This window comes from Streptomyces enissocaesilis, from assembly GCF_039533765.1.
GTDB classification, from domain to species: Bacteria; Actinomycetota; Actinomycetes; order Streptomycetales; family Streptomycetaceae; genus Streptomyces; species Streptomyces enissocaesilis.
The window spans coordinates 57,672-167,608 of the sequence record NZ_BAAAUD010000013.1; the positions used below are offsets into that span (position 1 = coordinate 57,672).

107 protein-coding genes, 1 other RNA gene and 4 pseudogenes (2 of these 112 cut by a window edge) are annotated in these 109,937 nt (G+C 72.5%); 63 read left to right on the plus strand and 49 right to left on the minus strand.

All coding sequences use genetic code 11. From position 1 onward, the window contains the following. A protein-coding gene (locus ABD374_RS05540; RefSeq protein WP_344491562.1) for a bifunctional [glutamine synthetase] adenylyltransferase/[glutamine synthetase]-adenylyl-L-tyrosine phosphorylase crosses the window boundary here: on the minus strand, positions 1–2,188 show its 5' portion. It extends 809 nt beyond the left edge of the window; the window shows 2,188 of its 2,997 coding nt (coding positions 1–2,188); its start codon is at positions 2,186–2,188; the stop codon falls past the left edge of the window. 336 nt (positions 2,189–2,524) lie between these two features. Here ABD374_RS05540 and ABD374_RS05545 point away from each other — a divergent pair, with 336 nt between their 5' ends. Both ABD374_RS05545 and ABD374_RS05550 read left to right on the plus strand, forming a co-directional pair. After that, complete coding sequence (locus ABD374_RS05545) at positions 2,525–4,666, plus strand: PIG-L family deacetylase (RefSeq protein WP_344491565.1); 2,142 nt, start codon at positions 2,525–2,527, stop codon at positions 4,664–4,666. A 77-nt stretch (positions 4,667–4,743) separates the two neighbouring features. Then, the gene (locus ABD374_RS05550) at positions 4,744–5,259 is read left to right on the plus strand and encodes a pyridoxamine 5'-phosphate oxidase family protein (protein ID WP_344491567.1); all 516 of its coding nucleotides are present in this window, start codon (positions 4,744–4,746) and stop codon (positions 5,257–5,259) included. Positions 5,260–5,277: 18 nt separating this feature from the next. On the opposite strand, the gene ABD374_RS05555 is transcribed toward ABD374_RS05550, so the two are convergent. Both ABD374_RS05555 and ABD374_RS05560 read right to left on the minus strand, forming a co-directional pair. Further along, positions 5,278–6,018: an SAM-dependent methyltransferase gene (locus ABD374_RS05555; RefSeq protein ID WP_344491569.1), complete on the minus strand. Its 741-nt coding sequence runs from the start codon at positions 6,016–6,018 to the stop codon at positions 5,278–5,280. 220 nt (positions 6,019–6,238) lie between these two features. Then, positions 6,239–7,600 carry a glutamine synthetase family protein gene (locus tag ABD374_RS05560; protein WP_344491572.1) on the minus strand — a complete coding sequence of 454 codons (1,362 nt, stop codon included), beginning with the start codon at positions 7,598–7,600 and terminating at the stop codon, positions 6,239–6,241. 297 nt (positions 7,601–7,897) lie between these two features. Between ABD374_RS05560 and ABD374_RS05565 the strand changes: the two genes are divergently transcribed. The 3 genes from ABD374_RS05565 (at position 7,898) to ABD374_RS05575 (ending at position 10,596) form a co-directional block, all read left to right on the plus strand. Next, the gene (locus tag ABD374_RS05565) at positions 7,898–8,257 is read left to right on the plus strand and encodes a MerR family transcriptional regulator (RefSeq protein WP_344491575.1); all 360 of its coding nucleotides are present in this window, start codon (positions 7,898–7,900) and stop codon (positions 8,255–8,257) included. 272 nt (positions 8,258–8,529) lie between these two features. After that, entirely contained in the window at positions 8,530–8,733 is a 204-nt protein-coding gene (locus ABD374_RS05570) for a cold-shock protein (RefSeq protein WP_028811307.1), read from the plus strand. Positions 8,734–9,054: 321 nt separating this feature from the next. After that, entirely contained in the window at positions 9,055–10,596 is a 1,542-nt protein-coding gene (locus ABD374_RS05575; protein ID WP_344491578.1) for a DEAD/DEAH box helicase, read from the plus strand. A gap of 90 nt (positions 10,597–10,686) precedes the next feature. Here the strand turns inward: ABD374_RS05575 and ABD374_RS05580 are convergent, their stop codons facing one another. Together ABD374_RS05580 and ABD374_RS05585 are read right to left on the minus strand one after the other, a co-directional pair. Then, the gene (locus tag ABD374_RS05580) at positions 10,687–11,238 is read right to left on the minus strand and encodes a DUF6328 family protein (RefSeq protein WP_344491581.1); all 552 of its coding nucleotides are present in this window, start codon (positions 11,236–11,238) and stop codon (positions 10,687–10,689) included. Continuing rightward, positions 11,235–11,618, minus strand: coding sequence for a hypothetical protein (locus tag ABD374_RS05585; protein WP_344491584.1), 384 nt, complete (start codon positions 11,616–11,618; stop codon positions 11,235–11,237). The genes ABD374_RS05580 and ABD374_RS05585 overlap by 4 nt, the downstream gene beginning before the upstream one ends. 280 nt (positions 11,619–11,898) lie before the next feature. Between ABD374_RS05585 and ABD374_RS05590 the strand changes: the two genes are divergently transcribed. Continuing rightward, positions 11,899–12,288: a VOC family protein gene (locus tag ABD374_RS05590; RefSeq protein WP_344491587.1), complete on the plus strand. Its 390-nt coding sequence runs from the start codon at positions 11,899–11,901 to the stop codon at positions 12,286–12,288. Between the two features lie 40 nt (positions 12,289–12,328). On the opposite strand, the gene ABD374_RS05595 is transcribed toward ABD374_RS05590, so the two are convergent. Next, entirely contained in the window at positions 12,329–13,294 is a 966-nt protein-coding gene (locus ABD374_RS05595; RefSeq protein ID WP_344491589.1) for an LLM class F420-dependent oxidoreductase, read from the minus strand. A gap of 108 nt (positions 13,295–13,402) precedes the next feature. On the opposite strand from ABD374_RS05595, the gene ABD374_RS05600 reads away from it, so the two are divergent. The 4 genes from ABD374_RS05600 to ABD374_RS05615 all read left to right on the plus strand — a co-directional run bounded on the left by ABD374_RS05600 (position 13,403) and on the right by ABD374_RS05615 (position 17,495). Next, positions 13,403–13,825 (plus strand): hypothetical protein, encoded by a 423-nt coding sequence (locus ABD374_RS05600; RefSeq protein ID WP_344491591.1) that lies wholly within the window; start codon positions 13,403–13,405, stop codon positions 13,823–13,825. 66 nt (positions 13,826–13,891) lie between these two features. Continuing rightward, entirely contained in the window at positions 13,892–14,539 is a 648-nt protein-coding gene (locus ABD374_RS05605; protein ID WP_344491594.1) for a thioredoxin-like domain-containing protein, read from the plus strand. Next, on the plus strand, positions 14,539–15,222 hold the full coding sequence (locus tag ABD374_RS05610; protein WP_344491597.1) for a DUF305 domain-containing protein: 684 nt from the start codon (positions 14,539–14,541) through the stop codon (positions 15,220–15,222). Before ABD374_RS05605 ends, ABD374_RS05610 begins: the two co-directional genes overlap by 1 nt. A gap of 515 nt (positions 15,223–15,737) precedes the next feature. After that, positions 15,738–17,495 (plus strand): NAD+ synthase, encoded by a 1,758-nt coding sequence (locus tag ABD374_RS05615; protein ID WP_344491599.1) that lies wholly within the window; start codon positions 15,738–15,740, stop codon positions 17,493–17,495. Between the two features lie 141 nt (positions 17,496–17,636). Here the strand turns inward: ABD374_RS05615 and ABD374_RS05620 are convergent, their stop codons facing one another. Next, positions 17,637–18,863 carry an MFS transporter gene (locus ABD374_RS05620; protein WP_344491602.1) on the minus strand — a complete coding sequence of 409 codons (1,227 nt, stop codon included), beginning with the start codon at positions 18,861–18,863 and terminating at the stop codon, positions 17,637–17,639. Positions 18,864–18,994: 131 nt separating this feature from the next. Next, positions 18,995–20,017 carry an endonuclease/exonuclease/phosphatase family protein gene (locus tag ABD374_RS05625; protein ID WP_344491605.1) on the minus strand — a complete coding sequence of 341 codons (1,023 nt, stop codon included), beginning with the start codon at positions 20,015–20,017 and terminating at the stop codon, positions 18,995–18,997. Positions 20,018–20,315: 298 nt separating this feature from the next. Here ABD374_RS05625 and panB point away from each other — a divergent pair, with 298 nt between their 5' ends. The 3 genes from panB to ABD374_RS05640 all read left to right on the plus strand — a co-directional run bounded on the left by panB (position 20,316) and on the right by ABD374_RS05640 (position 23,177). Further along, on the plus strand, positions 20,316–21,179 hold the full coding sequence (gene panB, locus ABD374_RS05630; RefSeq protein WP_344491608.1) for a 3-methyl-2-oxobutanoate hydroxymethyltransferase: 864 nt from the start codon (positions 20,316–20,318) through the stop codon (positions 21,177–21,179). 100 nt (positions 21,180–21,279) lie between these two features. After that, positions 21,280–22,335, plus strand: a complete 1,056-nt coding sequence (locus ABD374_RS05635; RefSeq protein ID WP_344492432.1) for an ATP-binding cassette domain-containing protein — start codon at positions 21,280–21,282, stop codon at positions 22,333–22,335. Then, a complete protein-coding gene (locus ABD374_RS05640; RefSeq protein ID WP_344491610.1) occupies positions 22,332–23,177 on the plus strand; it encodes an ABC transporter permease in 846 nt (281 codons plus the stop codon). The genes ABD374_RS05635 and ABD374_RS05640 overlap by 4 nt, the downstream gene beginning before the upstream one ends. 43 nt (positions 23,178–23,220) lie before the next feature. On the opposite strand, the gene ABD374_RS05645 is transcribed toward ABD374_RS05640, so the two are convergent. Together ABD374_RS05645 and ABD374_RS05650 are read right to left on the minus strand one after the other, a co-directional pair. Then, a complete protein-coding gene (locus tag ABD374_RS05645; protein ID WP_344491612.1) occupies positions 23,221–26,538 on the minus strand; it encodes an ATP-binding protein in 3,318 nt (1,105 codons plus the stop codon). A 4-nt stretch (positions 26,539–26,542) separates the two neighbouring features. Then, entirely contained in the window at positions 26,543–27,070 is a 528-nt protein-coding gene (locus tag ABD374_RS05650; protein WP_344491615.1) for a DUF6578 domain-containing protein, read from the minus strand. Positions 27,071–27,160: 90 nt separating this feature from the next. On the opposite strand from ABD374_RS05650, the gene ABD374_RS05655 reads away from it, so the two are divergent. Beyond that, entirely contained in the window at positions 27,161–27,958 is a 798-nt protein-coding gene (locus ABD374_RS05655; protein ID WP_344491618.1) for a site-2 protease family protein, read from the plus strand. Here ABD374_RS05655 and ABD374_RS05660 read toward each other — a convergent pair. Together ABD374_RS05660 and npdG are read right to left on the minus strand one after the other, a co-directional pair. Next, positions 27,948–28,133, minus strand: coding sequence for a hypothetical protein (locus tag ABD374_RS05660; RefSeq protein ID WP_344491621.1), 186 nt, complete (start codon positions 28,131–28,133; stop codon positions 27,948–27,950). The genes ABD374_RS05655 and ABD374_RS05660 overlap by 11 nt on opposite strands. A gap of 65 nt (positions 28,134–28,198) precedes the next feature. Then, positions 28,199–28,933, minus strand: coding sequence for an NADPH-dependent F420 reductase (npdG, locus tag ABD374_RS05665; protein WP_344491624.1), 735 nt, complete (start codon positions 28,931–28,933; stop codon positions 28,199–28,201). 92 nt (positions 28,934–29,025) lie between these two features. On the opposite strand from npdG, the gene ABD374_RS05670 reads away from it, so the two are divergent. Beyond that, positions 29,026–29,628: a hypothetical protein gene (locus tag ABD374_RS05670; RefSeq protein WP_344491627.1), complete on the plus strand. Its 603-nt coding sequence runs from the start codon at positions 29,026–29,028 to the stop codon at positions 29,626–29,628. A gap of 198 nt (positions 29,629–29,826) precedes the next feature. On the opposite strand, the gene ABD374_RS05675 is transcribed toward ABD374_RS05670, so the two are convergent. Beyond that, the gene (locus ABD374_RS05675) at positions 29,827–30,063 is read right to left on the minus strand and encodes a hypothetical protein (protein WP_344491630.1); all 237 of its coding nucleotides are present in this window, start codon (positions 30,061–30,063) and stop codon (positions 29,827–29,829) included. Positions 30,064–30,121: 58 nt separating this feature from the next. On the opposite strand from ABD374_RS05675, the gene map reads away from it, so the two are divergent. Both map and ABD374_RS05685 read left to right on the plus strand, forming a co-directional pair. After that, entirely contained in the window at positions 30,122–30,979 is an 858-nt protein-coding gene (gene map, locus ABD374_RS05680) for a type I methionyl aminopeptidase (RefSeq protein ID WP_344491632.1), read from the plus strand. Between the two features lie 150 nt (positions 30,980–31,129). Then, on the plus strand, positions 31,130–31,810 hold the full coding sequence (locus ABD374_RS05685; RefSeq protein WP_344491635.1) for a biliverdin-producing heme oxygenase: 681 nt from the start codon (positions 31,130–31,132) through the stop codon (positions 31,808–31,810). Between the two features lie 24 nt (positions 31,811–31,834). Here the strand turns inward: ABD374_RS05685 and ABD374_RS05690 are convergent, their stop codons facing one another. Then, the gene (locus ABD374_RS05690) at positions 31,835–32,494 is read right to left on the minus strand and encodes a PhzF family phenazine biosynthesis protein (RefSeq protein WP_344491638.1); all 660 of its coding nucleotides are present in this window, start codon (positions 32,492–32,494) and stop codon (positions 31,835–31,837) included. A 154-nt stretch (positions 32,495–32,648) separates the two neighbouring features. Between ABD374_RS05690 and ABD374_RS05695 the strand changes: the two genes are divergently transcribed. After that, positions 32,649–33,662 carry an SCO2278 family lipoprotein gene (locus ABD374_RS05695; RefSeq protein ID WP_486388620.1) on the plus strand — a complete coding sequence of 338 codons (1,014 nt, stop codon included), beginning with the start codon at positions 32,649–32,651 and terminating at the stop codon, positions 33,660–33,662. A 25-nt stretch (positions 33,663–33,687) separates the two neighbouring features. Here the strand turns inward: ABD374_RS05695 and ABD374_RS05700 are convergent, their stop codons facing one another. Further along, a complete protein-coding gene (locus ABD374_RS05700) occupies positions 33,688–34,461 on the minus strand; it encodes a bifunctional DNA primase/polymerase (protein WP_344491643.1) in 774 nt (257 codons plus the stop codon). Between the two features lie 203 nt (positions 34,462–34,664). After that, the gene (locus tag ABD374_RS05705) at positions 34,665–35,306 is read right to left on the minus strand and encodes a TetR/AcrR family transcriptional regulator (RefSeq protein ID WP_344491646.1); all 642 of its coding nucleotides are present in this window, start codon (positions 35,304–35,306) and stop codon (positions 34,665–34,667) included. 131 nt (positions 35,307–35,437) lie between these two features. On the opposite strand from ABD374_RS05705, the gene ddaH reads away from it, so the two are divergent. Then, positions 35,438–36,283, plus strand: coding sequence for a dimethylargininase (ddaH, locus tag ABD374_RS05710; RefSeq protein ID WP_344491649.1), 846 nt, complete (start codon positions 35,438–35,440; stop codon positions 36,281–36,283). Here the strand turns inward: ddaH and ABD374_RS05715 are convergent. After that, positions 36,280–37,293, minus strand: a complete 1,014-nt coding sequence (locus tag ABD374_RS05715; protein WP_344491652.1) for a small ribosomal subunit Rsm22 family protein — start codon at positions 37,291–37,293, stop codon at positions 36,280–36,282. The genes ddaH and ABD374_RS05715 overlap by 4 nt on opposite strands. Before the next feature lie 134 nt (positions 37,294–37,427). Here ABD374_RS05715 and ABD374_RS05720 point away from each other — a divergent pair, with 134 nt between their 5' ends. Continuing rightward, positions 37,428–38,732, plus strand: a complete 1,305-nt coding sequence (locus ABD374_RS05720; protein WP_344491655.1) for a hypothetical protein — start codon at positions 37,428–37,430, stop codon at positions 38,730–38,732. A gap of 837 nt (positions 38,733–39,569) precedes the next feature. Next, on the plus strand, positions 39,570–40,061 hold the full coding sequence (locus ABD374_RS05725; protein ID WP_344491658.1) for a class I SAM-dependent methyltransferase: 492 nt from the start codon (positions 39,570–39,572) through the stop codon (positions 40,059–40,061). Positions 40,062–40,214: 153 nt separating this feature from the next. Here the strand turns inward: ABD374_RS05725 and ABD374_RS05730 are convergent, their stop codons facing one another. Next, entirely contained in the window at positions 40,215–41,534 is a 1,320-nt protein-coding gene (locus tag ABD374_RS05730) for a multidrug effflux MFS transporter (protein ID WP_344491659.1), read from the minus strand. A 79-nt stretch (positions 41,535–41,613) separates the two neighbouring features. Here ABD374_RS05730 and ABD374_RS05735 point away from each other — a divergent pair, with 79 nt between their 5' ends. After that, complete coding sequence (locus ABD374_RS05735; protein WP_344491662.1) at positions 41,614–42,669, plus strand: Gfo/Idh/MocA family protein; 1,056 nt, start codon at positions 41,614–41,616, stop codon at positions 42,667–42,669. On the opposite strand, the gene ABD374_RS05740 is transcribed toward ABD374_RS05735, so the two are convergent. Further along, positions 42,625–44,244, minus strand: a complete 1,620-nt coding sequence (locus tag ABD374_RS05740) for an alkaline phosphatase D family protein (protein ID WP_344491665.1) — start codon at positions 44,242–44,244, stop codon at positions 42,625–42,627. The two genes, ABD374_RS05735 and ABD374_RS05740, sit on opposite strands and share 45 nt — an antisense overlap. Positions 44,245–44,336: 92 nt before the next feature. Between ABD374_RS05740 and ABD374_RS05745 the strand changes: the two genes are divergently transcribed. The 3 genes and pseudogenes from ABD374_RS05745 to ABD374_RS05755 all read left to right on the plus strand — a co-directional run. Further along, the gene (locus ABD374_RS05745; RefSeq protein WP_344491668.1) at positions 44,337–45,089 is read left to right on the plus strand and encodes an SDR family oxidoreductase; all 753 of its coding nucleotides are present in this window, start codon (positions 44,337–44,339) and stop codon (positions 45,087–45,089) included. Between the two features lie 53 nt (positions 45,090–45,142). Further along, positions 45,143–46,036, plus strand: a complete 894-nt coding sequence (locus ABD374_RS05750) for a PhzF family phenazine biosynthesis protein (RefSeq protein ID WP_344491671.1) — start codon at positions 45,143–45,145, stop codon at positions 46,034–46,036. Positions 46,037–46,049: 13 nt separating this feature from the next. Beyond that, a pseudogene (locus ABD374_RS05755) lies at positions 46,050–46,787 on the plus strand (IS5 family transposase); the annotation flags it as partial. An 81-nt stretch (positions 46,788–46,868) separates the two neighbouring features. Here the strand turns inward: ABD374_RS05755 and ABD374_RS05760 are convergent. Both ABD374_RS05760 and rnpB read right to left on the minus strand, forming a co-directional pair. Further along, positions 46,869–47,615, minus strand: a complete 747-nt coding sequence (locus tag ABD374_RS05760) for a phosphotransferase family protein (RefSeq protein WP_344491674.1) — start codon at positions 47,613–47,615, stop codon at positions 46,869–46,871. Positions 47,616–48,549: 934 nt separating this feature from the next. Then, positions 48,550–48,950, minus strand: an RNA gene (rnpB, locus tag ABD374_RS05765) — RNase P RNA component class A. A 76-nt stretch (positions 48,951–49,026) separates the two neighbouring features. On the opposite strand from rnpB, the pseudogene ABD374_RS34535 reads away from it, so the two are divergent. The 3 genes and pseudogenes from ABD374_RS34535 to eda form a co-directional block, all read left to right on the plus strand. After that, positions 49,027–49,176: pseudogene (locus ABD374_RS34535) on the plus strand (MerR family transcriptional regulator); the annotation flags it as partial. Between the two features lie 151 nt (positions 49,177–49,327). Then, positions 49,328–50,131 carry a peroxide stress protein YaaA gene (gene yaaA, locus ABD374_RS05770; protein ID WP_344491677.1) on the plus strand — a complete coding sequence of 268 codons (804 nt, stop codon included), beginning with the start codon at positions 49,328–49,330 and terminating at the stop codon, positions 50,129–50,131. Between the two features lie 59 nt (positions 50,132–50,190). Next, complete coding sequence (eda, locus tag ABD374_RS05775; protein ID WP_344491680.1) at positions 50,191–50,808, plus strand: bifunctional 4-hydroxy-2-oxoglutarate aldolase/2-dehydro-3-deoxy-phosphogluconate aldolase; 618 nt, start codon at positions 50,191–50,193, stop codon at positions 50,806–50,808. Positions 50,809–51,002: 194 nt separating this feature from the next. Here eda and ABD374_RS05780 read toward each other — a convergent pair whose 3' ends face one another. The 4 genes from ABD374_RS05780 to ABD374_RS05795 are packed head-to-tail and all read right to left on the minus strand — an operon-like array spanning position 51,003 to position 54,391. Further along, positions 51,003–52,247: a bifunctional RNase H/acid phosphatase gene (locus tag ABD374_RS05780; RefSeq protein WP_344491683.1), complete on the minus strand. Its 1,245-nt coding sequence runs from the start codon at positions 52,245–52,247 to the stop codon at positions 51,003–51,005. Positions 52,248–52,249: 2 nt separating this feature from the next. After that, complete coding sequence (locus ABD374_RS05785) at positions 52,250–52,993, minus strand: zinc ribbon domain-containing protein (protein WP_344492435.1); 744 nt, start codon at positions 52,991–52,993, stop codon at positions 52,250–52,252. Further along, the gene (locus tag ABD374_RS05790; RefSeq protein ID WP_344491686.1) at positions 52,990–53,874 is read right to left on the minus strand and encodes a Nif3-like dinuclear metal center hexameric protein; all 885 of its coding nucleotides are present in this window, start codon (positions 53,872–53,874) and stop codon (positions 52,990–52,992) included. The genes ABD374_RS05785 and ABD374_RS05790 overlap by 4 nt, the downstream gene beginning before the upstream one ends. After that, positions 53,858–54,391 carry a TroA family protein gene (locus ABD374_RS05795; protein ID WP_344491689.1) on the minus strand — a complete coding sequence of 178 codons (534 nt, stop codon included), beginning with the start codon at positions 54,389–54,391 and terminating at the stop codon, positions 53,858–53,860. Before ABD374_RS05795 ends, ABD374_RS05790 begins: the two co-directional genes overlap by 17 nt. A gap of 155 nt (positions 54,392–54,546) precedes the next feature. Here ABD374_RS05795 and ABD374_RS05800 point away from each other — a divergent pair, with 155 nt between their 5' ends. The 3 genes and pseudogenes from ABD374_RS05800 to ABD374_RS05810 all read left to right on the plus strand — a co-directional run bounded on the left by ABD374_RS05800 (position 54,547) and on the right by ABD374_RS05810 (position 57,492). Continuing rightward, positions 54,547–55,710 (plus strand): hypothetical protein, encoded by a 1,164-nt coding sequence (locus ABD374_RS05800; protein ID WP_344491692.1) that lies wholly within the window; start codon positions 54,547–54,549, stop codon positions 55,708–55,710. A gap of 539 nt (positions 55,711–56,249) precedes the next feature. Continuing rightward, a pseudogene (locus ABD374_RS05805) lies at positions 56,250–56,864 on the plus strand (sensor histidine kinase); the annotation flags it as partial. Between the two features lie 22 nt (positions 56,865–56,886). Next, the gene (locus ABD374_RS05810) at positions 56,887–57,492 is read left to right on the plus strand and encodes a response regulator (protein ID WP_344491695.1); all 606 of its coding nucleotides are present in this window, start codon (positions 56,887–56,889) and stop codon (positions 57,490–57,492) included. 40 nt (positions 57,493–57,532) lie between these two features. Here ABD374_RS05810 and ABD374_RS05815 read toward each other — a convergent pair whose 3' ends face one another. Continuing rightward, the gene (locus ABD374_RS05815) at positions 57,533–58,969 is read right to left on the minus strand and encodes an MFS transporter (RefSeq protein ID WP_344491698.1); all 1,437 of its coding nucleotides are present in this window, start codon (positions 58,967–58,969) and stop codon (positions 57,533–57,535) included. A 153-nt stretch (positions 58,970–59,122) separates the two neighbouring features. On the opposite strand from ABD374_RS05815, the gene ABD374_RS05820 reads away from it, so the two are divergent. Continuing rightward, on the plus strand, positions 59,123–59,743 hold the full coding sequence (locus ABD374_RS05820) for an NIPSNAP family protein (protein WP_344491700.1): 621 nt from the start codon (positions 59,123–59,125) through the stop codon (positions 59,741–59,743). 63 nt (positions 59,744–59,806) lie between these two features. Here ABD374_RS05820 and ABD374_RS05825 read toward each other — a convergent pair whose 3' ends face one another. Continuing rightward, entirely contained in the window at positions 59,807–60,991 is a 1,185-nt protein-coding gene (locus ABD374_RS05825; protein WP_344491702.1) for a hypothetical protein, read from the minus strand. A gap of 678 nt (positions 60,992–61,669) precedes the next feature. Here ABD374_RS05825 and ABD374_RS05830 point away from each other — a divergent pair. The 6 genes from ABD374_RS05830 to ABD374_RS05855 all read left to right on the plus strand — a co-directional run bounded on the left by ABD374_RS05830 (position 61,670) and on the right by ABD374_RS05855 (position 65,536). Beyond that, a complete protein-coding gene (locus ABD374_RS05830; RefSeq protein ID WP_344491705.1) occupies positions 61,670–62,314 on the plus strand; it encodes a class I SAM-dependent methyltransferase in 645 nt (214 codons plus the stop codon). Between the two features lie 22 nt (positions 62,315–62,336). Further along, positions 62,337–63,293 carry an N-acetylmuramoyl-L-alanine amidase gene (locus ABD374_RS05835; RefSeq protein ID WP_344491708.1) on the plus strand — a complete coding sequence of 319 codons (957 nt, stop codon included), beginning with the start codon at positions 62,337–62,339 and terminating at the stop codon, positions 63,291–63,293. A 120-nt stretch (positions 63,294–63,413) separates the two neighbouring features. Further along, entirely contained in the window at positions 63,414–64,304 is an 891-nt protein-coding gene (locus tag ABD374_RS05840; protein ID WP_344491711.1) for a hypothetical protein, read from the plus strand. Positions 64,305–64,431: 127 nt separating this feature from the next. Further along, positions 64,432–64,686, plus strand: a complete 255-nt coding sequence (locus ABD374_RS05845) for a ribbon-helix-helix domain-containing protein (protein ID WP_344491714.1) — start codon at positions 64,432–64,434, stop codon at positions 64,684–64,686. A gap of 76 nt (positions 64,687–64,762) precedes the next feature. Next, complete coding sequence (locus ABD374_RS05850; protein WP_344491716.1) at positions 64,763–65,224, plus strand: VapC toxin family PIN domain ribonuclease; 462 nt, start codon at positions 64,763–64,765, stop codon at positions 65,222–65,224. Between the two features lie 18 nt (positions 65,225–65,242). Then, entirely contained in the window at positions 65,243–65,536 is a 294-nt protein-coding gene (locus tag ABD374_RS05855) for a hypothetical protein (RefSeq protein ID WP_344491718.1), read from the plus strand. Positions 65,537–65,549: 13 nt separating this feature from the next. Here ABD374_RS05855 and ABD374_RS05860 read toward each other — a convergent pair whose 3' ends face one another. The 3 genes from ABD374_RS05860 to ABD374_RS05870 all read right to left on the minus strand — a co-directional run bounded on the left by ABD374_RS05860 (position 65,550) and on the right by ABD374_RS05870 (position 68,788). After that, entirely contained in the window at positions 65,550–66,617 is a 1,068-nt protein-coding gene (locus tag ABD374_RS05860; RefSeq protein ID WP_344491721.1) for a prenyltransferase, read from the minus strand. Continuing rightward, positions 66,614–67,360, minus strand: coding sequence for a class I SAM-dependent methyltransferase (locus ABD374_RS05865; RefSeq protein ID WP_344491724.1), 747 nt, complete (start codon positions 67,358–67,360; stop codon positions 66,614–66,616). Before ABD374_RS05865 ends, ABD374_RS05860 begins: the two co-directional genes overlap by 4 nt. 111 nt (positions 67,361–67,471) lie before the next feature. Next, positions 67,472–68,788: a glycosyltransferase family 4 protein gene (locus ABD374_RS05870; protein WP_344491727.1), complete on the minus strand. Its 1,317-nt coding sequence runs from the start codon at positions 68,786–68,788 to the stop codon at positions 67,472–67,474. 228 nt (positions 68,789–69,016) lie between these two features. On the opposite strand from ABD374_RS05870, the gene ABD374_RS05875 reads away from it, so the two are divergent. Continuing rightward, the gene (locus ABD374_RS05875; protein WP_344491730.1) at positions 69,017–69,613 is read left to right on the plus strand and encodes a TetR family transcriptional regulator; all 597 of its coding nucleotides are present in this window, start codon (positions 69,017–69,019) and stop codon (positions 69,611–69,613) included. 79 nt (positions 69,614–69,692) lie between these two features. On the opposite strand, the gene ABD374_RS05880 is transcribed toward ABD374_RS05875, so the two are convergent. Then, positions 69,693–69,944, minus strand: a complete 252-nt coding sequence (locus tag ABD374_RS05880; RefSeq protein WP_344491733.1) for a hypothetical protein — start codon at positions 69,942–69,944, stop codon at positions 69,693–69,695. Between the two features lie 465 nt (positions 69,945–70,409). On the opposite strand from ABD374_RS05880, the gene ABD374_RS05885 reads away from it, so the two are divergent. The 7 genes from ABD374_RS05885 to ABD374_RS05915 all read left to right on the plus strand — a co-directional run bounded on the left by ABD374_RS05885 (position 70,410) and on the right by ABD374_RS05915 (position 78,407). Beyond that, on the plus strand, positions 70,410–71,690 hold the full coding sequence (locus ABD374_RS05885; RefSeq protein WP_344491735.1) for an SCO2321 family membrane protein: 1,281 nt from the start codon (positions 70,410–70,412) through the stop codon (positions 71,688–71,690). Between the two features lie 5 nt (positions 71,691–71,695). Then, on the plus strand, positions 71,696–72,379 hold the full coding sequence (locus ABD374_RS05890) for an SCO2322 family protein (RefSeq protein WP_344492438.1): 684 nt from the start codon (positions 71,696–71,698) through the stop codon (positions 72,377–72,379). Next, positions 72,376–73,500: an energy-coupling factor transporter transmembrane component T gene (locus ABD374_RS05895; protein WP_344491738.1), complete on the plus strand. Its 1,125-nt coding sequence runs from the start codon at positions 72,376–72,378 to the stop codon at positions 73,498–73,500. Before ABD374_RS05890 ends, ABD374_RS05895 begins: the two co-directional genes overlap by 4 nt. Continuing rightward, positions 73,497–75,293 (plus strand): ABC transporter ATP-binding protein, encoded by a 1,797-nt coding sequence (locus ABD374_RS05900; protein WP_344491741.1) that lies wholly within the window; start codon positions 73,497–73,499, stop codon positions 75,291–75,293. The genes ABD374_RS05895 and ABD374_RS05900 overlap by 4 nt, the downstream gene beginning before the upstream one ends. After that, positions 75,290–76,147, plus strand: a complete 858-nt coding sequence (locus tag ABD374_RS05905) for an ECF transporter S component (protein ID WP_344491744.1) — start codon at positions 75,290–75,292, stop codon at positions 76,145–76,147. Before ABD374_RS05900 ends, ABD374_RS05905 begins: the two co-directional genes overlap by 4 nt. 306 nt (positions 76,148–76,453) lie before the next feature. Continuing rightward, positions 76,454–77,677, plus strand: a complete 1,224-nt coding sequence (locus tag ABD374_RS05910) for a cytochrome P450 (RefSeq protein WP_344491747.1) — start codon at positions 76,454–76,456, stop codon at positions 77,675–77,677. Positions 77,678–77,891: 214 nt separating this feature from the next. After that, positions 77,892–78,407 (plus strand): hypothetical protein, encoded by a 516-nt coding sequence (locus ABD374_RS05915; RefSeq protein WP_344491751.1) that lies wholly within the window; start codon positions 77,892–77,894, stop codon positions 78,405–78,407. Between the two features lie 179 nt (positions 78,408–78,586). Here ABD374_RS05915 and ABD374_RS05920 read toward each other — a convergent pair whose 3' ends face one another. The 5 genes from ABD374_RS05920 to ABD374_RS05940 form a co-directional block, all read right to left on the minus strand. Then, a complete protein-coding gene (locus ABD374_RS05920) occupies positions 78,587–79,858 on the minus strand; it encodes a cytochrome P450 (protein WP_344491754.1) in 1,272 nt (423 codons plus the stop codon). After that, positions 79,855–80,493: a GTP-binding protein gene (locus ABD374_RS05925; protein WP_344491757.1), complete on the minus strand. Its 639-nt coding sequence runs from the start codon at positions 80,491–80,493 to the stop codon at positions 79,855–79,857. The genes ABD374_RS05920 and ABD374_RS05925 overlap by 4 nt, the downstream gene beginning before the upstream one ends. Next, positions 80,474–80,833: a DUF742 domain-containing protein gene (locus ABD374_RS05930; RefSeq protein ID WP_344491760.1), complete on the minus strand. Its 360-nt coding sequence runs from the start codon at positions 80,831–80,833 to the stop codon at positions 80,474–80,476. The genes ABD374_RS05925 and ABD374_RS05930 overlap by 20 nt, the downstream gene beginning before the upstream one ends. Continuing rightward, a complete protein-coding gene (locus ABD374_RS05935; protein ID WP_344492441.1) occupies positions 80,830–81,249 on the minus strand; it encodes a roadblock/LC7 domain-containing protein in 420 nt (139 codons plus the stop codon). The genes ABD374_RS05930 and ABD374_RS05935 overlap by 4 nt, the downstream gene beginning before the upstream one ends. A 135-nt stretch (positions 81,250–81,384) precedes the next feature. Further along, positions 81,385–83,091 (minus strand): ATP-binding protein, encoded by a 1,707-nt coding sequence (locus tag ABD374_RS05940; protein ID WP_344491763.1) that lies wholly within the window; start codon positions 83,089–83,091, stop codon positions 81,385–81,387. A 266-nt stretch (positions 83,092–83,357) separates the two neighbouring features. Here ABD374_RS05940 and ABD374_RS05945 point away from each other — a divergent pair, with 266 nt between their 5' ends. Further along, positions 83,358–83,882, plus strand: coding sequence for a pyridoxamine 5'-phosphate oxidase family protein (locus ABD374_RS05945; protein ID WP_344491766.1), 525 nt, complete (start codon positions 83,358–83,360; stop codon positions 83,880–83,882). A gap of 78 nt (positions 83,883–83,960) precedes the next feature. On the opposite strand, the gene ABD374_RS05950 is transcribed toward ABD374_RS05945, so the two are convergent. Next, the gene (locus tag ABD374_RS05950) at positions 83,961–86,084 is read right to left on the minus strand and encodes a bifunctional glycosyltransferase 87/phosphatase PAP2 family protein (protein ID WP_425577141.1); all 2,124 of its coding nucleotides are present in this window, start codon (positions 86,082–86,084) and stop codon (positions 83,961–83,963) included. A gap of 290 nt (positions 86,085–86,374) precedes the next feature. On the opposite strand from ABD374_RS05950, the gene proP reads away from it, so the two are divergent. After that, a complete protein-coding gene (gene proP, locus ABD374_RS05955; RefSeq protein WP_425577142.1) occupies positions 86,375–87,883 on the plus strand; it encodes a glycine betaine/L-proline transporter ProP in 1,509 nt (502 codons plus the stop codon). Beyond that, on the plus strand, positions 87,880–88,221 hold the full coding sequence (locus ABD374_RS05960; protein WP_344491769.1) for an antibiotic biosynthesis monooxygenase family protein: 342 nt from the start codon (positions 87,880–87,882) through the stop codon (positions 88,219–88,221). The genes proP and ABD374_RS05960 overlap by 4 nt, the downstream gene beginning before the upstream one ends. Before the next feature lie 159 nt (positions 88,222–88,380). On the opposite strand, the gene ABD374_RS05965 is transcribed toward ABD374_RS05960, so the two are convergent. From ABD374_RS05965 to ABD374_RS05975, 3 genes are all read right to left on the minus strand, one after another. Next, complete coding sequence (locus tag ABD374_RS05965; RefSeq protein WP_344491772.1) at positions 88,381–89,502, minus strand: amidinotransferase; 1,122 nt, start codon at positions 89,500–89,502, stop codon at positions 88,381–88,383. A 127-nt stretch (positions 89,503–89,629) separates the two neighbouring features. Continuing rightward, positions 89,630–90,100, minus strand: coding sequence for a hypothetical protein (locus ABD374_RS05970; protein ID WP_344491775.1), 471 nt, complete (start codon positions 90,098–90,100; stop codon positions 89,630–89,632). Further along, positions 90,097–90,762 (minus strand): hypothetical protein, encoded by a 666-nt coding sequence (locus tag ABD374_RS05975; RefSeq protein ID WP_344491779.1) that lies wholly within the window; start codon positions 90,760–90,762, stop codon positions 90,097–90,099. The genes ABD374_RS05970 and ABD374_RS05975 overlap by 4 nt, the downstream gene beginning before the upstream one ends. A gap of 100 nt (positions 90,763–90,862) precedes the next feature. Here ABD374_RS05975 and ABD374_RS05980 point away from each other — a divergent pair, with 100 nt between their 5' ends. Continuing rightward, positions 90,863–91,339: a GNAT family N-acetyltransferase gene (locus ABD374_RS05980; protein ID WP_344491781.1), complete on the plus strand. Its 477-nt coding sequence runs from the start codon at positions 90,863–90,865 to the stop codon at positions 91,337–91,339. Positions 91,340–91,420: 81 nt separating this feature from the next. Here ABD374_RS05980 and ABD374_RS05985 read toward each other — a convergent pair whose 3' ends face one another. Beyond that, positions 91,421–93,484 carry an MDR family MFS transporter gene (locus tag ABD374_RS05985; RefSeq protein ID WP_344491784.1) on the minus strand — a complete coding sequence of 688 codons (2,064 nt, stop codon included), beginning with the start codon at positions 93,482–93,484 and terminating at the stop codon, positions 91,421–91,423. 134 nt (positions 93,485–93,618) lie between these two features. After that, a pseudogene (locus ABD374_RS05990) lies at positions 93,619–93,933 on the minus strand (RNA-guided endonuclease TnpB family protein); the annotation flags it as partial. A 202-nt stretch (positions 93,934–94,135) separates the two neighbouring features. On the opposite strand from ABD374_RS05990, the gene ABD374_RS05995 reads away from it, so the two are divergent. After that, positions 94,136–94,798 (plus strand): HAD-IA family hydrolase, encoded by a 663-nt coding sequence (locus ABD374_RS05995; RefSeq protein ID WP_344491787.1) that lies wholly within the window; start codon positions 94,136–94,138, stop codon positions 94,796–94,798. Between the two features lie 161 nt (positions 94,799–94,959). Here ABD374_RS05995 and ABD374_RS06000 read toward each other — a convergent pair whose 3' ends face one another. Together ABD374_RS06000 and ABD374_RS06005 are read right to left on the minus strand one after the other, a co-directional pair. Continuing rightward, positions 94,960–95,541 (minus strand): TMEM165/GDT1 family protein, encoded by a 582-nt coding sequence (locus tag ABD374_RS06000; protein ID WP_344491790.1) that lies wholly within the window; start codon positions 95,539–95,541, stop codon positions 94,960–94,962. Positions 95,542–95,788: 247 nt separating this feature from the next. Next, complete coding sequence (locus ABD374_RS06005) at positions 95,789–96,424, minus strand: ABC transporter permease (protein WP_344491793.1); 636 nt, start codon at positions 96,422–96,424, stop codon at positions 95,789–95,791. Positions 96,425–96,607: 183 nt separating this feature from the next. Here ABD374_RS06005 and ABD374_RS06010 point away from each other — a divergent pair, with 183 nt between their 5' ends. The 4 genes from ABD374_RS06010 (at position 96,608) to ABD374_RS06025 (ending at position 102,166) form a co-directional block, all read left to right on the plus strand. Next, on the plus strand, positions 96,608–97,294 hold the full coding sequence (locus tag ABD374_RS06010; RefSeq protein ID WP_344491796.1) for an HNH endonuclease family protein: 687 nt from the start codon (positions 96,608–96,610) through the stop codon (positions 97,292–97,294). A gap of 99 nt (positions 97,295–97,393) precedes the next feature. Further along, a complete protein-coding gene (locus tag ABD374_RS06015) occupies positions 97,394–99,133 on the plus strand; it encodes an alkaline phosphatase D family protein (protein WP_344491800.1) in 1,740 nt (579 codons plus the stop codon). 200 nt (positions 99,134–99,333) lie between these two features. After that, on the plus strand, positions 99,334–101,304 hold the full coding sequence (locus ABD374_RS06020) for an FAD/NAD(P)-binding protein (protein ID WP_344491803.1): 1,971 nt from the start codon (positions 99,334–99,336) through the stop codon (positions 101,302–101,304). A 220-nt stretch (positions 101,305–101,524) separates the two neighbouring features. After that, positions 101,525–102,166: a DedA family protein gene (locus tag ABD374_RS06025; RefSeq protein ID WP_344491806.1), complete on the plus strand. Its 642-nt coding sequence runs from the start codon at positions 101,525–101,527 to the stop codon at positions 102,164–102,166. Between the two features lie 24 nt (positions 102,167–102,190). Here the strand turns inward: ABD374_RS06025 and ABD374_RS06030 are convergent, their stop codons facing one another. The 3 genes from ABD374_RS06030 to ABD374_RS06040 form a co-directional block, all read right to left on the minus strand. Beyond that, positions 102,191–102,427, minus strand: coding sequence for a DUF2277 domain-containing protein (locus tag ABD374_RS06030; RefSeq protein ID WP_344491809.1), 237 nt, complete (start codon positions 102,425–102,427; stop codon positions 102,191–102,193). Between the two features lie 60 nt (positions 102,428–102,487). Then, positions 102,488–102,880 carry a hypothetical protein gene (locus tag ABD374_RS06035; protein ID WP_344491812.1) on the minus strand — a complete coding sequence of 131 codons (393 nt, stop codon included), beginning with the start codon at positions 102,878–102,880 and terminating at the stop codon, positions 102,488–102,490. A gap of 315 nt (positions 102,881–103,195) precedes the next feature. Continuing rightward, entirely contained in the window at positions 103,196–104,146 is a 951-nt protein-coding gene (locus ABD374_RS06040; protein WP_344491815.1) for a MurR/RpiR family transcriptional regulator, read from the minus strand. A gap of 262 nt (positions 104,147–104,408) precedes the next feature. Between ABD374_RS06040 and ABD374_RS06045 the strand changes: the two genes are divergently transcribed. Beyond that, positions 104,409–104,954, plus strand: coding sequence for a flavoprotein (locus ABD374_RS06045; protein ID WP_344491817.1), 546 nt, complete (start codon positions 104,409–104,411; stop codon positions 104,952–104,954). A 353-nt stretch (positions 104,955–105,307) separates the two neighbouring features. Here ABD374_RS06045 and ABD374_RS06050 read toward each other — a convergent pair whose 3' ends face one another. Further along, positions 105,308–106,555, minus strand: coding sequence for a tyrosine-type recombinase/integrase (locus ABD374_RS06050; protein WP_344491820.1), 1,248 nt, complete (start codon positions 106,553–106,555; stop codon positions 105,308–105,310). A 420-nt stretch (positions 106,556–106,975) separates the two neighbouring features. Then, positions 106,976–107,323: a helix-turn-helix domain-containing protein gene (locus ABD374_RS06055; protein ID WP_344491823.1), complete on the minus strand. Its 348-nt coding sequence runs from the start codon at positions 107,321–107,323 to the stop codon at positions 106,976–106,978. A 236-nt stretch (positions 107,324–107,559) separates the two neighbouring features. Here ABD374_RS06055 and ABD374_RS06060 point away from each other — a divergent pair, with 236 nt between their 5' ends. The 7 genes from ABD374_RS06060 to ABD374_RS06090 form a co-directional block, all read left to right on the plus strand. Then, positions 107,560–107,808 (plus strand): helix-turn-helix domain-containing protein, encoded by a 249-nt coding sequence (locus ABD374_RS06060; protein ID WP_344491826.1) that lies wholly within the window; start codon positions 107,560–107,562, stop codon positions 107,806–107,808. A 65-nt stretch (positions 107,809–107,873) separates the two neighbouring features. Continuing rightward, a complete protein-coding gene (locus tag ABD374_RS06065; protein WP_344491829.1) occupies positions 107,874–108,113 on the plus strand; it encodes a hypothetical protein in 240 nt (79 codons plus the stop codon). Positions 108,114–108,309: 196 nt separating this feature from the next. Further along, positions 108,310–108,483 (plus strand): hypothetical protein, encoded by a 174-nt coding sequence (locus ABD374_RS06070; RefSeq protein WP_344491832.1) that lies wholly within the window; start codon positions 108,310–108,312, stop codon positions 108,481–108,483. After that, a complete protein-coding gene (locus tag ABD374_RS06075) occupies positions 108,480–108,923 on the plus strand; it encodes a hypothetical protein (RefSeq protein WP_344491835.1) in 444 nt (147 codons plus the stop codon). Before ABD374_RS06070 ends, ABD374_RS06075 begins: the two co-directional genes overlap by 4 nt. After that, entirely contained in the window at positions 108,920–109,174 is a 255-nt protein-coding gene (locus tag ABD374_RS06080) for a hypothetical protein (protein ID WP_344491838.1), read from the plus strand. The genes ABD374_RS06075 and ABD374_RS06080 overlap by 4 nt, the downstream gene beginning before the upstream one ends. Then, positions 109,171–109,473 (plus strand): hypothetical protein, encoded by a 303-nt coding sequence (locus tag ABD374_RS06085; protein WP_344491841.1) that lies wholly within the window; start codon positions 109,171–109,173, stop codon positions 109,471–109,473. The genes ABD374_RS06080 and ABD374_RS06085 overlap by 4 nt, the downstream gene beginning before the upstream one ends. Next, a protein-coding gene (locus ABD374_RS06090; RefSeq protein ID WP_344491844.1) for a hypothetical protein crosses the window boundary here: on the plus strand, positions 109,470–109,937 show its 5' portion. The gene runs 273 nt beyond the window's last position; the window shows 468 of its 741 coding nt (coding positions 1–468); it begins with the start codon at positions 109,470–109,472; its stop codon lies off the right edge, out of view. Before ABD374_RS06085 ends, ABD374_RS06090 begins: the two co-directional genes overlap by 4 nt.

Consider the following 109,937-nt stretch of genomic DNA (forward strand, 5'->3'; position numbering starts at 1 on the left):
AGCTCAGCTCGTGGCCGCCGAAGCGCCCCATCCCGATCACCGCGAACCGCGTCGGCAGCGTGTCTCCCCACCGCTCCCGCACGGCGGCCCGCAGCGCGCCGGCGAGCGTGGCGGCGTTGAGGTCGGTCAGGGCGTTGCCGACGCGGTCGACGAGCGCGCCGGGGTCCCGCTCGGCCGGGCTCTCCTCGGTTCCGTACGACCCGATGATGTCGCCGGCGGCGGTACGGAACAGCTCCCGGCGCCGCACCCCCCGCGCCGCCGCGACCGCCGCCGCCGCACCGTCCGCCCGCCCGACCGCGGCCAGCACCTCCTGCTCCAGGGGCGCCCGGTCGCGGGCCTTGAGCCCCTGCGGGTCGCCGAGCAGCGCCACCGCCTCCGGCGCCCGCAGCAGCAGGTCGGGGGCGAGCCGCCCGGCCGACAGGACCCGCGCCAGGTTCTCCGCCGCCGCCCCCTCGTCCCGCAGCAGCCGCAGGTACCACGGCGTCTTGCCCAGCGCGTCGGACACCTTGCGGAAGCCGAGCAGCCCGGCGTCCGGGTCGGCGGAGTCCGCGAACCAGCCCAGCAGCACCGGCAGCAGCGTCCGCTGGATGGCCGCCTTGCGCGTCACGCCGGACGCGAGCGCCTCCAGGTGCCGCAGCGCGGCGGCCGGATCGGCGTAACCGAGCGCTTCGAGCCGCTGCCCCGCCGCCTTGGGGCTGAGCCGGATCTCGCCGGGCGCGAGCTGGGCGACCGCGTCGAGCAGCGGTCGGTAGAAGATCTTCTCGTGCAGCCGGCGCACCACCGCCGCGTGCCGCCGCCACGCCCGGTTGAGCTCCGCGACGGGCTCGGTGCGCAGCCCCAGCGAACGCCCGAGCCGCCGCAGACCGGCCTCGTCCTGCGGCACGAGGTGGGTGCGGCGCAGCCGGTAGAGCTGGATGCGGTGCTCCATGGCGCGCAGGAAGCGGTACGCCTCGTCCAGCTGCGCGGCGTCCGCCCGCCCCACGTACCCGCCCGCCGCGAGCGCCTTCAGCGCCCCGAGCGTCGACCCGTGGTGCAGCGTCGCGTCGCTGCGCCCGTGCACCAGCTGGAGGAGCTGTACGGCGAACTCGACGTCCCGCAGCCCGCCGGGGCCCAGCTTCAGCTCCCGGTCCACCTGCGCGGCGGGGATGTTGTCGACGACGCGGCGGCGCATCTTCTGCACGTCGGGCACGAAGTTCTCGCGCTCGGCGGCCTGCCACACGAGCGGTGACACGGCCTCGACGTACTCCCGGCCCAGCGCGAGGTCGCCGGCCACCGGCCGCGCCTTGAGCAGGGCCTGGAACTCCCAGGTCTTGGCCCAGCGCTGGTAGTACGCGAGATGGCTGGAGAGCGTCCGCACCAGCGGCCCGTTGCGCCCCTCGGGCCGCAGGTTCGCGTCGACCGGCCAGATCGTGCCCTCGGTGTTCGTCTCGGAGCAGATCCGCATCAGGTGGGAGGCGAGCCGGGTCGCGGCGCGGATCGCCTCCTCCTCGTCGGCGCCCCGCGCCCCCTCCGGCGCCTCCGCCACGAAGATCACGTCCACGTCGGAGACGTAGTTCAGCTCGTGGCCGCCGCACTTGCCCATCGCGATCACCGCGAGCCGGCACGCCGCGGCGTCCTCCGGGGCGGCCTCGCGGGCGACGGCGAGCGCGGCGCGCAGGGTCGCCGTCGCCAGGTCGGCCAGCTCGGCGGCGGTCTGCGCGACATCGGTCGTGCCGCACACGTCGCGGGCCGCGATCGACAGCAGGCAGCGCCGGTACGCGATCCGCAGCGACACCGGGTCGGCGGCGCCGGCGAGGCACTGCTCGAATTCGGCGACCCCGGGGTGCAGGTCTGCCGCCTCGTACGTGACGAGCGCGTGCCAGTCGCGCGGGTGGCGCGCCAGGTGGTCACCGAGCGCCTCCGACGCGCCGAGCACCCCGAGCAGCCGGTCCCGCAGCGGCTTGGCGGTGACGAGGGTGTCGAGGAGGACCCGCCGCCCGGCGTCGTCCTGCGCCTCGGCCAGCCGTACGAGCCCGAGGAGCGCCAGGTCGGGATCGGCGGTCGCGCCGAGCGCGTCGAGGAGCACCGGGTCGCCGCGTACGGCCGCGAGCTCGGGGGCGCCGAGGAGCCGCTCGGCGGCGGACGGATCGGTGAAACCGTGCCGCAGCAGCCGCGTGAAGGTGCTGCTCGTGCGTCCCGGCGCCGACATTGTGCCTCCTGCTCCGGCCGTCCCACGGTCCGTACGACCGCCCGGTCAAGGTCCGGATCACGAGCCTATCCGCAGGAGCGGCGGGACGGCCTCCCACCCGGTGGAGCTGGGAGAAGGCTGTGACGGAAAAGGCCAGTGACATGTACAACATCACCGGTTTTCGGTGCCGGTGAACCGGATGCCCCGTGCCACTCTCTTCACTTCTGCTCCACAGTCAGCGCGATGACCAGCGCCGTCCTGGGCGCAACCCGTCCGTACGCCGTACCACCGCACACCGAAAGCGCCGTTCCTATGCCGCCCAGGGCCCGTAGTCCCTTCCGCCTGCCCCGCCGCAGCATGCCCAGCGTCGCTCTCGCGGCGCTGCTGCTGGCGGTGACGGGCGTCCAGCTCGCGCGTCCCGCCGTTCCGGTCGCGTCGCCCTCCGGTTCCACGGCGGCCAGGACCGTCACGGCCGACACCGCCGGCACGGCGGACGCGGCGGGCCGGGCGGAAGCCGGCGGGCCGTCCCGCCGCGAGCACGAGTCCGTGGTGCAGATCCTCTCCCACCCGGACGACGACCTGTTCTTCATGAACCCCGACCTCGGCCAGTCCATACGCACCGGCCAGAGCCTGACCTCGGTGTACCTGACGGCGGGCGAGGCGGACGGGGTCAACTCCTTCCGCGGCGGCGAGAACGAGGGCGTCCCGCTGCCCGCCCCCGACAAGAGGCGGTACGCCGAGGCCCGGCAGAACGGCATACGCGCCGCGTACGCCGAGATGGCCACCGGCGACCGCACCAGCCCCTGGCAGCGCTCCGCGATCCGCACGGCGGGCGGCGGCTGGGCCGAGCTGGACACGCTGAAGGCGAGCCCGGAGGTCAGCCTGGTCTGGCTCCAGCTGCACGAGGCGGGCGCAAGCGCCGCGGACCGGCCGCACAGCCTGCACGGGCTGTGGGACGGCCGGATACAGGCCCTGGAGTCGCACCTGTCGTCCGACACCCCGGTCCAGGAGACCTTCGCGTACTCCAAGGACCAGGTCGTGCGGACGATCACCGGGGTGCTGGAGCGCTTCCGGCCGACGTTCGTACGGATGCTGGACCCGACGAACGGCCGCGAGACCACGCCGCAGATGCTCCCCGACCACCAGGACCACATGTACGGCGCCAGGTTCGCCCAGCTGGCGCTCACCGAGTACGGCAGGACCGGCGGCCGCCCGCACTTCACCGTCCAGAACTACCTCGGCTACCTCAACGGCAGCCTGCCGCACGTCCTGGACCCCCAGGCCGTGCGGGAGAAGCTGCACACGCTGAAGACGTACGCCTGGACCGACTACCCGGACAACTACTGCGACGCGGAGGCCGGCTGCGGCGACCGCAAGGTCGCGGGGCGGCCCACGGGCCCCGGCTGGGTGTACGGCATCCGCTACTCGCGCAACACCAGCACCTCGTGGCTCCAGAGCGGCGCGCGGGAGGGCGAGCTGTGGGCGTTCTCGGTCCTGGACACGCGCCTCGCGGTCTGGCACCGCGAGCCGGACTCCGGGACGGGGTCCGGCCCCGCGTGGACCGGTCCGACGCTGCTCGGCGAAACCGGTCTGGACAGCGGCATCACCTCCGAGAAGCTGCCCGACGGCCGGCTGGCCCTCTTCGCCACCCGCACCTCGTTCGACGGCCCCGCCGGCTACCGCAGGGACGTCGTCACCGCCGTGCAGCACGCCGTGGGCGGCACGTTCGGCCCCTGGCAGGCCCTCGGCATGCCGCACTCCGCCCACGCGCCCGAGTCCCTGGACATCAGCGCCCCGGCGGTGACGGTGGGCCGCGCGGGCCGGGCGACGGTCTACCTCCGCGACGGCGACCACGGGCTCAGCTCCCGCACCCAGCTGTCCGACGGCAGCTGGGCGCCCTGGCGGGCGCTGGGCGGCCGGCAGCTGTTCGGCGACCCGGCGGCGGCCACCGACAGCGCGGGTCGCGATTACGTCTTCGCGCAGACCCTCACGTCGACCGTCGTGTGGACCCAGGACGCGCCCGGCGCCCCGCTGCGCGGCCCCGTGCCCACCGCCCTGCCCGCGACGCCGCTGCCGCCGACCGTCCGGGCGGACGGTGACGGCGTACGGCTGTACTTCCGCCAGCCGGGCTCGGGCGCCGTCCGGACGGCGCGCTTCACCGCCGGGGCCGCCCCCGGCGCGGTGACCGCCGCGGCCGGGGCAGCCCCGCGCGTCACCGACCTGGGCGGCCGGGCGGGTTTCGGCCCGGTGAGCGCGGCGGGCACCCTGCTGGCAGCCCGCGACGGCTCGGGCCGGCTCGGCGTCGCCGAACTTCCCGCCGGCCCCGCCGGCGTACCGCGCTGGAACAGGAGCGGCGGTTTCCTCTTCGGCGGAGCCCCCGCCTCCGCCACGGACGCGGCGGGGAACACCTCGGTGGCGGCGGTGGCCCTGGACGGCCGCCTCCACTGGAGCGGCCGGGACTCCTCCGGCTGGCAGCCGGTGGGCACGAACGCCCGGTGAGTCCCGTCCCGCTCGCGGTCCGCCCCCGGGGACAAGACCCTGTAACAAGAGGCGGACCGCGAGCGGGAGGAAGCACCGTGGAACCGGAACCGGAGAGCAGGCTGGACCCCCGCTACAGCGACGAGGGCGCGACCGCGGCCTCCTGGTCCGACGCGGTGGCGCGCCTGGAACAGGCGGAGCTGTTCTGGCTGACGACCGTACGCCCGGACGGCCGCCCGCACGTCACCCCGCTGCTGGCCGTCTGGCAGGACGACGCGCTGTACTTCTGCACGGGCCCGGCGGAACGCAAGGCGAAGAACCTCGCCGCCAACCGGAACGTCGTCCTGACCACCGGCAGGAACACCCTGCACGAGGGGATCGACCTGGTGGTCGAGGGCGAGGCGGTGCGGGAGACCGACGAGCCGCGCCTGCGACGCCTGGCGGAGGCGTACGAGACGAAATACGGCTCGGACTGGCACTTCGACGTACGCGACGGAGCGTTCCACGGCGAGGGCGGCGAGGGCCACCGCGCCGTGGTCTTCCGCGTCGCCCCGTCGACGGCCTTCGGCTTCGGCAAGGGCGTCTACAGCCAGACCCGCTGGCTCTTCGGCTGACTTCTTCGGCCGGCACCTTCAGCTGTCCGGCGTGGACCGCAGCACCAGCGTGTGGAACCCGAAACAGTCCCGGTAGACGTGCAGCCACTCGGACCGGTGCTGCTCCGCCGCCGTGAGGGCCTCCTGGGCGAGGGGGTCCCCGGGGTGGTCGAGGGCCCACTCCGCCAGGGCCCCCGTCCAGTGCCACTCGTAGTCGTCCAGCTCCCGGCGGGTGCTGATGTGCCCGAACACGGGCGTCCAGCCGGCCGCGACCACCCGGTCCACGGTCGTGGCCAGATCCTCGTACTCCCCGAGCATCTGCCGCGCCTCGGCACTGGGTGCGGCCTGCCAGTACGCGTCACCGACGAGCACCCGGCCGCCGGGCGCGAGGTGTTCGCGGGCCGTGGCGAGCGTGCCCATCAGCCCGCCGAAGGCATGGGTGGCCCCCACGCTCATCACGACGTCGAAGCCCCGCTCCGAGACGAACGCCCCCGCATCGCGCTCGTGCAGCACCAGCCGGTCCCCGACGCCCCGCGCGCCGGCCTGCTCGCGCGCCCCCTCCAGCGCGTCGGCCGACACGTCGACGCCCACGGCCGTCGTCCCCGGATGCGCGACCAGCGCCCGTACGAGCCATTCGGCCTGCCCGCACCCGAGGTCGAGCAGCCGCTCGTCCCCCCGGACGACGGCCCGCCCGAGAAGGTTCCGTACGGACGCGTCGTCGAGCGGGGCGGCGACGGGATGGCCGGCATGGGCCAGCCGCGAGATCAACGATCGGTTCATCCGCGCACCCTCCCATCACCGCCGGCCCCTCGCACCGGCTTTTCCCCGCCCCGGCCCACACCCGGGGCGCAGCGCCCCCGGCCCTGCCCGCGCGGCGTCTCCCCGCGCCTGACGGCGCTGCGCACGGCGGGCCTGGTGAGCGCGCACCGCACGGGCCGGGTGGCGCGCTGCGCCCGGGCGGGCATCGGGGGCCGCGACGACCGGGGGCCCCGCCCCGCCGCTAGAGCACCGGCAGGTTCTTGCGGAGTTCGAAGGCGGTGACCTCCGAGCGGTACTCCTCCCACTCCTGCTTCTTGTTGCGCAGGAAGAAGTCGAAGACGTGCTCGCCCAGCGTCTCGGCGACCAGTTCGCTGCGCTCCATCAGGGCGATGGCCTCGCCGAGGTTCTGCGGCAGCGGCTCGATGCCCATCGCGCGGCGCTCGGCGTCGGAGAGCGCCCAGACGTCGTCGTCGGCGCCCGGCGGGAGCTCGTAGCCCTCCTCGATGCCCTTGAGCCCGGCGGCGAGCAGGACGGCGTACGTCAGGTACGGGTTCGCGCCGGAGTCGATCGAACGGACCTCGACGCGCGCCGAGCCGGTCTTGCCCGGCTTGTACATGGGGACGCGGATCAGCGCGGAGCGGTTGTTGTGGCCCCAGCAGATGTACGACGGGGCCTCGCCGCCCGAGCCGGCCGTGCGGGTCGAGCCGCCCCAGATGCGCTTGTAGGAGTTGACCCACTGGTTGGTGACGGCGGAGATCTCCGCGGCGTGCCTGAGCAGGCCCGCGATGAAGGAGCGGCCGACCTTGGAGAGCTGGTACTCCGAGCCCGACTCGTAGAACGCGTTGCGGTCGCCCTCGAAGAGGGAGAGGTGGGTGTGCATGCCCGAGCCCGGGTATTCGCTGAAGGGCTTCGGCATGAAGGTGGCCTGCACGCCCTGTTCCAGCGCCACCTGCTTCATGACCAGCCGGAACGTCATGATGTTGTCGGCGGTCGACAGCGCGTCGGCGTAGCGGAGGTCGATCTCCTGCTGGCCCGGGGCGCCCTCGTGGTGGCTGAACTCGACCGAGATGCCCATGGACTCCAGCATGGTGATCGCCTGGCGGCGGAAGTCCATGCCGACGTTCTGCGGGGTGTGGTCGAAATAACCCGAGTTGTCGGCGGGCGTGGGCCGGGTGCCGTCCAGGGGCTTGTTCTTCAGCAGGAAGAACTCGATCTCGGGGTGGGTGTAGAAGGTGAAGCCGAGGTCGGAGGTCTTGGCCAGGATGCGCTTCAGCACGTAGCGGGGGTCCGCGAAGGACGGCGAGCCGTCCGGCATCAGGATGTCGCAGAACATCCGGGCCGTACCGGGGGCCTCGGCCCGCCACGGGAGGATCTGGAAGGTGCCCGGGTCCGGCTTGGCGATCATGTCGGACTCGTACACGCGGGCGAAGCCCTCGATCGCGGAGCCGTCGAAGCCGATGCCCTCGTCGAACGCCTGTTCAAGCTCGGCCGGGGCCACCGCGACCGACTTCAGGAAGCCGAGTACGTCGGTGAACCACAGGCGCACGAACCGGATGTCGCGTTCCTCGAGCGTACGGAGCACGAATTCCTGCTGCTTATCCATCTGGTCTTCCTACCCATCCTTGCCGGTCAAGCCGCCTGCTCCCACGCCTCGGGGGCACGTCGGGGCACCTGAGCATCCCACCACACGGTTTCCAACACGTTGCGGCCCCTCGGACCGACATCCGGCGACGTGCGGGTGTATGCCCGGCTGCGGCCCGGTACCGCCTCCGTACCGCTTCCCCCCAGTGTCCGCGGCACGCCGGGGCGGGTCCACGCCGGCGCCTCGGCGGCGGAATATCTGTCACCGCCGGAGCAGACATGCCACACTCGTAGTGTTCCGCTCCGAGCGCTACAGAAGATGGTGCAAGTGACCGCTGAGACCCACCAGAACACCAGGGCCGACCGCTTCGACGACGACGACTTCCCCGCCTACACCATGGGCCGGGCCGCCGAGATGATCGGCACCACCCCCGCGTTCCTGCGGGCCGTCGGCGAAGCACGGCTGATCACCCCGCTGCGCTCCGAGGGCGGCCACCGCCGTTACTCCCGCTACCAGCTGCGCGTCGCCGCCCGGGCCCGGGAGCTGGTCGACCAGGGCACCCCCATCGACGCGGCCTGCCGGATCGTCATCCTCGAGGATCAGCTGGAAGACGCCCTGCGCATGAACGAACAACTGCGCAAGCCCGACCGGTCCGAACAGCAGGAGCAGAATATCTAGCGCGGCAGCTGCAGAATTTAAAGCGGCCTGCATGGAGAGTTTATGGCGGCGCAGCGGATGTGACGAAAGCCCTCTGGCGCGTCCGCGGCGCCGTGCTAGTGTGGATCTCAGTTGCAGTTGTGGTTCCCAAACTTCAAGTGCTCCTACGGCTCCATGCCGCAGGCGCACTTTCGTATTTCCGGTGCTTTGTTTCCGGACGGGGCAATCATCGCGGCAACGCGACTCGGATTCCGCACAGGGCGGTCTCCGGCACTGCTCCAAAGGAGAATGACATGGCTTCTGGCACCGTGAAGTGGTTCAACGCGGAAAAGGGCTTCGGCTTCATCGAGCAGGAGGGTGGCGGCGCTGACGTCTTCGCCCACTACTCCAACATCGCCACCCAGGGCTTCCGTGAGCTCCAGGAAGGCCAGAAGGTGACCTTCGACGTCACGCAGGGCCAGAAGGGCCCGCAGGCCGAGAACATCGTTCCTGCCTGACGCTGACGCGTTCACACGGTCGGGGCCCGCACCTGAGGGTGCGGGCCCCGTCTCGTTGCTTCGAATCGTTGCCCCGACTCGGTCGCCGTACAGCGCGACCGACTCATGAGCGTTCGGCCACGATTCCCGTCGACGCCGCCCACGTCCGTGCTTTCTCCGTACGGATTCCAGCCATTTCGAAGCGCCCGGCCGAAAGGTATTCAAACCTTTCCGGGCCGACTTCATCTCGGCTTCTTATTTATCGGCTCGTTCTTGCGATTCCTGGTGACAGTGACTGCTGCCCGGAATTCCTCGAAACGTGCCCATCGAGGAAAGGTTCAGATGAACCGCGCAGCACGCTCGAACGACCGTGAACGATTCTCCCGTACCCGCGCCGGCGGCAGCTTCTCCGGCCGCACCAGCGACCGCGGCGAGCGCTTCCGTCCGGCCGCGCCGGGCCGCTCCTCCGGATCTTCCGGCTCCTCCCGCCGGCCCGCCCAGCGCCGGTCCTCCGCGCCGCAGGGCGAGTTCGCCCTGCCGGTCAGCACGACGCCCGCCCTGCCCGCGGTCGAGGCGTTCGCCGACCTGGACATGCCCGCCCCCCTGCTGGCGGCGCTCACCGCGCAGGACGTGACGGTGCCGTTCCCGATCCAGGCCGCCACGCTGCCGAACTCGCTGACCGGACGCGACGTCCTGGGCCGCGGGCGCACCGGCTCGGGCAAGACCCTGGCCTTCGGGCTGGCGCTGCTGGCCCGCACGGCAGGGCAGCGCGCCGAGTCGCGCCAGCCGCTGGCGCTGGTGCTCGTACCCACCCGTGAGCTGGCCCAGCAGGTCACCGACGCCCTCACCCCCTACGCCCGCGCCGTGCGGCTGCGGATCGCCACGGTCGTCGGCGGCATGTCCATCGGCCGCCAGGCCGGCGCGCTGCGCACCGGGGCCGAGGTCGTCGTCGCCACCCCGGGCCGGCTCAAGGACCTCATCGAGCGCCGTGACTGCCGCCTGGACAAGGTGAAGATCACGGTGCTGGACGAGGCCGACCAGATGACCGACATGGGCTTCATGCCGCAGGTCACCGAACTGCTCCAGCAGGTCGCCCCCGAGGGCCAGACGATGCTGTTCTCGGCCACCCTGGACCGCAATGTCGACAAGCTGGTCCGCAACTACCTGACCGACCCGGTGGTCCACTCGGTCGACCCGTCGCAGGGCGCGGTCACGACGATGGAGCACCACCTGCTGCACGTCCACCCCGCCGACAAGCAGGCCACGGCGACCGAGATCGCCGCCCGCGACGGCAAGGTGATCATGTTCCTGGACACCAAGCACGCCGTGGACCGGCTGACCCGGGACCTGTTGGCCAGCGGCGTACGGGCGGCCGCGCTGCACGGCGGGAAGTCGCAGCCGCAGCGCACGCGCACGCTCGACCAGTTCAAGAGCGGGCACGTGACCGTACTGGTCGCGACGAATGTCGCGGCACGCGGCATCCACGTCGACAACCTCGACCTGGTCGTCAACGTCGACCCGCCGACCGACCACAAGGACTACCTGCACCGCGGCGGCCGTACCGCCCGCGCCGGCGAGTCCGGCAGCGTCGTCACCCTGGTGCAGCCCAACCAGCGCCGCGAGATGACCCGCCTGATGCAGGCCGCGGGCATCACCCCGCACACCGCCCAGGTCCGCTCCGGCGACGCCGAGCTGACCCGGATCACCGGCGCGCAGGCACCCTCCGGCGTTCCCGTCATCATCTCCTCGCCGGTCAGCGAGCGGCCCAGGCGCAGCGCGTCCTCGCAGCGCGGACGCCGCAGCGCTCCCGCGCAGTCGCGCCGCCGCGCCTACGGCAGCGGCGCCGCCGGCAGCAGCAGTGGCAGCCGGGGCAGCGCCGCGTAACGCACCGGCAGGGTTCCACTTCCTGAGCGAGGCGCGCGGCAGCGCGCGCACCGTGCGGGCAAGGACAGGGCGGGCAAGGAACGACTTCGGTCACCCCTTGCCCGCCCTGTCCTTGCCCGCACTGGCATGCCGGGCCCAGACCGGCAGCACGAACCAGCACAGCACGAACCAGGTGACCAGCCCGCCGACCAGCCACAGGGCGAGGGCGCTGTGCAGCGCCAGCCGGAGGATCAGCAGCAGCGCCAGCGCCATCGTGCACAGCAGCAGCACCAGCCCGAGAAGGGTCAGTCTGGACGCCCATATCACCATCTGCGGCTTGAGCCGGCGGCCGGTGACCAGGCGGTGGAAGGACACCGGGCCGACCAGTGAGCCCACCGTCGCCGCTCCGAGCACGACCGTGACGACGTAGATGTTCCGGTCGGTCGTCGACAGGTCGGTGAACCGCGGTTGGAAGACGAAGGTCAGCAGGAAGGCGAACAGGATCTGTACGCCGGTCTGGACGACCCGCAGCTCCTGGAGCAGCTCCGCCCACAGCCGGTCCGCCCGCTCCTCCTCCGTCTCGTCACGGCCCCGCCGCAGCTCCCGGGGGCCCGTCCCGCCGTCACGGTCCCGCCGGTCCTCCCGGGGCCCTCTACCGCTCATGGGGCCGTCCCGGACCCGCTCTCCAGACGCAGCTGGAGCTCTTTCTCCTGATCGCCGGAGGCGGAGCCCTCCTCGGACACGGAGAACGCCGATTCGAGCTGCTCACGCAGCTGGTCCACCGCCTGGTAGCCGCCCTGGAGGGTGACGGAGACGGGCTCCGTCAGCCGTGCGGGAGCGGCCTGCTCCCGCACGGCCGACACGTCGTAGGTGGCGCTCCACACCATCGGGCGTCCGCCCGTGTCGTCCCGCGGTGCGTCGTCGGACGGGCGGTCGGAGGTGAAGGCCGTGCACAGTGCGCCGAAAACGGCGTTGGCGTCCTCCTTGGAGCTGCCCGTGACTTCGACCAGGACCTGCGTTTCGGTGTGTTCCGTGCTGTTCACAGTGGAGCCTCTTTCTCTCGTCGTCGCCGGTCCCCAGGCTCACCCGGCGGGATCGCGTGCGCTACCGGAGACCGCGGACCGGTGGGTCCGCGGGCCGGCGGAGCGGCGGTACCCGCAGGTCGGCACCCGGATGGCTGCGGCGCGGGTACCCGTTCGCGCGGCGGAGATGCGTCCGGCCCGGATCCGGGGGCCGTGACGGTCCGTGTGCCGCCGCCTCCCGTGGGTAGGCGGGTGAATGGCCGTCCGGCCACCTGCGGCGAGTGGGGAGTGGGAAGAGCAGATGACAGTCGCGAAACAGAGCGTTCTCGTCCTGGACTGCGCGAAGCCCGAGGAACTGGCGGAGTTCTACGCCGCCCTGCTGGGCGCGGAGGCCAGGATCGGGACCAACCCGGACTTCGTGGAGATCGTGGGCAACCGCGGCGTGGAGCTGGCGATCCGCCGGGACCACGGCTACGCGCCGCCCAGCTGGCCGCGCCCGGACGACTCGCAGCAGGCGCACCTGCGGATCCTGGTGGAGCGCGGCGACATGGACGAGGCGGAGCGCGAGGCCGTGAGCCTCGGTGCCCGGCCCGTGGACACGAAGAACAACAGCGGACCGCGCGACGAACGGGTGTACTCCGACCCGGCGGGGCACTCCTTCACACTGGCCCACACGAGTGCTCCGCGCTGACCGGCACCCGCCCTGCGCCGGTTCTCGGAGCCGGCGGTTCTCAGAGCCGGCGCAGGGCGGGCAGCAGCTCCTTCTCCGCCCATGCGATGAACGGCCGCTGGTGGTCGCCGCCGACCTGGACCAGGGCGATCTCGGTGAAGCCCGCCTCGGCGTACGGCCGTACCGCCTCGACGAACGTCTCGACGTCCGAGCCGCACGGAATGGACTGCGCGACGTCCTCGGGCCGTACGAACCGGGTGGCCTGGTCGAATCCGGCGGGACCGGGCAGCTCCGAGTTGACCTTCCAGCCGCCGACGGACCAGCGGAACTGCTCGTGCGCCCGCTCGACCGCCGCGTCCCGGTCGGTGTCGAAGCAGACCGGCACCTGGCCGACCCGGGGCTTCCCGCTGCCGCCGTGGCGGTCGAACGCCTCCAGGAGTTCGCTCTTGGGCTCGGTGGCGATGACCAGGTCGCCGAGGCGGCCGGCGATCTCGCAGGACCGGGGGCCGGAGACCGCGATGCCGATCGGGGGGAGCTGCTCGGGCAGGTCCCAGAGCCGGGCGTTCTCGACGTCGTAGTGCGTGCCGTGGTGGCTCACGTCGCCGCCGGCGAACAGCGCGCGGATGATCTCCACGGCCTCCTCCAGCATCTCCAGGCGGACGTGGGCGGCGGGCCAGCCCGCGCCGACGACGTGTTCGTTGAGGTTCTCGCCCGACCCGAGGCCGAGCCGGAACCGGCCCTCCGCGAGCAGTTGCACGGTCGCGGCCTTCTGGGCGACGACGGCGGGGTGGTAGCGGACCGTCGGGCAGGTCACGTACGTCATCAGCGGAATGCGTGAGGTGGCCTGGGCGGCCGCGCCGAGCACGCTCCAGGCGTACGGTGCGTGGCCCTGCTCGTCCAGCCACGGGAAGTAGTGGTCCGAGGTGACAGAGAAGTCGAAGCCGGCGCGCTCCGCGGCGACCACGTGGTCGACCAGATCACGGGGCCCGGCCTGCTCCGTCATCATCGTGTATCCGATGTGCACCATGAAGGGCGGGTTGCCGATCTCCGGGGCGCAAAACATCGGCCCACTGGCTGCAACCGGATACCACCCGCATGGCATCGAAGAGGCCTTCGCGGACTACGATCTGCGCCCATGGGCGGACTGCGGCAACCCCGCACCGGGCGCGCCGGGCGCACCACACGTCCCATGGTGCTGCTGAGCGCCGTGGCGACGCTGTTCGCCGCGCTCTTCGTCTGCCTGAGTACGGGGGCCGGGCCGGGTTCCGAGCCCGGGGAGCGCCACGGGACCACCGCCGTCGGCGTCGCCGTTCCCGTGGCCGCCGTGGCCGCCGCTCCCGCGCAGGACGGGCACGCGTACCTCTGTCCGTACGACTCCCAGCCCTGCGGCGCCTTCCCGCACCTGTCCCCCGCCGTGCTCACCGTGCCGCCACCGGCGGTGGCGGTGGCCACCGAGCCGCAGCACGTCGCACCGCGGGCCGCCACCGACCCGGTACGCGGCGCCGGGGCGCTTCCGCGGGCGCCGGGGCGTCATGTCCTTCAGGTGATGCGGACGTGACCGGGCCGCCCGCGCCCGGGCCTCCGCCGCCCCCCTATCCCCTTCAGCAGGCGAAGGACACACACCATGGCTTCCCACAAGACCGCGAACGCGTCACGCAAGGCCCGAATAGAGGAGATGCGCCGCGCCGAGCAGTCGCGCGAGCGCCGCAACCGGCTCATCACGATCGCCGTCAGCACGGCCGTCGTGGTCGGCCTGGTCGGATTCGGCTCGTACGTCTTCCTCCAGGAGTCGGACAAGAAGGAGAAGGCGGCGGCCCGGGCCAAGGCCCCCGTCAAGGGCGAGAAGTCCTGGGACGCCAAGAAGCTGGGCCGCGAACACGTCACCAAGGACGTCTCCTACCCGATGACACCGCCGGTGGGCGGTGACCACCACCAGGCGTGGATGAACTGCGACCGGGACGTCTACAAGAAGGAGATTCCCGAGGTCAACGCGGTGCACTCGCTGGAGCACGGCGCGGTCTGGGTGACGTACAACGACAAGGCGTCGGACGCCGACGTCAAGAAGCTCGCCGAGAAGGTCGGCAAGACCTCGTACTCGCTGATGAGCCCGGTCAAGGACCAGGCCGGTGCGCTCATGCTCAGCGCCTGGGGCAAGCAGGTGACCGTGGACAGCGCGACGGACCCGCGGGTCGACCAGTTCTTCACGAAGTACGTGCAGGGACCGCAGACGCCCGAGTTCGGTGCGGCGTGCACGGGCGGTATCGGTCAGTGATGACGCGTACGCACTGGGCCGCCGTCACGGCCGTGGTCCTCGCACTGCTCTTCGCGGCCGGGGCCGTCACCCTCGCCGCCGGGAACGGGAACGGCGGCGAGGGCGGTGGCTCCGCCGCCGCGGGCCGGACGCCCGCCGGGGACTCGGCGGACGCGGGCTTCGCGCGGGACATGTCGGTGCACCACCAGCAGGCGGTGGAGATGTCGTTCCTCGTGCGCGACCGTACGAAGGACGAAGAGGTGCGCAGGCTGGCGTACGACATCGCCAACACCCAGGCCAACCAGCGGGGCATGATGCTCGGCTGGCTCGACCTGTGGGGCCTGCCGAAGCACTCGCCGGACGAGCCGATGGCGTGGATGGCCGCGGGGGATTCCTCCGGCCGGGGCGACCACGGCGGGCACGGGTCGTACGAGGCGCGTGACGGGGCGCTCATGCCCGGCATGGCGACCAGGGCCGAGCTGACGGAGCTCCGCGCGGCGGACGGAAGGAAGGCGGAGATCCTCTACCTCCAGCTGATGACCGACCACCACAAGGGCGGCGTCGCGATGGCCCAGGGCTGCGCCGACCGGTGCGGGGTCGCCCCCGAGCGGTCCCTGGCGCAGGGCATGGTCGACGCCCAGGAGTCGGAGATCAAGCTGATGGCCGACCTGCTGAAGGCGCGGGGCGCGGCTCCCCGTCCCTGACCGGGCCGCCCGCCCTTCTCCTGCCTCACGGACCGCCCGGACCACCGCGTCCGGGCGGTCCGCCCTGTCACCCCCGCCAACGTCGTCGAACTCCGGTTCGTAGACGCCTGAGGGGCGCCGGACGGCCATGCCCGCCCCGCCCTCCGGCCAGAGTCCGTGGGGCCCGCCGCCGACCGGGTTCCGGGCACCGCCCCCTCCGGCGGGGCAGCAGCCCCGCAACGGCATGGACGTCAGGACTCTGGTATTCGGCATCACCGGTGCGGTCCTCGGTCCGGCCGTGTTCCTGTTCCGGATTTCCTGGCTGCCCGCCCTGCCGGCACCGGCCTTCGGCGTCGTCGGGCTCGGCCACGCCCGCGAGGGTCTGGCGGCCGACCGGGCGATGGCCCTCGCCGGCCCGGTCGAGCAGGGCCGGGGCCGGAGCCCGCTGTCGGAGCGGGCGCCGGAGCGGGGCGTCCCGCGCAGGTCCGTCCTGGCGTCTCCAGGACATCGCGTCAGAGGGACGATAAGCTGGGCGCGTGCCTCAACTACGCCTCGCCCTGAATCAGATCGACTCGACCGTCGGCGACCTCGCGGGCAATGCCGAAGCGATCGTCCGCTGGACCCGGCACGCCGCCGAGCAGGGCGCCCATCTCGTGGCGTTCCCCGAGATGGCACTGACCGGTTACCCCGTCGAGGACCTCGCCCTGCGCTCGTCCTTCGTCGAGGCGTCGCGCGACGCCGTGCGGGCGCTCGCGGTGCGCCTCGCCGACGAGGGCTTCGGGGAGGTCCCCGTGATCGTCGGCTACCTCGACCGCTGCGAGAAGGCCCAGCCGCGCTACGGCCAGCCCGCCGGCTCCCCGCAGGACGCCGCCGCCGTGCTGCACCGCGGCCGGGTCGCGCTGTCCTTCGCCAAGCACCACCTCCCCAACTACGGCGTCTTCGACGAGTTCCGGTACTTCGTGCCGGGCGACTCGATGCCCGTCGTCCGCGTGCACGGCGTCGACGTCGCCCTCGCCATCTGCGAGGACCTCTGGCAGGACGGCGGCCGCGTGCCGGCCGCCCGGTCCGCCGGGGCGGGTCTGCTGCTCTCCCTCAACGCCTCCCCGTACGAGGTCCACAAGGACGACAGCCGTCTGGAGCTGGTGCGCAGGCGCGCCCGGGAGGCGGGCTGCACGACGGCGTACGTCGCGATGACCGGTGGCCAGGACGAGCTGGTCTACGACGGCGACTCGATCGTCTGCGACAAGGACGGCGAGGTCGTGGCGCGCGCCCCGCAGTTCTCGGAGGGCAGCATGCTGCTCGACCTGGAGCTGCCCGCCGCGCGCCCCGCTCCCCCGTCCGGGACGGTCGACGACGGGCTGCGCATCGACCACGTCGTGCTCTCCGAGGAGCCCCTCCCCGCGTACGAGCCCGAGCTGACCGGCGGGTACGCCGAGCGCCTGGAGGACACGGAGGAGGTGTACTCGGCGCTGGTCGTGGGCCTGCGCGCGTACGCCGCCAAGAACGGCTTCGGTTCCGTCCTGGTCGGGCTGTCCGGCGGCATCGACTCGGCGCTCGTGGCCGCGATCGCGTGCGACGCGCTGGGTGCGCAGAACGTGTACGGCGTGTCGATGCCGTCGAAGTACTCCTCGGAACACTCCAAGCGCGACGCGGCCGAACTGGCCCGCCGCACCGGACTGAACTTCCGGACCGTTCCGATCGAGCCGATGTTCGACGCGTACATGGGCTCGCTCGCCCTGACCGGGCTCGCCGAGGAGAACCTCCAGTCGCGGCTGCGCGGCACCACGCTGATGGCCATCTCCAACCAGGAGGGCCAGATCGTGCTCGCGCCGGGCAACAAGTCCGAGCTGGCGGTGGGCTACTCGACGCTCTACGGCGACTCGGTCGGCGCGTACGGGCCGGTCAAGGACGTCTACAAGACGTGGATCTTCGCGCTGGCGAGGTGGCGGAACAAGGCGGCCGAGGAGCGGGGCCAGACCCCGCCGATCCCGGAGAACTCCCTCTCCAAGCCGCCGAGCGCGGAGCTGCGCCCCGGCCAGGTCGACACCGACTCGCTGCCGGACTACGACGTGCTGGACCGGATCCTGGAGATGTACGTCGACGAGGACCGGGGCCTGGAGTCGATCGTGGCCGCGGGCTTCGACCGGGCGCTGGTCGCGAAGACGCTGCGGATGGTGGACGCGGCGGAGTACAAGCGCCGGCAGTATCCGCCGGGCACGAAGATCTCCCCGAAGGGCTTCGGCAAGGACCGCCGCCTGCCGATCACGAACCGGTGGCGCGAGTCACCCGTCTGACGCGTGCGGCGCGGGGGCGGGATGCGGGGCGGGCCGCCGCACGGGGCCTGTTCCCCACCCCGCCCCTCCCCTGGCCGGGGGCGGGCCCCCAAGCCCCCGGGCGCCCTCCGGGCCCCGGTCCGGGCAGGGGGAGAGACCCCGTCAGGCCACCGTGTCGCGCACCGGCTCCCGGGCCGCGCCCCCGGCCACCACCCGCGAACGGGACGACGCCGGGGTGCGGTCCAGGAGGCCCGCCGTGACGGCGATCGCGAGGCCCGCCGCCGCCAGCACCGCCCCGACCAGCGTCGGGGACATCCAGCCCCAGCCGGCGGTGATCGCCATGCCGCCGAGCCACGCACCGCCCGCGTTGGCGAGGTTGAAGGCCGAGTGGTTGGAGGCCGAGGCCAGGGTGGGGGCGTCCTTGGCCTTGTTCATGACCAGCATCTGGAGCGGTGTCGTGGTCATGAAGCCGACCGCGCCCAGCACCACCACGGTGACCAGCGCCGCCCACCGCACGTGCGCGGTGTAGTTGAACGCCAGCAGGACGACCGCGAGAGCGCCCAGCGAGCCGTAGAGCGTGGGGCGCAGGGCCCGGTCGGTCAGCGGGCCCGCCGCGAGGGCGCCCAGCGTCATGCCGATGCCGAAGAGGGCGAGGACCAGCGTCACGGAGGACTCGCCGAAGCCCATGACCTCGGTCGTCATCGAGGCCAGGTAGGAGTAGACCGCGAAGACGCCCGCGAAGCCGAAGACCGCGGTGAGCAGGCCGAGCAGGACCTGGCGGTTGCCGAGGGTGCGCAGTTCGCGGCCCACGCTCTGCCGGGTGTCCGTCGGGACGTACGGAACCAGGCGGGCCAGCGCCGCCATCGCGACCAGGCCGATCGCCGCCACCACCAGGAACGTGGCGCGCCAGCCGAGGTGCTGGCCGAGCAGGGTGGCGGCGGGGACGCCGACGATGTTGGCGACCGTGAGGCCCAGGAACATCGTCGCAACGGCCCGCGCCTGCCGCCCGTCCGCGACCAGCCGCGCCGCGACCACCGCGCCGACCCCGAAGAACGCCCCGTGCGGCAGCCCGGCGAGCACCCGGCCCGCCACCAGCCAGCCGAAGCCGGGGGCGAGGGCGGAGGCGAGGTTGCCGACCGTGAAGAGGGCCATGAGCAGCAGGAGCATGCGCTTGCGCGGGATGCGCGAGCCGAGGGCGGTGAGCAGCGGGGCGCCGATGACCACGCCGATCGCGTACGCCGACACGAGGTGGCCGGCGCTGGGCACCGAGGTGTCCAGGTCGTCCGCGACGTTGGGCAGCAGGCCCATCATGACGAATTCGGTGGTGCCGATGCCGAAGGCACTGACGGCGAGGGCGAGCAGGGCTACGGGCCGGGGCGGCCGGGGCATGGGAGACCTTCCACAAGAGGGACTTCGTTCCTGTACTGAACAAAGTCTCTCAGGTGAAATGTTCCGCGGTGTGAACACGGGGTTGCGGCAGGGCGTGCGGGCGTCGGATCCCGCACCTCGAAGCCCGTGCGTCAGATCTCCACGCGCGCCGCGATCGGCAGGTGGTCGCTGCCCGTCTCCGGCAGGGCCCACGACGACACCGGTGTGATCCCCTTCACCATGATCTGGTCGATCCGCGCCATCGGGAACGACGCCGGCCAGCTGAAGCCGAAGCCGTCGCCCGCCGCGCCCTGGGTGGACCGCATCTGCGAGGTGACGGCGTTCAGGGCCCGGTCGTTCATCGTGCCGTTCAGGTCGCCGAGGAGGACGACTTTGCCGACGGGCTCGCGGGCGATGGCCTCGCCCAGCGCGTCCGCGCTGTCGTCGCGCTGCCCGGCCGTGAAACCGGCGTCGACCTTGAGCCGTACCGACGGCAGGTGGGCGACGTACACCGCGACGTCCCCCGCCGGGGTCGTCACGGTCGAGCGCATCGCGCGCGTCCAGCCCATCTTGATGTCGACGGACTGCGTGCCGGTCATCGGGTACTTGCTCCACAGGCCGACCGTGCCCTGCACCGAGTGGTACTTGTACGTACCGGACAGGGCGCTCTCGTACGTCGACACCTCGCTCGCCTTGAGTTCCTGGAGCGCCACCACGTCCGCGCCCGATCGGGCCAGCTCGCGGCCCGTTCCCGCGGGGTCGGCGTTGCCGGCCTTGACGTTGTGGGTGGCGACCGTGAGGTTGCCGCCCGCCTCCGACTTGTCGGTGAGCAGGCCGCCGAAGAGATTGAGCCAGACCAGGGCAGGCAGCAGCAGGGCGACGAGCGCGGTCGCCGAGCGGCGCAGCAGGGCGGCCGCGAGCAGAAGCGGAACGCCCAGTCCCAGCCAGGGAAGGAAGGTTTCGGTGAGGCTGCCGAGGTTGCCGATCGCGTTGGGGATCTGCGCGTGGAAGACCATCAGCAGCGTGAGCAGGAGCGCGCAGAGCGCGAGGAGGATGCCGCGCCGCCAGATGCCCCGGTCGTGACGCAGACTTTCGAGGCGGCGCCGGAGCCGGGATCCGGAACGCTCAGACCCTGAGCTGCCGTTCCCCGTGTCCGTCATGTACGCCTGCGCCATTCCGCTGTCCTCACTGCCTTGCCGTGCACACCGCCTCCGCCTCAGACCCTAGGCGATGACCGGCGTCTTTCCCCGCCGCCGAACACGACGGCCGTACTGCCACGAGGACGACGGGGCGGCGCGGCGGGTTCCGGGCCGGGCGCGTCGGGCGAATGCTGTGACGAAACGCGCACAAACCAGCCAGTGGACGCGTGCGGCGGCGGGTCCCCACTTCCCGGGGAGCCGGTGGGGATGCCACCATGGACGTGGTCCGGGGACGCCGTCAGGGCGCCTCGAGATTTCGAAGGAGCCGTAGGCCATGACGCTTCAGGCTGCCCAGAAGACTTCCGCCGACAGCGCCAAGGCGCTGTACGGCGGCAAGGGCACTCGCCGCATCACCGTCCACGACATCGCCGCCGCCAAGGAGCGCGGCGAGAAGTGGCCCATGCTCACCGCGTACGACGCGATGACCGCCTCCGTCTTCGACGAGGCCGGCATCCCGGTCCTGCTCGTCGGCGACTCGATGGGCAACTGCCACCTCGGTTACGAGACCACCGTGCCCGTCACGATGGACGAGATGACGCTGCTCTCCGCCGCTGTCGTACGGGGCACCAGGCGCGCCCTGGTCGTCGGCGACCTGCCCTTCGGCTCGTACCAGGAAGGCCCGGTACAGGCCCTGCGCAACGCGACCCGGCTGATCAAGGACGCCGGCGTGGGCGCGGTGAAGCTGGAGGGCGGCGAGCGCTCGCACGCCCAGACCGAGCTGCTGGTGAAGGCCGGCATCCCGGTCATGTCGCACCTCGGGCTGACGCCGCAGTCCGTCAACACCATGGGCTACCGGGTCCAGGGGCGCAGCGACGAGGCCGCGCACCAGCTGCTGAGGGACGCGAAGGCCGCGCAGGACGCGGGTGCGTTCGCGGTCGTGCTGGAGCTCGTGCCGGCCGAGCTGGCCGCCGAGGTGACGCGCTCGCTGCACATTCCGACCGTGGGCATCGGCGCGGGGCCCGACACGGACGCGCAGGTCCTGGTCTGGACCGACATGGCGGGCCTCACGGGCGGCAGGGTGCCGCGCTTCACCAAGCAGTACGCGAACCTGCGGGAGACCCTCGGGGACGCGGCGAAGGCGTTCGCCGGCGATGTCGTCGGCGGGGCGTTCCCGCAGGAGGAGCACACCTTCCACTAGCCACTGCCCGCACCAGGGACAGCCCGCCGACTTCCCCCATCGGCGGGCTGTCGGCGTCTGTCGGCGTTCTGTCGGCGCGTTGTCAGTGGCGGCTGTTCTCATGGTCGGCATGACGCGATTCGACACGAACCCCAGGGGCGGCGCGGCCAACGCCGTCGAGGTAAGGGGACTGGTCAAGCACTACGGCGAGACCAGGGCACTGGACGGCGTGGACCTGGACGTACGGGAAGGCACCGTGCTCGGTGTCCTCGGGCCCAACGGCGCCGGCAAGACCACTCTCGTACGGTGCCTGTCCACGCTGGTCCAGCCGGATGCCGGCACGGCCGTCGTGGCCGGGTACGACGTAGTGAAGCAGCCCCGGCAGCTTCGCCGCACGATAGGCCTGACCGGGCAGTACGCCTCGGTCGACGAGAAGCTCGCCGGCTGGGAGAACCTCTACATGATCGGGCGGCTGCTCGATCTGTCCCGCAAGGACGCGCGGCGGCGCGCGGACGAGCTGCTGGAGCGCTTCTCGCTCACCGAGGCCGCGAAGAAGCCGGTGATGCAGTACTCCGGCGGCATGCGGCGGCGCCTGGACCTGGCGGCGTCGATGATCGGGGAGCCCGCCGTGCTCTACCTGGACGAGCCGACGACCGGACTCGACCCCCGTACGCGCAACGAAGTGTGGGACGAGGTCAAACGGATGGTGGGCGAGGGGGTCACCGTCCTGCTCACCACCCAGTACATGGAGGAGGCCGAGCAGCTCGCGAGCGAGCTGACGGTCATCGACCGCGGCCGCGTCATCGCGGGCGGCAAGGTCGACGAGCTGAAGGCGAAGGTCGGCGGCCGCACCCTGGAGGTCCGGCCGGCCGATCCGGCGCAGCTGACCGCCATGGCGCGGGCGTTGGGCGAGGCGGGGCTCGACGGCATAGCGGGTTCGAAGACCGACGCCGGCGAGGGCCTGCTGTACGTACCGATCCTCAGCGACGAGCAGCTGACCGCGGTGGTCGGCCTGCTGGGCGCGCGCGGCTTCGGCATCGCGCACATCGGCACCCACCTGCCCAGCCTGGACGAGGTGTTCCTGGCCATCACGGGCGAGAAGACGAGCGAGGCGGCGGCCGGGACGGTCATGTCCGAGTCCCCCGCGGACAACGAGCACGAGGAGGTCGCGGCATGAGCGCGGCGACAGTGACCCCACCGGCGCCGGCGCCGACGTCCGCGAAGGCGACGCACGACGGCGAGGGGCGGATCGGCCTGCGGGCCAATCTGCGGCACATCGGCGCGCTCGCCCGCCGCAACGCCATGCAGATCAAGCAGGACCCGGAGTCGATGTTCGACGTCCTGCTGATGCCGATCGTCTTCACCCTGCTCTTCGTCTTCGTCTTCGGCGGCGCGGTCGCGGGCAAGGGCAACCAGTCCGAGTACGTCAGCTATCTGGTCCCCGGACTGATGGCGATGATGGGCATGAACGTCTCCATGGCCGTCGGCACCGGCATCAACGAGGACTTCCAGAAGGGGGTCATGGACCGGTTCCGCACGATGCCGATCGCCCGGTCCTCCGTCCTCATAGCGAAGATCGTCGTCGAGGTCGGCCGGATGACGGTCGCCTTCGCGATCCTGCTGATCGTGGGCTTCGTCCTGGGGCTGTCGGTCGAGACGTCGCCGCTGCACGTGCTGGGCGCGGTCGGGCTCTCGCTCCTCTTCGGCGCCTCGCTGATGTGGATCTTCATCCTGATCGGGCTCTCCGTGAAGACGGCGCAGGCCGTGCAGGGGGTGGCGTTCCTCGTGCTGATGCCGTTGCAGTTCGGGTCCTCGATCTTCACCCCGCCGTCGACGATGCCGGGCTGGCTCCAGACCTTCACCGACTACAACCCGCTGTCGAACCTCGCCGACGCGGCGCGCGGTCTGTTCATCGGTGGGCCCGTCGCCCGCGATGTGTGGATGGTGCTGGCCTGGGCAGCGGTCATCACGCTGGTGACGGCGCCGCTCGCGGTCTCGAAGTTCCGCAAGAAGACCTGAGTCCCTGAGCACGGAGAGGTACCGACGAGGTACTGGGGCCGTGTCAGGGGCCGGCGAGGGCGGCGGCCTCATCCAGGGTGAGGCCGCCGCCCTCGGCGTACGCCGCCTCGTACGCGGTGTCGCCCAGCGCGGCGCGGGCCGCCGCCTCGGCGTCCGCCTTGGCCTCACGCTCCTGGGCCGACACGAAGTGGCCCGGGGGCAGGATGCCTTCGTGTGCACCGAGCAGCCGGGCGGCGTCCCGCGCCCGGCCCGGCCCGGCGAGCCCGGCCAGGGCGCGGGCCACCGTCACCAGGTGGATCGCCGGCATCTGCGGAGCGACCATCCGGGACAGCGGCTCGCGCGAGCGCTCCAGCGCCTGGCGTGCCCGGCCGAGCGCCTGGTCGTACCGGCCGTCCAGGTTGTCCATCCAGGCGAGGAGGCCGAGCACGAAGCCTTCGAAGATCGCGAGGTTGGTCCGGTTGAAGGACCGGCGCATCAGTTCCAGCTGGGCCCGCCCTTCGCCGGTGCGGCCGGTGCGGGCGAGCCGTATCGCCAGGAACATGCGGGCGGCGGGCTCCGACTCGTGGCCGTGCTCCTCGACCTCGGCGAGGATCTCGCGCAGCATCGCCTCGGCCTTCTCGCCGTCCCCCGCCTCCATCAGCACGCCCGCGAACCGGGCCCGCAGCAGCGACACCTGTGTCTGTGCGCCGAGCCGGGCCGCGTGGCCGATCGCGGCCCGGAAGTCCTCGGCGGCGAGACCGAACCGGCCGCTTCGCTCGTGCGCCTCGCCGCGCGCGGACAGGGCCTCGGCCGCGCCCCACGCGTCGCCGAGCCGGGTGAAGATCTCCAGGCTCTCCTCCGCGTCGCGGCTCGCGTCGCCCGCCCAGTCGCTCCGGTTGGCAAGGATGTTGGCCCGCATCTGGAGGGCGGCGGCGAGCTCCCAGGTGTAGCCGTACTCCCGGCAGGCGTCGACGGTCCGGTTGAGGACCTCGTACAACTGCCCGGGGCTGCCGGTCAGCATGACCGCGTAGAACCAGAGGGTCCCCGGCATGCGGCAGGTCTGGGGCAGGCCGGGCCGGTAGACGTCGACGACGCGGCGCAGCCATGCCGTCGCCTCGTCGCCCGTCCAGTCGTCGAGCTCGTGGTTCATGCTCGCCAGGTGGATCAGCCAGGCTCCGCGCCTGGCCTCCAGGAGCTGCTCGGGCGCCATGGGCGGCGGCGCGTCCGTACAGCGTTCGTGCAGGGCGGGAGCGGGGGCGGCCGGCGGGGCGAAGGGGTCGGGTCCGAGCCGGGTGGCGGCCAGCGACCAGTGGCGGGCCTCGCCGCGCAGGCCGCGGATCGTCCAGTACCAGGCGAGCGAGTGGACGAGGCAGAGCACTTCGTGCTCGTCGTGGGCGGCCACGGCGCGGCGCAGTGCGGTGCGCAGGTTCTCGTACTCGACCTGGAGGAGGTTGATGCGGGCGAGCTGTTCGCGGCCGCGCAGCAGGGGTTCGGTGTGGCGGGCGAGTTCGCGGAAGTGGACGAGATGGCGGCGCTCGGCGGTGGGGCGGTCACCGGCCTCGTCGAGGCGTTCGGCCGCGTACTCGGCGACGGTTTCGAGGAGGCGGTAACGCATGCCGGCGCTGCCGCCGGCCCCCTCGCTGCCGTCGTCCGAGGGGGCGGCCACGACCAGTGACTTGTCGACCAGTGAGCCGAGTACATCCAGCGCGTCCGGGCCGCACACCGCTTCGGCGGCGGTCAGGTCGCAGCCGCCCGCGAAGACGGACAGGGCGCGCAGCGCGGCCCTCTCCCGCTCGTCCAGCAGGTCCCACGACCAGTCGACGACCGCGCGCAGGGTCTGCTGCCTCGGCAGCACGGTGCGGCTGCCGCCGGTCAGGAGCCGGAACCGGTCGTCGAGGCGGTCCGCGATCTGGCGCGGGGTGAGCATCCGCAGCCGGGCGGCGGCCAGTTCGATGGCGAGGGGCAGCCCGTCGAGGCGTCGGCAGATCTCGGCGGCGGCGTCCGGGTCGTCGTCGACGCGGAAGCCGGGTCTCGCGGCCGCGCCGCGTTCGGCCAGGAGGCGCAGCGCCATGGGGTCGGGCAGCGGCTCCACCGGCCGGACGGTCTCGCCGGGCACGCCGAGCGGTTCACGGCTGGTGGCGAGTACGGTCACGCCGGGGCAGCGGGCCAGCAGTTCCTCGGCGAGGCGGGCCGCGGCGTCGACGACGTGCTCGCAGTTGTCGAGCAGGATCAGCATCCGGCGGCGGGCGCAGTGCTCGACGAGGCGTACGAGCGGATCGTCGCCGTGCCGGTCCGCCGCGCGCAGTTCCTCGGCGCCGGCGCCGCGCAGGACGGTCTCGCGCGCGCCCAGCGCGACGAGCACCGCTTCGGGAACGGTCTCGGGGTCGTCGACGGGCGCGAGCTCCGCGAGCCACACGCCGTCCCGCCAGGCACCGTCGGCGGCCTTGGCGGCCTCTGCGGCCTCCTGCGACAGCCGCGTCTTGCCGGCGCCGCCGGGGCCGAGCAGGGTGACGAGGCGGGCGCGCGCGAGGTCACCGGTGATGGCCTCGATGTCGGCCTCGCGCCCGACGAAGGAGGTCAGCCGGGCCCGTAGATTGCCGGGCGCGACGCGGTGGTCGGCCGCGGACCGGTCCGCCGGGGGCCGATCCGCCGGAGGCCGGTCGGCCGGCGCGAGCAGTTCGGTGTGCAGGGCGCGGAGTTGGGGGGACGGGTCCGCGCCCAGGCGCGACGCCAGGTCGCGGCGGAGTTCGTCGTACGCCGCGAGCGCCTGCGCGGAACGGCCCGTGTCGCGCAGGGCGCGCAGACGCAGGGAGTGGAGCGGTTCGTCGATGGGGTGGTCGTCGCAGAGCACCGTGAGTTCCGGCAGGGCCTCCTCGGCCCGCCCCAGGCCGACCAGGGCGGCCAGACGGGCCCGGCGGGCCGCGAGGCGGCGGCCCTCCCAGCGGGCCGCCTCCGCCGTACGGTCGGGAAGGCCGGCCAGGACCGGTCCGTGCCACAGCCCCAGCGCCTCGTCGAGCAGCGCCACCGCCTTGCCGGGGTCACCGTCGTCCAGGGCCTTCGCGCCCTCCCCCGCGAGGCGCTCGAAGCGGTACAGGTCCACGTCCTCCGGGTCGGCGCGCAGCCGGTAGCCGCCGTCGGCGGAGGCGATCGCCGCGTGGCCCAGGGCCCGGCGGGCGCGGGCGACCAGGGCCTGGAGCGCGCCGGTCGCGTCGGCGGGCGGGTCGCCGTTCCACACCTCGCCGGCGAGGGCGCCGGCCGTGACCGTACGCCCGGGCCGCAGCGCCAGTGCCGTCACCAGCGCGCGCAGCCGCGCTCCGCCGACGGTGACGGGCGTGCCGTCGTCGCGGAGTGCCTGCGTGGGGCCGAGGATGCGGTAGCGCACGGCCCTATTGTCCAAGGCGTGCGGTCGCCGTGCCGCCGGGTGCCCCCAGCCCGGCCAGGACCCCGGTCTCCGTGCGCCGGTGGCCGCGGTCCGCCCGGTCCGGCTCCGCCGTGTCGCCGAACCACTTGGGGCGGGTGTCGGCCGCCCGCGGCCGCCGTTCGCCGGGCACCGGCTCGTACGTACGCCCCCCGGCGCGCGTGACGGCGTACCCCTCGACGACCACCTGGAGGGAGCGGACCGTGCCGGCGGTCTCCGGCACGTCGTCCGGTCCCGGCCCGTGCGTCTCCACCGCGAGGAGGCCGACCGGATGGGCGGAAGGCTTTCCGGCGCAGAGCGCGGTGAGGCCGGGGCCGCCCACCAGTCCGTGGCCCGCCGGCTCCAGCGCGCTGCGGTTGTCCTGCCACGTCTCGGGCGCCGCCCCTTCGTGCGGCCCCCGCAGCATCAGCCGCCACCGCACTTCGTCGCCCACCGGGATCGGTTCGCCGCAGCATTCCGTCTGCCGGCTGTCGTACATGATTCTCCAGAGCGCCATGGATCCAGCTTTGCCGGAACTACCGTTGCCGCGCGAGACGTTTTCCCAGTCCTGCCCGTACGCCCGCCCTCCACCCCGGGAGCCCCGCGCATGACCACCGCCCTCACCCGTCGCGACCGGCGGATCAGTCCCGTCTTCCTCGGGATCGCCGCCGTCATGGCGGTCTCCGGCTGGGCGGTGTGGACGGAGTTCTCGGCGAGCACCGGCTTCGCCGTCTTCCTCTTCGTCACGTCCGCGTGGATCGTCTCGCTCTGTCTGCACGAGTACGCGCACGCCCGCACCGCCCTGCACAGCGGCGACATCTCCATCGGCGCGAAGGGGTATCTGACCCTCAATCCCCTTAAATACACCCATGCGCTGCTGAGCATCGTGCTGCCGGTGCTCTTCGTGATCATGGGCGGGATCGGCCTGCCCGGCGGCGCCGTCTTCATCGAGCGGAGCCGCATCCGGGGCCGCTGGAAGCACAGCCTCGTCTCGGCGGCGGGGCCGCTGACGAACGTGCTGTTCGCGGTCGTGTGCACGGCGCCGTTCTGGCTGGACGCGCTGGACGGCGTCCCCGACGTGTTCCGCTACGCGCTCGGGTTCCTCGCCCTGCTCCAGGTCACGGCGGCGATCCTGAACTTCCTGCCGGTGCCGGGCCTCGACGGTTACGGCGTGATAGAGCCCTGGCTCTCGTACGGGATCCGCCGCCAGGTCGAGCCGCTCGCGCCCTTCGGGCTGCTGCTGGTCTTCGGCGTGCTGTGGATCCCGGGGGTCAACCAGGTCTTCTTCGACGCGGTGGACGCCATCCTGCGCGGGCTGGGCGTCCCCGCCCTGGACCCCGCCCTGGGCCAGCGGTTCTACCGCTTCTGGCAGGGCGAACCTCAGCTGCCCCTGACTACCGGGTGACCGGGGTCTCCCGTCCGGCCTTCGCCCTGCGCAGGTAGTACCAGGCCATGTTCGAGGTGACTCCGGCCAGCAGGATCCAGATGATCCCGAGCCAGGTGCCCTGGACGAAGGACACCACCGCCGCGGCCACGGCGAGGGCGCAGACGACGAGGGCGTACAGAGCGAGGCGGGGCATGGGGGGCGGCTCCTGTCCGGGTGCGGAATGCTTCCGGTCCAGTGTCCACCATGCCCCGATCGTGCTTATACGTCGGTCACGCGCAGACCCGCGTGCGCCTTGTACCGGCGGTTCGCCGAGATCAGGTTGGCGACCAGCGACTCCACCTGGTGGGCATTGCGCAGCCGGCCCGCGAAGACGCCGCGCATGCCCGGGATGCGGGCCGCCAGCGCCTGCACCAGGTCGGTGTCGGCGCGCGTCTCGCCCAGCACCATCACGTCGGTGTCGATCTCCTCGACCGTCGCGTCCTGGAGGAGGACGGCCGACAGGTGGTGGAAGGCGGCGGTCACCCGCGAGTCCGGCAGCAGGGCGGCGGCCTGCTCGGCGGCGCTGCCCTCCTCCGGTTTCAGGGCGTACGCACCCTTCTTGTCGAAACCGAGCGGGTTGACGCAGTCGACGACGAGCTTGCCGCTCAGCTCCCCGCGCAGCGCTTCGAGCGTCTGGGCGTGGCCCTCCCACGGCACGGCGACGATCACGATGTCGCTGCGGCGCGCGCACTGCGCGTTGTCCGCGCCCTCGACGCCGAGGCCCAGCTCGCCGGCGGCGCTGCGCGCGCGCTCGGCGGCGCGCGAGCCGATGATCACCTTCTGGCCGGCCTTCGCCAGCCGGTACGCGAGGCCGCGCCCCTGATCGCCGGTCCCGCCGAGCACCCCCACGACCAGGCCGGACACGTCCGGGAGGTCCCAGGGGTCCTTGGCCGCCCCGGCCGCCCGGGCGGCGGGGTTCTTCGCGCTGTCGGTGCTGTTGTCGGTCGAAGTCATGCGCCGACCCTACTCGGAGGTAGCACGCCCGTCCGGGTGAGGCGGCGGCATTCGCCCGCGGCCGGCGCGGACGTACGGCAGGATGCCGCCGCATGGATGCCGTACGTGTCGCCCTGCTGCGCGAAGTCCTCGACGGCACCGAGTGGTTGCCGGCCACGCGGCGGTTCGCCGAGGCGCTGCGGTCGTCCGTCGTGCCGCACGGCGGCGGGCTGCTGCTGGTGGGAACCGAGGCGTACGAGCCGTGGCACCTGGCCGCGCACCTCGTCGACGAGGCGGCCTGGTCCGGGCTCGCGGAACTGAACCCCACACTCGTACGCCACCGGGTGCGGCCCGGGGAGCCGGCGCACCTGTCGGTGGGGCTGGGCAGGATCGAGGCGGCCGGCCGGGGCGAGACCCTGCTCGTCGTGGCGCCTCGGCGGCCGGAGGCGGAGCTGCTGGAGCGGGTGCACGACGCGCGGCGGGCCGGGGCGACCGTGCTGTCGCTGGACGGCGGGGACCGGGAGATCCGGGGGCTGGCACACGAGGCGCTGTCCGTGCCGGCGGGCGGGGACGTGGACCTGGACACGGTGCAACACCTGGTGAGCGCGGCGGCCGGGGAGAACAGTCTGCCCGCGCCGCGGGGGAAGCGGCGGCTGCGGGACCGGCTCTCCCGGCTGGCCGACCAGCTGACGGCCCCGCCGCCGGGACGGTGGTAACGGGCGGGGCACCGGTGCGGGGGGCTGATGCACGCCGCCGGATCCGTGAAACCGGTCGCCGCCGGTCCGCTCGCCGCGGCGCTGCCGAAGCTCAGGACGTACGACGCGGACACGCAAGCGGATACGGACGCGCGACGCCGCCGGGCCCGGAAGGACGCGGCGGCGGCTGAAGCGGCGGGGTGAGCGGGCGCGCGGTGGTCAGGCGCCTTCCTCCCCCGGCCGCCCGTCGTTCCTGTCGTGCCACTTCGGGTCCGTCTCCCACTGGAGATTGCGCTCGGCCGCGGTCTCCATCGCGCGCTGCGCCTCCTGACGCGTCGGATAGGGGCCGAAGCGGTCCTTGGCCGGGCACTCGGGGCCCTCTTCCACCTTCTTGTGCTCCAGGCAGTAGAACCATTCGCCCGGCTTTCCGGCTGCGCGCTTCTTGAACAGGGCCATCGTCGGCTCCTTCCTCTGCCGCCATGCTGCCCGATGGCGGCTGGATACACTCGCTTGCATGTCTGGCCAGTCGCTGCTCGTACCAGGGGAGCTCTCTCCCGCCCGTTCCGTCCCCGGCAACATCCGGCGCCCCGAGTACGTCGGGAAGCCGGCGCCGACGCCGTACACCGGCCCGGAGATCCAGGATTCCGACACCGTCGAGCGGATGCGCGTCGCGGGCCGCATCGCCGCGCAGGCGATGGAGGAGGCCGCCAAGCACATCGCGCCGGGGGTGACCACGGACGAGCTGGACCGGGTCGCTCACGACTTCATGATCGATCATGGTGCGTACCCGTCTACCCTCGGATACCGCGGCTACCCCAAGTCGCTGTGCAGCTCCGTCAACGAGGTCATCTGCCACGGCATCCCGGACTCCACGGTGCTCCGGGACGGCGACATCGTGAACCTCGACGTCACGGCGTACATCAACGGTGTGCACGGCGACAACAACGCGACGTACCTGTGCGGTGACGTCGACGAGGAGTCGCGACTGCTCGTCGAGCGCACCCGCGAGTCGCTCGCCCGCGCCATCAAGGCGGTCAAGCCCGGGCGCCAGATCAACGTCATCGGGCGGGTGATCGAGTCGTACGCCAAGCGCTTCGGCTACGGCGTGGTGCGGGACTTCACGGGGCACGGCATCAACACGTCGTTCCACTCCGGTCTGATCATTCCGCACTACGACAGCCCGCACGCCACGACGGTGATGCAGCCCGGCATGACCTTCACCATCGAACCGATGCTCACGCTCGGTACGCACGAGTACGACATGTGGGACGACGGTTGGACGGTCGTGACCAAGGACCGGAAGCGGACGGCGCAGTTCGAGCACACGCTGGTGGTGACGGAGACCGGCGCGGACATCCTCACGCTGCCGTGAACGGATCCGCGCGGTAGCGTTTTTACCGACAGGTCGTCGGGAACTCATTGACTTAGGCATACCTAAGTAGGAAGATCGGCGGTGGCGGCTGCGCGTGCTGCCACCGCACGCTCCTCCTTTCCCGTACCCCTCGGCCCCCGGAGGTCCGCCTTGGACACAACCGCCACAGCCGCCACCACCGCCGAAACGCCGTTCTCCACGCTCATCCGTGTCGCCTCGCACGAACAGCACACGGAGGCGGAGACCTCGACCTTCATGAGCGACCTGCTCGGCGGGAAGCTCCCGGTGGACGCGTACGCGCGCTACACCGAGCAGCTGTGGTTCGTGTACCGGGCGCTGGAGGAGGCCGCGGAGTCGCTCGCGGACGACCCGGTCGCGGGCCCGTTCATCCAGCCCGAGCTGATGCGCACGACCGAGCTGGAGCGCGACCTGGCGCACCTGCGCGGCGCGCACTGGCGCGCGGGGGCCGAGCCGCTGCCCGCGACCGCGGCGTACGCCGAGCGGGTCGCCGAGTGCGCGCGCGACTGGCCGGCCGGGTACGTGGCGCACCACTACACCCGCTACCTCGGCGACCTGTCGGGCGGCCAGATCATCCGCGGGCAGGCGGAGAAGACGTGGGGCTTCGCGCGCAAGGGCGACGGGGTGCGCTTCTACGTCTTCGAGGACATCTCGAACCCGGCGGCTTTCAAGCGGGGTTACCGCGAGTTGCTGGACCGGGTGAACGCGGACGACCTGGAGAAGCGGCGCATCATCGACGAGTGCAAGCGCGCGTTCGACTTCAACGGCGCGGTCTTCCGCGAACTGGGCAGGGAGTTCCCGCTCACCGCCTAGTGCGACCGGAGCGACCGGTGCGACTCAGTGCGGGGCGGGCGGGGCGAAGCGGACCCGGCCGCCGATCTCGATCATGCCGTCGGGCCCCGGCGCCGTCAGGATCTGGGACCCGCGGCCCTGCGTGATGTTCAGGGCGCGGCCCAGTCCGGCGGTGAGCAGGAGGGCCGCCGCGCCGGTCGCCTCGTCCTCGGCGATGCCGTCGTCACGGCGCGGGAACGCGCGGGCGCGGACCCGGCCCGCCGCCTCGTCCTCCCAGGCCCAGGCGTACAGCCGGCCCTCGCCGGGCGGGGGCGCGGGCAGCGCGTCGACCTCGGCGGCCGTCGCGTACCGCTGGAGGAGGCGCGGCGGGGCCCACTCGGGGCGCGCCGCGATCCAGGTGAACTCGCCGTCGTGGCGCGCCCACACCTCCCCGGCGGGCGGGTTGACCACTTCCAGGTCGAGCAGCCAGGCGACGCCCACCAGAGGGTGCCCGGCGAAGGGCAGGCGCGTCCCCGGCGTGCGGATGTCGACGACGCCGCGCTCGGGGTCGTCGACGAACACGGTCTCGCTGAAGCCGAGTTCGGCGGCGAGTGCCTGCCGGGACGCCTCGTCGGGGTACGTACGCCCGTCGCGCACGACGCCGAGGGTGTTGCCGTGGTGTCCGCCGGGGCCGCAGAAGACGCGGAGCACGTCGAGTTCGTTCATCCCGGCATTGAAGCACCGGCTCTCCGCGGTCCGGTGGCCCACCAGGTCACGGTGCGGCCGCTGTACCCGGTCCCCACGCTCGCACCCCTCCTGTCCCCGGTAGGGTTCCGGAGGTCGGTGGGGACGAAGACACAGAAGGCAGCGCATGAGCAGGCTGAGCACGCTGAAGCGGCTGGGAACGGGTCTCGCGGCGGCGACGGCGCTGTCGGTGACGGCGAGCGGGTGCGTGACGGTGCACGGCGAGCTGGAGGTCGTGCCGTCGGCGACGGAGGCCGAGGCCGCCCAGGCCCTCAAGGACTTCACGGCCGCGTACAACAAGGCGGACAAGGCGTACGACCCGGCCCTCGACGCGGGGCGGGTCACCGGCGCGCTCGGCGCGATCAACCAGGCCGGGCTCAAGGCGCGGCAGGCGCAGAGCCCGGACGGCAATCCGCGCCACGAGCCGCTGGAGCTGACCGACGCGCAGTACGCCATCCCCAAGAAGGCGGGCTGGCCCCGGTGGTTCGTCGCGGACGCCGACAGCAACCGCGACCAGGACAGCGGCCGGCTCGACACCCGCTGGCTGCTGGTGTTCGTACGCGGCGGCGCCGACCAGTTGTGGGAGGTCTCGCACCTGTGGGTCCTCACACCGGCCCGGATGCCCGACTTCAAGAAGGACGAGGACGGCTGGGCCGAGGCGGTCGCGCCGGACGCACCCGGACTCGCGGTGGCACCGAAGGACCTGAGCGAGCAGTACGCCTCGTACCTGCAGAACGGCGAGCCCGCCGTCTTCGCGCCCGGGCCGCACACCTCCGCCGTGCGCCAGGAGCGCCGGAAGGCGGCGCGCCAGCCCGGGCGCTCGGTCCAGTACGCCGACCAGCGCCTGGACAGCGGGACGTTCGCGCCGCTGGGGCTCGTCACGGAGGGCGGCGGGGCGACGGTGTTCTTCGCCACCCGCCAGTACGAGCAGCAGACCGTGGCCGAGGGCGTGCGGCTGAGCCTCAACGCCGACGTCCGGGCGCTGATGACCGGCACCGCGAAGACCAGGCTCACCAAGGAGCGGGTCTCCAGTCAGGTCGTGCAGGTGCCGGAGAAGGGCGCGGCCGGCGCGGGCGAGGGCAAGCCGCAGGAGCAGCAGGTGACGGTGCTCTCCCGGATCCAGGGGCTCACGGCCGCCCAGGGCTCCTGACCGACGCCCGCGCGCGGCCCGGGGCTCAGCGGCCCAGCGGCCAGGCCACCGCGTGGTGGTCGTCGGGGTCGTCCTCGCCGACGTACCGCGCGCAGGCGTCGGTCAGCGTCTCCAGGAGGGTCAGCGGGTCGGGCAGCGGGTGTTCGAGGCCGCGGACCCAGCTGACCCCGTACTCACCGGGCAGCTTCGCGGGCGGTACGAGGACGTAGCTGCCGCGGCAGTGCCAGCGCAGTCCCGGATGCTCGTCCATGGTCTCGGGGTGGCAGTCCAGCTCGCACGGCCACCACTCGTCCTCGTCGTCCGGGGTGCCGCGGGTGGCGGTGAAGAAGAGCAGGCGCGCCTCGTCGCCGTTGCCGGCGCCGAACTCGGCCACGGGACCGACGTCGATTCCGGCTTCGAGCAGGCGCTCCAGCGCGCTGCGGCCCGCTTCGAGCGGTACGTCGAGCACGTCGTGGACCATGCCCGTCGCGGTGATGAAGTTGGCCTCCGGCTGGCCCTCGGCCCAGCGTCCGACCTGCGCGGGGTCGGTGGTCGACTGGGTCTGCCAGGCGAACGAGACGGGGTGCCGGGCGGGGGTGGGACAGCCGACGCGTTCGCACGAACACCGGTATCCGACGGGATGCGCGGCGGGGGCGAGCGGCAGGCCCGCGGCAGCGGCGGCCAGGAGCAGGGCCTCGCGGTTCTCGGCCGCGTCGTGGGCGGCGGCGGCCTTCGGGCGGCGGCGCAGCCACTGGGGCAGTCTGCTCTCCACCGTCCGCCTGCTCTCTGTGCCGCGATAGCGGCCGAAGTCGGCGCCCATTCAACCCCTCACCTCAGCGTTGTGCTGTCCATGCTGCCACCATCCTGCGCCTCGGGTGGCCGCAGTCCCCATCCGGGGTACGCGGGCCGCTGCCGCAGCGGTGGTGCGATTGACGCCTTTGCCCCGGTACGCGGCCCTGCGGCGACCGCCCGTCCGGCGGTGCCCGCCCTCCGCGGCCCCGTGAGCGAATTCACCTCCGCGTGCTACCGGCGCGGGGCGAGACCGCCCAGCGCGCAGTCGACGAGGGCGTCCGCGTACGCGTGCGTGAGCGGGAGGGTGCGCAGCAGCCAGCGGTGGGAGAGCGGGCCGACGAGCAGTTCCACGGCGACGCGCGGGTCGATCCCCTCTCGTACGTCGCCGGCCTCCTGCGCCGCGCGCAGCCGCCCCACGTACAGCTGGAGGGACGGTTCGAGCAGCTTCTCCACGAACTCCGCGCCCAGGGCCGGATCGACGATGCCCGCGGCGGTGAGGGCGCGGGAGGGGGCTTCGTACTTGGGGTCGACGAGTTCGTCGACGGTGGCGCGCAGGACCGCCTTGAGGTCGGCGGCCAGGTCGCCGGTGTCGGGGAACTCGTACCCGCCGTCGCCGCCGCCCGCCGCCTCCGCGGCCTGTTCGCCGAGGTCGACGAAGGCTTCGAGCAGTACGGCGGCCTTCGAGGGCCACCAGCGGTAGATCGTCTGCTTGCCCACGCCGGCGCGGGCGGCGATGCCCTCGATCGTCGTCCTGGCGTAGCCCGCCTCGCCGACGAGGGAGAGGGCCGCTTCGTAGATCGCGCGGCGCGAGCGCTCGCTGCGCCGCGTGGAGTCGGGGGTCCTGGGCGTTCCGGGGGTCGCGGTGTCGGCCATGGGGCCAGCCTACCAGCGTGGCGAGACGATACGTCTCGCCCGTCGGGTGCGGGCTGACCAGCCGGGAACCACCCGATCGGTGCACAGCGCGACGGCTCCGTACGGCGGACCATGGCTCTCACGCACACCCGGTGCGCCATGCCGCTCGTGAGGAGCCCTCGTTGCCTCGTGACGCCTCGCCCCGCCGTTATCTGATGTGCCCCCCGGAGCACTTCAGGGTGACGTACTCCATCAACCCCTGGATGGACCCCGGGAAGCCGGTCGACCTGCCGCTGGCCCTCGCCCAGTGGGAGGACCTGCGCGACCGCTACCGGAGCCTCGGCCACACCGTCGAGCTCCTCACCCCCAGGCCCGGCCTGCCCGACATGGTGTACGCCGCCAACGGCGCCACCGTCATCGACGGCCGGGTGCTCGGCGCCCGGTTCGCGTACGCGGAACGGTCGCCGGAGGCCGAGGCGCACCTGGAGTGGTTCCGCTCCCACGGCTTCACCGAGATCTGCGAGCCCTCGCACATCAACGAGGGCGAGGGGGACTTCGCCGTCACCTCGTCCTGGATCCTCGCCGGGCGGGGCTTCCGCTCCAGCCCGCTCTCGCACGACGAGGCACAGGAGTTCTTCGGCCGCCCGGTCATCGGCCTGGACCTCGTCGACCCGCGCTACTACCACCTGGACACCGCGCTGGCCGTCCTCGACGACCGTGACGACGAGATCATGTACTACCCCGGCGCCTTCTCCCCCGGCAGCCGGGCCGTCCTCGCCCGGCTCTTCCCCGACGCGGTCGTCGCCCGGGAGGCGGACGCGGCGGCGCTCGGGCTCAACGCGGTGAGCGACGGGCGCCACGTGCTGCTGCCGCACGCCGCGCTCGGGCTCTTCGGGCCGTTGCGGGCGCGCGGGTACGAACCGGTCGGGATGGACCTCGGGGAGCTGCTCAAGGGCGGCGGCAGCGTGAAGTGCTGCACCCAGGAGCTGCGCGGCTAGGGGCTCTCGGGCTGGGGCGGCGGCCAGGCGTCGCCCCAGTCGGTGTCCCGGGCCGCCCGGTAGAGGTCGCCGTGGCGCTTCTTGGTGACCGTCTCGCGGGTGAGCTCCTCGGGCTTCGTGCACAGTTCCAGCAGGACCATGCCCTTGCGGATCTGCGGTCTGCGGATCACGCGGTTGGCGGCCGGATCCGCCTCCACATCGTCGCGGACGGCGGCGACGTAGCTGAACTTCTCGTCCTCGTACGGCAGCGAGCCCCCCTTCACCTGGCGGTGGAGGGAGGAACGGCTCACCCGGGCCGAGAAGTGGCACCAGTCGGCGCCCGGCTCGATGGGGCAGGCACCGCTGTGCGGGCAGGGGGCGGCGACGCGCAGGCCCGCGTCGATCAGCCGCTGCCTGGCCTCGACGACCCGGAGATAGCCGTCGGGGGTGCCGGGCTCGACGATCACGACGGCGCGGGCGGCACGGGCCGCCTCGGCGACCAGGTGCGCGCGGTCGGCGGCGGTGAGCTCCTTGAGGACGTACGAGACGGTGACGAGATCGGTGCTCTCGATCCGCAGCGCCGATCCGATGCGGGAGCGCTGCCAGGCCGTGGCGCGCAGGGCGGGCGAACCGGACGCCTCGGCGAGCTCCCGGCCGAGCGCGAGGGCGGGCTCGGCCCAGTCGACGACCGTACTGGCCGGCTCCTCCCGCCACGCCTCCGCGACGGCCCAGGTCGCGGCGCCCGTCCCGCCGCCGATGTCCGTGTGCGTCGCCGGGATCCACTCCGGGGCCGCGTCGCGGAGGGCGGCCAGCGCGGAACGTACCGCTTCGAAGGTCGCCGGCATCCGGTACGCGGCGTACGCGGCGACGTCGGAGCGGTCGCGCAGGACGGGCGCGTCGGTGGGGGTGGTCCCCCGGTAGCTGGTGATCAGCCGCTCGACGGCCTGTGCGGCCTGCTTGGGCGGCAGCCCGTCGAGAAGTCCGGCGAGTGCGGTGCGCAGGGCTTCTGCGGTGGGGAGGGTGGAGTTCACCGGAAGATTTTAGGCACTTCCGGAGTACGCCGCGGATCGCCCGTACCGGGGCGGGAGGGGGCTCGGACGAACTGATGCGGTGCGAGAGGCGGTTGCTACGCTGGCGCCCGTTGGCTCGACCGTCGGGGGGACGCATGGGACAGCGGGTGGTGCGCGTGGCTCTGGTGGCCGGTGTGATCGCCTTGGCCCTGCTGCTCCTGCCGGCCGCGTGCGGCGGCGGCGGGGGTGGTGGCGACCGTACGGACGAGCGGCGGAAGGCCGGGCCGGTGGAGCCCGCGAGGAAGAGCGCGGCCGGGCCCGTGACGCGGCTGGCCGTTCCCGCGGCGTACACCAACCGGCGGGGCTGGGAGGTGACCGGCGCGTCGGCCGAGTACGCGGTCGCCGTGGGCGCGGGACGGGTCGGGTACCTGGAGCGGGTGTCCGCCGCCCGGTTCCGGCTGCGGGCCGTCGACGCGGCGAGCGGGAGGACGCGGTGGGCGGGCGAGGCCTGGCGGCCGCTGTCCGATCCGGCGCGCTTCCCCCGGCTGCTGTCCGTCGCGAAGGACGGCCGGGAGTTCTTCGTCACCTGGTCGTACGGGAGGGTCGGCGAGGACGCGCTGACCGCCGCCGACATGATCGTGGCGCTCGACGTGTACGACGCGGAAAGCGGCGCGCGGCGGCGGGTCGAGCTGCCCTGGGCCGGCGCCCCGGCCGTGAACGGGTCCGGCCCCGGCATCCTCGTCAGCGACGGCGGCGCGGACAGCGCGGTCGTCGACCCGGTGACCGGCCGGGTGGCGCGGCTGGCCCCGAAGGACCTCCGTTACCCGAAGGGGTGCGCGGACTGCCGGACGCAGACCCAGGTGCGGGCGGTCACCGAGAAGGGGGTCCTGGTGAGCGGGCGCCGGGGCTTCTGGGTGCGCGAGGGCTGGCACAGCCGGAAGGCGGCCCCGGCCGGAACGGACGCGGCGTCCGGGGTGCCGACGTCGGTGGCGGGCGGCCGGATCCTCGCCAGGTGGCAGAAGAAGCGGGGCGGCGCGGGCGCGGCCGACCACGACGTGTGGGCGGTGCACGACGCGGCGACGGGGAAGGCGCTGGCGAAGGCGGAGTGCCGCAGGCCCGCGATAGAGCCGGGGAAGTACCCGCAGGCGGCGGTGGCGCCGGAGGGGCGGTACATGGTGGCGGGGAGCCTGGGCTTCGACCTGGAGACGGGATCGGGGCACTGCTTCGAGGAGGCGGACGGCACGAAGCCGCTGTCCCTGACGGCGGTGACGGACACGGGCATCGCGTACGGCACGACGGCGACGCGCACCCCCGTGGAGGCCGACCTCACCACGTCGGAGCCGACGGCGCTCCCGGCGAACGTGCACGTACCCGCGGTGGAGGTGGCGGGCACGGCCCTGTTTTCCTGGACGGACCGCAAGGACCGCCCCCACCTGATCGCCTACGCCCGCCGGGGGTGACGGCGGCGACCGGCCCGAGCAGCAGTGCGGGCATAGTCCGCACCGTCGGATGAGCCGCCGTGGGGCCAGCCCCACAGTCGCCCGGCCCGTACTGCCACACGGTGTGGTGCCACTTCGGGGTGCAACTCTCTTGAAAGCCGTGGTAGCAGCGATGTCACCGTTGGACGATCCCCGAGCAGACGTTTCTTCGGCGCGACGGGGCAAGTTCGAGGACCTCTAGCCAGAGGGTGACCACGAGGGACCACTGCTGCGCCACTGACCCGTCGAGTCTCAGACCATGTCTGGCCCGCTGACGACTTGCTCACTGGATGACACCACGTGGGAAAGGAATTCACGTGCTTTCGATGCCTCTGCGCCTGTCGGATCTCCGGGTTCCTCACTGGACGTTGCGAGGAGGCCGTTGGACCAGCGGTACGAGCTGGATTCAGCCCGCGAAGGTGTCGGCCCTCGCTGCGGAGTTCGATGACGACCGTGCGCCGTGTGTCAGCCTCACCGTGAGGGAGTGCAAACAGCAAGGGGAGGCGGACTTCGCGGCACTGACGATGAAACCCGGGGAAGTCCGTCTGACGGCGGGTGTGCTCGGTACGGCTCCGCTTTTCTCGTGGCGGCCGAGGATGTGTTGTACGCGTCCTGGGACCTTGCCGAGCTGCGCCCACACCTGCGGGCCGACCGGCTCGTTCCCCGCGTAGTAGCCCGGACTCTGACCAGGCAGCACCGGTATACCGCCGACACGCTGTTCGAGACCCCGCGCTGTATGACGCGATCCAGTCGGACAGCGGCAGCGCCGAGAGATGCCAAGCCCTGATCGAACACCATCGGCCGGATGCGGCCACGCTGGTGGATTTCGGGTGCGGTACGGGGCGCGACCTGGAGATCCTGGCCAAGCGCTTCGACTGTGTCGGCGTAGACCTGCATCCAGGCCTGGTCGACTACGCGCACCGAGTACGGCCCGGGCTGGACATCCGCACCGGCGATATGCGGACCGTTCGGCTCCGGCGGCACATGGACGCCGTGACCTGCCTCGGCAACTCTCTGGCCTACCTGTATGACAACGACGAGATCAGCCAGGCGTTCACTACTTTCGCCGTACACGCACGACCGGACGCACTCCTGGTCCTCTGCTCGCCCGTAGCGCCCGTCATTCGCCCTGAGCCGGCCAGGGCCGTCGTCGGGACACCAGAGGGCCCCGCGCGAGTCACCATCGACTACGAGTGGGACCTACGGACACAGGTCAACACCATGCACAGGAGACGGGTGCTCGCCTCTGGCGTCGTTGCCCAGGATGAGATCCGGAGACGCGTCCTGTTCCCGCGCGAACTGGAGCACTAAGCATCAGCCTCAGGCTTCGAGATCGTGGACATGGTCGACGAGTCCGGGACCGGATTCACCGGGCCGACCGCGCACACGGTGGCCCGGTACACGCGCTGACGTCCCGACGGTAAGTACGGAGCTACTCCAGGCACAGCTCTCTTGGAAACCCCGTCACACCGACGTGGCGCGCCGCCACGGGCGGCACAGGGCCGCGAAGCACGTGAGCGAGGCCAGCGCGCAGGTCAGCTGGACCACCGCCATCGGGACCGCCGTCGCCTCGCCCGCGATGCCGACCAGCGGTGAGGCGACGGCGCCGATCAGGAACGACGACGTACCGAGCAGCGCGGACGCCGAACCGGCCGCGTGCGGGGTGCGCATCAGGGCCTGGGTGTTGGTGTTGGGCAGGGCGAGGCCCATCGACGACATCAGGACGAAGAGTCCGGCCGCGACCGGGACCAGGCCGGTCTCGCCGAAGACGCCCGTGGTCATCAGGAGCAGCGCGAGCGAGGCGAGCGCGACGAGGGTCAGGCCCACGGCCAGCACCTTGTCCATGCTGACCCGGCCCACCAGCAGCTTGCCGTTGATCTGGCCGACGGAGATCAGGCCGACCGAGTTGATGCCGAAGAGCAGGCTGAAGGTCTGCGGGGACGCGCCGAAGATCTCCTGGACCACGAAGGGCGAGGCCGCGATGTAGGCGAAGAGGGCGGCGAAGGCGAAGCCGCCGGCCAGCAGGTAGCCGGTGAAGACGCGGTCCTCGAGGAGGCCGCGCATCGTGCGGAACGCCTCGCCCACGCCGCCCTGGTGGCGGCGGCCGGGCGGCAGCGTCTCGTGCAGCCACCTCCACACGACGAGGGTGAGGAGGACGCCGATGACGGTGAGGACGGCGAAGATGCCCCGCCAGTCCGTCAGGCGGAGCACCTGGCCTCCGACGACCGGCGCGACGACCGGCGCCACGCCGGAGATCAGCATCAGGGTGGAGAAGAAACGCGCCATCTCCACGCCGTCGTAGAGGTCACGGACCACCGCCCGGGCGATCACGATGCCCGCCGCCCCCGCGAGCCCCTGGAGGAGGCGGAAGGCGACGAGGAGTTCGGCGGAGGGCGCGAACGCGCAGATCGCGGTGGCCACGACGTACACGAGCATGCCGAGGAGGAGCGGCCCGCGGCGGCCGAACCGGTCGCTCATCGGGCCCACGACCAGCTGTCCGAGCGCCATGCCGGCCAGGCACGCGGTCAGGGTGAGCTGCACGGTCGCGGCGGGCGAGCCCAGGGACTCGGTGACCGCGGGCAGGGCGGGGAGGTACATGTCCATGGAGAGCGGCGGCAGGGCGGTGAGCCCGCCGAGCACCAGCGTGACCAGGAGGCCCGTGCGACGGGCGGCGGTGGTGGCGACGGGGGCGGGGGCGGCAACGGGGGCGGGGGCGGAGCCGGTTGCGGCCGCTGCCTCCGCCCCGGGTATGTGGCCTCGCGCGGACTGGCCGGTCTCCGGCATTCGCATCTCCATGTCGTTGAATACGGACCTATGCTCTCAGCTCGTCCGGAGTGGTCGACACCTTTTCTGGGGGCTGGGCATGGGCGGAACGACCGTGCGGTGGGGCGTGCTGGCGACGGGCGGCATCGCGTCCTCGTTCACCGCGGACCTGCTGGAGATGCGGGACACGGAGAACGCCGAGGTGGTGGCGGTGGCCTCCCGTACGACCGCCGGCGCGAAGGCGTTCGCCGAGCGGTTCGGGATACCGCGGGCGTACGGGAGCTGGGCGGAGCTCGCCGCGGACGAGGACGTCGATGTGGTGTACGTCGCAGGCCCGCACTCCGCGCACCGGGCGGCCGCCGGCCTGTGCCTGGAGGCGGGCCGGGCGGTGCTGTGCGAGAAGGCGTTCACGCTCAACTCCCGCGAGGCGGAGGAACTGGTCGCCGTGGCCCGGCGCCACGACCGCTTCCTGATGGAGGGGATGTGGATGTACTGCAACCCCTCCATCAGGCGGCTCGCGGAGCTGGTGAAGGACGGGGCGATCGGCGAAGTGCGCACCGTGCACGCCGACTTCGGGCTCGCGGGGCCGTTCGGGCCCGAGCACCGGCTGCGCGATCCGGCGCTGGGCGGCGGGGCGTTGCTGGACCTCGGCGTGTACCCGGTCTCGTTCGCGCATCTGCTGCTGGGCGAGCCCGACCGCGTACAGGCCGACGCGCTGCTGTCGCCGGAGGGCGTCGACCTGAACACCGGCATGCTGCTCGGGTGGGACGCGGGGGCGACGGCGCTGCTGTCCTGCTCCCTCACCGCCGACACCCCCCTCACGGCGGCCGTGACGGGGACGAAGGGCAGGATCGAGCTGGGACGCGGCTTCTTCCACCCCGACCGGTTCACGCTGCACCGGGACGGGGCGGAGCCGGAGGGGTTCACCGCCGGAATCGGCAGCCGTCGCGGCCTCCAGTACGAAGCGGCCGAGGTGATGCGCTGTCTGCGCGCGGGCGAGAAGGAGTCGCCGCTGGTCCCGCTGGACGGCAGCCTCGCCGTGATGCGGACGCTCGACGCGGTGCGCGACCGCATCGGCGTCCGTTACCCGGGCGACGAGGACGAGCAGGGCCTAGGCAGGCTTCAGGCCCGGGTTCCCCGCCTCGGTGACGAGTGAGGCGGCGGTCGTGACCGGCGCGCCGGGCGTGGTGACCGCGGACACCGTCCGGAAGTCCGCGCGCGCCGCGTCCTCGCCGAGCGTGAGCGTCGTGTAGCCGCGTCTGCCGTCGTAGAACTTCAGGTGCGCGTTGCCCCGCATCAGGCGGTCGTGGTTGGCGGGCCGCTCCGCGCCGTCCTTGCCGCTGGAGACGGACGTGGTGACGAACTCCGTGCCGACGGTGCGCGAGGCCGGGTCCTCGAAGTCCTTCTTCAGGTCGAAGGCGTACGAGACGTGGACGTCGCCCGTGAGCACCACGAGGTTGTCGACGCCGGCCGTCTCCGCGCCGTCGAGCACGCGCTTGCGGGAGGCCGGGTAGCCGTCCCACGCGTCCATGCTGACCTTCGGGTCGCCCGCGCTGCGCCGCCGGGCGAAGGTGACCTGCTGCGGCACGACGTTCCACAGCGCCCGCGAGTCGCGCCAGCCGTCGATGAGCCACCGCTCCTGTTCCGCGCCGGTCATGGTGCGTGACGGGTCCTCGGACTCGGGGCCCGGGAGCTGCCAGCCGTCGCCGTACGCCTGGTCGGAGCGGTACTGGCGGGTGTCGAGGATGTCGAACTGCGCGAGCCGCCCGAAGTGCAGCCGCCGGTAGAGCCGCATGTCGGCGCCGTCGGGCTGCTGCGGGGCGCGCAGCGGCTGGTTCTCCCAGTAGGCGCGGTACGCAGCCGCCCGGCGCAGCAGGAACTCCTCGGGCGGTACGCCGTTCTCGGGGGTGCCGCCCGCGTAGTTGTTCTCCGTCTCGTGGTCGTCCCAGGTGACGACGAAGGGGTGCGCGGCGTGCGCGGCCCTCAGGTCCGGGTCGGACTTGTAGAGGGCGTACCGCAGGCGGTAGTCCTCCAGCGTGACCGTCTCGCGGTTGAAGTGGGCGGGCACGCGGCGGTCGGCGTAGGCGCGGGCGCCTCCGGCGGCGTTCACGGCGTACTCGTAGAGGTAGTCGCCGAGGTGGAGGACGACGTCGAGGTCCTCCTCCGCGAGGTGCTTGTACGCGGTGAAGTACCCGTCGTGGTACGCCTGGCAGGAGACCGCGCCGAGCCGCAGCTCGCTGATCCGCGCGAAGCGGGCGGGCGCCGTGCGGGTGCGGCCGACCGGGCTGATCCAGTCGCCCGCGCGGAAACGGTAGTAGTAGACGCGGTCGGGGTCGAGCCCGCCGGCCTCGACGCGGACGCTGTGGTGGAACTCGGGGTGTGCGGTGACGTGGCCGCGCCTGACGGTCCGCCGGAAGCGCGCGTCGCGGGCGAGTTCCCAGCGCACCCGGACGCGGGCGCGCGGCAGACCGCTGTCCGGCTCGTACGGCCTGGGGGCGAGTCTCGTCCACAGGAGTACGGACGAGGGGAGCGGATCGCCGGAGGCGACGCCGAGGGTGAAGGGATCGTCCGTGATCTTCTTGGCGTCGAACTCCGCCGCCTGGGCGGTCCCCGGCAGGTTCGTCGCGAAGGCGAGCGCGGCGGCGGCCCCGGTGACGGTGAGGAACCGGCGGCGGTGGATGTGCCGTGCGGCGGCCCGTATCTCCTGGTCATGGCCCGATGTGATGGTCATCTGCCCCTCCCCTGACGGCTGTTGTCAGAGGTATTGGAGTGGTACGGGGCGTCGCCACGCTTTCATGTACGTGTCACGTACGCTGCTGGGCCATGAACCCTCAGACGAAGATCGCCGTCGTGACCGGAGCGGGCTCGGGCATCGGCCGGGCCGTCGCACTCGCCCTGGCGGGGGCGGGCTGGTCGGTCGCGCTGGCGGGGCGGCGTACCGGGCCGCTGGAAGAGACCGCGCGGGAGGCGGGCGGCGTGACGTCGTGCGTACCGGCGGACGTGTCGCTTCCGGCCGACGTGGACGCGCTGTTCGCCGCCGTACGGGAGCGGTACGGGCGCCTCGACCTGCTCTTCAACAACGCGGGCACGTTCGGGCCGCGCGGTGTGCCGGTGGAGGACATCGCGTACGAGGAGTGGCGCTCGGTCGTCGACGTGAACGTCACCGGCTCGTTCCTGTGCGCGCAGGCGGCGTTCCGGCAGATGAAGGACCAGGACCCGCAGGGCGGCCGCATCATCAACAACGGCTCGATCTCGGCGCACGCGCCCCGGCCGCACTCCCTCGCGTACACCACCACCAAGCACGCCATGACGGGGCTGACCAAGTCCCTCTCCCTGGACGGGCGTCCGTACCGGATCGCATGCGGCCAGATCGACATCGGCAACGCGGCGACGGACATGACGGAGCGGATGCAGGCGGGCATCCTCCAGGCGAACGGCGAGCTGATGGCGGAGCCGGTGATGGACGTGCGGGACGTGGCACGCACGGTGCTGCACATGGCGGAGCTGCCGCTGGAGGCGAACGTGCAGTTCGCGACGGTGCTGGCGACGACGATGCCGTACATCGGGCGCGGCTGAGGGAGCATCACGGCGGAGGGAACACCACGGCGGGTGCGGCGGTTGGCCGTGGCATGAAGTCATTCACCCACACCGACGTCCTGCGCTACACGGCCTTCTCGACCGATCCGGAGGGCGGCAATCCCGCGGGTGTCGTCCTGGACGCGGCGGGGCTCGACGACGCGACCATGCTCGCCGTGGCCGCCGAGGTCGGCTACAGCGAGACCGCGTTCCTCACGGAGGAGCCGGAGCCCGGACGCGCCTTCACCGTCCGGTACTTCAGCCCTCAGGCCGAGGTCGCGTTCTGCGGCCACGCCACCGTCGCGACGGCGATCGCGCTCGCCGAGCACCGGGGCGGCCCGGGGGACCTGGTCTTCGGGACGCCGGCCGGCACGGTCCCGGTGGAGGTGACCGCGTCCGCCGACGGCACGTACCGCGCCACCCTCACCAGCGTCGAACCGCACGTGGCGGAGGCGGCACAGGGCGATGTGACGGAGGCGCTGGCCGCGCTGGACTGGGCCGCCGCCGACCTCGACCCGGCCTTCCCGCCGCGCATCGCGTACGCCGGCAACCGCCACCTGGTCCTGGCGGCCGCGACCCGCGAGCGGCTGGCGCGGCTGTCGTACGACTTCGAGCGGCTGGCCACGCTGATGCGCCGCCTGGACCTGACCACGGTACAGCTGGTGTGGCGCGAGGACGCGACCACGTTCCACGTCCGTGACCCGTTCCCGGTGGGCGGCGTCGTGGAGGACCCGGCGACGGGGGCCGCGGCGGCGGCCTTCGGGGCGTACGTGCGGGAACTGGGCCTCGTGCCGCGGGAGTCGGTGCTCACCCTCCACCAGGGCGACGACATGGGGCGCCCCGGCGTCCTGACGGTGGAACTGCGCGCGGGCGACGGGCGGATCAGGGTCGGCGGCGCGGGCGCGCGCATCCCGGAGAAGGCAGAGGGAGACGGCCCGGACGCCTGAGCACCCGGCCGGACCTCCGGCGCCGAGGAGGACCGAGGAGGACCGTGGGCGCGCAAGCCCACGTTCTCCTCGTTCCGGCCCTTCTCCCGGGATCCGCTGGGAGTTCCTGCCCCAGAGGCTGGGCTTCGGCTCGGGGATGACCTGCTGGCGACGACTGCGGGACTGGAACGAGGCCGGGGTCTGGCGGCGCCTGCACGAGCTGCTGCTCTCCGAGCCGCGGGCCGCGGGCCTGCCGGACTTCTCCCGCGCCGCGGTCGACTCCAGCCACCTCCGCGCGATGAGGGGCGGGCCGGCCCCCGGCCCGTCCCCGGTGGACCGGGGCAAGGCCGGCGGCAAGCACCACCTGATCGTCGAGGCGCACGGCATCCCGGTCGCCGCGATCACTACCGGCGGCAACCGCAACGACGTCACCCAACTGATCCCGCTCATCCAGGCCGTCCCGCCGATCCGCGGCAAGCACGGCAAGCCACTGCGCCGCCCCAAGCACCTGTACGCCGACCGCGGCTATGACCACGAGGTCTAGCGGAACAGGGTCCGCCGGTTCCAGATCACCCCGCACATTGCCCGGCGCGGCACCGGCCACGGCTCTGGCCTGGGCGTGTACCGCCGGGTCGTGGAAGGAGCGATCGCGCTGCTGCACTGGTTCCGCCTGCGTATCCGCTGGGAGGTCCGCGACGACATCCACCACGCGTTCGTCACTCTCGGCTGCGCCGTCATCTGCTGGCGACGACTGCGCACCACACTTCGTTGAGAGTGGGGGCGGGCGATCGCCCGGGGGGACGGCCTGCTCGACGCGTCAGAACGCATACGTAGCAGTCGTACCCGCGCGACCTCACACCCGGGATCTCAGCACGTCGACCTCACAGCCCGGCGCGAACGGGTCGAAGCCGTGCCCGATCAGCCAGCGAACCGCCAGCAGGCTTCGCAACGACCACCACGCGTGGATCACGCCGAGGTCGATGTCGGTGCCATAGCCGGCCAGGACGTCGTCGAGGTGCTCCTCGTGTCCGAGCGTGAAGGTGGCGAGGTCGTACAGAGCATCACCCTGGCCCGCCTCGGACCAGTCGATGATGCCCGTCACCTCGTCGCCGTCGACGAAGACGTGCGCGATCTGCAGGTCGCCGTGCGTGAACGCCGGAGTCCACGGCCGGAGCGCGGCCCCGGCGACCCGGCGGCTGCGGGTGACCAGGTCGGCGGGCAGGAGGCCGTTCTTCACGAGCAACTCGCACTCGTCGTCGAGTTCCGCCGCCAGCGCGACGATGCTCCGGCCGGCCCGGCCGGGCCGGGGCGGCAGCGGCGCGTCGTGCAGCTTCCGGATGGCGGCGCCCGCCGCGGCCCACGCCGCCGACGACCCGGTCGACGGCCCGCCGAGGCCCCCAAGCGTCGTCCCCGGGAGTGCGGCGATCGCGAGCACGGGCGGCTTGCGCCACAGGACCTCCGGGGTCGGGACCGGCGCCAGGGACATCGCCTCGACCTCGATGTCGATACGCGCCTGATCGGCGTCCACCTTCAAGAACACGTCACCGACGCGCAGAGTCGCGCGCTCGGAATGGGCGACGACGACTTCGACCTCATCCATGGGCGACCAGTATCCCGGAGGTGATCGCCGACGTCGCCGGATTTATCGCATGCGATTACGCAGCTGACCGCGTCCCGCTATCCGACAGCCTCGTGCGCGGCACTGACCCTTGACCAGGTCAAGCCCACTCCTTTCGTCAGGAGTCCCAAGGGCCTGCCCGACGGGTCGGGTGCCGGGTCCGGTGGAGGATTGATCCGTCCCGTGTCGGGCGGGCTGATTTTGCGGTCATGGAGGGGACTCGGCTGGCGTCACTCCGTTCCGCAAGGCTCTGCGGTGTGTCACCGCAGGGGCAAGGTGCCGGAGTCGGGGCGACCCCCATGCGCGCTCAAGCGCTGGGGTCTTACCCCCATACGGAGTAAGACCCCAGGCAATGACGTCGAGCCGTCACGGCAGGCCTAAGTCACACACCACTCGCGAGGGCCAGAAGCTGGGGCGCGATGCCGGCTCCTGCGCCACTTACGATGCCGATCACGCTATCGATCAAGCCGCCGATGATGGGCACACCCATGAACGCTCCTTAAGGTTGGGAACTCCCATAGTCCTCGACTCGCGCCACTGCCGTGGCGGTACGACCGCGGGCTCACCCGTACGAGGGCCGCTCTGCCAGCCAGTAGGCCGAGAGGTGGGTGGGCGTTCAGCCGGTGCCGTCTGCGCCCGTCGCTTGACCCATCGGACAGGCCCTGGTCGAAACGGCGTGACGCCCCGATCGGCCAGCTTCGGGCAGTGGTCGCCGACGGGTTCACCGCCCCGACGCAGAGAAGCGCATCCCGTCCCCTGGGCACGACGCACGCCGGAAGTGCAGGTCCGCCCGGTGGCTCAGCTGCGCGGGCGACTGGCTTACGGGACGGGCGCGGTATCCGACGACGCGGCACCTCGTCAGGAGAACGAGGTGGAAGGCCCACGCGCTCCCGCCCCCTTGCGGGGACGGAGGCGGCAGACGAGTCGGGCTGTACGCCGGGTTCTGTGCCCCGGGACCTCGCGGTCGTCGGGGCGACGGCCATCCATCTAGGACCGGCGTTGCCGCCGGCCTCGTGCGGTCTACCCGCGGACTCGGGCGGGCAGCCCTCGATCGTCCGCGCAGGGCCGTCTCACGACGGCCCCTCTTGACCTTGCTCCAGGTGGGGTTTACCTAGCCGTCCGAGTCACCCCAGACGCTGGTGGTCTCTTACACCACCGTTTCACCCTTACCGGGGACCGAGGTCCCCGGCGGTCTGTTTTCTGTGGCACTGTCCCGCGGGTCACCCCGGGTGGCCGTTAGCCACCACCTTGCCCTGTGGAGCCCGGACGTTCCTCGGGGAGATCCGGAGATCCCCACGCGGCCGTCCGCCCGGCTCGTCTGCCGTGCCGACCATGCTACCCGCCGGGCCGGTCCGGTTGACCTTGCCGCAGCGTCAGGGTTTCCACAGGCCCCATGCGGATCGGAGAGATCGCCGCCCTCACCGGGGTCACCACCCGGGCCGTGCGGCACTGCCACCACCAGGGCCTGCTGCCCGAGCCCCCGCGGCTGGCCAACGGCTATCGCGTGTACGGGGTGCGGCACGCCGTCCTCCTGGCCCGGATCAGGCGGCTGACCGGCGTGACCCGTGCGACCCGCGCGACGGGCGACGGGAGGGGGTGGCGGGGCCGGCGGGTCGGGGCGGCCCGGTGGGATCCGCTTACCCTGGCGTTTTGCCGTGTGCGTACGCGCGTCGTCGTCGTCGAGGAGTTCCGCTGTGCTCGTGCTCTTGCCCCCGTCCGAAGGAAAGGCCGCCAGTGGTTCCGGCGCGCCCCTGAAGCCGGAGTCCCTGTCACTGCCGGAGCTGGCCGGGGCCCGGACCGCGGTGCTGGACGAGCTGGTGGAGCTGTGCGCCGCCGACGAGGAGAAGGCGCGCGCGGTCCTCGGCCTGAGCGAGGGGCTGCGCGGCGAGATCGCCAAGAACGTGGAGCTGCGGACCGCCGGGGCGCGGCCGGCCGGGGAGATCTACACCGGTGTGCTGTACGACGCGCTGGACCTGGCCACCCTGGACGCGGCCGCGCGGGAGCGGGCCCGGGAGTCGCTGCTGGTGTTCTCGGGGCTGTGGGGCGCGGTGGGGATCGGCGACCGGATCCCCTCCTACCGGTGTTCCATGGGCGTCAAGCTGCCCGGCCTGGGAGCGCTGGGGGCGTACTGGCGGGGACCGATGGCCGCGGCGATGCCGGTGGCCGCGGGCGACGGGCTGGTGCTGGACCTGCGGTCGTCGGCGTACGCCGCGGCCTGGAAGCCGAAGGGGGACGTGGCCGGGCGGACCGCGACCGTGCGGGTGCTGCACGCGCAGACCGACGCGAACGGGGTCGAGAAGCGGTCCGTCGTGAGCCACTTCAACAAGGCGACGAAGGGGCGGATCGTACGGGACCTGCTCGCGTCGGGGGCGGCCCCGGCCGGGCCCGCGGAACTGGTTTCGGTGCTGCGGGACCTGGGCCACGTGGTGGAGGCTTCGGCTCCGGAGAAGGCCGGGAAGGCGTGGGCGCTGGACGTGGTGGTGAGGCAGATCCACTGAGCGTTGCATGCTACGCAACGCTCGTTGCGCACTGTGCCTGCCGACGGCAGGATGGCGGCATGACTTCCGTACTGGACCTTGCGCCCGTCGTCCCCGTCGTCGTCCTGGAGGACGCCGCCGACGCGGTGCCGCTCGCGCGTGCGCTGGTCGCGGGCGGGCTGCCGGCGATCGAGGTGACGCTGCGGACCCCCGCCGCGCTCGACTGCGTCCGGGCCATCGCCGCGGAGGTACCGGACGCGGTGGTCGGGGCCGGCACGGTGATCTCCCCGGCGGGCGTGAACGACGCGGTCGCGGCCGGGGCGCGGTTCCTGGTGAGCCCGGGGTGGACGGACGCGCTGCTGGACGCGATGGCGGCGTCCGGGATTCCCTTCCTGCCGGGGGTCTCGACGGCCTCGGAGGTCGTGGCGCTGCTGGAGCGCGGCGTGAGCGAGATGAAGTTCTTCCCGGCGGAGGCGGCGGGCGGCACGGCCTACCTGAAGTCCCTGGGGGCGCCGCTGCCCCAGGCCCGCTTCTGCCCCACGGGCGGCATCACGTCGGCCTCGGCGCCGTCGTATCTGGCGCTGGGGAACGTGGGGTGCGTGGGCGGCACCTGGATGCTCCCCGCGGATGCGCTGGCCGCGAAGGACTGGGGGCGGGTGGAGACGCTGGCCCGGGAGGCGGCGGGGCTGCGCCGCTGACCCTGCCGGGGGTGCGGGCGCCGGCCTGTGGTGCCGGGGGCGTGCCGCTCCGGGGGCCGCATTCGGGACCGCATGATTCAGCCGCGGGGCAGCGTTCCTTGTACGACGCCCACCCCCTGCGCACACATCACGCTTTACGTCCCGAATTACGTCCCGAACCCCCCTGCGCGGCCCGCACCCGACGGTTCCCCCGCTCAGCGCAGGTGCGACGTGTCGTTCAGCAGGCGCAGCGACGCGTTGCCGTCCGCGTAGTACGCCACCGCCGACAGTGACGCCGCCGAGAGTTCCATCCGGAACAGGGACTCGGGCGGGGCGCCCAGGGCCAGGCGTACGAGCGTCTTGACCGGGGTCACGTGGGTGACGACCAGGACCGTGCGGCCCGCGTGACGGGCGATCAGCTTGTCGCGCGTCGCCGAGACCCGCCGCGCCACCGTCGCGAAGCTCTCGCCGCCGCCCGTCGGCGCCGCCTTCGGGGAGGCCAGCCAGGAGTCCAGGTCCGCGGGGTGGCGCTCGCGGACCTCGCCGAACGTCAGGCCCTCCCACGCCCCGAAGTCCGTCTCGCGCAGGCCCTCCTCGACGCGTACGTCCAGGCCGAGCCGCGCCGCCACCGTGTCCGCCGTCTCGCGGCAGCGCCGCAGCGGGGAGCTGACGATCTCCTGGACGGTGCCGCGCGCGGCCAGGGAAGCGGCGACCGCCTCGGCCTGTCGGCGGCCGACCGCCGACAGCTCGGGGTCGCGGCCGCCGCTCCCGGAGAACCGCTTCTCGGGGGTGAGCGCGGTCTCGCCGTGGCGCAGCAGGACGAAGGTCGTGGGCGTACCCACGTCGGCGGAGGCGCCCCAGCCCACGGTGGGGGCGGGCTCGGGCTCCGAGGCGCTCGGCAGCGTCAGCGGCTCGGGCACCGCCGCTCCGCGCCCCAGCGCGGCCCGCGCCTTCGCCGCGCCCGCCGCCGCGTCGCCCACCGCACGGGGAGGGGCGGAGGCGCGGGAGGCGAGGTCGGCCGTGGAGGCCGAAGGCTCCCACTTCCTGCCCTTCTTGCCCGCGTCCATCGCCTCGTTGGCGAGCCGGTCGGCGTGCTTGTTCTTCTCCCGGGGGATCCACTCGTAGGTGACCCGGACCCGCGGGAAGACGGTGGCCGCCTCGGCCGCGAGCGGCTTCATGTCCGGGTGCTTGATCTTCCAGCGGCCGGACATCTGCTCGACGACGAGCTTGGAGTCCATGCGGACGTGGACGGTCGCGTCCGGTGCGAGCGCGTGCGCGGCACGGAGCCCGGCGATCAGGCCCTTGTACTCCGCGACGTTGTTCGTGGCGACGCCGATGTACTCGGCGGCCTCGGCGAGCGTCTCCCCCGTCTGCGGGTCGAGGACGACCGCGCCGTAGCCGGCGGGACCCGGGTTGCCCCGGGAGCCGCCGTCGGCCTCGATGACGAGGCTGCGTCCCACGGCTACAGGCCGGACTCGGACGTACGGACAAGGATGCGGCGGCAGTTCTCGCACCGCACGACCGCGTCGGGGGCGGCGGCCCGCACCTCGTTGACCTCGGTGATGTTGAGCTCCAGCTGGCAGCCCTCGCAGCGGCGCTGGTACAGGCGGGCCGCACCGACGCCGCCGGACTGGACGCGGAGCTTCTCGTACAGCTTGAGGAGGTCGGCGGGGATGGTGGCCGAGGCGACCTCGCGCTGCTTGGTGACCGTGGCCACCTCGCTGTCGATCTGCTCGAACGCGGCGTCGCGGCGCGCGGTCGCGTCGTCGACCTTGGCCTGGACGGAGGCGACACGGCCGGAGAGTTCGGCGACGCGTTCCTGCAACGACTCGCGGCGCTCCATGACTTCGAGGACGACGTCCTCCAGGTCGCCCTGGCGCTTGGCGAGCGAGACGAGCTCGCGCTGGAGGTTCTCCAGGTCCTTGGGGGACGAGACGGCGCCGGAGTCGAGGCGCTGCTGGTCGCGCACGGCGCGCTGGCGGACCTGGTCGACGTCCTGCTCGGCCTTGGTCTGCTCGCGGGTGGTGTCGCTCTCCTCGGTCTGCGCGGCGACCAGCAGGTCGCGGAGTTGCGCGAGGTCCTTGGTGAGCGATTCGAGTTCGGCGTGCTCGGGGAGGGAGTTGCGCCGGTGGGCGAGCTGGGACAGGCGCAGGTCGAGGGCCTGTACGTCGAGGAGACGGATCTGGTCGGCGGGCGCGGCGTTCAGTTGGGGGCTCCAGAAGGATCAAAAGGGGCGCGCGAGGCGCTCGTGGGAAGGGCGGTCGTGGGGGTGTGGTGGGAGGTCCAGGGGTCGGTGACGGTCTTCGAGACGTGGACGCGCAGGTCCCACCCGTGGCGGTCGGAGATCTCGTCCAGCTGGGCGGCGGCCTGCTCGCACCAGGGCCATTCGGTGGCCCAGTGCGCGGCGTCGATCAGCGCGAGGGGGGTCTGTTCGCGGGCCTCGGACGCCGGATGGTGGCGCAGGTCAGCCGTGACGAAGGCGTCGACGCCGGCGGCCCGTACGTCGGCGAAGAGGCTGTCGCCGGAGCCGCCGCTGACGGCGACGGTGCTGATGAGCGCGTCCGGGTCGCCGGCGACGCGGATTCCCTGCGCGGTGGCGGGCAGCCGGGCGGCGACGCGGGCCGCGAAGTGGCCCAGGGGGGCCGGCGGGTCGAGTGCGCAGACGCGGCCGAGGCCCCGGCGGCCGGACGGGTCGGTGGGGTCGGGGACGAGGGGGCCGGCGACCCGCAGGTCCAGCGCTCCCGCGAGGGCGTCGGAGACACCGGGGTCGGCACTGTCGGCGTTGGTGTGGGCGACGTGCAGCGCGATGTCGTTCTTGATCAGGGTGTGCACGGCACGGCCCTTGAAGGTGGACGCCGCGACCGTCGTCGTACCGCGCAGGTAGAGCGGGTGGTGGGTGACGAGGAGGTCCGCGCCGAGCCGTACGGCTTCGTCGACGGTCTCCTGGACCGGGTCGACGGCGAACAGGACCCGGGTCACCTCGGCGTCGGGATCGCCGCAGACCGTACCGACCGCGTCCCAGCTCTCGGCCCGCTCCGGGGGCCAGAGGGCGTCGAGCGCGGCGATGACTTCAGACAGACGGGGCACGCAGACAGGTTACCTGCGCCACGTGCCCCGCCCGCCATGGCGTAGGCGGCCCGCCCGGCCGGCCCCGCTTGATCGAATACGCGCGCAGGCCGTCGGGGACCCGGCCGGCGGCGGCCGCACCGGGCCCGAGGCGCCGGGTCTCGTCCGGAACGCCCTCGGCCTGCCCGTTCTTCACGGCGTCGAGCTCCTTCCGGAGGGCGTTGTCCTCGGCGTTGTCCTCGGCCTTGTCCCGGTCGGCGGCCTCGGGGCCGCCGTAGACGCCGGTGAGGATCCGGCCGGCGTCCGCCTCGTCGATCCTCCCGGGGCCGACCCCGGCGGCGGGGCCGTTGATCCGCCGGTTCGCCGGGCGCGGCAGGCCCGCGTCCTCGCGGACGGCGCCGATGGAGGAGACCTTCGCGTACGGGCGGATCCTGCCGGGGAGGCGGGGAGGCAGCGGACCGTCGGGGGGGCGGGCTTCCCGGCGCCGGTGCCGGTGCCGGACCGCTCCGCCTTCTTCTCGGCGGCCTCGGTCGGGCATGCCTCACGCACAGCCCCCGGCGCATCCCCCAGCACATCCGCCCCCGCCCCCTCAGCCGAATCAGACGATGGCCACCCTTATGTGTGAAGTGCACGGTCTCGTGTTGTTCGGCTGGAAGTGCGAAAACTAGCTTCGGTCGCCGGAGGTGACTGACGATGACGGCCCCTGCCATCGAGACCGCCGCTGACGGCGACGCCCTGGGTGCGGCGGTGTTCACGATCGCCGCTGACGGTTCCTACGGCGCACGGCTGGCGGGCGAGGGGGACGCGCGGTTCCCCGAGCGGTGGACGCTCGACGGCCCCGAGCCCTACGCCGTGCCGCTCCCCGCCGACCAGCCCGAGGAGCCGGACACCGGGCTGCTGCCGCTGGCGGACGGGCGGGTGCTGATCCACCGACGCCACGGCGGCGCCTCGCACGTCTTCGGCGGTGGCGGCGGCCGGCACTCCTTCTCCCTGCTGTATCCGACGGGACCGCGGACCGGGGAGCTGCCCGTCGGCGCGGTCGAGTGCGAGCGGCTCGCGCTGCTGCCGCCGGCCCCGGACGGCAGTCGCGCGTACGCCCTGGCCCTGGGCGAAGCGACCACCACCGTATGGCTGGTGGCGGGCGGCGCCTTCGGGCCCGAGCGCGTCGCCGAGGTCGCGGGGCACTGCTCGGGAGGCGTGTGGCTCGACCGTACGGGACGGATGCTCGCCCTGGACCGGGAGGCCGACGGGGTGACGAAGACGGTGGCCGTCGACCTGGAGCGGGGCGGGGAGGTGACGCCGTTGCTCCAGATCGCGGAGGGCAGCAACGACCGGCTGCTGCTCGCCGACGCGGACAGCGGGCTGCTGCTGATCAGGTCGGACGCGCCGGGGCACGACCGGCTGGGCTGGGGGGTGCTGGGGAGCATGCTTCCGGTGCGCTTCCCCGAGTGCCTGGGGCCCTCCGACTGCGCGGTGACGCCTTTCGCGGTGCAGCCGGGGCAGGAGCTGATGCCGGAGAACTGCGCGGTGGCGCTGCGGATCGACGGGGCGGCGGGGAGCTGGGTCGGGGTGTGGCGTCCTTCCGGGCGCAGGCTGCACCACCTCGCGGCGCCGGCGGGGTGGCTGGCGGGGGCCGGGCTGTGGACGCGCGAGGGGGTGCTGCGACTGCCGTACGCGACGGGTGCGGTGCCGTGCGGGGTGGCCCCCGTCGAAGCCCCGGAAGACGTCGTCGTCACCGAAACCGCACAAGTGGAACGCGCAGGTGGGGAACCATCCGCGGCCAGGGACACTCCTGTGGTGTGCAAGCCCGTACCGCTTCAGCAGGCGCCCCTCACCGGGCGCGGGGCCCGTGGTTAGACTCGGGCCGGGGCTGCGCAGCCGTTTCGGCTGAACGCCGACGGTGACGGCGGGGCGGGCCTTGCACCACTGAAAGTGATCGCAGCGATTCCAGGGGACCTCCCACCATGTCTGAAGCCCGAACCGACACGATCCAGACGCGGCCGCAGCCTTCGGCCGCCGAACGGGACGCCGCCGGCCGCTCCGGAAAGCACCGGGGGGGCGCGGCCACGACAGAGGATTCCAGCGCTCCGGCTCACGGCCGCCATCGCAGGCCGTAGGTCTCCGGGCCGCGGGCGCGGCGTCAGACGCGCCCGGCGCGTGGTCAAGAACATCGGACGGGCCCGGGCAACCGGGCCCGTCCGGCGTTCGGGGTCCGGAAACCGGGCCGCGGGCGCCGCGCCATTACATTCGTCCCGGCCCGCTCCGTCCGCCGCTCCCGCTCGTCTGCGGGACGGTCCGGCGCGACAAGGTGCGCATGGTGGTGCCGGGTGCCGTCTCCGGCTCCGCCGGGTACCTCGCGAGCGGGGACAGGCGGCCAGGTCCGGGGCTCCGCCGCCGTCGGCTACGGCACCTTCATCACCGGCCCGGTCACCGCCACCGTCCTCTCGCTGTCCACGACGGTCCGCGAACTGCGTGCCACCCGCGAGCAACCGGCCCGCTCCGCCGTGGCGAAGGAACTCCTGCGCTCTCCCACGACCCGCACGACCTCCTCGGGCACGCCCCCTCCGTCATCGTCGTGAAGTCGGAGGCCGCCCGCCGTCCCGCCCCGCGCGACCCGGACGGCGCCCGGTCGGTCCCCGGCGCCGCCGGCATGGGGCCGGTGGTACGCCGGACGGGCCCGCCCCTGCCCCCAGACGGAGGCGCTGCTCGGACGGGTGGTGCGGGAGGCCGTCACCAACGCCGTACGGCACAGTGGAGCGGACCACTGCGAGACCGTGGTGGACAGCTCCCCCGAGCGCGTCCATCCGAAGATCACCGACAACGGCCGCGGCACAGGCTCCGAGCAGCCCGCCACCGGCACCGTCACCACCGGCGGCACGGGCCTGAAGGGCCTCGCCGAGCGCCTCGCGGCGGCCGGCGGCACGCTCGACGCCGGCTCGTCCCCCCGCGGCGGCTTCCCGGTGAACGCCGAACTGCCCGTCAGCACCGACCTCGAACCGGAACCAGAACCGGAATCAGAACGGGAGCCCACCCATGATCAGAGTCCTCCTCGCCGAGGACCGGGGCATGATGCGCGGCGCCCTCGCCCTGCTGCTCGGGTTGGAGCCGGACATCGAGGTCGTCGCCCAGGTGTCCGCGGGCGACCGGATCGTGGACGCCGCCCTCACGTCCCGCCCCGACGTGGCGCTCCTCGACATCGAACTGCCGGGCCTCAGCGGGCTCGACGCCGCCGCGCTGCTGCGCGACCAGGCCCCCGACTGCCGGGTGCTGATCCTCACCACCTTCGGCAGGCCCGGCTGTCTGCGCCGCGCGATGGAGTCCGGCGCGGCGGGTTTCCTGGTCAAGGACGGCCCGGTGGAGGAGCTGGCGGCGGCGATCCGGCGGGTGCTGACCGGCGAGACCGTCATCGACCCGGTGCTCGCGGCGGCCGCCCTCGGTTCCGGGCCCGGCCCGCTCACCGCGCACGAGCGCGACGTACTGAACGCGGCGGTGGGCGGGGCGACCGTCGCGGACATCGCCGGGAAGCTGGACCTGTCCGAGTCGACCGTACGGGACCACCTGTCGTCGGCGATCGGCAAGACCGGCACCCGCGACCGCATGGAGGCGGTACGGGCGGCGAGGCAGCAGGGCTGGCTCTGACCCTCTTCCCTTCCCGTCCCTTCTCGTCCCCTGCCTCGCGCTACGCCTGCTTCTCGCGGTGGCGCGGCAGCCAGACCAGCATCAGCACCACTCCCGCGAGCAGCGCCCCCGCCCCGACCCGGAACGCCAGCGCGTATCCCGCCGTCAGCGCCTGCGCCTCCGCCCCGCCCGCCGTCCTGGACGCCGCGACCGTCGACAGCACCGCGAGGCCGAGCGCGCCGCCCATCGTGCGGGAGGTGTTGATCAGGCCCGAGAGGAGCCCGGCGTCGCCCGGCTCGCCGCCCGAGGTCGCGAGCGAGGCCAGCGGGGTGGAGGCGAGGCCCGCACCGGCCATCATCAGGACGCCCGGGCCGAGGATGGCCGTGAGGTACGTCCCTTCGGCACTCATCGTGGACTGCCACGCCATGCCGCCCGCCGCCACCAGGGTGCCGGTGATCGCGACCCGGCGGGCACCGACCCCGGCCATGAGGCGCGGGGCCAGCTTCGAGCCGAGGACGACGCTCAGCGAGCTGGGGACGAGGGCGAGCCCGGCGCCGAGCGGGGTGTAGCCCAGCACGTTCTGGGCGTACAGCGTCATGAAGAACCACATGCTGAACATCGCGGAGCCGTTCACGAACATCGCCGCGTTCGCCGCCGAGACCGCCCGCACCCGGAAGAACTTCAGCGGCATCAGCGGCGCCCCGGTCCGCGCCTCCACCGCCACGAAGACGCCGAGGAGGACCAGTCCCACGGTCAGCGGGACCAGGGTGGCCGCCGCCGCCCAGCCCTCGGCCTCGGTCTGCACGATCCCGTACGCCAGGGTCGCGAGACCGGCCGTGACCAGCAGCGCGCCGGGCAGGTCCAGGCGCCGCCCGTCCCTGGAGTGGCTCTCGACGAGCCACAGGGCGGCGCCCGCGAGGACCAGCGCGCCGACCGGAACGTTGATCAGCAGCACCCAGCGCCAGGACAGCGCGTCCGTCAGTACGCCGCCGACGAGCCCGCCCGCGGCCCCGCCGCCCGCGCCGACCGCCGACCACGTTCCTATGGCCCGTGCCCTGGCGGGCCCCTCGGGGACGGCCGAAGTGAGGATGGTGAGCGTCGCGGGTGCCAGCACCGCCGCGCCGAGGCCCTGCACCGCGCGGGCGGCCAGCAGGTGCCAGTCCTCCTGGGCGAGGCCGCCCGCGAGGGACGCGGCGGTGAACAGGCCGAGCCCGGTCAGGAAGGTCCGCTTGCGGCCGAACAGGTCGGCGGCGCGCCCGCCGAGGAGCATGAATCCGGCGAAGGCGATCGAGTACGCGTTGACCACCCATTGCAGGCCGATCGCGCTCAGTCCGAGGTCGGCGCGCATCGAAGGCAGGGCGACGTTGACGACGGACACGTCGAGGACGACGAGGAACTGCCCGGCGCAGGCGGCCAGGACCACGGCCCAGGTCCGCGTGGGGCGCGGTGGGCGGGAGGAGGCGCGGGTGGGCTCGGTGTCTGTGTGCGGCTGGACCATGGGTGTCATGGTCCCAGGTGCCTGGCGGCCCGTACATCCTGTCATCGGCGTACGACCGGAGTCCTGGGCCCATCCGGCGGAACACCAGAAGTCCGAGACGTCCGGGTCGAGTTGTTCGACCGGGAGTTCGTCGAGCCCCGAGAGGCAGTGGGCATGACCGCCCTCGGGCAGTTCCGCGCCCTGGACGACCCCGACCGGTTCGTCTGGCTCCGCGGCTTCGACGGCATGCCGAGCCGCGCCGAGGCGTTGGAGAGCTTCTACGGCGGACCGGTCTGGCAGGCGCACCGCGACAAGGCGAACGCGACGATGACCGACTCCGATGACGTCCTGCTGCTGTGGCCGGCCTCGGTACGCGGCGGGTTCCCTGTACCGGCCGGTGCCCGACAGGCCGCCGGTGAGCCGGCGGCCTCGTCGACACCGCTGGGCCTCGCCACGGTCCGGTACGGCCACGGCCCGTTCGACACCGCGTTCGTCGAGTTCTTCGAGCAGCGGGTGCGGCCCGTACCGGCCGGGGCCGGCGGCGAGCCCCCGGCGTACCTGCGGTCGGAAGACGCCCCGAACACCTTCCCGGCCCTGCCGGTACGGGCGAACGAGGAGGTCTTCGTATGGTTCGCACGTTTCACCGGCGAAGACCACCTCGACGACCGCCTGAATCGTCTGCAGCACTCGGAACACTGGCGCGAGGAGGTGCTGCCGCCCCTTTCGAAACGGTGGGCCAGGCCCCCGCGGCAACGGCTGCGGCCGACGCCCACGGAGCGGTCAGTACTGCGGTGAGTTCCGAGGGCGGCCGACGGGCAGAAGGCGGCCCGACCGAGGCTTGGAACCGGCCTCGTGGCTTCACTCCTTGGGAACGGTGCCCACGCACTCGGAGAAGGGGCCGCTCTGCACGCATTCAAACAGCGCGCTCCACTTGCCGCCTTCGTTGGCGCCCGCGGCTACCGTATCGGCACACGACGGATCAGAAAGGCCCCAGAGAGATCCTTCAGGCCAGCCGGCCCCGCTCGTCCGGTTCTCTATTGCCTGGACACAGGTAGGGGGTGCCCCAAGACGCTTGACCTCTTCCATGAATTCCAGGAACTGGGAATTCTGGAGGGCACCGGTCAGCTGGTTCACCGTCGCCTGCGCGTCGTTCCGCTCCTGCTCCGACGCGTCCGGGTTCTGGACGGCCACCAGCGCGGCACTGTTCCTCTCCAAGACCTGCTTGATCCTGTCTTGATCCTGTGGATCCTTCGGCTTCGCGTTCGGATTCTGAATTTCCTTCAACGCGTCCAGGGTATTCTTCACACCCGTCTCGATGTTCTTTTTCTCCTTCGGTTCCTTCACCTGCCCCTTCGAGAGCGCCACCAGCGCGTCGCTGAGCAGCTCCACCTGCGCCTTGTAGTACGCCTTGTCCACCGGCTTCGTATCGGGATCCTGAAGAATCGTCACCCAATAGGAGAGATCGTCGGCGATGTCCCTGTACGCGGCCCGGTCATTCGCAGAATTCTTCGGGTCCTGGGCTATTTGCAATGCTCCGGTGATCCCAGCCAGGAACTTCGTGTACGTGGCCTTGTCCTCTGCCGACGTATTCGGGTCGTCGATGACGTTCAGCGTTCTGCTGACATCGGCCACAATAGCTGCGTAGATTCCCTTGTCCAGGTCCGACGCCTGAGGGTTATTGATTACCTTCAGCGCCTCGGTCAGCACCTTGTCCAGGTTCGCCCTCACCTGCTCCGGTGCGTTGTTCACCTGTTCCTGTACTTCTTCTTGCTTCTCCGGTGTGTTGAACTGCTTCAGTTGCTGCTGCTCATTCTGTTCCTGCTGATTCTGTTCCTGCTCGTCCTGCTCCTGCTGCGGAGGTGGATCCTGCTGCTCCTGCTGCGGAGGCGGGTCCTGCTGATCCGGCTGCGGAGGCGGAGGCGGGTCCTGCTGATCCGGCTGCGGAGGCGGAGGTGGATCCTGCTGATCCGGCTGCGGAGGCGGAGGTGGATCCTGCTGATCCGGCTGCGGCGGCGGGTCCGGGGGATCGGGAGGTCCTGCCATCGCCGTAATGTGAGTGAGGGCATCAGGTGCTGCCACAGCGGTGCCCATGCCCACCGGTAGTGCGAGCGCGGCAGCCAAGCAGGATGCGCCAACAATGCGGGGGATTCTTCGCCGGGCGGTTCTGGCCATGAGGGTTCCAGGTGCGCTGGTGATGTACTGCTTCGTCCTTGTGGACTTGATCCCGGCGGCCCAAGGTCACCGGAGATCCATACCTCAACGGTGCGCAGGCGTTGCAAGAACCACTCTTCGCCCCCTCATCGTGTCCCGCAACCCGGGCGCCGCGCCCTGGACTCGGCGGTGCTGCGCCCGGGGAGCGGGGAGACGGGTCTGGGCGGTCAGGCCGCCACGGGCCTGCCCGAGGGCCTGATCGTGCAGCTCGCCGGGCGAGCCCCGACCTGGACCGCGCCGTCGAGCGCCGCCGCCGCGAAGGCCGTGAAAGCGGAGGGCGCGACGCTGAAGGCGGGGCCCGGGGTTCCTGGAGTCGCGGACTGCGATACGGCAGGGCTGAGCGGCGGCGCCGGGCGGGGCGCACGCAGCCGAACGCCATCACGTCACCACGCTCCGGTGGCGCGAATCACACAACTGGCTGTCCACGGCCCGGAGACAGGGCGGTGTGGTCCGAGGGGGACGTGAAGCGATAATGGGCGGCCTGTACGTACCGACCAGTAGGAGAACCCCATGGCCGCCGCTCCCCAGCCGGAGACGCTCGCCGCCTTCGCCGCCGCCAAGGGCTTCATGCCGGTGCGCGAGGGGCTCGCCCTGTACGCCGCCGCCACCGAGGCCGCCGCGCTCGGGCTGCCGCTGCTGGAGGTCGGCACGTACTGCGGACGCTCCACGATCCTCCTCGCCGACGCCGCCCGCGAGGCCGGCACGGTCGCCGTGACCGTCGACCACCACCGGGGCAGCGAGGAGCAGCAACCGGGCTGGGAGTACCACGACCCGACGGTCGTGGACCCGGAGATCGGCCTGATGGACACCCTGCCCACCTTCCGCCGGACCCTCCACACGGCGGGCCTCGAAGACCACGTGATCGCGATCGTCGGGCGTTCGCCGCGGGTCGCGGCCGTCTGGGGCGGCGAGGTCGGCCTCGTCTTCATCGACGGCGGACACACCGACGAGCACGCGAACGGCGACTACGAGGGCTGGGCCCCCCACGTCGCGGCCGGCGGGCTGCTCGTCATCCACGACGTCTTCCCGGACCCGGCGGACGGCGGACAGGCCCCGTACCGCGTGCACCAGCGCGCCCTCGCGTCCGGCGCCTTCACCGAGATCTCCGCGACCGACTCGCTGCGCGTCCTGCGCCGCACATCCTCGGGGATCTGACCGGCCCGGATAGCATCGCCGCGTGTCGTACGACAGCGAGCCCCCCACTTCCCCCCCTCCCCCCACTCCTCCTCGCCGCTCCGGCCCCAGGACCCTCGTCGTCGCGGTCGCCGTGCTCGTGCCGACCGCCCTGGCGGGCTGGCTCGTGTGGCAGGTGATGAGCGGCCCCGGCGACAGCGCGCCGACGGCGATGCCGCTGCCCGACAAGAGCCGGTCCGCGACGGCGACAGCCGTGAAGCCGGCACCCACGCCGACGCCGACCCCCACGCCGTCCGGGTCGAAGGACGACAAACCGCGCCGGGCCGGGCCGCTCACCGGCAAGGTCGTGGTGATCGACCCCGGCCACAACCCCGGCAACTTCCGCCATACGGAAGAAATCAACAAAACCGTCGACGTCGGAACGCACCGCAAGGAGTGCGACACCACCGGCACGTCCACCAACGACGGTTACACCGAGGCCGCGTTCACCCTCGACGTCTCGCGCCGCCTGCGCACGCTCCTGGAAGAGCAGGGCGCGACGGTCACGCTGGTGCAGAACGACGACCGTCCGTACGGTCCCTGCGTCGACGAGCGCGCCCGTATCGGCAACGAGGCGAAGGCCGACGCCGTCGTCTCCGTCCACGCCGACGGCTCGGCGGTCGGCAACCGCGGTTTCCACGTGATCCTGCCCGCCGTGGTGAAGGCCGGGGCCGCGGACACCGCGAAGATCGTCGCCCCCTCGCGCGAACTCGGCACGCGCATCGCGGGGAAGTTCGTGCAGGCGACCGGTATGGCGCCCTCCAACTACGTGGGTGACGGCACGGCGTTGGACGTGCGCAAGGATCTCGGTGGTCTCAATCTGACGACTGTGCCGAAAGTTTTCATCGAATGCGGCAATATGCGTGACCCGAAGGACGCGGCCCTGCTGTCGAGCGGCGGGTGGCGTCAGAAGGCGGCGCAGGGAATCTCCGACGGCATCGGCAGCTACCTCAAGGGGTAGGTCCGACACCCGGCGGTCGCCCCGGCCGGGGGGACGATACATTCATCCGTACGATGAGGAGCTTCCCCCGAGCTTCGCACTGTGCCGCCCCGACGAGTCGACCCACTAAGGACCTTCAAAGTGAACATCCGCTCCCTCACTCGAGGCGACGGCGTGGTGATCGGAGCAGCGGTGGTGCTGTTCGTCGCCTCGTTCCTCAGCCTTGTCTCCGTGCCCGAATGCAGTGGCGAGTTCTGCCCCAGTTCGTCCTCGTCGCCCAATGCGTGGGACTCGCTGGGTCTGCTGATGAGCGTCTTCCTCGCCGGTGTCATCGGCGCGGCGCTGATCGTCCTCAGCCGTGCCATGCCGGGGCGCAAGGTCGCCGGTCTGGACCTCGGGCAGTTCGGGGTGGCCTTCGCCGTCTTCGCGCTGTGGACGGCCTTCTGGACGCTCATCGACATGTCCCAGGACGCGGGCGCCGGCATGATCCTGGGTCTGGTGGCCACCCTCGTGCTGGCCGTCGGCGCCGTCGCGGCCCCGCTCGTCCCGGCTCTCAAGGCCCCGCTCATGGGCGCCCCGAGGCCGCAGGTCGCGCAGCCGTACGGCGGCCATCCCGGTCAGCCGGGTCCCGGCGGCTACGGCTACCCCGGTGCCCAGCAGCAGCCCTACGGCGGCCAGCCGGGACAGCAGGGCCAGCCCGGTCCCGGTCAGCAGCAGCCGTACGGCGGCCAGCCGCAGCAGCAGGGCCCGCAGCAGGCCCAGCAGGGCGGCCAGCCGCAGGCGCAGCAGGCTCCGGCCCCGCAGGCGCAGCAGCAGGCCGGTGCGCCGGCCGCCGACTTCGCGCCGTTCTGGTTCGCGGTGCCGGTCGCCCGTCCGCTGTACGCCGAGGACGGCACGCCGACGCCGATCGCCGAACTCGAGCCCGGCACCTGGTACTTGGCGGTGGACCAGCGCGGCCCCGGTCTGGTCGCCCAGACGCAGGACGGCCGCCGTGGTGTCCTCCAGGACACCACCGGCATCCAGCGCGGCTGACGCCACACGCCCCGCAGCGGCGCGACGGCCCCCGCCCCTTCCGGGCGGGGGCCGTCGCCGTACAGCCGTCCGTCCGCCGCGGCCTGCGAGCACGCCGGCTCACGCACGGCGGGATCACCGTACGCACATGAGGCTCAAGCGGACGACTGCGTACCTCGAAGACGAAGATCTTCGCGCGCTCAAGGACACCGCCTCCCGCAAGGGGGTGGGCGAGGCCGGGCTGATCCGTGAGGGCGTGCGTCTCGCCATCGCCCAGAACCGGACCTGGCACGAGCCCGCCGGACTTCCTGTTTTCGACAGCGGCGACCCCGCCCTCGCCGAGAACTCCGACAGCCTCCTGCGGAACGGCGGCTTCGGCTCGTCGGATCAGAGGCATCCGTGATCGTCATCGCCGGCACCTCCGGATCATCGCGTCCATCGACCGGAGCCGCCCCGATCGCACGCGGGCCCGTGAGGTCGTGGACACCGCGGGGCTCGCCGTCATCGCGCCGCTCGTCCTCGCCGGGCCCGACCACTGGGTGAGCGGACGCTGCGGGCGGGAGGCGGCAGGCGCCGTCATCGACCGGATCCTCACTCACGCGCGCACGGGCCGGTACGCAATCGGGAGGACCAGCGCCGATGTACTGTCCGGCGCCCGCCTGACTCAGCGGCGGTACCGCGCTCTCGAACTGGACCTCACCGACGCCGTGGTCACGGTGCTCGCCCGCGAGTACGCGACGGACGCCGTTCTCACCCTGGACCGGAAGGACTTCCGCACCGTCGGGCCCCTCTCCGCACACACGGCCCTCCGGCTCCTGCCGGACGATCCGCGGGCGGCCGTCACGGCTCCGCGCTCCGGGCACTCAGCCGAAGGAAGAGCGCTCCGGACAGAGGTCCGGGGCCCGCTTGTCCGTACGGGTCCCGGGTTTCGGCCCGCGTAAAGCGGCAACACGACGGGCATGTCCCCCCGCCATAGCAGTGGAAGCAGCCGGGCGGCGACGATCGTCGTCGTCATCGCCGACATCATGGCCTTCATCCTCGGCCTGTGGATCCTGATGTACCTGCTGGACGCGAACCGCGCGAACGACTTGGTGAACTTCGTCCAGGACGCCGCCCGGTGGCTGGCCGGCTGGTCGCACGACCTGTTCACCTTCGACGAGGCGTGGGCGCGCGTCGTCGCCGGTTACGGTCTCGCCGCGCTCGTGTACCTCCTCGCCGGGCACGCGCTGGCGAACGTCCTGCGCCGCCACTGAGGCGGGACCGCGGCTAGCAGCAGTCCGGGTCCAGGCCGAGCGGCAGCCGTTCGCCGCTGAAGACCGCGGTGGTCGCCTCGTCTCCTCCCAGGGCGGCCACCGCCAGCAGCAGCGACCCCGCCGTCCACGTGGTCTGCTCCTGCGGCCAGACGGCGTCGTCGTCGAAGACGTATCCCGTCCAGTACAGGCCGCCCGGTGCCCGCAGGTGCTGGATCGACTGGAGGATCTCCAGCGCCCGGTCCGACTCGCCCATCACCCACAGCGCCAGGGCCAGTTCGCAGCTCTCGCCGCCGGTCACCCAGGGGTTGGGGACTATGCAGCGCACACCCTGCCCCGGGACGACGAACCGGTCCCAGTCCGCCTCGATACGGGCCTTGGCCTCCGGCCCGGTCACCGCGCTCGTGAGGATCGGGTAGTACCAGTCCATCGAGTAGCTGCTCTTGTCGAGGAACCGCTCCGGGTGGCGCTGGATGGCGTGGCGCAGCGCGCCGACCGCCAGCTCCCAGTCGGGCTGCGGCTCTTCGCGCTGCTCGGCGATGGCGAGCGCGCAGCGCAGCGCCTGGTGGATGGAGGAGCTGCCGGTCAGCAGCGCGTCGCCCACGGGCGTGCCGTCGTCCTCGCGCTTCCAGCCGATCTGGCCGCCGGGCTGCTGGAGCCCGAGGACGAATTCGGTCGCCGCGTGGACGGCCGGCCACATGCGGTCGACGAACGCGTCGTCGCCGGTGGCGAGGTAGTGGTGCCAGACGCCGACGGCGATGTACGCGCAGAAGTTGCTCTCGCGGCCCCGGTCGGTGACCCGCTCCGCGTCCCCGTCGTCGTACGCCGCGTACCAGGAGCCGTCCGCGTTCTGGTGCCTGGCCAGCCACGCGTAGGCGCGGGCGGCGGCGTCGTGCTCGCCGGCCGCGTCGAGCGCCATGGCTGCCTCGGTGTGGTCCCACGGGTCGAGGTGGTGACCGCGGAACCACGGGATGGCGCCGTCCTCGCGCTGTACGGCGAGGATGCCCGCCACGGTCTCGGCGGCCTCGTCGGCGGTGAGGACGCCGGGGAGGACCAGGTGTTCCGTACGTCCGGGAATGGTCACTTGGCGGCCGCCGCCACCGACGGGGCCGGCAGGTGCGGCTTGGTCGCGTACGCCACGAAGCTCTTGCCGACCACCGGGTTGAGCAGCTGCTCGGCGATCCGCGTCGCCGCGGGCTTCTTCATGATGTCCCAGACCAGCAGCTTGTGGTACGCCCGGACCGGCAGCGCCCTGTCGTTGTCCACGCCGAACGCGCACTTCAGCCACCAGTAGGGCGAGTGCAGCGCGTGCGCGTGGTGCGTGCCGTACGGCTTGAGGCCCGCCTCGCGCATCCTGCCGAGCAGTTCGTCGGCCTTGTAGATCCGGATGTGGCCGCCCTCGACCTCGTGGTACGCGTCGCTCAGCGCCCAGCAGACCTTCTCGGGCCCGTAGCGCGGCACGGTGACGGCGATGCGGCCGCCCGGCTTCAGCACGCGGACCATCTCGGCCAGCACCCCCTTGTCGTCGGGGATGTGCTCCATGACCTCGGAGATGATCACGACGTCGAAGGAGGCTTCGGGGAAGGGCAGGTTGAGCGCGTCGCCCTCCATGGCGGTGGCGGTGGCGCCCGCCGGGGCCTCACCGGCCTCCTTCATGGCGGCGAACCACTTGGCGACCTCGCGGATCTCCTCGCCGTTCTGGTCGAGGGCCACCACCTGGGCGCCGCGCCGGTAGCACTCGAAGGCGTGCCGGCCCGCGCCGCAGCCCAGGTCGAGTACGCGATCGCCCGCGGCGAGCGGGAAGCGGGAGAAATCCACGGTCAGCACGGGGTCTGCCCTTCCGGGTGGGGGGTGGTTGCGGCGCCGGGTCACCGGACACGCGTGGCGGGGACGGGGACGGGCGGAGTCCGCGGCGGCGGCTTCCGCTTCAGCGGGGTCTCACCGGGCTCCCCCGCGCACCGCGCCGTGCGCGGCGATCTGTTCGCGGTAGAGCTCGGCGGTGCCCTGGGCGGCCCTGGCCCAGGTGAACTTGTCCAGCACCCGGTCGCGTCCGGCCGCGCCGAGGCGCCGGCGCAGCTCGGCGTCGTCCAGCAGCCGGCCGAGCGCGGCGGCCAGCGCGCCGGCGTCGCCCGGCGGCACGGCCAGGCAGGTCTCGCCGTCGGGGCCCGCGACCTCGGGGATCGCGCCGCCGGTGGTGGCGACGAGCGGGGTGGCGGTGGCCATGGCCTCGGCGGCGGGGAGCGAGAAGCCCTCGTAGAGGGAGGGGACGCAGGAGATCTGCGCGCTGCGGACCAGGTCGACCAGCTCGCGGTCGCTGATGCCCTTGACGAACTCGACGGCGCCCTGGAGCCCGTACCCCTCGATGGCCCGGGCGACCGGGCCGTCCTCGGCGCGCCTGCCGACGACGACGAGGTGGGCGTCGGGCTGCTCGGTGCGGAGCTTGGCGAGCGCCTCGACGAGGTGGACGAGGCCCTTGAGCGGTACGTCCGCGCTGGACGTCGTCACGATCCGCCCCGGGACCTCGGCGACGGACGGGTCGGGCGACCACAGGCCGGTGTCCGCGCCGATGTGCACGACACGGACGCGGTCGGGGCGCACCCCGAGGTGCTCGACGATCTCCTGCTGCGAGGAGCCGGAGACGGTGAGCACGGAGGGCAGCCGGCGGGCGACGCGCTTCTGCATGCGCGTGAAGCCGTACCAGCGGCGCACGGAGGCGCGCTTGCGGCGGCTCGCCGCGGCGGCGAGGTCGAGCTGCCGGTCGACGGTGATGGGGTGGTGGACGGTGGTGACCAGGGGCGCGCCGAGGTCGCCGAGCAGGCCGTAGCCGAGCGTCTGGTTGTCGTGGATGACGTCGAAGTCGCCGCGGCGGGCCGTCAGGTGACGCCTGGCGCGGAGCGAGAAGGTGAGGGGCTCGGGGAAGCCGCCGGTCCACATCGTCGCCACTTCGAGGGCGTCGATCCAGTCGCGGTACTCGTCGCGCCCGGGGGTGCGGAAGGGGTCGGGGCTGCGGTACAGGTCGAGGCTGGGCAGCTCGGTGAGCGGTACGCCCTCGTCGAGTACGGGGTAGGGCTGGGAGCCGAGGACTTCGACGCTGTGGCCGAGCCGGGCGAGCTCGCGCGAGAGGTGGCGTACGTAGACGCCCTGGCCTCCGCAGAAGGGGTTCCCCTTGTAGGTGAGGAGTGCGATGCGCAGCGGGCGGTCACCCGTGCCGGGTCCACCCGCGTGGGGGCCCGCCTCTATGGCCTCAGCGGTCACTCTCGGCCCCCTTCTCACTGCTCTTTCACCGGAGCGTAGCCGCTGGCGCTAACCTAGAACAAGTTTCAGTATCGATCGCCCGACCAGCTCTGAATCTACCGGCAGGTAGCGCCACCGTAAGCGTCGGATCAGGTGATTCGCGCCACGGCGGGTGCCTGCCGTGGCGGGCCGCCCGGGGGCCCGCCCCCTCAGGTCCGGCGTACGCACACCTGCCATGGAACGGGACGCATGACCGTGGAAGCCAAGCCGGCGCCGCCACCTCTGACGGAGCGCCAGGAGGCGCGCCGCCGCCGCATCCTGCACACCAGCGCGCGGCTGGCCGGCCGGGGCGGCTTCGACGCGGTGCAGATGCGCGAGGTCGCCGAGTCGTCGGGCGTCGCACTGGGCACGCTGTACCGCTACTTCCCCTCCAAGATCCACCTGCTGGTCGCCACCATGCAGGACCAGCTCGAACACCTGCACGGCACACTGCGCAAGCGGCCCCCGGCCGGGGAGAGCGCGGCCGAGCGGGTCGCCGAGACGCTGATGCGGGCCTTCCGCGCGTTGCAGCGGGAGCCGCAGCTGGCGGACGCGATGGTGCGGGCGCTGACCTTCGCGGACCGCAGTGTCAGTCCGGAGGTGGACACGGTCTCGCGGCAGACGACGGCGATCATCCTGGAGGCGATGAACCTGCCGGGACCGCCGACGCCGGAACAGCTGGCGGCGGTCAGGGTCATCGAGCACACCTGGCACTCGGCGCTCATCACCTGGCTCTCGGGCCGGGCCTCGATCGCCCGGGTGAGGATCGACATCGAGACAGCGTGCAGGTTGATCGACCGAACCTGACCGGATCTGACCACTCCTGAGCCGTTTTGCTTCGTTCCCCCCTGCCGATCAGGCGGCCGGAGATCTCGACCGATCGGCATTACCGGCGGTACCAGGCGCACGCGTACCCAAAGTCCGCCCGGCCGGGGAGCGGTACGCCGTCGGCGCCGACCGGGTTGATGTGCATCCAGTCGCCGGAGACGAACCGGCGCCATCCCGGCGGGAGCTCGCGCCGGGCCACTTCGTACAGCGGCACCGAGGAGGGCTGTCCGGGCCGGCTCGCGGAGAGCCGGTCCGGGATCTCGTGGAACTGTCCGTCGGCGAGGCAGAAGACCTCGTACCGGTTGTCCACGGGTCCCCCCTCGGCTGCGGTGACGCCGAGACTTCCACGCGGCCGGGGGCGGCGACAGTCACACCTGTCACGTCGTGACAGTGCGGTACTCATGGGTAAAGAATTGTTCGGCCCTGTTCGAAAGCGGAGCGGCACGCGACGGTCCCCGCCACGGAACCCCATGATCCTGCCGCCTCCGGCACCCCCCGGGGCCGCCCGCGACGGGCCGGTAGAGTGTGCGAATCGTCATCATGCCGTTCCGGGGGAAGCCGGTGCGAATCCGGCACTGGCCCTTCCCCAGGCTCTCCACTGCGCTCGAGCAGGGGAGACCCCATGCGTGGATCCGTCCTTCACGGGCGGTGAGTCGGAACGCCCGGTCCGGCATGACCAATGGCTCGGCACCGTCGAGGTATACGGAGCCGGAGCCTGGTGCGTGGTTTCCGCGTGCCCGGGCCCGGCTCCTCAGCAGGAGAGGCCCCGCCCGTCATGACCCCCCTTCGCCGCAGCGCAGCCACCGTGCTCGCCGCTTCCGCCGTCCTCTGCGCGAGCGCGGCCACGGCTGCCGTCGCCGCGCCGTCCCCGTCCCCGGCGCCCGTGATCCCCTCGGGGCTCCACGGCGAGAAGGACCCGACGTACGACGGTGTCTGGCGGCAGTCGCTTGCCCTGCTCGCGCAGGACACGGTGGGCGTGAAGCCCGCCGGGAAGGCCGTGAGCTGGCTGGTCGGGCAGCAGTGCGACAGCGGCGGCTTCGCCTCCTTCCGCGCCGACGCCACCGAGCCGTGCACGGCGAAGACCGTGGTGGACAGCAACGCCACCGCCGCGGCCGTGCAGGCGCTGAGCGCCCTCGGCGGGCAGGACGCCGCCGTGAAGAAGGGCGTCGGCTGGCTGAAGTCCGCGCAGAACAAGGACGGCGGCTGGGGCTACAACCCGGGCAGCCCGAGCGACGCCAACTCCACCTCGGTCGTGATCGGCGCGCTGGCGGCGGCGGGCGAGAAGCCCGGCGAGGTGAAGTCGCGGAAGGGCGAGTCGCCGTACGACGCGCTCGTCACCTTCTCGGTGCCCTGCGACGCGAAGACGGGCGGCGGCGCGTTCGCGTACCAGCCGGACAAGGACGGCGGGCTCGCGCCCAACGCCGACGCGACGGCGGCCGGTGTCCTTGCCGGGCTCGGGAAGGGGCTGGACGCCGAGGCCGGCAAGGACAGCAGGGGCGGCACGAAGGACGCGCAGTCCGGTGCGTGCACGAAGGGCGAGCCGACGCCCGCGCGGGCCGCCGCGAACGGTGCCGCGTACCTCGACGGCGTACTCGCCGAGACGGGACACCTCGACACGCCTCCCATGCCCGGCGCCGAGGACACCGAGGCGCAGCCCGACTTCGGCAACACCGCGGACGCCGTCGTCGCGCTGGCCGCGCAGGGCGGCGCCGCGCGGGCGCAGAAGCCGCTGAAGTGGCTGGAGAAGAACGCGGCGGGCTGGGCCGAGGAGCACGGCCCCGCCGCCTACGCCCAGCTGGTCTTCGCCGCGAACGCGACCGGCACCGATCCGAGGAACTTCGGCGGCACCGATCTGGTGAAGGGGCTCAACGCGACCGGGCCCGCGCCCGAGGCCGCCGGGAAGTCCGCCGAGGCGCCCGCCGGGAAGTCCGCCGACGAGAAGAAGGACAGTGACGGCGGCTTCGGTACCTGGTGGATCGTCGCCGTCTTCTTCGTCGCCAGCGTCGGCGCCGGCATCCTCTTCAGCGGCCGCAAGAAGAAGAACCAGCAGCTGTGACGAGGGTGCTGCGGACACGGCTGACGGCTCTCGTCCTGCTGCTCGGCGCCGCGCTCGCGGTGCCGGCCGGGGCGGGGGCCGCGCAGGCGGCGACGGGGTACCGCTACTGGTCGTTCTGGGAGAGCGACGGCGGCACGTGGACGTACGCGAGCCAGGGTCCCGCCACCGCCGGGCCCGCCGACGGCGATGTGATCGGCTTCCGGTTCTCGGTGAGCGAGAACTCTCAGGACTCCGCGAAGCCGCGCCGCGCGGCGGACGGCTTCGACGCGATCTGCGGCAGGACGCCCGCCGAGGGCGGCGCCAAGCGGATCGCCGTCGTCATCGACTTCGGTACGGCGGCCGACGCCCCGGACGGCGAACAGCCGCCCGCGCCGCGTTCCGTCTGCGCGCGGACCGCTGCGGACGCGACCGCGGCCGACGCGCTCGCCTCGGTGGCGAAGCCGCTGCGCTACAACAGCACGGCGCTGCTCTGCGCGATCTCCGGCTACCCGGAGACGGGGTGCGGGGAGCAGGTGTCCGGTCGTGACGGCACACCTCGCTCCCCTACGGCCGCCCGTCCCGCCGACGTCACCGACGGCGGCGGCGACGGTGACGGCGGCGGCCCCTCCGCCGGGCTGCTCGTCGGCCTCGCCGCCGTGTTCGCGCTCGGCGCCGCGGGCGTGTGGCAGGCGCGCCGCCGCCGCGGATGACCTCGATGCCCCTGCGCGCGCCGCGAGCGAGCCGCAGCAACGCCCTGCACGCCGGGGCCTGGTGGCTGTGGGCGCTCGGCCTGGCCGCCGCCGCGTCCCGGACCACCAACCCGCTGCTGCTCGGGATGCTGGTGGGGGTGGCCGGGTATGTGGTGGCGGCGCGGAGGACGGACGCGCCGTGGGCGCGTTCGTACGGGACGTTCGTCAAGCTCGGGCTGCTCGTCATCGGTGTCCGGCTGGTGTTCTCGGTCTTCCTGGGTTCGCCGATCCCGGGCAGCCACACCCTCTTCACGCTGCCCGAAGTGCCGCTGCCCGACTGGGCGCAGGGGGTGCGGATCGGTGGGCGCGTGAAGGCCGAGCAGCTGGTCTTCGCCCTGTACGACGGGGCGAAGCTGGCCACGCTCCTCATCTGCGTGGGCGCCGCGAACGCGCTCGCCAATCCGGCCCGGCTGCTCAAGTCCCTGCCGGGCGCGCTGTACGAGGCCGGGGTCGCCGTCGTCGTCGCGATGACGTTCGCGCCGAACATGGTGGCCGACGTGGTGCGGCTGCGCACCGCGCGCCGCCTGCGCGGCCGGCCGACGGGTGGCGTGGGGGCGGTGCTCCAGATCGGGCTGCCGGTCCTCGAGGGCGCGCTGGAGCGGTCGGTGGCGGTGGCCGCGTCGATGGACGCGCGCGGCTACGGGCGCACGGCGCCGGTCCCGCCCGCCGTACGGCACACGACGACCGTGCTGACGCTGGGCGGGCTGCTCGGGGTGTGCACCGGGGCGTACGGGCTGCTGACCGCCGGCGGTGCGGCGTACGGCCTGCCGGTCCTGGCCACCGGGGTCGTCGCCGCGCTGGCGGGGCTGCGCCTGGGCGGCCGGCGCAGCGTCCGTACCCGCTACCGGCCCGACGAGTGGGGCGTACGGGCGTGGCTGGTGGCCGGGTCGGGGGCGGCGGTCGCGGCGCTGACGATCTGGGCCGCCTCGTACGACCCGGCGGCCCTGCACCCCGGGGTCGTGCCGCTGGTCGCTCCCGAGTTCCCGCTCTGGCCGGCGGCGTCCGTACTGGTCGGGCTGCTCCCGGCGTTCGTGGCTCCCGCGCCTCCCGCATCTCCCGTAGTGAAAGAGACTCCGCAGTGATCCGGTTCGAGAATGTGTCGGTCAGCTACGACGACGCCGCGCCGCCCGCGATCCGGGGTGTCGATCTCACCGTGCCGGAGGGCGAACTGGTGCTGTTGGTGGGCCCTTCCGGGGTGGGCAAGTCGACCCTGCTGGGTACGGTTTCCGGCCTCGTACCGCACTTCACGGGCGGCACCCTGCGCGGCCGCGTGACGGTCGGCGGCCGCGACACCCGCACCCACAAACCGCGCGAACTCGCCGATCTGGTCGGGACGGTGGGCCAGGACCCGCTCGCCCACTTCGTCACCGACACCGTCGAGGACGAGCTGGCGTACGGCATGGAATCACTGGGCGTCGCGCCGGACGTGATGCGCCGCCGGGTCGAGGAGACGCTGGACCTGCTCGGCCTCGCGGAGCTCCGCGACCGCCCGATCGCCACGCTGTCGGGCGGCCAGCAGCAGCGCGTCGCGATCGGCTCGGTGCTCACCCCGCATCCGGAGGTGCTGGTCCTCGACGAGCCGACGTCCGCGCTGGATCCGGCGGCGGCGGAGGAGGTGCTGGCGGTGCTGCAACGGCTGGTCCACGACCTGGGGACGACCGTGCTGCTGGCGGAGCACCGGCTGGAGCGGGTGGTGCAGTACGCGGACCAGGTGATCCTCCTGCCGGGCCCGGGAGAGGCGCCGCGCATGGGCGCGCCCGCGGAGATCATGGCGGTCTCGCCCGTGCATCCGCCGGTGGTGGCCCTGGGCCGGCTGGCGGGCTGGGATCCGCTTCCGCTGTCGGTACGGGACGCCCGCCGCCGGGCGACGGATCTGCGGGCGAGCCTGGCCGGCGTGGAACCGGAGGGGCTCGGAAGAACTGCCCGGCCGCACCCGGCCCCTTCGGCACTCGAGGGGCGGGGGCCGGTACGGGGCCCCTCACGCGGCGGAGCCGCACCATGCCACAGCGGCAAGGGGCGGGCGGGGGAAGGACTCGCCCGCCTGCTGCGCCGCCGCGGCCCGGAACCGGCCCCCGCCCCCGGAGCCGCCACCCCCGAAGCCGCCACCACCGGCGCCGTGGCCACCGTCACCCGCCTCGGCATCCGCCGTGCCCGCGTCGAGGCCCTCCGCCGCGTCACGCTCACCGTGTCCCCCGGCGAGACCATCGCCCTCATGGGCCGCAACGGGGCCGGCAAGTCCACCCTCCTCTCCGCCCTCGTCGGCATGGTCGAGCCCACCTCCGGCACGGTGTCCGTCGGCGGCCGCACCCCCCACCGCACCAGCCCCCGCGACATGGTCCGCGAGGTCGGTCTGGTCCCGCAGGAGCCGCGCGACCTGCTGTACGCCGACACCGTCGCCGCCGAGTGCGCGGCGGCCGACAGCGACGCGGGCGCGGCCCCCGGCTCCTGCCGGGCCCTGGTCGCGGAGCTGCTCCCGGGCATCCGGGACGACACGCATCCACGCGATCTGTCCGAGGGCCAGCGGCTCGCCCTCGCCCTCGCCCTCGTGCTCACCGGGCGCCCGCCGCTCCTCCTCCTCGACGAGCCGACGCGCGGCCTGGACTACGCGGCGAAGGCCCGCCTGGTCGGGGTGTTGCGTTCCCTGGCCGCCGAGGGGCACGCGATCGTACTGGCGACGCACGACGTGGAGCTGGCCGCGGAACTGGCACACCGCGTCGTGATCCTCGCCGACGGCGAGGTGGTCGCGGACGGCCCGACGGCCGAAGTGGTCGTCTCCTCCCCCGCCTTCGCCCCGCAGGTCGCGAAGGTCCTCACCCCGCAGAAGTGGCTGACCGTCGCGCAGGTGCGGGACGCGCTGGAGGAGGGAGCGGTATGAGCGACGCGCAACAGGTCCGCCCCACACGTCCTGCACGCCCTGCACGCCCCGTACGCCTCGGCCCGCGCTCCGTCGCCGCGCTGCTGCTCATCAGCGTGATCGGTGTGATCGCCGTCGGCTGGCCGCTCCTCGCCGACCCCGCCTCCGAGCTCGCCCGCGACCACTCCCAGGACGCCGCCTGGCTGTTCGCCGTCCTCCTCCCCCTCCTCGTCGCCGTGGTCGTCGCGACGATCGCCGACTCCGGGCTCGACGCGAAGGCCGTCGCCATGCTGGGCGTACTGGCAGCGGTCGGGGCCGCGCTGCGTCCGCTCGGGGCGGGGACGGCCGGCCTGGAGCCGATGTTCTTCCTGATGGTGCTGAGCGGGCGGGTCCTGGGACCCGGTTTCGGCTTCGTGCTCGGTTCGGTGACGATGTTCGCGTCCGCGCTGCTCACGGGCGGGGTCGGGCCGTGGATGCCGTTCCAGATGCTGTCCATGGGCTGGTTCACGATGGGCGCGGGCCTGCTGCCGGGCGCGGAGCGGCTGCGCGGCCGGGGCGAGCTGGTGATGCTGGCCGCGTACGGCTGCGCGGCCGCCTTCCTCTACGGCACGGTCATGAACCTCCAGGGGTGGACGTACATCGGCGGCCTCTCGACCGGCGTCTCCTTCCACCCCGGCGACCCGGTCCACGAGAACCTGGTCCGCTTCCTCGCGTACTGCCTCGCCACCTCCCTCGGCTGGGACCTGGGCCGGGCCGTGCTCACCGTCGTACTGACCCTCGGCATCGGCGCTCCTCTCCTGAAGGCGCTGCGCCGGGCCACGCGCCGCGCGGCCTTCGAGGCCCAGGTCACATTCGAGGGCCCGGACACCAGGTAGCCGGAGCAGGGGCTGTCCACGCTCGGACAGGGCTTCGCGCACCCCGGAACGGTCAGCTGGAGGAGATCGTCGGTCATTCCGGGAGCCCCGGCCCCCGTGTCGGCGCAGGCACGGTCTTCGCGGGACCCGCCGTCCGGCCTGCCGTCACACCCGGACAGCCCTCTCGGGCAGCGGACGGCGACTGCGCCGTCGCTGACGGCAGCCGCACGGACGCGGTCCCGTGAGCGGGTTCCGGTCTATCCGTGCCGACGGTTGATCAATAACGTTGCCTCGACCGCGTATTGCCTTTCGAGGGAGCATCCGACCATGTCCACGGCCCAGCAGGTCCCCGACATACTTTCGCCCGAGTTCGCCGAGAACCCGTACGCCGCCTACGCGGTGATGCGAAAGTCCGCGCCGCTGTTCTGGCACGAGACGATGCAGAGTTACGTCATCTCCCGGTACGAGGACGTGGAACGGGTCTTCAAGGACAAGGAGTCGGTGTTCACCACCGACAACTACGACTGGCAGATCGAGCCCGTGCACGGGAAGACGATCCTCCAGCTCAGCGGCCGGGAACACGCCGTGCGCCGTGCGCTGGTGGCCCCCGCGTTCCGGGGCAAGGACCTCCAGGAGATGTTCCTCCCGGTCATCGAGAGCAACGCCCGCGAGCTGATCGACACCTTCCGGGACCGGGGCGCGGCCGATCTGGTCGGCGCGTTCGCGACCCGCTTCCCGGTGAACGTCATCGCCGACATGCTCGGTCTCGACAAGGGGGACCACGCCAGGTTCCACCACTGGTACACCACGGTGATCGCCTTCCTCGGCAATCTGGCCGGCGACCCCGAGGTGGCGGCGGCGGGCGAGCGCACCCGCGTGGAGTTCGCCGAGTACATGATCCCGATCATCCAGGAGCGCCGGAAGGCGCCGGGGTCCGACCTGCTGTCCACGCTGTGCGCGGCGGAGGTCGACGGGGTGCGGATGAGCGACGAGGACATCAAGGCGTTCTGCAGCCTGCTGCTCGCCGCCGGCGGCGAGACCACCGACAAGGCGATCGCGGCGCTCTTCGCCAACCTGCTCGCCCACCCCGATCAGCTCGCCGCGGTGCAGCGGGACCGCAGCCTCATCGACCGGGCCTTCGCCGAGACGCTGCGCTTCTCCCCGCCCGTGCACATGATCATGCGCCAGACGGCGGCGGAGGTGACGCTCAGCGGTGGCACCGTCCCGGCCGGCGCCACCGTGACGTGCCTGATCGGGTCCGCCAACCGCGACGAGAACCGTTATGCCGACGCGGACACGTTCAACATCTTCCGGGAGGACCTCAACGCGACGAACGCCTTCTCCGCGGCCGCCGACCATCTGGCCTTCGCCCTGGGGCGGCACTTCTGCGTCGGCGCCCTGCTGGCGCGGGCCGAGGTGCGGATCGGAGTGGACCAGCTGCTCGACGCGATGCCCGGCATCCGGCTCGCGGACGGCGCCGGGATCACCGAGCAGGGGGTGTTCACCCGGGGGCCGAAGGCCGTGCCGGTGGTGTTCACGCCTGCCGGCTGAGGACTGCGGCCGCTCCCCCGCGCCGGTGACCGGGCGGTGACCCGGGGAGGTTCCGGCGCCGGGGGGCGGTGGGGCACGGGGGTGAAAGCCGTGGGCGGGCGCGCTCGTCCACGGGCTCGGTCGTCCTGGCCGCCCCCGGGGCCGTTGACCTGCTCTCGGGCGTCGCCGTAGGGTGAAGCGCACCAACAGCGCCAATCGCCCATTTAGGGGCACTATGGTTGTCACGTTCCGCGTCCGCCGCCGGGCAGCCGCCTTCGCCGGCTCGGTCCTTCTGGCCACGGGCCTCTCGTTCACCCTGTCGGCGTGCGGCTCCACCGCGCCCCCGGCGGGGCGACAGGAACAGGCCGGCGAACCGGCCCCCGCTCCTCCGGAGTTCGGCCCCTCACTCACCGGGACGCTGAAGGCCCAGGCCACGGCGCAGGGCGCGGCGGCGCGGAAGACCGCCGAACGCGCGGCCGCGCAGGCGTCCGAACGGGCCCCGGAATCCGGACGGCCCGAATCCGCCCCGGACAGCCGGAGGGCCTGTACGACGGACCCGGCCGACCGGGCGGCCTGCCGCAATCCGGGCGGAACGATCGATCCCGACGGCGGGGACGTGGACGGCGACGGTGTCTACGAGCCGCACGAGCCCGTTGGTCCCGGCCACAAGGACCCGCGCGCGTACGACGGCGGCAAGACGTCCGGTGAGACCCAGTGCGAGTGGCTGCGCTCCCGGGGCATCGCCTGCTGAGCGCCTGTCCCGGCGACCTGCCCCCGTCGTGTGACGGACCGGGCGGACGGGCAGGGCAGGGCAGGCATGCGAGACATACGGTTCGTACGTGACGTACGGCTCCCGCGAGAACCGCGCCTGCCCGCGCAGGCGCGGTGTCCGGTCGACGCCTGGCGGTGACCGGCGCTTCGCCGCCGGCCCTAGTGGGACACGGGGGTGAAGGACACCGGCAGGGTGGTCAGGCCGCGCATCCAGATGGACGGGCGCCAGGTCAGCTCCTCCGGTTCGACCGCGAGCATCAGGTCGGGGAGCCGTTCCAGCAGGGCCTCGACGGCGGTACGGGCCATCACGTCGGCGAGCTGGGGCGCGGGGTAGGGGCAGCGGTGTTCGCCGTTGCTGAAGGACAGGTGCGAGGAGTTGCCCTCCGCGCCGACGTGGCCCTCGGGCCAGATCTGCGGGTCGGTGTTGGCGGCCGCGAAGCCGAGCACCAGGCAGTCGCCGGCCTTGATGTGGCGGCCACCGAGCTGGACGTCGCGGTCGGCCCAGCGGCCGATGAAGTTCTGGGTGGGGGTCTCCAGCCAGAGGACCTCGTTGAGGGCGTGCCCGACGCTGAGCCGCCCGCCGGAGACGTTCAGGGCGAACCGGTCGTCGGTGAGCAGCCGTCGCAGCGTGTTGCCGATCCAGTTCGCGGTCGGCTGCTGGGCGGCGGCGATGACGGAGATCAGGTCCTGGACGATCTCCTCGTCCGCCAGGCGCGCCGGGTGGGAGACCATGCGGGAGATGATGTCCGGGCCGGGCGCGACCCGCTTGTCCACGACGAGCTGCTGGAGGCGCTCCCCCACGCGCGCGTAGGCGGCCACCGGATCGTCGCCCTCCGACGCGTCGAGGGACATCCGCAGGTCCTCGACCAGGTCGTCGGTGTCGGTGCCGTGGGCCGGCATGCCGCACATCTGGACCACCGCGCGCATCGGCAGGGCGTGGGCGTACGCCGACATCAGCTCGGTCTGGCCGCTGCCCGCGAACCCGTCGATGAGCTCGTCGGCGATCCTGCGGCAGTTGTAGCCGAGTTCGAACTGGTCGACGGCTTCCAGGGCGTCGCTGATCACGCCGGCGCGCCGCTGGTGCTCGGCGCCCTCGGTGAACAGGACCGAGGGCTGGTAGCCGACGAAGGGCAGCAGCGGCCAGTCGGCGGGGATGGAGGCCCACTGGTTCCAGCGCCGGGAGTCGCGGGCGAACAGCTCGTCGTGTCGGGTGACATAGGAGACCTCGGAGTACCCGAGGACCAGCCAGGCCGGGATGTCGCCGTCGAGCAGCACCGGGGCCACGGCGCCGTGTTCGCGCCGCAGCGCCCGGTACAGCTCGGAGGGGGTCTGCTGGTACTGGAGGCCGCTGAGCCTGATCGCGCCCGGCTGGTGCGCGGGGCAGCCCGGCGGAGGCGTCACCGCGGAGGCGGAGGCGGTGAGGTCGCTCATGAGGTGGTCTCCTGTGCCAGAGCCAGTTTGTAGAGGTGGTCGACGAGGGTGATCAGGACGTTCTTGCCGTCGCTGCGCACGCGGGCGTCGCAGTCGAGCAGCGGGATGTGGGCGGGCAGCGACAGCGCCTGGCGGATCTCGTCCAGGGAGTAGTACGCGGCGTCGTCGTCGAACCGGTTGACGGCGACGACGAACGGCGTCTTGTGGTGTTCGAGCCGGTCGATGGCGTACCAGGAATCGCTCATGCGCCGGGTGTCGACCAGGACGACCGCGCCGAGGGTGCCGGAGAACAGCCGGTCCCACAGGAACCAGAACCGTTCCTGCCCGGGGGCGCCGAACAGGTAGAGCACCATGGTCTCGTTGAGGCTGATCCGCCCGAAGTCGAAGGCGACCGTCGTGGTGGTCTTCTGGGCGACCCCCGAGGTCTCGTCGACGCCGACACCGGCCTGCGTCATGTACTCCTCGGTGTTCAGCGGGCGTATCTCGCTCACGGACCTGACCAGCGTGGTCTTGCCCACGCCGAACCCGCCGACGACGACGATCTTCAGTCCGGTGTCGGCGGCATCGGCGAGCGGTGTGCGCTCCGGCGCCCCGGAGATCGCCCCGGAGGTCGCCTCAGAGATTGCGGAGTCCATGCAGCACCTCCTTCAGCAGGGCGGATTCGGGCAGGTCGGCGGCGGCCGCGGCGCGAGGACGGCGGGCGGTGATCCGCCCGGCGGCCAGCAGGTCGTCCAGGAGGATCCGCACGACGGTGATGGGCAGTTGCAGGTCGGCGGCGATCTCCACCACTGCGGCGGGGTGACGGCACAGCGTGAGGATACGGACGTGCTCCGACTGCATGCCCGGCGTCGGGGCGCACTCGCTGACCACCAGGGTGACCAGATCGAACACCGCGGTGTCCACGGGGCGGCTGCGGCCACCGGTCACCGTGTAGAGGCGGTCCGGAGACCCGGTGTCGACGGGGCGGCGGATCATGACGTCGGGGTGTCCTGCGCACTGTTGCGGGGTTCGGCCCGCAGGTGCTCGCCGATCTGCTCGACCATCTCGCTCATGTTGTGCCCGACCACGCCCGGATCGGCGCTGTCGGTGGCCACGACGGCGAGGTGGGCGCCCTCGCCGGCCTCGACGATGAGCAGCAGCCCACCGCGGAACTCGGCCATCAGGTGGTTGACGCCTCCGGTGCCGTCACCGAACTCCACCGAGGCGCCGTGCGCGAGGGCCTGCATTCCGGAGGAGATGGCCGCGAGCTGGTCGGCCTGGTCGAGGGTGAGGTGACTGCTGCGGCACAGCTTGAGGCCGTCGCGGGAGAGCACCAGGGCGTGCCGGGTGCCGGGGGTGCGCTCCACGAGGTTGTCCAGGAGCCAGGTCAGGCTGGTGTCGGTGGTCTGCACGGTGGTCATGGGCCGGTGCGGCGCGGTGCTCCGGTCGGCCCGTGCCTCCAATCTCAAGGGTCATGGGGAAGGTCGGTCGTCTGCGGGACGGCAGCGCGCGCAGATGCGGCGCGCGGAGATGAGGGACCGGGACGCTCAGGCGGGCGGGCGTGGGTCCTTACGGCGCTGGGACTGGTGGAAGGCGCCGAAGCTCGACCCGGCGTTGCGGGCGGGCGGTGCGGGCCGGTCGCCCGGGGTCTCGGGACGCTTCTGGTCCGCGGCGGCCATCGTGCGTCCCGGCGGGCGTACCGGAAGACCGCCCGCGGTCGCGGCGCGCGGCGCCCCCTCGGGGGCGCCGGCGCGCGCGGGCGCCGACGGGAACGCGGGCGCCGGCGGGACCTCGGCCACCTGCGGGACCTCGGGCACCTGCGGGAGCGCCGGCCGCGAGGCGGGCTCGGGCAGCGGCGCGGGGGCGGCCGCGGGGGTCGCGGGCGTCCGCTCCGGTACGGGGGCCGGGACCCGCTGCTGGGCCAGCAGCTGCGGCGGGAGCAGCACCACCACTCCGGTGCCGCCCCGGGAGGAGGGCCGGTAGTTCACGGAGATGCCGTACTTGGCGGCCAGGATGCCGACCACCGCCAGGCCGAGCCGGGTGCCCTGGAGGCCCGCCAGGTCGGTGGACCTGCCCGATACGGCTTCCACGGCGCGGCGCATCGCGGCGTCGGCCATGCGCAGGCCGCTGTCCTCGATGGTGACCACGATGCCGGCGCTGCGCTCCTCCACGTAGACGTGGACCTCGTCGATGGGCGGCGAGAAGTTCGCGGCGTTGTCCATGAGTTCGGCCAGCAGGTGCATGACGCCCTCGGCCGCGAACCCCGCGACCGCCGCGGTGCTGGCCGAGTGCAGCCGCACCCTGCGGAAGTCGGCGATGCGGCCGACCGCGCCGCGCAGGACGCTCTCCATGACGATCGGCTTGTTCCACGCCCGGCTCGCCCGGCCGCCCATCAGAATGGCCAACCGGTCGGTGAGCAGCCCGAGCTGCGAGGTGCTGTGGTCCAGCCTGAGCAGGTCGCTGAAGACATCGGCTCCGTGCCGGTCCTGCATCTCGCGCAGGTCGGCCAGCATGCTGACGGCCCTGGCCTGCACCCGGCCCAGTGCCTTGGCGCTGGCGGCCTGCGCGGCGGCCGCGCGGCGCTCGCTGACGCCGAGCTCGCGCACCATCTGCTCCAGCAGCGCCCGCAGCCGCTCCTCGGCGGGCAGGTCCAGTCCGGCGAGGACCGTGTCGGCGGAGGCGCCCCGGCGCAGCGCCGCCACGGCGGCGGGCAGCGCGGTGGCCGTCAGGCGCTCCAGGTCGGCCGCGCCCCGGGCCATCTGCTGTACGGCCGCCGTGTGGTCGGCTTCCGCCGCCGCCGTGCGGCGGGCCGTCTCACCGAGTTCGGTGGTGAAGACGCGCAGCAGGTTCTCCAGCTGGGGGTCGGCGGGCCGCTGGGCGGAAGCGAGCGCTTCGCCGGCGTCCGAACCGTCGCGCAGGCGCTGGACCACCTGCGGCAGCGTGACGTTCACCAGGTGCGCGGTGTCACCGGTGCTGCGGGCTATTCGCTCGCGCAGCGCGGCCTGCTCCTCGTGGGCCGCGCGCCTGGCGGCTGCGAGCCGTTCGGTCAGTACGGCGGCGACGACGGCGAGTACGAGGACGCACAGGACACCGACGGCGGCCGTACCGAGCACCCACGGGCGCGCCGCGTCCGGGGCGGCCCCCGCCACGGCGCCACCGGCCGCGGCGGCGACGACCAGGCCCACCGCCGGCGCAGTCCAGGGCGGCCGCCGTTTCGATGCGCGGCGCGGGCGGACGGCGGCAGGCGTTGTCATAGCGCGGGTCCCTCAGACGGTGTGTGGGGGTGGCCGGCCGGCAGCGGAGACACCACGGGGTGACGGACCGAGGAAAGTTGACGGTGATGTTCCGCTGGGCCGTGGCCATGGTAACCACGGAACGTGATGCCTCAGGGCCACGGCCCGTCTTCGCCCACGACTCCTGCGGAGATCCTCCCGATTTACCTGTCCGATTACCTGCCCGGCCGAAAGAGGCGAGTCGACGGATCAAGTCGACGGATCAACTGGACCGCACCGGCGGGGAAATGGGAACCGGGCGACAGAATCAGCAGCTGACCGCGACCGGGCGGACGGGGCACCGGCGCCTGCGCGACCGGGGCCGGACCGGGCGCGACGGCCCCGGCGGCGTACTGCGGACCGGATCCGTGTGTCGTCCCGGGGCGGCGGCCGCCGGCACGCCGATGGCCGTACCGGCGGTGTACGGCGTCGGCTTCGCGGCCCGCACGCTGTACGTCCACGGATCCCTCGCCAGTCGCGGCCTCGCCGCGGAGCCCGACGCCACCGTCTGCGTCACCGTGACGTACGTCGACGGGCCGGTGCCCACCCGCTCCGTCTTCGAGCACGGTGTCGGCCACCGCGGCGCCGTGGTCTTCGGCGTACCGCGGCTCATCACCCGGCGCACCGGCCCCGGGGCCCTGCCGCACGGCTGCGCGTCGCCACCGGACACTGCGCGCCCGGCCCGTGGGGCTGCGCCCGCCGCCCCGACGTCAAGGAGCCGGCCGCCGTTTCGCTGCTCGCGCCGAAGGTGGAGCTGGACAAGGCCCCGGTGAAGGTGGTGTCCGGGCCGCCCCAGGACGGGGACGGCCCGGCCGGGACGCTGGGACTGCGGGGGCCGTGCCGGTGCGCACCTACTTCGGCGTACCGGAGCCGGATCCCGCACTGCCCGCCGGGACTTCCCCGCCGTCGCGCACAGCGGCGCCGGGGAGCGGAAGGCCGGGTGCGGAGGGCTGCGGCACGGACGGCTGCGGCGCGGACGCCGACGACGCGGGCGGCTGCGGCGCGGGCTGAAGGAGCTTGCGCGGGCCGGCCAGGACGTACGTCAGGCCGAAGCCCGCGCCGACCACCGCCGCCCCGCCCACCGCGTCCAGCACCCAGTGGTTGGCGGTGGCGACGATCGCGCACACCGTGAAGAGCGGGTGGAGCAGCCCCAGCAGCTTCATCCACAGCTTCGGTGCGATCAGGGCCACCACCAGCCCGCACCACAGCGACCAGCCGAAGTGGAGGGAGGGCATCGCCGCGTACTGGTTGGTCAGGGCAGTCAGCGCGCCGTACTCCGGACTCGCGAGGTCCTGCGGGCCGTGGATCGTGTCGATGTAGCCGAGCCCCGGCACCAGGCGGGGCGGTGCCAGCGGGTAGAGCCAGAAGCCGATCAGCGCGAGCACCGTCGCGAAGCCGAGGGAGCTGCGGGCCCAGCGGTAGTCGGCGGGGCGGCGGACGTACAGCAGGCCGAGGATCGTCAGCGGTACGACGAAGTGGAACGACGAGTAGTAGAAGTTGAAGAAGGCTTCCAGCCAGTCGGCCTTCACCACCGCGTGGTTGACCCGGTGCTCGATGTCGATGTGCAGGAACCGCTCCACCGAGACGATCTGCCGGGCGTGCTCCTCGGCGGTGGCGCGCCCGCCCGCCGCGGCGGTGCGCACCTGCGAGTAGAGGGAGTAGCCGACGCGGATCAGCAGCAGTTCGAGCAGCAGGTTGGGGCGGGTCAGCACCCGGCGCCAGAACGGCGCCAGCGGCACCCGGCTCCAGCGGGCCGGTACCGGCTTCGCGTAGTCGGTGGGGACGGGCCGGCTCCAGTACGGCGAGGCGCGCGACACGAAGGGCACCGCGCAGGCCGCCGCGAGCGCCGCCACCAGCAGCGCGTTGTCGCGGACCGGGACGAGCGGCGCCACGTTCGGCAGCAGCATCGTGCCCGGCAGCGTCATCACCAGCACGACGGCCGCCGGCCACACCATCCGGTCCGACGCCCGCCTGCCCACCCGCCCGACCACCGCGAGCAGCACCCACAGCAGCTGGTGCTGCCAGGCCGTCGGCGACACGGCGACCGCGACGCAGCCGGTCAGCGCCACGGCGAGCAGCAGCTGGCCGTCCTGGGCGTAGCGGACGGCGCGCCGCAGCCCGAGTACGACGACGGCCGCGGCCAGCAGGAGGAAGAGCGCGATCTCCAGCGGGCCTTCCAGGCCGAGCCGCAGCAGCGCGCCGTGCAGCGACTGGTTGGCGAGGCTGTCGGGGCGCGCGCCGAGCCCGGCGCCGGCCACGTGGTGCACCCAGTACGTCCAGGAGTCCTGCGGCATAGCGGCCCAGGCCAGGGCCGAGCAGGTGGCGAACGCGGCGCCCGTGGTGAGCGCGGCGCGTCTTCGCCCCGTCAGCCACAGCAGCGGCGCGAACAGCAGCACGGTGGGCTGGAGGGCGGCGGCGATCCCTATGAGGACGCCGGAGCCGCGTTCCCCGCGCGCCTGGAAGCAGCCGAGGAGGACGAAGAGGACCGGGATGACGCTGGTCTGGCCGAGGTGGAGCGTATTGCGCACGGGCAGCGACAGCATCAGCAGGCTGATGGCGACGGGCGCGGCGAGCAGCGCGGTGCGCCGCGAGACGGACCCCGGCAGGGCGCGGGCGGCGACCGCGCCCAGTCCGGCGACGAGCAGCAGCGTCCCGAAGGTCCAGGCCACGCCGAGGCTCTGCTCGGCCGAGCGGGCGAGCGGTTTCAGGACGAGGCCGGCGAAGGGCGTGCCGATGAAGCGGTCGGTGTCGTAGAGCGAGCCGGTGACGTGCAGCACGCCCCGGTCACCGATCCAGGTCTCCAGGTCGGTGAGGCGCTCGCCCGGCGGCGTACGCAGGACCGCCGCGATCTGCCGCACCGCCAGTGCGGCCACGACGGCCCACAGCACGATCCGTGCCACGCCGACCCCGGCCCCGCCCCCGGCGCCGATCGCACCGACAGCACCGCCCGGTCCGCCCCGCTCCGCATTCGCCATGTCGCGCCGACCCTCCCCACCTGTCCCGCACCCGCGTGCACGGTGCGTAGAGCGTCGCACTGCCCCGTGCGGAAGACGCGGGCAACCCCCGATTCGCCTGGCCGTCATCCGCTTTTGTCTGAAGGACGACGCTTTCCACGACCCTCGTTCCACCGGTGGGACGCGAGATGGATCACAGGCGAGGGGGGCGGAGCGGTCCTGGTGTGCGGCACGTTTGCCCAGCTGGCGGGCGGTCAGATGGACGAAGGGCGATCAATTCCGCACCGTCCGTAAAGACCGGTTAAGCACCTATGGTCTTCTTTGAGCCGCCCGGACCGGGCGGCTTGTGCCATGCCGTCCAGCAAGAGAAAGCGCAGGCGGGCAAATTCGTGCCGACCCCCATACCTGTCGACTCCCGGTCCGGCAGCACCGACACCCCCGACACCCCCGACATCACCGTCACCGATCCCGCGATGGTCAGGCGGGCGGTGAAGGCGGCCGCCCTGGGCAACGCCATGGAGTGGTTCGACTTCGGCGTCTACAGCTACATCGCGGTGACGCTCGGGAGGGTCTTCTTCCCCTCCGGCGACTCCACCGCGCAGTTGCTGTCGACGTTCGGAGCGTTCGCGGCGGCATTCCTCGTACGACCCCTCGGCGGCATGGTCTTCGGTCCGCTCGGCGACCGCGTCGGCCGCCAGAAGGTCCTCGCCATCACCATGATCATGATGGCGGCGGGCACCTTCGCGATCGGCCTGATCCCGTCGTACGCGACGATCGGCGTCTGGGCACCCGCGCTCCTCTTCCTGGCCCGCCTGGTCCAGGGCTTCTCGACGGGCGGCGAGTACGGCGGCGCCTCCACCTTCATCGCGGAGTACGCCCCGGACAAGCGCCGCGGTTTCTTCGGCAGCTTCCTCGAATTCGGCACCCTCGCCGGCTACATCGGCGGCGCCGGCCTGGTCACCCTGATGACCGCCCTGCTCAGCGCCGACGACCTGGTCTCCTGGGGCTGGCGCGTCCCGTTCCTGATCGCGGGCCCGATGGGCGTCATCGGCCTCTACCTGCGCCTGCGCCTCGAAGAGACCCCGGCCTTCGCCCGGTTGGAGAAGGAGGCGCGCGCGGACCAGGCGGCCCGCAAGGAGAAGGCCGGCCTGAAGGACATGCTGATCGGGCAGTGGCGGGCGATGCTGCTGTGCGTCGCGCTGGTGCTCGTCTTCAACGTCACCGACTACATGCTGCTCTCGTACATGCCGACGTACCTCACCGAGCAGCTGGAGTACGACGCGACGCACGGCCTGCTCGTGGTCCTCGGCGTGATGGCGCTGATGATGTGCGCGCAGCTCTTCATGGGCCGTCTCACCGACCGCGTCGGCCGCCGCCCGGTGATCGCCGCGGGCTGCGCCGGTTTCCTGGCCCTGTCCGTGCCCGCCCTGCTGCTGATCCGTCAGGGTTCGCTGCTCGCCATCGCACTCGGCATGAGCGCGCTGGGGCTGCTGCTGGTCTGCTTCACCTCGTCGATGCCGTCCGCGCTGCCCGCGCTCTTCCCGACCCGGGTGCGCTACGGCTCGCTGTCGATCGGCTTCAACATCTCGGTCTCGCTCTTCGGCGGTACGACGCCGCTGGTCGTCACCGCGCTGATCGGCGCGACCGGCGACCTGATGATGCCCGCCTACTACATGATGGCCGCGGCCGTCGTCGGCGGCGCCGCGGTGTTCTTCATGACGGAGAGCGCCGGCCGGCCCCTGCCGGGTTCGCCGCCGTCGGTCGCCACGCAGGAGGAGGCCCGCGAACTGCGGGCTTCGTACGGCAGGATGGCCGCATGAGCATCGTGAAGATCAATGTGCTGAGTGTGCCCGCCGAGCAGCGCGAGGTACTGGAGAAGCGGTTCTCGGCGCGGGCCGGGTCCGTGGAGAACTCCGACGGCTTCGAGTGGTTCGAGCTGCTGCGGCCCGTCGAGGGCACCGACCAGTACCTCGTCTACACCCGGTGGGCCGACGAGGAGTCGTTCCAGGCCTGGATGGAGGGGCCGATGAAGGCGGCCCACCAGGGTCCGGGCGCGGGTGAGGACGGCGAGCGTCCCAAGCCCGCCGCCTCCGGATCCACGCTGTGGTCGTTCGAGGTGGTCCAGCAGGCCGCACCCAAGGGCGGCACGAGCGCATAGCTCTCCCCCCCCCCCCCCCCCCCCCCCCGCAGCGGCAGTTCGCCACCGGGCCGTGCCCGGCTTCGGCCCGATGCCCCGTACCAGGATCAATCCGGTACGGGGCACGGCCGTTTCAGCTCGCCCGGACCGAAGGCCGCTCAGCCGAAGCTCTGTCGGAGCTCAGTCGACATACGATTCGAGCGTGCCGCGACGCCGGACATCGAGTGTCGCGCAGTGGAACGAGCCGCCGAACGGCGCGTAGTGCAGCAGGTCGCACGGGATCGGCTCGAATCCCCATTTCTCGAGCGCGCGCAGCATGCCGGTGTGGTGCCGCTCCGCGATCACCCGCTTTTCGTCGACCATGAGAATGTTCATGCTGAGCCACTTGCCGCACATCGAGGTGATCTTGAGCAGGCGCTCGTCGATCGGGTCGGGCTCGGGGGCGATCAGGACGTCCCAGGAACTCAGGACGTCGGGCAGGCGGTCGACGTCGATGTATTCGGGATTGACCAGCACCTTGCCGGGCGCGAGCACGAGGAACGTCGTGTCGATGTGCATGGGCGTCCGGCAGCGGCTCTCGATCTCGTGAATGCGGTAGCCGGATCCGAGATGGCGGCGCAGCCAGTCGATTCCCATGCGGTTGGTGACGTTGCTCCGCGTGACGAACAGGTCGCGACCCGCGCGCACGAAATCCGCCGCGTCGAACACCGGCTCGAATTCGGTGAGGATGTAGCGCATGGGCTCGCCGGCTTCGGGGGTACGGAAATCCGCCTCGAACAGCGCGTCGGTGAGCTGCGGTTTCGGTGCCGCCGTCCAGCGCGCGCCACGCCGGAAATAGTCCTTGAGGATCGCGCGGTAGGAGTGGGTCTCGAAATACCGGCACGGCCACGCCATCGGGGTCTCGATGATCTCGTCGCCGATCACGAGCATGCTGTCACGCGGACAGGTGTTGCAAAAACCGCGCGACGACCAGTCGGGGGTGCTGAAGCGCTGTGCGTGATCGACCGGGTCCGGGCGCGTGACCGTGACGCCGAGGGTCTCCAGGAGGACGATGAACTGGTCGAGTTCCTGCTGCGCCCGCTCGATCAGCGCGCGAGGATATTTGAATCCGGCGGCAAGTCCCTGCAACCGCGCCGCCCAGGGTGGGATGTTGCAGGCCACGACCGGATGACTGGAGGGAATCGTCGCGCCGTCGAGACGCCCGACGATGATCTCCTCCAGCGGGTCCCACTCGTTGTGCGAATTGACCGGCGAGACGAGAGATTCCGTAGCGTTGACTTCGGGCTTCTGCACTGTCGCCATGCTCGACCGCTTTCGATCGCAGAATTCAGTAACTCATGACGATCGACACGTTACCCAAAGTGAATACGCGGGGCTGTCGGCGGCACCGGGCAGATGGTTCTGCCCGGTGCCGCCGACAGCCGGGACCTCACATCCGCAGAAGGCGTTCCGTCACCTCGCGGTACGTGCGCAGAGCCAACCGCAGTTCTTCCGTCTCGGCCTCGCGGTCCCTGCCCGCCCAGGCCGTGCGGAGGGAGTTGCGCCGTTCGGCCATGGCATCGGTCAGACAGCGGGCCGCCTCCTCGAAGACGCTGTCGGCCTCCTCGACCGAACGCCGCGGGCCGTCCACGAAGGTGTTGACGGCCTGCTGGAGACGCAGGCCCAGCTTGTCGCGTTCGCCGTGCGGCAGTAGCCCATGAGGGGCGGGTTCCTGGGCGGCGGAGGCGGTGGCGGTCGCGGAGGGGGTGGCGAATTCGGGGCCGGGGGCCGGGCCGGGGCCCGTCGTCGTGTGCCGGGTGGTCTGTCCGGGCACGGGGGGCGGCGGCTGCGGAGGCTGTTGCCGCTGCTGCGGCTGCGGTTGCTGCTGTGCACGGTTGTCCGCGTCGGTGTCGTACGTCATGACGCGCCACTTCCCTTCGCGTGGTGGCCTCGGCCCGGCGACCACGGGGCGTGGGAGCGGGCCCGGCGGCCGGAGCGGTCCCGGTCGCCGACGTGGTGCGGACGGTGCCGGCCGTTGTCCGCCGGCTTGGCGGTGACCAGCTCCTCGAAGAGCTCACGCGCGTCGAGCATGGCCTCGCGCATCTGCTCCGTACTGCTGTCGGTGTGCGCCGCGTGGTGGATCCTGCGGTAGCCCTCCACCTGTCCCGCGTGGTGCACGGAGAGCGCGGAGACCTGCTCGTCGTACTGTTCGTCGGCCGGGAACCCCCGGTCGGCCGCGAGCCGGGCCAGCAGCCGGTCGGCCTCGGCGACGGCATGGCGCGGGGAGTCGACGAACTGCTCCTGGACACCCGCCCATCGGGCGACGTACTGCTCACGCGTCTCGGGGGGCAGCGCCCGCGGTTCCAGCGATCCGTACCGCTTCACGCGCTCGTCGAGCTCGTGCTCGGCCGCTTCGGTGTCGCCGTCGTGGCGGGCCACGACCCTGTCGTACTCGGGACCGAACCGCTTCTTGAGCCCGCGGCCGCGACCGCCGCCGCCCCTGCCCGGTCCAACGACGATGAACACGGCGACGACGGCGACGACGACCACCGCCAACAGGGCGATGATCCAGAGTGTGGACATGGCTGCCTTCCCGGTTCTCGTTCTGTCAACGGCTTGTCACCCAGCGGGTTGCCGCTAATCCGTTGGCCAAACGGCCGGGCGCTCAGGTACAGACATGACCATGACCTGGAACGTGACTCCTGAGCGCTACGACACCTCTGAGGCGACGGCGCTGCGCCGCGACTACTACGACGAGGTGGCCAGCCGTTACTGGGGGCGTCCCGCGACCGCGCGGGAGATCGACGAGGGGCTCACCGGCGACGGCGTCGAGCGGCTCGCGCCGCCCACGGGCGAGTTCGTCGTCGGGCGGTACGACGGTGCGGCCGCCGCCTGCGCCGGACTGCGCGTGAGGAACCCGGACACCGCCGAGCTGACGCGGGTGTACGTACGCCCCGCCTTCCGCGGCACCGGCGGCGGCGGGCTGCTGCTGGCCGCGATCGAGACGGCGGCACGCGGCTTCGGCGTCAAGCGCATCCGGCTGGACACCCGCAACGACCTGGTGGAGGCGCAGGCGCTGTACGCCCGGCACGGGTACGCCGAGGTCCCGGCGTTCAGCAACGGCCCGTACGCCGAGCACTGGTTCGCCAAGTCCCTGTAGTCCTCGTAGTCCCCGCAGCCCCCGCAGCCCCCGTAACCCCTGTAGCCCTGCGAGTTGCCGCGGGGACGGGCGCCACGGCTTTCAGCGTATGTGGTCGCGCTCGGGTGCCGAGGTGTACGGGCGGTCCTCGTCGGAGCCGCTCACCTCGGCGCTCAACTCCTTGACCAGCCTGATCAGATCGGTCGGCCGGTCGGGCCCCCACCAGTCGCCGAGCAACTCGGCCAGGGACTCCTCGCGCGCCTCGGCGAGTTTCCCCGCGACCACCGCCCCCTTCTCCGTCAGCACCAGGTGCAGGCCGTCACGCCGGGCGAGCCCGCGCTCCTCCACCTGCCGGGACGCTTCGGTGATGACCCGCAGCGGAACCGGGGTGACATCGGCGAGCATGCCGGGTTCGACGGCGCCCGAACGCCTGATGCGCAGCAGCAGCCAGCCGGCCGCGGGCAGCAGGTCGTAGCCCGCCCTGGCGGTGATCCTCTCGTAGACCTTGCGGCGCCCCTCCCGCGTGGCGAGCAGCGAGAGCGCGCGGGCGCATTCGTCGTACGAGGAGCGCTCGACCGGGTTGGACGCCAGCGTCTGGCCCGCGTCGGGCGCCGTCACCGACCGGCGCAGTCTGTCCTCCTTGAACAGCCAGGCGAGCACGAAGGCGACGAGGACGACAGGGGTCGCGTACAGGAAGACGTCGGTGATCGACGTGGAGTACGCGTGCAGCACCGACGGGCGCAGCTCCGGCGGCAGCAGCGCGATGGCGCGCGGGTCGGCCGCCACCTGGTCGGGGCCGGTGCCGGGCGGCAGCCGCTGTCCGGTCAGGGCGTCGCCGAGCTTGTCGGCCAGCCGGTTGGTGAAGACGGTGCCGAAGATGGCGACGCCGAAGGACGCGCCGATGGAGCGGAAGAAGGTGGCGCCGGAGGTGGCGACGCCCAGGTCCTCGTACCTGACGGCGTTCTGCGCGACGAGCACGAGCACCTGCATGACCAGGCCGAGTCCGGCGCCGAAGACGAAGAAGAAGACGCTCGTCACCCAGGCGCCGGTGGTCTCGGTCAGCTGGTGCAGGAGGAGGAGGCCCAGGGCGGTGATGCCCGTACCGGCGATCGGGAAGACCTTCCAGCGGCCCGTACGGCTGACGATCTGGCCGGACGCGGTCGAGGTGAGCAGCATGCCGAGCACCATCGGCAGCAGGTGCACGCCGGACATGGTGGGACTGACGCCCTGGACGACCTGGAGGAACGTCGGCAGATAGGTCATCGCGCCGAACATCGCGAAGCCGACGACGAAGCTGATGGCCGCGACGAGCGTGAACGTCCGGAGCTTGAAGAGCTTCAGCGGCAGGACGGGCTCGGCGGCCCTGCGCTCCACGAGGACGAACCAGACGAGCAGGACGACGCCGAGGACCGCGAGCCCGGTGATCTGCGCCGAGCCCCAGGCCCAGGTGGTGCCGCCGAGGGAGGCGACGAGGACCAGGCAGACGGCGACCGAGGCGATGAGGGCGGTGCCGAGGTAGTCGATGGTGTGGCGCGTGCGGCGGGCCGGGATGTGCAGTACGGCGGCGATCACGAGGAGGGCTACGACGCCGACGGGAAGGTTGATGTAGAAGACCCAGCGCCAGCTGAGGTGTTCGGTGAAGAGCCCGCCGAGGAGCGGACCCAGGACGCTCGTCGCGCCGAACACCGCCCCGAACAGGCCCTGGTACCTTCCGCGTTCGCGGGGCGGCACGAGATCGCCGACGATCGCCATGGACAGCACCATCAGGCCGCCGCCCCCCAGTCCCTGGACCGCGCGGAAGCCGATGAGCTGGGACATGTCCTGCGCGACGCCGCACAGCGCGGAGCCGATCAGGAAGATGACGATCGCGGCCTGGAACAGCTTCTTGCGGCCGTACTGGTCGCCGAGTTTGCCCCACAGGGGCGTGGCCGCGGTCGCGGCGAGCATGTACGCCGTGACGACCCAGGACAGGTGCTCCATGCCGCCGAGTTCGCTGACGATCGTCGGCAGGGCGGTCGAGACGATGGTCTGGTCGAGCGCGGCGAGCAGCATGCCGAGGAGCAGCGCTCCGATGGCTACGAGGACGGTCCGCCGGCTGTCCCCCGGGCCTGTGCCGGGGCCGGCGGCCGGGGCCGCGGCGGGGGCGCCGCTCGGTTGCTGGGCCATGGACTTCTCCTTGGGTCCCCTGGGAGGTGTGCGCCTCTTCCATCCTGGGCGTTGTGGGGAGATATGGCCTGCCGAGTCGGGGAGGCCCGCCGCGCATCGGGCCGGCCGGACTGGACCCTCGCTTCGGCCAGAGCCTTCTTCCTCGGCGTCGGCATCCCCGCACGCCGCCCGACCGGCAGCCGGTCCCTCACATCCTTGAGGGCCTTGGTCCGGGACCTGCTGGAATCGCGGATCACCTGCTGCCGCGGCACGCTGCCGCCCTCGCGGAGCCACGCGAGCCGGGCCCGGGCTTCAGTCAGCACCTCGTCGAGGCGGGCGGGCCCGCACTTCCCGCTTTCGCGGTGGGCTCTCCCGGACCGGGCAACGCACTCGTTCCAGATCCAGCGGCACCGGTCCCACCGCGCCCGCCGGCGCGGCGAGCGCGGTAGACGGCACAACGAGTGGCCGATCGCGCCCGTATCGACCGACGCCTCACCGACACCGATCGCCCGTCCACGCCACCCTCACCGCTCCGGGGCAGTTGCGAGGGGGGCGGGGTGGCGCTGCCCCCGCACATTTTGTATGGTGGTGGAACAAAGTGGCCTCCGCCCGTTTTCCCTGACCGGCGGGCGGGGCCGCTTGTCTCCTTCTTCCGCGCTCTGGAGTACGCCGATGCCGGCCACCACCGTTCTGAACGCCAACGCGCTCCTCCTGGACATGGACGGCACACTCGTCAATTCCGACGCCGTCGTGGAGCGCGTCTGGCGGCGCTGGGCCGAGGCGCACGGCCTGGACCCGGAAGAGGCCCTCAAGGTCGTACACGGCCGCCAGGGGTACGCCACCATGGCCCTCCTCCTCCCGGAGCGCCCCGTCGAGCAGAACCACGCCGACAACCGCGAACTCCTCGCCCAGGAGACCGCCGACGTCGAGGGCGTCGTGCCCGTCCCCGGCGCCCCCGCCTTCATGGCCGCGCTGGCCGGTCTGCCGCACGCCCTGGTGACCTCGGCCGACGAAGGGCTGGCCCAGGCCCGCATGACCGCCGCCGGACTGCCGATGCCGCGCACCCGCGTCACCGCCGAGCTGGTGGGCGCGAGCAAGCCGGACCCGGAGGGCTTCCTGAAGGGCGCGGCGGAGCTGGGCCACGCCCCGGCCGACTGCGTCGTCTTCGAGGACTCCGAGGCGGGCATCACGGCGGGCCGGGCGGCCGGGATGCGCGTGGTGGGCGTGGGGCCGCGCGCGGCCGTCCACGCCCCGACGGTGCACGTGGACGACCTCGCACAGGTACGGATCGAGGCCCTGCCCGACGGCACGCTGCGGTTGCACATCAGCGCCTGAGAGCGAACGGACGCCGGGCCGCACGCCCGAGGGCGGGCGCCCGGCCCACCCGCCGGACCGGGGCCCCTCCGGGGCGCCAGGAAGCTGGTGCGGTGCGAACAGCACTGCCCGGGCCGGTCCGGTCCCCCTCCGAGGACGAGACCCCGGAGGGGAGACAGCGGTCAGCCGACGACGGCCTCGTACAGGCTGAACGCCGCCAGCGCCAGCATCAGCGCCGCCGCCACCTTCGTGATCAGGCTCAGGGGTACGTACTTCATGAGCGTGCGGCCGCCCACGATGCCGATCCCCGCGACCGCCCACAGGGCCAGCACCGCGCCGATGCCCACGGACACCGGGTTGTCGTAGCGGGCCGCCAGGGTGGCCGTCATGATCTGCGTGAGGTCGCCGAACTCGGCGACCAGGATGAGCATGAAGCCCGCGCCCGAGACCTTCCAGAAGGACTGGTCGGCGGGGGCCTTGACCTCCTCCTCGCCGTCGTCCTTCTTGAAGAGCAGCACCAGCGCGCCCGCGAGGAAGAGGACCCCCACGACGGCCTGCACCAGCCGGTGCGGCAGCAGGGTCAGTACGCTGCCCGCCGCGATGGCGAGGGCCACGTGGACGGCGAAGGCGGCGGCGACGCCCGCGAAGACGTACGACGCGCGGTAGCGGGTGCCGAGCATGAGGCCGGCCAGGGCGGTCTTGTCGGGGAGTTCGGCGAGGAAGACGGTGCCGAAGGTGATCGCCATGATGGTGAAACTGATCACGGGGGTGGGGTTCCTCAATCGGTCGGGCTGCCCGCGCCGAGAGAAACCTGCGTGAATCAGGGGTCGCTTCGGCACGGCAGCGTCGTAAAAAAGACAACAACACTGCGGCCGAAGGTCTCGCTGGCGGACGTGGTTCCGTGTCCGCCTCCGGGCGCCGGCTGAGGCGTGCTCAGCAGTATGTCGACGGTCCGGCGAAGAGCTACTCCCCTTCTGCTCCGTACAGGGTACGCGACGGGCTCCGGCCCCCTCAGGCCCCTCGGTCCCGGTGCGGCCGCCCCCGCGCCACCGGTTTCCGCGCCGCCGCGACCGCGACCGCCTGCGCCGCCATCAGCGCGACCGGCACGAACAGCCGCACCACCCCGGCGGGCAGCGGTGAGGCGCCGCCCAGCAGCATGCCGGCGGAGGCACCCCGCAGTGTGACCAGGCCCACCGTCCCGGTCTGGTGGAGGCCCGGCAGCAGCGCGTCGGATGCGGCGGGGCGGGCGATCCCCGGCCGGGCCTCGCGGTCGACGGGGCCGAGCGCCGGGCCCGCCTCCACCTCCCCGCGCCGCACCGCGAGCGCCCGCCGCCCGCCGCCCGCCGCCCGCCGCCCGTCCGGCACTGTCGGGGTGGACGTGCCGCCGACGAGGAGGCCGGCGACGGGGACGAGCGCGATGCCGTCGACCGGTACGAGCCCGGTGAGCAGGAGCGCGGCGACCACCGGGACGGCACCCGCGCCGATCGGCACGGCGGCCCACCACCAGGTGCCGTTGGGGGTGACACGGCGTCCGGCCGCGTGTCCGGTGACGGCGTACATCAGGGCGAGGAAGACGAGCCGCAGCCATCCGGAGCGCACGACCCGGCCGATCAGGAGGGACACGGCGGCGAGGGGGGTCGCCGACAAGGCGGGCACCGCCCAACCCCAGGGCGGTGGAAGGACGGTGTCGGGACGTCAGAACCCTTGATGTGACGTGCACATGTCGTCACGCTGTTACCCGGCGCCCATCCCCCGGCAACCCGGCGCCGCCACGATGACCGGACCCGGCGACGGGCAGTCCGGTCGGCCCCCCACCACAAGGGAGTTCACATGTCAGGTGTCTACGCGCGTCGAGGTCCGCTCCGCACGCCCCGAACGTTCCGCATACCGCGTCGGATCGCCGTCCTCACCGCGTCCGCCGCCCTCGCCGGCACGAGCGTCCTGCTCACGTCCCCCACCGCCCTGGCCTCCCCGCCCACCCCCGTGAGCGCCGCCACCGCCCGCACGTACCTGGGCGAGCTGACCGAGCGCGCCGAGGGCTCGTCCACCGGCTACAGCCGCGACAAGTTCCCCCACTGGATCACCCAGTCCGGCACCTGCAACACCCGCGAGGTCGTCCTCAAGCGCGACGGTACGAACGTCCAGCAGGACTCCAGCTGCGCCGCCGTCAGCGGCAGCTGGTACTCCGAGTTCGACGGCGCCACCTGGACCGCCGCTTCCGACGTCGACATCGACCACATGGTCCCGCTCGCCGAGGCCTGGCGCTCGGGCGCGAGCGGCTGGACGACCGCGCAGCGGCAGTCCTTCGCCAACGACCTCGCCCAACCGCAGCTCATCGCCGTGACCGACAACGTCAACCAGGAGAAGAGCGACCAGGACCCGGGCGAGTGGCTGCCGCCGCGCACCGCCTACCGCTGCACGTACGCCCGGATGTGGGTGGACGTGAAGCACCACTGGAAGCTGACGGTGGACTCCGCCGAGAAGACCGCCCTCCAGGGCGTTCTGAACAACTGCTGAGCCGGAATCTTCCCGCCCTCCTCCGTCGTTCCGTACCGTACGGGGGCGAACCCCGCACGGGGTCGACCCCTGTGCGGGACGCGACGGAGGAGGGCACACATGGCCGGGCTGCGGCTGGGACCACTGCTGCGGTACGTCGACGGGGCCGGTGACTCCGCGACCGTCTGGGTCGAGGCGGACCGGCCGTGCACGGCCGAGGTGCGGTGCGAGGACGGCACGGGCGGGACGGACGGAACGGGCGGAACGGGCGGCGCGGGCGGTTCGGCCCGTACGTTCCAGATCGCCGGACACCACTACGCGCTGGTCACCGTGACCGGACTGCGCCCCGGCTCGGAGACGGCGTACGAGGTGCTGCTCGACGGGCACCGGGTGTGGCCGCTCGAAGACTCCCGCTTCCCGCCGAGCACCATCCGCACACCGGCACGGCCGGACGAGGAGGTGCGCGTCTCCTTCGGCTCGTGCCGGTGGGCCGCGCCGGCCCACGGCGGCAAGGACCCGGTGGGCCCCGACGCCCTGAACACGCTCGCCCAGGACCTGGCCGCGGCCCCGCCGTCGGCCCGCCCCGACGTGCTGCTCCTGCTCGGCGACCAGGTGTACGCCGACGAGACGTCGAAGGCGACGCGGCGCTGGCTGGCCGCGCGGCGCGATCTGCGCGAGGCGCCGGGCGCGGGGGTCGCGGACTACACGGAGTACACCCGGCTCTACGACGAGTCGTGGCTGGACCCGGAGGTGCGCTGGCTGCTCTCCACCGTCCCGAGCTGCATGATCTTCGACGACCACGATGTGATCGACGACTGGAACACCAGCGCCTCCTGGGTGGCCGACATGCGCGCCACGCCCTGGTGGCGGGAGCGCATCCTCAGCGGCCTGATGTCGTACTGGGTCTACCAGCACCTGGGGAACCTCTCCCCCGCCGAGCTCGCGAAGGACGAGCTCTACGCCGCCGTACGGGCGGCCCCCGACGGAACGGACCTGCTGCGGGAGTTCGCCTCGCGCGCCGACAACGACCCGGCCGACGTCCACTGGAGCTACCGGCGCGACTTCGGCCGGGTGCGCCTGCTGATGGTCGACACGCGCGCGGCCCGCGTCCTGGAGGAGGACGGGCGCGCGATGCTCGACGACGCCGAGGAGCGGTGGGTGCGCGACCAGGCACTGGAGGACCCGGCCTCGTACGACCACCTGCTGATCGGGACCTCGCTGCCCTGGCTGCTGCCCCCGCTCATCCATGACGCGGAGGGGTGGAACGCGGCGCTGTGCCGGGGCGAACGGGGGGCGCGCTGGGCGCGCTTCGGCGAGAACCTGCGCAGGAAGGCGGACCTGGAGCACTGGGCGGCGTTCCCGGCGTCCTTCGGCCGGCTGGCCGACATGATCGCGGAGGTGGGCTCGGGTTCCGACGCCCCGGCGACGGTGTGCGTACTGTCGGGCGACGTGCACCACGCGTACGTCGCCGAGGCGCACTGGCTCGGCGAGGGCGGCGGCAGGGGCGGCAAGGACGGCGGCGGGAACGGCGGTCCGGCGGCGCGGGTGGTCCAGCTGACCTGCTCCCCCGTGCACAACAGCATCTCGGCCTCGATCCGGCTCGGCTTCCGCTTCGGCTGGAGCGGGGCGGGCCGGCGCATCGGCCGCCTCCTGGCGCGGCACGGGCGGCTGGAGGAGCCGCGGATCGGCTGGCGGAAGACGTCGGGGCCGTGGTTCGGCAACCAGCTGATGACGCTGACGCTGCGGGGCCGGTCGGCGGCGCTGCGGCTGGAGCAGGCACGGGCCAGGAGGGGCGGCGGCGCGGGGCTCGTGACCGTACTGAAGAGAGAGCTGACACGGCCGGGGCGGACCGGCGGCTGAGGGCACGGGCGGACCCGGCGGCAGGGGGCGCGGGCCGGTCCCGTGATCTCCCGTGATCCTTCCCACAGCGGGTGGAGATCACCGGTACAGGGCTACGACTTCCCGCGCTCCCCCGGCATGATGATGCGAACCTTCCACCTCCGGCGCCCCCCACGCCACACCCGCCGCCACACCCCACACCCGCCCCGGGAGTCCACGCTTTGTCCGCAGTGCACCAAGCCATCGCTGTCGTGGGCGCCGGCCCGCGCGGCACCAGCGTGCTCGAGAGGCTCTGCGCCTCCGTGTCGGAGCTGGCCCCGGACACCCGGCTGACGGTGCACGTCGTCGACCCCGCGCCGCCGGGGGCGGGCCGGGTCTGGCGTACCGACCAGCCCGCCGAGCTGCTGATGAACACGGTGGCCTCACAGGTCACGCTCTTCACCGACGCGAGCGTCGGCTGCGAGGGCCCGATACGCCCGGGGCCGAGCCTGTACGAGTGGGCCGCCTCCCGAAGCGGCGAGGCGGCGCTCGGCCCCGACGACTACCCGACCCGCGCCTGCTACGGCCGCTACCTGGAGTGGGTGTTCCGCCAGGTGGTGCGCGGGGCTCCGGAGTCGGTCACCGTACGGGTGCACCCGGCACGGGCCGTGAACCTCCAGGACACCCACGACGCCCACAGCTCCTACGACTCCCACAGCCCTCACAGCCCCCACGCCTCCCACGGCTCCCCCCATGCCTTCCAGACCCTCACCCTCGACAACGACGAGGCACTCACCGGCCTGAGCGCGGTCGTCCTCGCCCAGGGCCACCTGCCCGTGCACCCCGGTCCGTCGGACGCGCGCCTCACCGCGCACGCCGCCCGCCACGGCCTGCGCCACCTGCTCCCCGCGAACCCCGCCGACCTCGACCTGTCGGTCCTCGCCCCCGGCGAACCCGTTCTGCTGCGCGGCCTGGGCCTCAACTTCTTCGACCACATGGCGCTGCTGACCGCGGGGCGCGGCGGCACCTTCACCCGCGCCGCGGGCGGCGGCCTCGTCTACCACCGCTCGGGCCGCGAACCGCGGCTGTTCGCGGGATCGCGGCGCGGTGTGCCGCACCAGGCGCGCGGCGACAACGCGAAGGGCCCGTACGGCCGGCACGAGCCGCTGCTCCTGACTCCCCGTGTGATCGCGGGCTTCCGCGCCCGCGCGGACGCGGGCGATCCGCCCGACTTCCTGGCCGAGATATGGCCGCTGGTCGCGAAGGAGGTGGAGACGGTCTACTACGAGACGCTGCTGGGCGCCCAGGCCACCGCCGGACAAGGCGGCGGCACCGGCTTCCGCGGGCGTTTCCTCGCCACCGCGCACCGCAGCGCCGAGGAGACGGACGTCCTGGCCGCGTTCGGGGTGCCGCACGCGGAACGCTGGTGCTGGGACCTGACCGCCCGCCCGTACAGCGGACAGACCTTCCGCGACCCGGCGGACCACCGCGCCTGGCTGCTGCGCCACCTGCGGCGGGACGCGGCGCACGCGGCGCTCGGCAACGTGGCGGGCCCGCGCAAGGCCGCCCTCGACGTGCTGCGCGACCTGCGCAACGAGCTGCGGCAGATCGTGGACCACGCCGGCCTGCCCGGCGCGTCCCGCCGCGACCACCTCGACCGCTGGTACACGCCGCTGAACGCCTTCCTCTCCATCGGACCGCCGCGCAGGAGGATCGAGGAGATGACGGCGCTGATCGAGGCGGGCGTACTGGACGTGGTGGGCCCGCGCATGACGGTGGAGACCGCGGACCGCGCCTTCGTCGCCCGGTCCCCCGACATAGCGGGGTCCGAGGTCACGGCCACGACGCTCATCGAGGCACGGCTGCCGGAGCCCGACCTGCGGCGCACGGCGGACGAACTCCTCGCACGCCTGCTGAAGACCGGCCAGTGCCGTCCGCACACGGTCGACGGGTACGAGACGGGCGGCCTCGACGTCACCCGCCGCCCGTACCGCCTGACCGACGGCGGGGGCCGGCCGCACCCCGGGCGGTTCGCGTTCGGGGTGCCCACGGAGGGCGTGCACTGGGTGACCGCGGCGGGCGCCAGGCCCGGGGTCGATTCGGTGACGCTGGCGGACGCGGACGCGGTGGCGCGCGCGGCTCTGCGGGCGGCGGTGACGGTACGCACGGCCGCGGTCCTGACCCCTCTGCCGTCGGACCGGACCCCGACCTGAGCCGGCCCCTCCCTCCCGCGTTCCGGTCCCGCGCTCCCGCCCCGCTTTCCGGTCCCGCCATTCCGCCGTATTCCCGGCAGCCCGTCGAACGTGACATGTCCAACATCGCCGGGCCCCTGACGATCTCGGCCGATATGGCAGGCGTACGCTGTATAGCTGTACAGCCGCCCCTGCCGCTCCCCTGCGACGTCGCGGCGTTGTTACGAACCGGGGAGTCACGTTGTTGGAAAGTGTCGGGGCGCTGACCGGCAGCCCTTGGATCTACGCGGTGGTCGCGCTCTCCGTCGTCCTGGACGTCTTCGTCCCGGTCCTCCCCAGCGGAGTCCTGGTGATCACGGCCGCCACCGCGGCCGCTGCGGGCACCACGACCGCCGCGGGAGCCACCGGCCAGGTCGCGCACCAGGTGCCCGACATCCTGGCACTGATGGTGTGCGCGACGGCGGCGTCCGTCCTGGGCGACCTGGTGGCGTACCGCCTGGCCTGGCGCGGCGGCGAGCGCCTGGACCGCGCCATCGCCCGCTCCCGCCGCCTGACCACCGCGCAGGAACGTCTCGGCACCGCGCTCAGCCGTGGCGGGGGCGTCCTCGTCGTCATCGCCCGCTTCGCCCCGGCGGGCCGCTCCGTCGTCTCCCTGGGCGCGGGCGCCGCACACCGCAAGGTGAAGGAGTTCCTGCCCTGGTCGGCCCTGGCGGGCATGGCCTGGGCCGGTTACAGCGTGGGCCTCGGCTACCTCGGCGCCCAGTGGCTGGGCGCGTCGTGGCTGGGCGCGGCGGTCTCGCTGCTGGCGCTGTTCGTGGCGGGCACCCTGGCGGCCCTGTTCGTACGCCGCCCGGCGCCGGCGCCCGCACCGGTCACGCCCTGACGCGCAGCCCCCGACTCCTGGCCCTCACCCCTCAGGCCCGCTCGGCTTGGCCGCCCCCCGCACCTCGATCCCGGCGAGCAGCTTCCGGGTCGCCTCGGCCACTTCGGCGACGGCCCGGTCGAACACCTCGCGGTTGTGAGCGGCGGGCGCCCGGAACCCGGAGACCTTGCGCACGTACTGCAGGGCAGCCGCCCCGATCTCCTCGTCGGATGCCTCCCCGGGCAGAACGGGCGGACGGAGCGTCTTGATGCTGCGGCACATACCCCGACGGTATCCCCGGACCGCCCTCCCCGGCACGGTCGTCGCGGACGGGGACTCCGCTCAGCGGCCCTGCCGCCCACGCCCGGTACGGGCGTCGGCGAGGAGCGCCTCGGTGATGAGCCGGACGGCGCGGGCAAGGCGGTCGAGCTGCTCCAGCTCGACCGCGTAGAGCTGGATGGTGCTCTCGATGGCCTTCTCGGAGACGCCGAGGACGGGCAGTTCCGCCCGGCAGGTGCGCAGTGCGACCCGCACGGCACGGATCTCGTGCTCGACCTGGAGCTGCGCGTGGCGGGCGAGGAGGACGTGGTGGCGGGTGAGCGTGGAGTACCCGGCGTAGCGGGCCGGCAGGAGGTCCCGCAGCCATCGGGCGGCCGTGCGCTCCCAGTCCTGGCTGCCGGGGGCCTTGACCTGACACGGCCAGTCCGGGCCGGTCGGTGAGAGGGGCTGGGACATCGTCGTCGCTCCGGCGGGATGGTGGACGGACCGTGGTCGCGGAGCGCCGCGGAAGTGTGTGGCGGTCCCGGCCCAGGGGTTGACCGGGACCGCCTACGGGGGCGTCCGCCGGGGAAAGCGGAGTGCCCGGATGGAACACCCGTGGGCAGGCGTGAGGAGGAGCGCGCCGCCCGTGGGTGTCCGGTTCATGTGAGGCGCGAGATGCGGCGACCACAGGCAGTAAACATATATACCGCCGAGTAGGCAAGGGTATGAAAAAATTCATTCCGCAGGTGACACGAAAGGCCACGCTCCGTAACCCCGCCCGGGTCCGGCTCAGTCCTCGAGGAAGAAGTCGTGCTGCTCCGCGACCTGCTCGTACCCCTCCAGCCGCGACTGCGTACGCACGGGATCGGCGTCGGCCATGGCCTGGAGGACGGCTGCGGACAGGACTCCCGGCGCCGCGTAGGAGTCGAAGACGAGACGGGACCCGGTGCCGGCGGTGAGCGCCACATCGGCCTCGTCCACGAGCGCCCCGAGCGTCAGATCGGTGATCAGCGCGACGCGCAGCCCCGTGCTGCGGGCGGCCTGCATCGCCGCCAGGGTCTCGTTGGCGTGCCGGGGCATCGCGAACGCCACCACCCACGTCCCGCCCGCCTCCCGCGACTGGAGCAGCGCGTCGTAGGCGACGCTGCCGCCGCGGGTCACCAGCCGCACGTCGGGATGGATCCGCCGCGCCGCGTAGGCGAAGTATTCCGCCAACGACACGGAGATCCGCAGCCCCAGAACCGTCAGCGGCACGGACCGGGCCAGCTCCCGGCCGATGTCGAGGATCCGGCCGGGATCGGCGAGAGTGCGCCGCAGGCTCTCCAGGTTCTCGATCTCGGCGTCGACGGCCGCCTGCAGCTCGTTGCGGCGGATCTCCTCCCGCGTTTCCCGCGCGTCCGGGGAGCCGGCCACGGAGCTGAGCGCGATGGGCTGCAGAGCCTCCCGCAGGGCGGGGTACCCACTGAAGCCCAGGGAGGACGCGAAGCGGGTCACCGACGGCTGACTCACCCCGACGCGCTCCGCCAGGTCCGTGATCGACAGGAAGGCGGCCTCGGTGAGGTGGTCGACGATGTACTGGGCGATACGCCGCTGCGCGGGGGACAGCCGGTGTCCGCCGAACAGTGCGCGAACCCTGTCCGCGGGAGCCGTGGGAGACGTGGGAGACGCCTCCGCGCCCGGGGCCTGCCTTCCCGGCGTGATCGCGGACGCCTGCGCGCGTGCCTGCTGCCTTGATGGCACCGGCGTGCCTCCCTCTCGTCCCACTGACGCTCAACATAGCCCACCCCTCGCGACCACAACCCGGACAGCCACCCGAAGCAGCCGGCTCCCACGCGGCCCCGCTCAGCACCCGCGCAGCACCCGCCCCGGCCCGGAACCACCTCTGCGCGCCTCCCTGCGCCTCCAGGCACCCCCACACCCCCCGCGCGCCGTGGCCCAAAACCCGCCTTCCGCCCCTATTCCCCTTGGTCCAGGGGCTGTTGCGTGTGATCCACTGGACGGCATGACGAGGACTCTGTACCTGTTCTGTTCGGCCGCGCCGCCCGTGTTCGACGTGGCCCGGATTGTTGAGGACGCACAGGCCCGCGGCTGGGACGTGTGCCTGGGGCTGACGCCGACCGCGGCCCGCTGGCTCGCCAACAGCCTCGACGGACTGGCTGTGCTGACCGGCCATCCGGTGCGCTCCGAGTACAAGATGCCCGGCGAGCCGGATGTGTGGCCGGAGGCGGACGCGATCCTGTTCGCGCCGGCGACGTTCAACACCGTCAACCAGTGGGCGCAGGGGATCACTTCGTCGTTCGTCGTGGGCGTGGCCGCCGAGGGGATCGGCAAGCGGATCCCGCTGGTGACGATGCCGTGTGTGAACGCGGCCTACGTGCAGCATCCGCAGTTCGAGCGGTCGGTGGGGATGCTGCGGGGGGCCGGTGTGACGGTGCTGTACGGGGACGGCGGGTTCACGCCGAACGAGCCGGGCCAGGAGCAGCCGGAAGAGTACCCGTGGGGCCTGGCTCTCGAAGCGATGGAGACGGTCGCCGTCCCCTTCCCGTAACCAGGCTTCCCTGCCCCCGTGGTCGTGCCCGCGGTTCCGTGCGGGCTGCCGCGGGCGCGTATGCGGAGCCGTTCTCCCGATCGGCTCCCACCGGATCGCCGAAACGCCCCCCGCCCTGCTGGACGGGAGGCGTTTCGGCTGGTCACACCTGGTGGGCGCGGACGGTTTCGAACCGCCGACATCTGCTTTGTAAGGCCAAGCCTCCCCCGATTGTGGAAGGGCTGTCCACCAATGTGAAGGGATGCGAGGGAGGGAAAGCCCAGGCCATCGCGCTGCCGCCTCCCTTCGCAGGGAATGTGAGGGGATGTGAAGGCAGGTGGTGTTGTGGACCGGTTGTGGACTCTCGTGGATTCTCACGACACGACGCGCAGGCCAGCGCCAAGAGCCGACCGAACCGTCTCCATCGAGTCGGCGCCGGCATGCGTGTAGAGCCACGTGACCTTGCCCCCGCGCTCGTGACCGAGGATCCGCTGGACGTCCGCCTCCGACACCCCGGCCGCATGCAGCCGCGACGCAAACGCATGCCGGATGTCATGGACGTGAGGCCAGAACTCCGTCCTCTTCGTCACCTCGTCCTTCACCTCACGTGCGACCCCGGCCGCCTTGATCGCCGGGATCCACAGGCGCCTGAAGTTGTTGCGCTTCAGTACGCCGCCCTTCGGCCCCCGGAAGACGAGCTCCTCCTCGTACATGCCGCTCGATGGGGATGTCCGCTCGTTCACCGCGGGGTGCTCGAGAAGGTGCTTCTTCAGCGTCAGGGCCGCCAGGTCGGACAGCGGCACGGTCCTACTGCCGGCCGCGCTCTTCGGGTACGCCTTGCGCTTCGGCGTGCCGTGTACCTCGATGACCGTCTCCCGCACCTGGATGCTGCCGCCCTTCAGGTTCACCCAGCAGCGGCGAAGGCCGGCCAGCTCGCCCCACCGCAGCCCGGTCTCCTCGGCCACGATCAGCAGCGGGTGGTAGTGCTCTGGGACGTGGGAGCGGATGTCAGCCAGCTGTGTGTAGGTGGGCGGCATCTCGTCGTCCGGGTGCTTGGCCTTCACCTTCGGCAGCTTGATCCCGTCGCACGGGTTGTGGGCGATGCGCCGGTCCCTGGCCGCGGCGCTCATCATCCGGTCGAGAAGCTGGAAGGCTTTGATCAGGTTGGGGACGCCGGTCTTCTTCAGCGTCTTGACGATCCACTCCTCGACGTCGAGGTGACTGATCGCCATGAGCTTCCAGTCGCCGAAGTGCGGCTCGACATGGTTGATCCACGCGCTGTTGTTCCGCTCCATCGTCGTCTCGCTGCCGCGCTGGGCGGGCCACCACTTCGCGTGCCAGGCCCGCACCGCGAGCTGTCCGCGATCCGCGTCGACGAAGCTGCCGGTGCGCACCTGGTCCCGCACCTGATCAAGGAAGGCTTCGGCCTTCCTTTTGGCCCCGGCTCCGCTGAAGTTCTTGGCCTTCTGCTTCCCGGCCGGGTCCCGGTACCGGGCCTGCCATGGACCCGTGCAGTCCTTCCGGGTGGGCTTCTCGTCGGGGCGATGGCGCGCGACGCATGGCTTGCAGCCGCACGTCTTGGAGCGGATCTGCCTGGGGTTGTTGCGGGCATTAGCCGGCATGGCGAACCTCCTTGCGCCCGCGGGCGGTTCGCTGCGGCGGGACCCGCGGGTTCGGCTTCGGGACCTGGACGTAGTCCCCGCACCAGCATGTCGCACCGAGCCCCCGCTGGGGCGCTCCCAGCCAAGAAAGCAGAGCTCTTACCTGCTTCAGCGCCTGAAAGTAGTCCAGATCGGGGCCTATGAGGATCGCGACCCTGGCACGGTCCCAGACCGGCGCCGCCGGATCAATGTCCTCCACACTTACGATCGCGCACATGGAACCCCCAAGGGACACGGCTGATTACAAGCCCGGCCGCAGGTGGAGGTACGGCGGAAGACCGACGGTACATGTGTCAACTACTGCGCGTGAAGGCTGTGTGGGGATGCTGTTCCCAAAGGGGACCAAGTAAGGGTTGCCCTACCTGGACGGAGAAATTCCGGTCAGGTTCGCTGACGCTCCGTCATGGCTTGCATGGTGGCCTCGATCACCTTGCGGTCCGCTTCGTCGAGCGAGCGGAGGAGGTGCAGGAACCTGCGCTCCGATTCGTCATCCATGGCGACCGGGACATGGCGGCCCGCCGCCTCGAAGACCTCAACGACGGGGAGGCCGGCGCCGTCGGCGAACTTGCGCAGAAGGGCAGGGCTGGGGCCGCGCGTGCCTGTGCCGCGGTCGCCGCTCTTCCAGGAGTGCAGTGTGGAAATAGAGATGCCGGACCGGCGCGCGAGGGTGGTGAGGGTCCAATCCCTCTCACGCATCACGCGCTCAATGAGTTCCGCCAGGTCATCCACATGTAGAAGCATCCGGCATCTTCCACATTCACTACAAGTCGCGAACCGGTCTTTGACCTGCAATGTTTTCCGCATGCGGAATCTTGGCATATGCGGATACCCCGACAAATCGGGCCAGCGCACCTCAACACCCTTGACATCCATCCACATTCGGCGTTGAATGTGGAAACGAAGCCAGGGGCCACCTTCCACATTCGGTCACCGGGCATCACCTCTCGGCCATCAAGGGGCACAACATGCACCGACTGGACAACGGCGAACCCCTCAGAGACGCAATGAGCGAAGCCGGACTGTCCATCGAGCGCCTCGCTGAGATGACCAAGAAGGCCGACCCGGCCGGCTACGGAATAAAGCCAGCAACGATCGGCCACATGGTCTCCACCGGGACGAGCGGGCGCGACCGATTCGAAGACCGCTCCTGCGACCTCGTCGCAAGGGCCCTCAACAGGCCCGTCGCGGACTTCTTCACCGTCTCCCCCGCCTGACTCTTTCGCGCCAACAGCTTCCACATTCGCCGGAAAATCTTCCGCTCTCACAGAAAGGAGGCGTCGTGGATCAGCCCAGTACCCCCACACCGCTGCTGAACAAGGCCCAGCTCAAGGAGTGGCTCGGCGTCAGCGACTTCTGGGTGAAGGACCGCCTGAGCAACGACCCCACGTTCGTAGAGCAGTGCGTGATCGACCTCGCCCCGCCAGGCAGCGAGCGCCGCACGCTCCGCTTCCACCTCGCTGCGACCGCCGCCTACCTCGGCATTCCCGCCGACAGGCAGCCGGTCACGTCTGCCGCCTAGAGCGGCAAACGGCCCCAACCGCTGGTGGCTAGACCGGCAGCAGGGGCCACGCGATCCATCAACCCACGAAGGAAGAAAGCAGGACCGCATGAACATCATGCCCGACCCCCAGGCCACTTACCGTGTGACGTTCGACCGCATCGGTCGTCACGGAGGACGCAGCGGCAGCCCGGCGCCTGAGCCGATCGTTCGCTCCATGGGCGGCGACAAGCTCGCCGACAGCATCGCCCTCTACGCCCGCCGCTTCATCGCTTCCCCCTCCTTCGAGGTCCTCCTCGACATGGAGGCCATGTCCGGCCAGATCGTCGCCGGGTTCCGCAGTGCAGGGACGTTCACGGTGGAGACCGTCACCGAGGGCGGTGCCCGATGAGCGCCCGCGACGAGCTGGTTGAGATCGTGACCGGCGACCCGGAGTCGTCTGGTGGTGACGCCGTCTGGGCCGCCGACCTGGTCGACGCTCACGCCGCCGAGGTCCGTGCCGAGCAGGCCGCCGAGATCGACCGCCTCCGCGCCGAGCTGACCACCCGCCCGCAGGAGGAGTACCCCGGCGAGCTCGCCCACCTCCGCGACCTGCTGCGCGCTGTGGGCCGTCTCGCCGACACCCAGCCGAAGGGCAACCCGCTGACGGTGCTGCTCATCGACCACTACTCGGACAGCCGAATGGTCGATGCCCAGCTCGCGAAGGAGGGCCACGACCTCGGCCCGGCCGACGGGCAGCAGAAGATGCGACTTCTCGCCAAGCTGCGCGCGGGGCTGACGCCGATCTCCAATGACACGCCCGTCGCGCCGAACGGTGGCGGCCGGTCATGACCACTGCGACCCCGAACCCGAACCCCCGCAGCATCGCCGACCTTGACGTGCCGGCGGAGCAGGTCGCCGCTCAGGTGGAGGCCCTCGTTGCCCGCCTCAGGTCGCAGCGTCTCGCTGTAGGCCGGGCCGCCGAGCTGCGCCACCAGATCGACCCCTGCGACAGCGCGTTCGCCCGCCTCGCCTGCACCCACCCCGAGAAGTGCAGCACGCAAGCCGACTACCCCGGATGGACCCCCGGAGGGACCCGATGACGATGCACGCCTACAGCTTCTGGTCGGAGAACGGCACCGCGAAGGGCAACCGCCCGCCGCTCACCTCCCTGTCGCTCCTCCCGGATGGTCGGCACAAGGACGAGCTCGAGGTGCTGTTTCACCAGAACACGCCCATCGAGCAGCAGCTGGTCATCGCCGATCGCGTGCTGGCCGGTGTCCAGCAGTGGCGGGACGGCATCGCCGAGTATGCCGAGCAGGAGCGCACCGCCAACGACGACCTGGAGGCCGCGCGCGCCGAGATCGTCCGCCTCAAGGCCCAGGCCGGTGAGTCGGAATGAACGACTACGCCAGGATCGCCGAGCACTTCAACGGCGACGTCACGAACCACACGATCACAGCCCAGTGTGAGGATGAGGACGACCTCTTCCGGTACCTGCGGTTCGCCGCCCCGAAGACGAGCATGACCGTCGTCGAGCTCGTCGCCTGGCCGCACAACCTGGTGATCGCCGGTAGCCACGGGTCGTTCCACTTCGCCCATTACGCCGCCGACCGCGAGGACATGTTCGACGCGTTCCGTGGCCGCGTCAGCCCGGACCACTGGGCGCGGATGCTGGTCAACGGCCGTGGCTCCGTCGCCCAGTACGACCGCAGCCTCCTCGAAGCGCGGATCAGGGAGTACACCCGGGAGGCCATCCGTGAAGGCTGGGCCCCGCGCGGCGTCGGCAAGGCCGTCACCGAGGACGTGCTGGAGAGCGGGTACCTCGACGACGAGAACAACGCCGTCCGGGTCGTGGGCGAGTTC

Coding starts and splice junctions, on each gene's coding strand:
- ABD374_RS05545 (WP_344491565.1), top strand. CDS start 2,525: ATGCCCAGCGTCGCTCTCGCGGCGCTGCTGCTGGCGGTGACGGGCGTC.
- ABD374_RS05555 (WP_344491569.1), bottom strand. CDS start 6,018: ATGAACCGATCGTTGATCTCGCGGCTGGCCCATGCCGGCCATCCCGTC.
- ABD374_RS05560 (WP_344491572.1), bottom strand. CDS start 7,600: ATGGATAAGCAGCAGGAATTCGTGCTCCGTACGCTCGAGGAACGCGAC.
- ABD374_RS05565 (WP_344491575.1), top strand. CDS start 7,898: ATGGTGCAAGTGACCGCTGAGACCCACCAGAACACCAGGGCCGACCGC.
- ABD374_RS05570 (WP_028811307.1), top strand. CDS start 8,530: ATGGCTTCTGGCACCGTGAAGTGGTTCAACGCGGAAAAGGGCTTCGGC.
- ABD374_RS05575 (WP_344491578.1), top strand. CDS start 9,055: ATGAACCGCGCAGCACGCTCGAACGACCGTGAACGATTCTCCCGTACC.
- ABD374_RS05580 (WP_344491581.1), bottom strand. CDS start 11,238: ATGAGCGGTAGAGGGCCCCGGGAGGACCGGCGGGACCGTGACGGCGGG.
- ABD374_RS05590 (WP_344491587.1), top strand. CDS start 11,899: ATGACAGTCGCGAAACAGAGCGTTCTCGTCCTGGACTGCGCGAAGCCC.
- ABD374_RS05595 (WP_344491589.1), bottom strand. CDS start 13,294: ATGGTGCACATCGGATACACGATGATGACGGAGCAGGCCGGGCCCCGT.
- ABD374_RS05600 (WP_344491591.1), top strand. CDS start 13,403: ATGGGCGGACTGCGGCAACCCCGCACCGGGCGCGCCGGGCGCACCACA.
- ABD374_RS05605 (WP_344491594.1), top strand. CDS start 13,892: ATGGCTTCCCACAAGACCGCGAACGCGTCACGCAAGGCCCGAATAGAG.
- ABD374_RS05610 (WP_344491597.1), top strand. CDS start 14,539: ATGACGCGTACGCACTGGGCCGCCGTCACGGCCGTGGTCCTCGCACTG.
- ABD374_RS05620 (WP_344491602.1), bottom strand. CDS start 18,863: ATGCCCCGGCCGCCCCGGCCCGTAGCCCTGCTCGCCCTCGCCGTCAGT.
- ABD374_RS05625 (WP_344491605.1), bottom strand. CDS start 20,017: ATGGCGCAGGCGTACATGACGGACACGGGGAACGGCAGCTCAGGGTCT.
- panB (WP_344491608.1), top strand. CDS start 20,316: ATGACGCTTCAGGCTGCCCAGAAGACTTCCGCCGACAGCGCCAAGGCG.
- ABD374_RS05635 (WP_344492432.1), top strand. CDS start 21,280: ATGGTCGGCATGACGCGATTCGACACGAACCCCAGGGGCGGCGCGGCC.
- ABD374_RS05640 (WP_344491610.1), top strand. CDS start 22,332: ATGAGCGCGGCGACAGTGACCCCACCGGCGCCGGCGCCGACGTCCGCG.
- ABD374_RS05650 (WP_344491615.1), bottom strand. CDS start 27,070: ATGGCGCTCTGGAGAATCATGTACGACAGCCGGCAGACGGAATGCTGC.
- ABD374_RS05655 (WP_344491618.1), top strand. CDS start 27,161: ATGACCACCGCCCTCACCCGTCGCGACCGGCGGATCAGTCCCGTCTTC.
- ABD374_RS05660 (WP_344491621.1), bottom strand. CDS start 28,133: ATGCCCCGCCTCGCTCTGTACGCCCTCGTCGTCTGCGCCCTCGCCGTG.
- npdG (WP_344491624.1), bottom strand. CDS start 28,933: ATGACTTCGACCGACAACAGCACCGACAGCGCGAAGAACCCCGCCGCC.
- ABD374_RS05670 (WP_344491627.1), top strand. CDS start 29,026: ATGGATGCCGTACGTGTCGCCCTGCTGCGCGAAGTCCTCGACGGCACC.
- ABD374_RS05675 (WP_344491630.1), bottom strand. CDS start 30,063: ATGGCCCTGTTCAAGAAGCGCGCAGCCGGAAAGCCGGGCGAATGGTTC.
- map (WP_344491632.1), top strand. CDS start 30,122: ATGTCTGGCCAGTCGCTGCTCGTACCAGGGGAGCTCTCTCCCGCCCGT.
- ABD374_RS05690 (WP_344491638.1), bottom strand. CDS start 32,494: ATGAACGAACTCGACGTGCTCCGCGTCTTCTGCGGCCCCGGCGGACAC.
- ABD374_RS05700 (WP_344491643.1), bottom strand. CDS start 34,461: ATGGGCGCCGACTTCGGCCGCTATCGCGGCACAGAGAGCAGGCGGACG.
- ABD374_RS05705 (WP_344491646.1), bottom strand. CDS start 35,306: ATGGCCGACACCGCGACCCCCGGAACGCCCAGGACCCCCGACTCCACG.
- ABD374_RS05720 (WP_344491655.1), top strand. CDS start 37,428: ATGGGACAGCGGGTGGTGCGCGTGGCTCTGGTGGCCGGTGTGATCGCC.
- ABD374_RS05730 (WP_344491659.1), bottom strand. CDS start 41,534: ATGCCGGAGACCGGCCAGTCCGCGCGAGGCCACATACCCGGGGCGGAG.
- ABD374_RS05735 (WP_344491662.1), top strand. CDS start 41,614: ATGGGCGGAACGACCGTGCGGTGGGGCGTGCTGGCGACGGGCGGCATC.
- ABD374_RS05740 (WP_344491665.1), bottom strand. CDS start 44,244: ATGACCATCACATCGGGCCATGACCAGGAGATACGGGCCGCCGCACGG.
- ABD374_RS05745 (WP_344491668.1), top strand. CDS start 44,337: ATGAACCCTCAGACGAAGATCGCCGTCGTGACCGGAGCGGGCTCGGGC.
- ABD374_RS05750 (WP_344491671.1), top strand. CDS start 45,143: ATGAAGTCATTCACCCACACCGACGTCCTGCGCTACACGGCCTTCTCG.
- ABD374_RS05760 (WP_344491674.1), bottom strand. CDS start 47,615: ATGGATGAGGTCGAAGTCGTCGTCGCCCATTCCGAGCGCGCGACTCTG.
- eda (WP_344491680.1), top strand. CDS start 50,191: ATGACTTCCGTACTGGACCTTGCGCCCGTCGTCCCCGTCGTCGTCCTG.
- ABD374_RS05795 (WP_344491689.1), bottom strand. CDS start 54,391: ATGCCCGACCGAGGCCGCCGAGAAGAAGGCGGAGCGGTCCGGCACCGG.
- ABD374_RS05800 (WP_344491692.1), top strand. CDS start 54,547: ATGACGGCCCCTGCCATCGAGACCGCCGCTGACGGCGACGCCCTGGGT.
- ABD374_RS05810 (WP_344491695.1), top strand. CDS start 56,887: ATGATCAGAGTCCTCCTCGCCGAGGACCGGGGCATGATGCGCGGCGCC.
- ABD374_RS05815 (WP_344491698.1), bottom strand. CDS start 58,969: ATGGTCCAGCCGCACACAGACACCGAGCCCACCCGCGCCTCCTCCCGC.
- ABD374_RS05820 (WP_344491700.1), top strand. CDS start 59,123: ATGACCGCCCTCGGGCAGTTCCGCGCCCTGGACGACCCCGACCGGTTC.
- ABD374_RS05825 (WP_344491702.1), bottom strand. CDS start 60,991: ATGGCAGGACCTCCCGATCCCCCGGACCCGCCGCCGCAGCCGGATCAG.
- ABD374_RS05830 (WP_344491705.1), top strand. CDS start 61,670: ATGGCCGCCGCTCCCCAGCCGGAGACGCTCGCCGCCTTCGCCGCCGCC.
- ABD374_RS05845 (WP_344491714.1), top strand. CDS start 64,432: ATGAGGCTCAAGCGGACGACTGCGTACCTCGAAGACGAAGATCTTCGC.
- ABD374_RS05855 (WP_344491718.1), top strand. CDS start 65,243: ATGTCCCCCCGCCATAGCAGTGGAAGCAGCCGGGCGGCGACGATCGTC.
- ABD374_RS05875 (WP_344491730.1), top strand. CDS start 69,017: ATGACCGTGGAAGCCAAGCCGGCGCCGCCACCTCTGACGGAGCGCCAG.
- ABD374_RS05885 (WP_344491735.1), top strand. CDS start 70,410: ATGACCCCCCTTCGCCGCAGCGCAGCCACCGTGCTCGCCGCTTCCGCC.
- ABD374_RS05895 (WP_344491738.1), top strand. CDS start 72,376: ATGACCTCGATGCCCCTGCGCGCGCCGCGAGCGAGCCGCAGCAACGCC.
- ABD374_RS05905 (WP_344491744.1), top strand. CDS start 75,290: ATGAGCGACGCGCAACAGGTCCGCCCCACACGTCCTGCACGCCCTGCA.
- ABD374_RS05910 (WP_344491747.1), top strand. CDS start 76,454: ATGTCCACGGCCCAGCAGGTCCCCGACATACTTTCGCCCGAGTTCGCC.
- ABD374_RS05915 (WP_344491751.1), top strand. CDS start 77,892: ATGGTTGTCACGTTCCGCGTCCGCCGCCGGGCAGCCGCCTTCGCCGGC.
- ABD374_RS05920 (WP_344491754.1), bottom strand. CDS start 79,858: ATGAGCGACCTCACCGCCTCCGCCTCCGCGGTGACGCCTCCGCCGGGC.
- ABD374_RS05925 (WP_344491757.1), bottom strand. CDS start 80,493: ATGGACTCCGCAATCTCTGAGGCGACCTCCGGGGCGATCTCCGGGGCG.
- ABD374_RS05930 (WP_344491760.1), bottom strand. CDS start 80,833: ATGATCCGCCGCCCCGTCGACACCGGGTCTCCGGACCGCCTCTACACG.
- ABD374_RS05940 (WP_344491763.1), bottom strand. CDS start 83,091: ATGACAACGCCTGCCGCCGTCCGCCCGCGCCGCGCATCGAAACGGCGG.
- ABD374_RS05945 (WP_344491766.1), top strand. CDS start 83,358: ATGGGAACCGGGCGACAGAATCAGCAGCTGACCGCGACCGGGCGGACG.
- ABD374_RS05950 (WP_425577141.1), bottom strand. CDS start 86,084: ATGGCGAATGCGGAGCGGGGCGGACCGGGCGGTGCTGTCGGTGCGATC.
- proP (WP_425577142.1), top strand. CDS start 86,375: ATGGTCTTCTTTGAGCCGCCCGGACCGGGCGGCTTGTGCCATGCCGTC.
- ABD374_RS05960 (WP_344491769.1), top strand. CDS start 87,880: ATGAGCATCGTGAAGATCAATGTGCTGAGTGTGCCCGCCGAGCAGCGC.
- ABD374_RS05965 (WP_344491772.1), bottom strand. CDS start 89,502: ATGGCGACAGTGCAGAAGCCCGAAGTCAACGCTACGGAATCTCTCGTC.
- ABD374_RS05970 (WP_344491775.1), bottom strand. CDS start 90,100: ATGACGTACGACACCGACGCGGACAACCGTGCACAGCAGCAACCGCAG.
- ABD374_RS05975 (WP_344491779.1), bottom strand. CDS start 90,762: ATGTCCACACTCTGGATCATCGCCCTGTTGGCGGTGGTCGTCGTCGCC.
- ABD374_RS05980 (WP_344491781.1), top strand. CDS start 90,863: ATGACCTGGAACGTGACTCCTGAGCGCTACGACACCTCTGAGGCGACG.
- ABD374_RS05985 (WP_344491784.1), bottom strand. CDS start 93,484: ATGGCCCAGCAACCGAGCGGCGCCCCCGCCGCGGCCCCGGCCGCCGGC.
- ABD374_RS05995 (WP_344491787.1), top strand. CDS start 94,136: ATGCCGGCCACCACCGTTCTGAACGCCAACGCGCTCCTCCTGGACATG.
- ABD374_RS06010 (WP_344491796.1), top strand. CDS start 96,608: ATGTCAGGTGTCTACGCGCGTCGAGGTCCGCTCCGCACGCCCCGAACG.
- ABD374_RS06015 (WP_344491800.1), top strand. CDS start 97,394: ATGGCCGGGCTGCGGCTGGGACCACTGCTGCGGTACGTCGACGGGGCC.
- ABD374_RS06030 (WP_344491809.1), bottom strand. CDS start 102,427: ATGTGCCGCAGCATCAAGACGCTCCGTCCGCCCGTTCTGCCCGGGGAG.
- ABD374_RS06035 (WP_344491812.1), bottom strand. CDS start 102,880: ATGTCCCAGCCCCTCTCACCGACCGGCCCGGACTGGCCGTGTCAGGTC.
- ABD374_RS06045 (WP_344491817.1), top strand. CDS start 104,409: ATGACGAGGACTCTGTACCTGTTCTGTTCGGCCGCGCCGCCCGTGTTC.
- ABD374_RS06050 (WP_344491820.1), bottom strand. CDS start 106,555: ATGCCGGCTAATGCCCGCAACAACCCCAGGCAGATCCGCTCCAAGACG.
- ABD374_RS06060 (WP_344491826.1), top strand. CDS start 107,560: ATGCACCGACTGGACAACGGCGAACCCCTCAGAGACGCAATGAGCGAA.
- ABD374_RS06070 (WP_344491832.1), top strand. CDS start 108,310: ATGGGCGGCGACAAGCTCGCCGACAGCATCGCCCTCTACGCCCGCCGC.
- ABD374_RS06075 (WP_344491835.1), top strand. CDS start 108,480: ATGAGCGCCCGCGACGAGCTGGTTGAGATCGTGACCGGCGACCCGGAG.
- ABD374_RS06080 (WP_344491838.1), top strand. CDS start 108,920: ATGACCACTGCGACCCCGAACCCGAACCCCCGCAGCATCGCCGACCTT.
- ABD374_RS06085 (WP_344491841.1), top strand. CDS start 109,171: ATGACGATGCACGCCTACAGCTTCTGGTCGGAGAACGGCACCGCGAAG.